102 protein-coding genes, 1 tRNA gene and 1 pseudogene (1 of these 104 running past the window's edge) are annotated in these 115,343 nt (G+C 58.2%); 76 read left to right on the top strand and 28 right to left on the bottom strand.

Annotated features, from left to right (window positions below; all coding sequences use genetic code 11):
• On the top strand, positions 1 to 989 hold a 989-nt coding region (locus tag KHQ23_RS22265; protein WP_211776930.1), incomplete at its 5' end, for a hypothetical protein.
• A gap of 87 nt (positions 990 to 1,076) precedes the next feature.
• Positions 1,077 to 1,256 (top strand): annotated as a pseudogene (locus KHQ23_RS26420) (hypothetical protein); the annotation flags it as partial.
• A 174-nt stretch (positions 1,257 to 1,430) separates the two neighbouring features.
• On the opposite strand, the gene KHQ23_RS22270 reads toward KHQ23_RS26420, so the two are convergent.
• The 3 genes from KHQ23_RS22270 to KHQ23_RS22280 all read right to left on the bottom strand — a co-directional run bounded on the left by KHQ23_RS22270 (position 1,431) and on the right by KHQ23_RS22280 (position 3,846).
• Complete coding sequence (locus tag KHQ23_RS22270; protein ID WP_047693700.1) at positions 1,431 to 2,591, bottom strand: tyrosine-type recombinase/integrase; 1,161 nt, start codon at positions 2,589 to 2,591, stop codon at positions 1,431 to 1,433.
• 164 nt (positions 2,592 to 2,755) lie between these two features.
• Positions 2,756 to 2,827 (bottom strand) — tRNA-Arg (locus KHQ23_RS22275).
• Between the two features lie 89 nt (positions 2,828 to 2,916).
• Positions 2,917 to 3,846: a formate/nitrite transporter family protein gene (locus tag KHQ23_RS22280; RefSeq protein ID WP_004899603.1), complete on the bottom strand. Its 930-nt coding sequence runs from the start codon at positions 3,844 to 3,846 to the stop codon at positions 2,917 to 2,919.
• Positions 3,847 to 4,135: 289 nt separating this feature from the next.
• Between KHQ23_RS22280 and mlaA the strand changes: the two genes are divergently transcribed.
• Positions 4,136 to 4,897, top strand: coding sequence for a phospholipid-binding lipoprotein MlaA (gene mlaA / locus KHQ23_RS22285; RefSeq protein ID WP_002913362.1), 762 nt, complete (start codon positions 4,136 to 4,138; stop codon positions 4,895 to 4,897).
• A 61-nt stretch (positions 4,898 to 4,958) separates the two neighbouring features.
• On the opposite strand, the gene fadL is transcribed toward mlaA, so the two are convergent.
• Positions 4,959 to 6,281 carry a long-chain fatty acid transporter FadL gene (gene fadL, locus KHQ23_RS22290; protein ID WP_002913360.1) on the bottom strand — a complete coding sequence of 441 codons (1,323 nt, stop codon included), beginning with the start codon at positions 6,279 to 6,281 and terminating at the stop codon, positions 4,959 to 4,961.
• A 373-nt stretch (positions 6,282 to 6,654) separates the two neighbouring features.
• Between fadL and KHQ23_RS22295 the strand changes: the two genes are divergently transcribed.
• The 4 genes from KHQ23_RS22295 (at position 6,655) to sixA (ending at position 11,248) form a co-directional block, all read left to right on the top strand.
• Positions 6,655 to 6,939 carry a YfcZ/YiiS family protein gene (locus tag KHQ23_RS22295; RefSeq protein ID WP_002913359.1) on the top strand — a complete coding sequence of 95 codons (285 nt, stop codon included), beginning with the start codon at positions 6,655 to 6,657 and terminating at the stop codon, positions 6,937 to 6,939.
• Positions 6,940 to 7,098: 159 nt separating this feature from the next.
• Complete coding sequence (gene fadI, locus KHQ23_RS22300; RefSeq protein WP_032421606.1) at positions 7,099 to 8,409, top strand: acetyl-CoA C-acyltransferase FadI; 1,311 nt, start codon at positions 7,099 to 7,101, stop codon at positions 8,407 to 8,409.
• Positions 8,409 to 10,553: a fatty acid oxidation complex subunit alpha FadJ gene (gene fadJ, locus KHQ23_RS22305; protein ID WP_023282886.1), complete on the top strand. Its 2,145-nt coding sequence runs from the start codon at positions 8,409 to 8,411 to the stop codon at positions 10,551 to 10,553. The genes fadI and fadJ overlap by 1 nt, the downstream gene beginning before the upstream one ends.
• A 209-nt stretch (positions 10,554 to 10,762) precedes the next feature.
• Positions 10,763 to 11,248 carry a phosphohistidine phosphatase SixA gene (gene sixA / locus KHQ23_RS22310; RefSeq protein WP_002913355.1) on the top strand — a complete coding sequence of 162 codons (486 nt, stop codon included), beginning with the start codon at positions 10,763 to 10,765 and terminating at the stop codon, positions 11,246 to 11,248.
• Positions 11,249 to 11,268: 20 nt separating this feature from the next.
• Here the strand turns inward: sixA and smrB are convergent, their stop codons facing one another.
• A complete protein-coding gene (gene smrB, locus KHQ23_RS22315; protein WP_002913348.1) occupies positions 11,269 to 11,820 on the bottom strand; it encodes an endonuclease SmrB in 552 nt (183 codons plus the stop codon).
• Positions 11,821 to 11,987: 167 nt separating this feature from the next.
• Here smrB and prmB point away from each other — a divergent pair, with 167 nt between their 5' ends.
• The 6 genes from prmB to KHQ23_RS22345 are packed head-to-tail and all read left to right on the top strand — an operon-like array spanning position 11,988 to position 16,544.
• Complete coding sequence (gene prmB / locus KHQ23_RS22320) at positions 11,988 to 12,920, top strand: 50S ribosomal protein L3 N(5)-glutamine methyltransferase (RefSeq protein ID WP_002913346.1); 933 nt, start codon at positions 11,988 to 11,990, stop codon at positions 12,918 to 12,920.
• Between the two features lie 41 nt (positions 12,921 to 12,961).
• Positions 12,962 to 14,047 (top strand): chorismate synthase, encoded by a 1,086-nt coding sequence (aroC, locus tag KHQ23_RS22325; protein ID WP_002913342.1) that lies wholly within the window; start codon positions 12,962 to 12,964, stop codon positions 14,045 to 14,047.
• 2 nt (positions 14,048 to 14,049) lie between these two features.
• Positions 14,050 to 14,874, top strand: a complete 825-nt coding sequence (gene mepA / locus KHQ23_RS22330; protein WP_004174960.1) for a penicillin-insensitive murein endopeptidase — start codon at positions 14,050 to 14,052, stop codon at positions 14,872 to 14,874.
• Positions 14,874 to 15,683, top strand: a complete 810-nt coding sequence (locus tag KHQ23_RS22335) for a sulfite exporter TauE/SafE family protein (RefSeq protein ID WP_002913340.1) — start codon at positions 14,874 to 14,876, stop codon at positions 15,681 to 15,683. The genes mepA and KHQ23_RS22335 overlap by 1 nt, the downstream gene beginning before the upstream one ends.
• Positions 15,683 to 16,231 (top strand): elongation factor P hydroxylase, encoded by a 549-nt coding sequence (locus tag KHQ23_RS22340; protein ID WP_002913339.1) that lies wholly within the window; start codon positions 15,683 to 15,685, stop codon positions 16,229 to 16,231. The genes KHQ23_RS22335 and KHQ23_RS22340 overlap by 1 nt, the downstream gene beginning before the upstream one ends.
• A gap of 31 nt (positions 16,232 to 16,262) precedes the next feature.
• Positions 16,263 to 16,544: a YfcL family protein gene (locus tag KHQ23_RS22345; protein ID WP_002913338.1), complete on the top strand. Its 282-nt coding sequence runs from the start codon at positions 16,263 to 16,265 to the stop codon at positions 16,542 to 16,544.
• Positions 16,545 to 16,605: 61 nt separating this feature from the next.
• On the opposite strand, the gene mnmC is transcribed toward KHQ23_RS22345, so the two are convergent.
• Positions 16,606 to 18,594 (bottom strand): bifunctional tRNA (5-methylaminomethyl-2-thiouridine)(34)-methyltransferase MnmD/FAD-dependent 5-carboxymethylaminomethyl-2-thiouridine(34) oxidoreductase MnmC, encoded by a 1,989-nt coding sequence (gene mnmC / locus KHQ23_RS22350; RefSeq protein WP_032421699.1) that lies wholly within the window; start codon positions 18,592 to 18,594, stop codon positions 16,606 to 16,608.
• Between the two features lie 158 nt (positions 18,595 to 18,752).
• Here mnmC and fabB point away from each other — a divergent pair, with 158 nt between their 5' ends.
• Positions 18,753 to 19,973 carry a beta-ketoacyl-ACP synthase I gene (fabB, locus tag KHQ23_RS22355; RefSeq protein WP_002913291.1) on the top strand — a complete coding sequence of 407 codons (1,221 nt, stop codon included), beginning with the start codon at positions 18,753 to 18,755 and terminating at the stop codon, positions 19,971 to 19,973.
• Positions 19,974 to 20,182: 209 nt separating this feature from the next.
• Positions 20,183 to 21,358 carry an MFS transporter gene (locus KHQ23_RS22360; protein ID WP_004149211.1) on the top strand — a complete coding sequence of 392 codons (1,176 nt, stop codon included), beginning with the start codon at positions 20,183 to 20,185 and terminating at the stop codon, positions 21,356 to 21,358.
• A gap of 86 nt (positions 21,359 to 21,444) precedes the next feature.
• Here the strand turns inward: KHQ23_RS22360 and flk are convergent, their stop codons facing one another.
• The gene (gene flk, locus KHQ23_RS22365; RefSeq protein WP_004899591.1) at positions 21,445 to 22,422 is read right to left on the bottom strand and encodes a flagella biosynthesis regulator Flk; all 978 of its coding nucleotides are present in this window, start codon (positions 22,420 to 22,422) and stop codon (positions 21,445 to 21,447) included.
• Positions 22,423 to 22,532: 110 nt separating this feature from the next.
• On the opposite strand from flk, the gene pdxB reads away from it, so the two are divergent.
• The 10 genes from pdxB (at position 22,533) to KHQ23_RS22415 (ending at position 32,334) form a co-directional block, all read left to right on the top strand.
• Positions 22,533 to 23,669: a 4-phosphoerythronate dehydrogenase PdxB gene (gene pdxB, locus KHQ23_RS22370; RefSeq protein ID WP_211776931.1), complete on the top strand. Its 1,137-nt coding sequence runs from the start codon at positions 22,533 to 22,535 to the stop codon at positions 23,667 to 23,669.
• Between the two features lie 63 nt (positions 23,670 to 23,732).
• Entirely contained in the window at positions 23,733 to 24,746 is a 1,014-nt protein-coding gene (locus tag KHQ23_RS22375) for an aspartate-semialdehyde dehydrogenase (protein ID WP_002913227.1), read from the top strand.
• Positions 24,746 to 25,558: a tRNA pseudouridine(38-40) synthase TruA gene (truA, locus tag KHQ23_RS22380; protein ID WP_015958766.1), complete on the top strand. Its 813-nt coding sequence runs from the start codon at positions 24,746 to 24,748 to the stop codon at positions 25,556 to 25,558. The genes KHQ23_RS22375 and truA overlap by 1 nt, the downstream gene beginning before the upstream one ends.
• A 26-nt stretch (positions 25,559 to 25,584) precedes the next feature.
• Complete coding sequence (locus KHQ23_RS22385) at positions 25,585 to 26,244, top strand: DedA family protein (protein ID WP_002913221.1); 660 nt, start codon at positions 25,585 to 25,587, stop codon at positions 26,242 to 26,244.
• A 185-nt stretch (positions 26,245 to 26,429) separates the two neighbouring features.
• Positions 26,430 to 27,350 (top strand): acetyl-CoA carboxylase, carboxyltransferase subunit beta, encoded by a 921-nt coding sequence (gene accD, locus KHQ23_RS22390; RefSeq protein WP_002913220.1) that lies wholly within the window; start codon positions 26,430 to 26,432, stop codon positions 27,348 to 27,350.
• A gap of 75 nt (positions 27,351 to 27,425) precedes the next feature.
• A complete protein-coding gene (gene folC / locus KHQ23_RS22395) occupies positions 27,426 to 28,694 on the top strand; it encodes a bifunctional tetrahydrofolate synthase/dihydrofolate synthase (RefSeq protein ID WP_002913219.1) in 1,269 nt (422 codons plus the stop codon).
• Positions 28,684 to 29,373 carry a cell division protein DedD gene (gene dedD / locus KHQ23_RS22400; RefSeq protein ID WP_004214089.1) on the top strand — a complete coding sequence of 230 codons (690 nt, stop codon included), beginning with the start codon at positions 28,684 to 28,686 and terminating at the stop codon, positions 29,371 to 29,373. The genes folC and dedD overlap by 11 nt, the downstream gene beginning before the upstream one ends.
• A gap of 216 nt (positions 29,374 to 29,589) precedes the next feature.
• Positions 29,590 to 30,078: a colicin V production protein gene (gene cvpA / locus KHQ23_RS22405; protein ID WP_002913214.1), complete on the top strand. Its 489-nt coding sequence runs from the start codon at positions 29,590 to 29,592 to the stop codon at positions 30,076 to 30,078.
• Between the two features lie 33 nt (positions 30,079 to 30,111).
• Entirely contained in the window at positions 30,112 to 31,629 is a 1,518-nt protein-coding gene (purF, locus tag KHQ23_RS22410) for an amidophosphoribosyltransferase (RefSeq protein WP_002913213.1), read from the top strand.
• Between the two features lie 135 nt (positions 31,630 to 31,764).
• Entirely contained in the window at positions 31,765 to 32,334 is a 570-nt protein-coding gene (locus tag KHQ23_RS22415) for a UbiX family flavin prenyltransferase (RefSeq protein WP_002913212.1), read from the top strand.
• Between the two features lie 80 nt (positions 32,335 to 32,414).
• Here the strand turns inward: KHQ23_RS22415 and KHQ23_RS22420 are convergent, their stop codons facing one another.
• The gene (locus tag KHQ23_RS22420; RefSeq protein WP_004140952.1) at positions 32,415 to 32,576 is read right to left on the bottom strand and encodes a hypothetical protein; all 162 of its coding nucleotides are present in this window, start codon (positions 32,574 to 32,576) and stop codon (positions 32,415 to 32,417) included.
• Positions 32,577 to 32,616: 40 nt separating this feature from the next.
• On the opposite strand from KHQ23_RS22420, the gene argT reads away from it, so the two are divergent.
• The 5 genes from argT to hisP all read left to right on the top strand — a co-directional run bounded on the left by argT (position 32,617) and on the right by hisP (position 36,694).
• Positions 32,617 to 33,399 carry a lysine/arginine/ornithine ABC transporter substrate-binding protein ArgT gene (gene argT, locus KHQ23_RS22425; protein ID WP_004140951.1) on the top strand — a complete coding sequence of 261 codons (783 nt, stop codon included), beginning with the start codon at positions 32,617 to 32,619 and terminating at the stop codon, positions 33,397 to 33,399.
• A 267-nt stretch (positions 33,400 to 33,666) separates the two neighbouring features.
• On the top strand, positions 33,667 to 34,449 hold the full coding sequence (gene hisJ / locus KHQ23_RS22430) for a histidine ABC transporter substrate-binding protein HisJ (protein ID WP_002913209.1): 783 nt from the start codon (positions 33,667 to 33,669) through the stop codon (positions 34,447 to 34,449).
• Positions 34,450 to 34,513: 64 nt separating this feature from the next.
• Positions 34,514 to 35,200: a histidine ABC transporter permease HisQ gene (locus KHQ23_RS22435; protein WP_002913208.1), complete on the top strand. Its 687-nt coding sequence runs from the start codon at positions 34,514 to 34,516 to the stop codon at positions 35,198 to 35,200.
• The gene (gene hisM, locus KHQ23_RS22440) at positions 35,197 to 35,913 is read left to right on the top strand and encodes a histidine ABC transporter permease HisM (protein ID WP_002913207.1); all 717 of its coding nucleotides are present in this window, start codon (positions 35,197 to 35,199) and stop codon (positions 35,911 to 35,913) included. The genes KHQ23_RS22435 and hisM overlap by 4 nt, the downstream gene beginning before the upstream one ends.
• 7 nt (positions 35,914 to 35,920) lie before the next feature.
• On the top strand, positions 35,921 to 36,694 hold the full coding sequence (gene hisP / locus KHQ23_RS22445) for a histidine ABC transporter ATP-binding protein HisP (protein ID WP_002913206.1): 774 nt from the start codon (positions 35,921 to 35,923) through the stop codon (positions 36,692 to 36,694).
• 5 nt (positions 36,695 to 36,699) lie between these two features.
• Here the strand turns inward: hisP and KHQ23_RS22450 are convergent, their stop codons facing one another.
• Positions 36,700 to 37,227: a GNAT family N-acetyltransferase gene (locus tag KHQ23_RS22450; RefSeq protein ID WP_032421603.1), complete on the bottom strand. Its 528-nt coding sequence runs from the start codon at positions 37,225 to 37,227 to the stop codon at positions 36,700 to 36,702.
• A gap of 119 nt (positions 37,228 to 37,346) precedes the next feature.
• Between KHQ23_RS22450 and KHQ23_RS22455 the strand changes: the two genes are divergently transcribed.
• The gene (locus KHQ23_RS22455; RefSeq protein WP_032421602.1) at positions 37,347 to 37,463 is read left to right on the top strand and encodes a hypothetical protein; all 117 of its coding nucleotides are present in this window, start codon (positions 37,347 to 37,349) and stop codon (positions 37,461 to 37,463) included.
• On the opposite strand, the gene KHQ23_RS22460 is transcribed toward KHQ23_RS22455, so the two are convergent.
• From KHQ23_RS22460 to yfcG, 3 genes are all read right to left on the bottom strand, one after another.
• A complete protein-coding gene (locus KHQ23_RS22460) occupies positions 37,443 to 38,336 on the bottom strand; it encodes a TIGR01777 family oxidoreductase (RefSeq protein ID WP_002913203.1) in 894 nt (297 codons plus the stop codon). The two genes, KHQ23_RS22455 and KHQ23_RS22460, sit on opposite strands and share 21 nt — an antisense overlap.
• Before the next feature lie 18 nt (positions 38,337 to 38,354).
• Complete coding sequence (gene folX / locus KHQ23_RS22465) at positions 38,355 to 38,717, bottom strand: dihydroneopterin triphosphate 2'-epimerase (RefSeq protein WP_002913200.1); 363 nt, start codon at positions 38,715 to 38,717, stop codon at positions 38,355 to 38,357.
• A gap of 65 nt (positions 38,718 to 38,782) precedes the next feature.
• Positions 38,783 to 39,412 carry a GSH-dependent disulfide bond oxidoreductase gene (gene yfcG, locus KHQ23_RS22470; protein WP_014907156.1) on the bottom strand — a complete coding sequence of 210 codons (630 nt, stop codon included), beginning with the start codon at positions 39,410 to 39,412 and terminating at the stop codon, positions 38,783 to 38,785.
• A 180-nt stretch (positions 39,413 to 39,592) separates the two neighbouring features.
• Between yfcG and yfcF the strand changes: the two genes are divergently transcribed.
• The 3 genes from yfcF to yfcD all read left to right on the top strand — a co-directional run bounded on the left by yfcF (position 39,593) and on the right by yfcD (position 41,454).
• Positions 39,593 to 40,231, top strand: coding sequence for a glutathione transferase (yfcF, locus tag KHQ23_RS22475; protein WP_014907157.1), 639 nt, complete (start codon positions 39,593 to 39,595; stop codon positions 40,229 to 40,231).
• A 62-nt stretch (positions 40,232 to 40,293) separates the two neighbouring features.
• A complete protein-coding gene (gene yfcE, locus KHQ23_RS22480) occupies positions 40,294 to 40,845 on the top strand; it encodes a phosphodiesterase (protein ID WP_004174991.1) in 552 nt (183 codons plus the stop codon).
• Positions 40,846 to 40,902: 57 nt separating this feature from the next.
• Positions 40,903 to 41,454, top strand: coding sequence for an NUDIX hydrolase YfcD (yfcD, locus tag KHQ23_RS22485; RefSeq protein ID WP_002913197.1), 552 nt, complete (start codon positions 40,903 to 40,905; stop codon positions 41,452 to 41,454).
• 92 nt (positions 41,455 to 41,546) lie between these two features.
• Here the strand turns inward: yfcD and pta are convergent, their stop codons facing one another.
• The gene (gene pta / locus KHQ23_RS22490) at positions 41,547 to 43,694 is read right to left on the bottom strand and encodes a phosphate acetyltransferase (protein WP_002913196.1); all 2,148 of its coding nucleotides are present in this window, start codon (positions 43,692 to 43,694) and stop codon (positions 41,547 to 41,549) included.
• Between the two features lie 200 nt (positions 43,695 to 43,894).
• Complete coding sequence (gene ackA, locus KHQ23_RS22495) at positions 43,895 to 45,097, bottom strand: acetate kinase (RefSeq protein WP_002913195.1); 1,203 nt, start codon at positions 45,095 to 45,097, stop codon at positions 43,895 to 43,897.
• A 337-nt stretch (positions 45,098 to 45,434) separates the two neighbouring features.
• Here ackA and yfbV point away from each other — a divergent pair, with 337 nt between their 5' ends.
• From yfbV to KHQ23_RS22515, 4 genes are all read left to right on the top strand, one after another.
• Entirely contained in the window at positions 45,435 to 45,890 is a 456-nt protein-coding gene (gene yfbV, locus KHQ23_RS22500) for a terminus macrodomain insulation protein YfbV (RefSeq protein ID WP_002913194.1), read from the top strand.
• A gap of 87 nt (positions 45,891 to 45,977) precedes the next feature.
• Complete coding sequence (locus tag KHQ23_RS22505) at positions 45,978 to 46,472, top strand: YfbU family protein (RefSeq protein ID WP_002913193.1); 495 nt, start codon at positions 45,978 to 45,980, stop codon at positions 46,470 to 46,472.
• A gap of 11 nt (positions 46,473 to 46,483) precedes the next feature.
• Positions 46,484 to 47,143, top strand: coding sequence for a sugar phosphatase (locus KHQ23_RS22510; protein WP_019705510.1), 660 nt, complete (start codon positions 46,484 to 46,486; stop codon positions 47,141 to 47,143).
• A 76-nt stretch (positions 47,144 to 47,219) separates the two neighbouring features.
• Positions 47,220 to 49,052, top strand: a complete 1,833-nt coding sequence (locus KHQ23_RS22515) for an SLC13 family permease (RefSeq protein WP_009484760.1) — start codon at positions 47,220 to 47,222, stop codon at positions 49,050 to 49,052.
• Between the two features lie 44 nt (positions 49,053 to 49,096).
• On the opposite strand, the gene yfbR is transcribed toward KHQ23_RS22515, so the two are convergent.
• Positions 49,097 to 49,696 carry a 5'-deoxynucleotidase gene (yfbR, locus tag KHQ23_RS22520; RefSeq protein WP_002913188.1) on the bottom strand — a complete coding sequence of 200 codons (600 nt, stop codon included), beginning with the start codon at positions 49,694 to 49,696 and terminating at the stop codon, positions 49,097 to 49,099.
• An 81-nt stretch (positions 49,697 to 49,777) separates the two neighbouring features.
• Positions 49,778 to 50,995, bottom strand: coding sequence for an alanine transaminase AlaA (gene alaA, locus KHQ23_RS22525; protein ID WP_002913185.1), 1,218 nt, complete (start codon positions 50,993 to 50,995; stop codon positions 49,778 to 49,780).
• An 872-nt stretch (positions 50,996 to 51,867) separates the two neighbouring features.
• On the opposite strand from alaA, the gene KHQ23_RS22530 reads away from it, so the two are divergent.
• From KHQ23_RS22530 to nuoN, 14 genes are all read left to right on the top strand, one after another.
• A complete protein-coding gene (locus tag KHQ23_RS22530) occupies positions 51,868 to 52,794 on the top strand; it encodes a LysR family transcriptional regulator (protein ID WP_021440508.1) in 927 nt (308 codons plus the stop codon).
• Positions 52,795 to 53,445: 651 nt separating this feature from the next.
• On the top strand, positions 53,446 to 53,892 hold the full coding sequence (gene nuoA / locus KHQ23_RS22535; RefSeq protein WP_002913181.1) for an NADH-quinone oxidoreductase subunit NuoA: 447 nt from the start codon (positions 53,446 to 53,448) through the stop codon (positions 53,890 to 53,892).
• A gap of 15 nt (positions 53,893 to 53,907) precedes the next feature.
• Positions 53,908 to 54,582 (top strand): NADH-quinone oxidoreductase subunit NuoB, encoded by a 675-nt coding sequence (gene nuoB, locus KHQ23_RS22540; RefSeq protein WP_002913178.1) that lies wholly within the window; start codon positions 53,908 to 53,910, stop codon positions 54,580 to 54,582.
• Between the two features lie 86 nt (positions 54,583 to 54,668).
• Positions 54,669 to 56,477 carry an NADH-quinone oxidoreductase subunit C/D gene (nuoC, locus tag KHQ23_RS22545; protein WP_002913162.1) on the top strand — a complete coding sequence of 603 codons (1,809 nt, stop codon included), beginning with the start codon at positions 54,669 to 54,671 and terminating at the stop codon, positions 56,475 to 56,477.
• Positions 56,478 to 56,479: 2 nt separating this feature from the next.
• Positions 56,480 to 56,980: an NADH-quinone oxidoreductase subunit NuoE gene (gene nuoE, locus KHQ23_RS22550; protein ID WP_002913160.1), complete on the top strand. Its 501-nt coding sequence runs from the start codon at positions 56,480 to 56,482 to the stop codon at positions 56,978 to 56,980.
• A complete protein-coding gene (gene nuoF / locus KHQ23_RS22555) occupies positions 56,977 to 58,314 on the top strand; it encodes an NADH-quinone oxidoreductase subunit NuoF (protein ID WP_002913158.1) in 1,338 nt (445 codons plus the stop codon). The genes nuoE and nuoF overlap by 4 nt, the downstream gene beginning before the upstream one ends.
• Positions 58,315 to 58,346: 32 nt before the next feature.
• Positions 58,347 to 61,073, top strand: coding sequence for an NADH-quinone oxidoreductase subunit NuoG (nuoG, locus tag KHQ23_RS22560; protein ID WP_004149179.1), 2,727 nt, complete (start codon positions 58,347 to 58,349; stop codon positions 61,071 to 61,073).
• On the top strand, positions 61,070 to 62,047 hold the full coding sequence (gene nuoH / locus KHQ23_RS22565; protein WP_002913156.1) for an NADH-quinone oxidoreductase subunit NuoH: 978 nt from the start codon (positions 61,070 to 61,072) through the stop codon (positions 62,045 to 62,047). The genes nuoG and nuoH overlap by 4 nt, the downstream gene beginning before the upstream one ends.
• A gap of 14 nt (positions 62,048 to 62,061) precedes the next feature.
• Positions 62,062 to 62,604, top strand: a complete 543-nt coding sequence (nuoI, locus tag KHQ23_RS22570; protein WP_002913152.1) for an NADH-quinone oxidoreductase subunit NuoI — start codon at positions 62,062 to 62,064, stop codon at positions 62,602 to 62,604.
• Positions 62,605 to 62,615: 11 nt separating this feature from the next.
• Complete coding sequence (gene nuoJ, locus KHQ23_RS22575; protein WP_002913150.1) at positions 62,616 to 63,170, top strand: NADH-quinone oxidoreductase subunit J; 555 nt, start codon at positions 62,616 to 62,618, stop codon at positions 63,168 to 63,170.
• Entirely contained in the window at positions 63,167 to 63,469 is a 303-nt protein-coding gene (gene nuoK / locus KHQ23_RS22580; protein ID WP_002913148.1) for an NADH-quinone oxidoreductase subunit NuoK, read from the top strand. Before nuoJ ends, nuoK begins: the two co-directional genes overlap by 4 nt.
• Positions 63,466 to 65,307: an NADH-quinone oxidoreductase subunit L gene (gene nuoL, locus KHQ23_RS22585; protein ID WP_211776932.1), complete on the top strand. Its 1,842-nt coding sequence runs from the start codon at positions 63,466 to 63,468 to the stop codon at positions 65,305 to 65,307. Before nuoK ends, nuoL begins: the two co-directional genes overlap by 4 nt.
• 169 nt (positions 65,308 to 65,476) lie before the next feature.
• On the top strand, positions 65,477 to 67,006 hold the full coding sequence (nuoM, locus tag KHQ23_RS22590; RefSeq protein ID WP_002913146.1) for an NADH-quinone oxidoreductase subunit M: 1,530 nt from the start codon (positions 65,477 to 65,479) through the stop codon (positions 67,004 to 67,006).
• 6 nt (positions 67,007 to 67,012) lie between these two features.
• Positions 67,013 to 68,470, top strand: coding sequence for an NADH-quinone oxidoreductase subunit NuoN (nuoN, locus tag KHQ23_RS22595; protein ID WP_004151107.1), 1,458 nt, complete (start codon positions 67,013 to 67,015; stop codon positions 68,468 to 68,470).
• A 54-nt stretch (positions 68,471 to 68,524) separates the two neighbouring features.
• Here the strand turns inward: nuoN and rnz are convergent, their stop codons facing one another.
• Positions 68,525 to 69,445: a ribonuclease Z gene (gene rnz / locus KHQ23_RS22600; protein ID WP_004214593.1), complete on the bottom strand. Its 921-nt coding sequence runs from the start codon at positions 69,443 to 69,445 to the stop codon at positions 68,525 to 68,527.
• A 57-nt stretch (positions 69,446 to 69,502) separates the two neighbouring features.
• Between rnz and KHQ23_RS22605 the strand changes: the two genes are divergently transcribed.
• From KHQ23_RS22605 to menE, 7 genes are all read left to right on the top strand, one after another.
• Entirely contained in the window at positions 69,503 to 69,964 is a 462-nt protein-coding gene (locus tag KHQ23_RS22605; protein WP_004184987.1) for a GNAT family N-acetyltransferase, read from the top strand.
• 135 nt (positions 69,965 to 70,099) lie between these two features.
• Entirely contained in the window at positions 70,100 to 71,389 is a 1,290-nt protein-coding gene (menF, locus tag KHQ23_RS22610; protein ID WP_023285392.1) for an isochorismate synthase MenF, read from the top strand.
• 82 nt (positions 71,390 to 71,471) lie between these two features.
• Positions 71,472 to 73,142: a 2-succinyl-5-enolpyruvyl-6-hydroxy-3-cyclohexene-1-carboxylic-acid synthase gene (gene menD / locus KHQ23_RS22615; protein WP_032421598.1), complete on the top strand. Its 1,671-nt coding sequence runs from the start codon at positions 71,472 to 71,474 to the stop codon at positions 73,140 to 73,142.
• Complete coding sequence (gene menH, locus KHQ23_RS22620; RefSeq protein WP_004180725.1) at positions 73,139 to 73,897, top strand: 2-succinyl-6-hydroxy-2,4-cyclohexadiene-1-carboxylate synthase; 759 nt, start codon at positions 73,139 to 73,141, stop codon at positions 73,895 to 73,897. The genes menD and menH overlap by 4 nt, the downstream gene beginning before the upstream one ends.
• A gap of 14 nt (positions 73,898 to 73,911) precedes the next feature.
• Positions 73,912 to 74,769, top strand: coding sequence for a 1,4-dihydroxy-2-naphthoyl-CoA synthase (gene menB, locus KHQ23_RS22625; RefSeq protein WP_002913098.1), 858 nt, complete (start codon positions 73,912 to 73,914; stop codon positions 74,767 to 74,769).
• The gene (menC, locus tag KHQ23_RS22630) at positions 74,769 to 75,734 is read left to right on the top strand and encodes an o-succinylbenzoate synthase (protein WP_004214603.1); all 966 of its coding nucleotides are present in this window, start codon (positions 74,769 to 74,771) and stop codon (positions 75,732 to 75,734) included. The genes menB and menC overlap by 1 nt, the downstream gene beginning before the upstream one ends.
• The gene (gene menE, locus KHQ23_RS22635) at positions 75,731 to 77,107 is read left to right on the top strand and encodes an o-succinylbenzoate--CoA ligase (protein ID WP_029602056.1); all 1,377 of its coding nucleotides are present in this window, start codon (positions 75,731 to 75,733) and stop codon (positions 77,105 to 77,107) included. Before menC ends, menE begins: the two co-directional genes overlap by 4 nt.
• 55 nt (positions 77,108 to 77,162) lie before the next feature.
• Here the strand turns inward: menE and nudI are convergent, their stop codons facing one another.
• Complete coding sequence (nudI, locus tag KHQ23_RS22640; protein WP_004175023.1) at positions 77,163 to 77,588, bottom strand: nucleoside triphosphatase NudI; 426 nt, start codon at positions 77,586 to 77,588, stop codon at positions 77,163 to 77,165.
• A gap of 137 nt (positions 77,589 to 77,725) precedes the next feature.
• Between nudI and KHQ23_RS22645 the strand changes: the two genes are divergently transcribed.
• From KHQ23_RS22645 to yfaU, 7 genes are all read left to right on the top strand, one after another.
• Positions 77,726 to 78,667: an Rpn family recombination-promoting nuclease/putative transposase gene (locus tag KHQ23_RS22645; protein ID WP_004180717.1), complete on the top strand. Its 942-nt coding sequence runs from the start codon at positions 77,726 to 77,728 to the stop codon at positions 78,665 to 78,667.
• Between the two features lie 274 nt (positions 78,668 to 78,941).
• Entirely contained in the window at positions 78,942 to 79,484 is a 543-nt protein-coding gene (locus KHQ23_RS22650; RefSeq protein WP_002913070.1) for a YfaZ family outer membrane protein, read from the top strand.
• A gap of 102 nt (positions 79,485 to 79,586) precedes the next feature.
• On the top strand, positions 79,587 to 80,783 hold the full coding sequence (locus tag KHQ23_RS22655) for a nicotinamide mononucleotide deamidase-related protein YfaY (RefSeq protein ID WP_032417375.1): 1,197 nt from the start codon (positions 79,587 to 79,589) through the stop codon (positions 80,781 to 80,783).
• 204 nt (positions 80,784 to 80,987) lie between these two features.
• A complete protein-coding gene (locus KHQ23_RS22660; protein ID WP_002913046.1) occupies positions 80,988 to 81,773 on the top strand; it encodes an IclR family transcriptional regulator in 786 nt (261 codons plus the stop codon).
• Positions 81,774 to 81,783: 10 nt separating this feature from the next.
• The gene (rhmD, locus tag KHQ23_RS22665) at positions 81,784 to 82,989 is read left to right on the top strand and encodes an L-rhamnonate dehydratase (RefSeq protein ID WP_004175029.1); all 1,206 of its coding nucleotides are present in this window, start codon (positions 81,784 to 81,786) and stop codon (positions 82,987 to 82,989) included.
• A gap of 42 nt (positions 82,990 to 83,031) precedes the next feature.
• On the top strand, positions 83,032 to 84,321 hold the full coding sequence (locus KHQ23_RS22670; protein ID WP_047693693.1) for an MFS transporter: 1,290 nt from the start codon (positions 83,032 to 83,034) through the stop codon (positions 84,319 to 84,321).
• Positions 84,322 to 84,335: 14 nt separating this feature from the next.
• Positions 84,336 to 85,139, top strand: coding sequence for a 2-keto-3-deoxy-L-rhamnonate aldolase (gene yfaU / locus KHQ23_RS22675; RefSeq protein WP_002913043.1), 804 nt, complete (start codon positions 84,336 to 84,338; stop codon positions 85,137 to 85,139).
• A 21-nt stretch (positions 85,140 to 85,160) separates the two neighbouring features.
• Here the strand turns inward: yfaU and glpC are convergent, their stop codons facing one another.
• Genes glpC through glpA form a run of 3 tightly spaced genes read right to left on the bottom strand, consistent with a single transcriptional unit; the run spans position 85,161 to position 89,210 of the window.
• Positions 85,161 to 86,339: an anaerobic glycerol-3-phosphate dehydrogenase subunit GlpC gene (glpC, locus tag KHQ23_RS22680; protein WP_002913041.1), complete on the bottom strand. Its 1,179-nt coding sequence runs from the start codon at positions 86,337 to 86,339 to the stop codon at positions 85,161 to 85,163.
• Complete coding sequence (gene glpB, locus KHQ23_RS22685; RefSeq protein WP_211776933.1) at positions 86,336 to 87,598, bottom strand: glycerol-3-phosphate dehydrogenase subunit GlpB; 1,263 nt, start codon at positions 87,596 to 87,598, stop codon at positions 86,336 to 86,338. The genes glpC and glpB overlap by 4 nt, the downstream gene beginning before the upstream one ends.
• Positions 87,588 to 89,210, bottom strand: a complete 1,623-nt coding sequence (glpA, locus tag KHQ23_RS22690) for an anaerobic glycerol-3-phosphate dehydrogenase subunit A (RefSeq protein WP_002913020.1) — start codon at positions 89,208 to 89,210, stop codon at positions 87,588 to 87,590. The genes glpB and glpA overlap by 11 nt, the downstream gene beginning before the upstream one ends.
• A 271-nt stretch (positions 89,211 to 89,481) precedes the next feature.
• Here glpA and glpT point away from each other — a divergent pair, with 271 nt between their 5' ends.
• Complete coding sequence (gene glpT, locus KHQ23_RS22695) at positions 89,482 to 90,828, top strand: glycerol-3-phosphate transporter (protein ID WP_002913019.1); 1,347 nt, start codon at positions 89,482 to 89,484, stop codon at positions 90,826 to 90,828.
• A 9-nt stretch (positions 90,829 to 90,837) separates the two neighbouring features.
• On the top strand, positions 90,838 to 91,908 hold the full coding sequence (gene glpQ / locus KHQ23_RS22700; protein WP_009484780.1) for a glycerophosphodiester phosphodiesterase: 1,071 nt from the start codon (positions 90,838 to 90,840) through the stop codon (positions 91,906 to 91,908).
• Between the two features lie 463 nt (positions 91,909 to 92,371).
• Here glpQ and yfaE read toward each other — a convergent pair whose 3' ends face one another.
• The 4 genes from yfaE to ubiG form a co-directional block, all read right to left on the bottom strand.
• Positions 92,372 to 92,626, bottom strand: a complete 255-nt coding sequence (yfaE, locus tag KHQ23_RS22705; protein WP_002913017.1) for a class I ribonucleotide reductase maintenance protein YfaE — start codon at positions 92,624 to 92,626, stop codon at positions 92,372 to 92,374.
• The gene (nrdB, locus tag KHQ23_RS22710; protein WP_004140835.1) at positions 92,626 to 93,756 is read right to left on the bottom strand and encodes a class Ia ribonucleoside-diphosphate reductase subunit beta; all 1,131 of its coding nucleotides are present in this window, start codon (positions 93,754 to 93,756) and stop codon (positions 92,626 to 92,628) included. Before nrdB ends, yfaE begins: the two co-directional genes overlap by 1 nt.
• A gap of 101 nt (positions 93,757 to 93,857) precedes the next feature.
• Positions 93,858 to 96,143, bottom strand: a complete 2,286-nt coding sequence (gene nrdA / locus KHQ23_RS22715) for a class 1a ribonucleoside-diphosphate reductase subunit alpha (protein WP_002913016.1) — start codon at positions 96,141 to 96,143, stop codon at positions 93,858 to 93,860.
• A 344-nt stretch (positions 96,144 to 96,487) separates the two neighbouring features.
• Complete coding sequence (gene ubiG / locus KHQ23_RS22720; protein WP_002913014.1) at positions 96,488 to 97,216, bottom strand: bifunctional 2-polyprenyl-6-hydroxyphenol methylase/3-demethylubiquinol 3-O-methyltransferase UbiG; 729 nt, start codon at positions 97,214 to 97,216, stop codon at positions 96,488 to 96,490.
• 146 nt (positions 97,217 to 97,362) lie between these two features.
• On the opposite strand from ubiG, the gene gyrA reads away from it, so the two are divergent.
• Together gyrA and rcsC are read left to right on the top strand one after the other, a co-directional pair.
• Positions 97,363 to 99,996, top strand: a complete 2,634-nt coding sequence (gyrA, locus tag KHQ23_RS22725; protein ID WP_004140833.1) for a DNA topoisomerase (ATP-hydrolyzing) subunit A — start codon at positions 97,363 to 97,365, stop codon at positions 99,994 to 99,996.
• A 131-nt stretch (positions 99,997 to 100,127) separates the two neighbouring features.
• A complete protein-coding gene (gene rcsC / locus KHQ23_RS22730) occupies positions 100,128 to 102,968 on the top strand; it encodes a two-component system sensor histidine kinase RcsC (protein WP_002913009.1) in 2,841 nt (946 codons plus the stop codon).
• A 45-nt stretch (positions 102,969 to 103,013) separates the two neighbouring features.
• Here rcsC and rcsB read toward each other — a convergent pair whose 3' ends face one another.
• Together rcsB and rcsD are read right to left on the bottom strand one after the other, a co-directional pair.
• Positions 103,014 to 103,664, bottom strand: coding sequence for a response regulator transcription factor RcsB (rcsB, locus tag KHQ23_RS22735; protein WP_002913007.1), 651 nt, complete (start codon positions 103,662 to 103,664; stop codon positions 103,014 to 103,016).
• 15 nt (positions 103,665 to 103,679) lie between these two features.
• A complete protein-coding gene (rcsD, locus tag KHQ23_RS22740; RefSeq protein ID WP_211776934.1) occupies positions 103,680 to 106,331 on the bottom strand; it encodes a phosphotransferase RcsD in 2,652 nt (883 codons plus the stop codon).
• A gap of 771 nt (positions 106,332 to 107,102) precedes the next feature.
• On the opposite strand from rcsD, the gene KHQ23_RS22745 reads away from it, so the two are divergent.
• From KHQ23_RS22745 to mgtE, 6 genes are all read left to right on the top strand, one after another.
• A complete protein-coding gene (locus tag KHQ23_RS22745; protein WP_004175037.1) occupies positions 107,103 to 108,215 on the top strand; it encodes a porin OmpC in 1,113 nt (370 codons plus the stop codon).
• A gap of 103 nt (positions 108,216 to 108,318) precedes the next feature.
• A complete protein-coding gene (gene apbE / locus KHQ23_RS22750; protein ID WP_004180700.1) occupies positions 108,319 to 109,371 on the top strand; it encodes an FAD:protein FMN transferase ApbE in 1,053 nt (350 codons plus the stop codon).
• 73 nt (positions 109,372 to 109,444) lie between these two features.
• Positions 109,445 to 110,509, top strand: coding sequence for a bifunctional DNA-binding transcriptional regulator/O6-methylguanine-DNA methyltransferase Ada (gene ada, locus KHQ23_RS22755; RefSeq protein ID WP_002913002.1), 1,065 nt, complete (start codon positions 109,445 to 109,447; stop codon positions 110,507 to 110,509).
• Complete coding sequence (gene alkB / locus KHQ23_RS22760) at positions 110,509 to 111,162, top strand: DNA oxidative demethylase AlkB (RefSeq protein ID WP_004140817.1); 654 nt, start codon at positions 110,509 to 110,511, stop codon at positions 111,160 to 111,162. The genes ada and alkB overlap by 1 nt, the downstream gene beginning before the upstream one ends.
• A gap of 74 nt (positions 111,163 to 111,236) precedes the next feature.
• Complete coding sequence (locus KHQ23_RS22765) at positions 111,237 to 112,880, top strand: multidrug ABC transporter permease/ATP-binding protein (protein WP_073553560.1); 1,644 nt, start codon at positions 111,237 to 111,239, stop codon at positions 112,878 to 112,880.
• A 148-nt stretch (positions 112,881 to 113,028) separates the two neighbouring features.
• Positions 113,029 to 114,465, top strand: coding sequence for a magnesium transporter (gene mgtE / locus KHQ23_RS22770; protein ID WP_002912996.1), 1,437 nt, complete (start codon positions 113,029 to 113,031; stop codon positions 114,463 to 114,465).
• Here mgtE and KHQ23_RS22775 read toward each other — a convergent pair.
• Positions 114,428 to 115,343: the 3' portion of a SulP family inorganic anion transporter gene (locus KHQ23_RS22775; RefSeq protein ID WP_072277563.1), read on the bottom strand. 245 nt of this gene lie beyond the right edge of the window; only the last 916 of its 1,161 coding nucleotides appear in the window; its start codon lies off the right edge, out of view; the stop codon is at positions 114,428 to 114,430. The genes mgtE and KHQ23_RS22775 overlap by 38 nt on opposite strands.

Below are 115,343 nucleotides of genomic sequence, written 5' to 3' on the forward strand. Positions count from 1 at the left end.
GGAACTTGTTCGCACCTTCCTTAGGTTTAGAGAACCTTAGCCCCACGGACTCGGCGTATGGGGCTTACATCTCCTCTCCCGGCTTCTCTGATGCTAACGGCACGATGGACGCCGGGGCGGTTGGAAATCTTCATGTTTCAGGTAGATTAACAAACCCTGGCTCGACCGGGCGGCTTATCGCTCAGTCCGGCAATATTGACAAGATTTTCCTCAGCTCTCTTGATGTCACAAAAGGCGAAAACATTCTGCATCAGGCTACCAATGAGTCTGGTGTTTTAGAGATCACAAAACCCACCGAGGTCTACGCAGAAGGGCTTTCGCTTACCGAGATCACTCGTGCCATCCGTGCACTGGGGCAGGTCGATGTGTTCATGGGGGCCAACAAGCTAAACGTGGCCAGCACCACGCCACCGCTTCTAGCCGATGCCTCTACAGCGGTATTAACGATCAACGGGAATGTGGTAACGAACGCATCTGCAGTCGCGACAAAATCCAGTTCCGCGGCAAAGGTTTACGGGAATAATACGGCACTCAAAGGAGATGTGGTTAACGTCTTCAATGGCAGGGTTGGGGACCTGATTTATAACGTAAACATCGACTATCAGTACGGTACAGGATTAATGCGCTATAACGGAAAGGAATGGGTCAAGTGCTGGGAGGACAGAGAGGTTCAAAGCCCACAGGACACAACAGCAACTGGGTACAAGCCTATCTGGTCATACGGGAGAACGTTCAAAATCCCGTCATTAACACAGAGCGTCACGTTCTATGCAGATTCAAATTCTATCGCCGGCCTTGCGGTTGGTGACAGAGTCGTTTTCTCGATAACCCAGGATGCAACTGGTGGAAGAAATGTTTCATGGGACAGCGCATTCAAATTCCCGGTAGCATGGAGCAATACGGGTAACACTGCCGGGAAAACCACCTCGATTGAGTTCATGTTCGATGGCACGTATTTCTGGGCGACTATGGCAAATGCGTGGGTGTAATTGATTTGAATATACATTATCTTGATGTGGGGAGGGTGTGAGACTAAAAAACTCACTTTGATAGGATAATCAATTAAAAATCACAATAAAGGTAGTCAGGTTCTTATCCAGCACGGCGGCGGGACGGAGCTTGCCACGTTGAGAGGGAGGGCGCTGATTACTGAAGACGGCGAAGCGATTGAAGGCGAGGCTCTGGATGATGTCACTGTCGCCGGCGTCGTGACGCATATCATTTGTGATGTGCGAAGCGATAGCCTGGCGATTTAAACATGAAAGAGTGGTGCGCACCGTAACTACAACAAGTATGTCCGCAGTTATGGTGCGATACATTGCGGATTGAGTAAACGGCCAGTGTTCATTTCTGGATAGCTGCTCGCAGATTTTGGCATCTCAGGAGATGGCGCAGATGGAACCTGACCCTGGAAGAGTTCGCGTAATGGCTTACTCGCCTTCGCGTCCATCGATGTAATCAGCCCACCACTGCATCATCTCCCTGCGTTTATCCAGATACTGAGCATGGTTGTAAATTCCACGGATTGACCCGCTGGCGGTGTGCGCGAGTTGTTTTTCAATCGCGTCCGCTGGCCAGCCATGCTCATTCATTATTGTGCTGAACTGATGGCGGAATCCGTGCCCGCTCGCCAGCCCCTCATAGCCAATCTGCCTGATAACTAATAATACGGCATTCTCGCTGATGGGCTTTTTCTTATCATTCCGCCCGGCGAACACAAAAGAGGAAACGGGGCTTGTGATCGGTTTGAGAGTATTCAGGAGATTTATTACCTGATCTGACATCGGAACCACATGGACACGGCGCCCCTTCATTACTTCTTCGTCGATGGTTATCATCCTGTTTTCAAAGTCGACGTTTTCCCATTGCATAGAACGGAGTTCTTTTGTACGCAGCGCAGTATATTGCAAAATCTGTGTGGCAATTTTCGAAATAATACTTCCGGAAAAGCCAGATAGTGCATTATTGAATGCTGGTATCTGATCGGCAGGAAGGAAAGGGTAGTTTTTCTTTCTGTATCCCTTCATGGCATCAGCAAGGTCAGGAGCCGGATTATATTTGGCCCTGCCTGTAACAATCGCATACCTGAATACCTCACCACATCTTCTTCTGGCTTTATTTGCCCTCTCCATTGCCCCGCGCTCTTCAAACCTCCGGATCACCTCCAGTATCTGCATCGGCTCAATATCCTGTATTTCCAGATACCCGATCATTGGCAGAATATCGTCACGGAACATGCGAGAAAGTTCATCCGCATATCCTTCTGACCAAACCTGCCGCTTGTGGTCGTACCATTCATGATAAATAGCTGAAAATGAATTGTCCTTCACAGACAACTTTTTGGCCTTAACCGGATCGACCCCGACAGAAACATCCTTCCTTGCAGTCCACGCTTTATCCCTGGCTTCCTGCAATGACATGAGAGGGTATTTTCCCACAGTCAGCACCTTCTCTTTGCCGTCGAGCTTATAGCGCAACTGCCACACCTTTTTGCCAGACACCGGAACGTACAGGTACAGGCCATTGCTGTCGAGCATTCGGTAGGGTTTGTCTTTAGGCTTGGCGGCCTCTATCTGCTTAACAGTGAGCATGGGTAAAATTCCGGTGGGTAAAGTTGTTTTACTCGTTTTTTACCCGCCAAAAGGCGCGGTTGTCAACGGTCTGAGGCGAACTACCGCGAACAGAGATTTTATGAGAGGCTTGATACTGGCGGGATTCGGCGGACTATGACGGATTGCGGCGAACTCGAAACAAGTGCCCCCTGCAGGAATCGAACCTGCAACTAGCCCTTAGGAGGGGCTCGTTATATCCATTTAACTAAGGGGACAAGGCGGCACGAGTATAGCGTTTTTTGCCCGCCTGAGTAAGAGCCATACCGTCTGACTGCTTAAACCCTCGCCACTCAGGGCGCTTTTTTTATGTCCGGTCGGCCTTTTTCCCTTTCTCCGCCGCCTGGGCGCGGGCTTCCGCTTTTCGCTTGCTGCTCATATCGTTACGGATCTGCGCATGGCTCAGCAGCGCGAAGATGAAGGTCCCGCCACAGATATTTCCCGCCAGGGTCGGCAGGGCGAACGGCCAGATAAAGTCGCTCCAGGGCAGATTTCCATTAAACACCAGATAAAGGATCTCGACCGAGCCCACTACTATATGGGTGGTATCCGCCAGGGCGATAAGCCAGGTCATGAGAATAATCACCACGATTTTGGCGGCGCCGGCGACAGGAAACATCCAGACCATGGTGGCGACCAGCCAGCCGGAAATAATCGCATTGGCGAACATCTCTGTCGGACTGTTTTTCATTACGTCTTCGGCGATGCTGACAAAGGCCTGACGGGTTGGCTCATCAAAAATAGGCATATAATTGAAGGCCCATGCGGCCACCGCGGTACCGATGAGATTGCCCGCCAGCACCACCGACCATAGCCGCATCAGCAAACCGACGTTACCGAGGGTGGGATTATGCATCACCGGCAGAACGGCGGTGACCGTATTTTCAGTGAACAGCTGCTGGCGGGCCATAATTACGATAATAAAGCCGAAGGTGTAGCCGAGGTTTTCCAGCAAAAAACCGCCCGGGATCCCCTCCAGTTTGACGTGAAAAATTCCCTTCGCCAGCAGGGAGGCCCCCATCGACAGGCCGGCCGCAATCGCTGACCATAGCAGGGCCAGCGCATCGCGCTCCATCTCTTTTTCCCCTTCCTGGCGAATATGTTCATGGATCGCCATCGCCCGCGAGGGAAGGCGATCTTCATTTACTTCGATCTCTTCACCACGCTGATTTTCCTCACTTTCCACTTCTCTTTCGTCATCCTCTGCCTTTAATTTGTTATTGTCTAGTTCATCCATTTCGTGGCCCTCGCTATCAATCTGTATAGTTATAGCGTAGCGGCTTTCCCTGCCGTCTGGCTGGGCATACTCTGAAATCGCAAAAATGGTAACGTCAGATTTTTGTTGCTCCGGTAGAATAGGAGCCCCGCGATTTCGTTATTCCCAGGCTAAGATCAAATCAACAACTTGGGTGATATAGACATCGTTCAACGTGCTGTTACAATCGCTCACATCTTTACGGGCGGAAGCGTTGTCTTTCCGTCATGGATGGCAACTCGCGATAGCCATAAAAACCAGGGAGACATCTATGAATTATCGCCTGTCGGCGCTTGCGCTTGGCGCCACATTGCTGGTGGGATGTGCCAGTTCCAGCTCTGGCGATCGGCCGCAGGGGCGCTCAGACCCGTTAGAAGGGTTTAACCGCACGATGTTTAACTTCAACTTTAACGTGGTTGATCCTTACGTGCTTCGCCCCGTCGCGGTGGCATGGCGCGACTACGTCCCACAGCCGGCGCGCAACGGGTTAAGCAATTTTACCAGTAACCTGGAAGAGCCGGCCGTGATGGTGAACTACTTCCTGCAGGGCGACCCCTATAAAGGTATGGTGCATTTTACCCGCTTCTTCCTGAACACCATTCTCGGTATGGGTGGGCTTATCGATGTGGCCGGGATGGCGAATCCGCAGCTACAGCGGGTTGAGCCACATCGTTTCGGCAGTACGCTTGGGCATTATGGCGTTGGCTATGGCCCGTATGTTCAGTTGCCGTTCTATGGAAGCTTTACCCTGCGCGACGAAGGCGGCGATATGGCCGATGGCTTGTATCCGGTGCTCTCCTGGCTGACCTGGCCGATGTCGATCGGTAAATGGGCGGTGGAAGGGATTGAGACACGTGCTCAGCTGCTGGATTCCGACGGCCTGCTGCGCCAGTCTTCCGACCCTTACATTCTGATGCGTGAAGCCTACTTCCAGCGTCATGACTTTATCGCCAACGGCGGTAAGCTGACCCCGGCGGACAACCCGAATGCTCAGGCTATTCAGGATGAGCTGAAGGATATCGATTCACAGTGATCGGCGAATGATAAAAAAAGGGTGAACATAATGTTCACCCTTTTTTGTGGCGCGCTGCTTATCAGAAGCGGTAGTTGAAGTTAGCGCCGTACAGCCAGGCGGTTCCTTCGGAACGGAAGGTATACGGGCCTTCCTTAATTTCAACATGCTGCCCGTGCATGTATGAAACGCCGACGTCAACCGAGGCATCTTTATTGAACGCGTAGGTGGTACCCGCGCTCAGCCACAGGCGATCCTGGTCCGGAATAGAGATAGAGCGGTTATTAGCCGGCACCGGGCTGTCATCGAAGGCGATACCGGTACGGAAGGTCCAGTTATCGTCATAATAATAGGTGGTCCCCAGCGCAAGACGATAGGCGTCCTTGAAGCCTTCCTCTTTATAGAACAGCGTCTGGCCGTTGCTGCCGGTGGCTTTCAGCTCCTGGAACTGACTCCAGCTGGTGTAGGTCAGGCTATAGTGGACCGCCCACTGCGGCGCCACGCGGTTATAGCCGGACAGCTCCCACATTTCCGGCAGGTTAAGGGTTAGCGAACCATTTGTCGTCTGGCCGCTGGTGCCCGCCGGCAGGCCGAAGTTGCCGAGGATCTGGTTATAGGCCGCCGGCAGGCTGCTGCGGTAGTTACCGTCGAAGTCGATCTTGACCTCAGAACGGTAGGTTAAACCGTAGCGGTTATTCTTATCCAGCTCATAGAGGATCCCGGCGTTCCAGCCGAAGCCCCACGCGTTGCCATTAAGATGGGCGATCTGCGTGTCGGCCGGGATCTTCGCTACCTGGCCCGCCAGCGCCGGCGGCAGCGCGCCAGAGCCTGCGACAATCTGCCCCAGATCGCCTGCATAGCGCTCGATCTTCGCCTTGGCGTAGACCGCGTCAAAGCCTAAGCCGAAGCTCCAGTTGCTGTCGAGGCGGTAGGCGCCGCTCAGGTTGAAGTTCGCGGTGGTCAGGTCGGTTTTACCGCCCATGCTGCCGGCCGCATAATCATCGTTATACTCTGTTGCCAGACCATAGTTAGAGGTGATAGACGCCCCCCAACCAAATTGGTCGTTAATCGGCGCGACAAAGTGGAAGTTGGGCACCCACGCCGTCGGGGCGATATTGTCTGCTTTCAGGCTCTTGCCGGTGGGAGAGGTGCCCGAAACATTAACGCCCGGGTCGACAAACACGGCGCCCGCCGACATGGTCGGGCGGTCAAACATCATAATTAATGCCGGGTTACGACTGGCATTACCAGCATCGTCAGCGATCGCCCCTTCACCGGAATAGGCACGACCCAGCCCCGATGCAGAGAATTCGTTGAGCTGGAAGCCTGCTGACCAGGCCTGGGTGGAAACAAGTGCGACAGCCACTGCAAGGGCAGATTGGGTAAAGCGGGTTTTCTGGCTCATGCCCATAACCTCATTGAGTTATTTTTTTTTAAACTATGTTACATGCCGTAACAGAAGCGCGGGAGTGTAGGGTCTGCGGTACAACCAAGAAATCAGACCAGTGCGCTGAGTATAGGTCTGACCAGATGATTTGTTGCAAGTATGTTTATGAAGTTTTTCAATTGTGATAACAGAAACGCGATCCAGCTGGCAAAAATCTCGGAGAGAGCAAGGGGGACAGAAGGGGATTTTTGTTTTAGATCATTTTTAAGTGTGATTTCTGTCACTTAACGCCGGCAGAGCGATTCTCGGCTGGAGGCTCACCGGGGACAGGGCGTAAAATAGGCACATCATTTTTCTGGCACCGAAGGTGCATCTCCAGAGGAAATCTACGATGAGTAAATGTAGCGCTGATGAAACCCCGGTTTGCTGCTGTATGGATGTTGGCACGATTGTTGACAACACCGACTGCACCGCCTCCTACAGCCGCGTATTCGCCAACCGCGCTGAAGCCGAGCAAACGCTCGCCGCGTTAAGCGAAAAAGCCCGCAATGTCGAATCTGAGCCGTGCCAAATTAACCCAACCTTCACTGACGTTGACGGCGGTGTGCAGCTGGATATCGATTTTGTTTTCAGCTGCGAAGCAGAATCCCTGATCTTCCAGCTGGGCTTACGTTAATCCTTCCCCCTCGACGCCCCTGATTAGGGGCGTTTCCTTTTCTTTTCACTGTGTTTTGGCTCGCAATTTTGCGCTTCTCCGATTGGCTTAATGTAAAAAATTAGTTAAGAATGTTATCAGGTCAGACCACTTGGTTGTCTTGGTTAACAGGGGAGTGTTATGAGTCAGGCATTACCGCTTATCACCCGTCAGGGCGATCGCATTGCCATTGTCACGGGGCTACGCACGCCATTTTCTCGTCAGGCTACGGCTTTTCATGGCGTTCCGGCCATTGATTTAGGAAAAATGGTGGTTGGCGAGATGCTGGCGCGCAGCGACATTCCTGCCGAAGTCATCGAGCAACTGGTCTTTGGCCAGGTGGTGCAGATGCCGGAAGCGCCGAACATCGCCCGGGAAATTGTGCTGGGTACCGGCATGAGCGTACATACCGACGCCTATAGCGTCAGCCGCGCCTGCGCCACCAGTTTCCAGGCCGTGGCGAACGTCGCTGAAAGCCTGATGGCCGGCACCATCCGCGCCGGTATTGCCGGCGGCGCCGACTCCTCCTCTGTCCTGCCCATTGGGGTCAGTAAAACGCTGGCCCGCACGCTAGTGGATGCCAATAAGGCACGCACGCTGAGCCAAAAGCTGAAGCTGTTTTCCCGTCTGCGGCCACGCGACCTGCTGCCGGTCCCCCCGGCGGTGGCTGAATATTCAACCGGATTGCGGATGGGCGATACCGCCGAGCAGATGGCGAAAAGCTGGGGGATCTCCCGCGAGCAACAGGATGCCCTGGCGCATCGTTCGCACCAGCTGGCAGCGAAAGCCTGGGAAGAGGGTAAACTGTCCGCAGAGGTGATGACCGCCTATGCTCCCCCTTTCCGCGAACCGCTCGAGCAGGACAACAATATTCGTAAAAATTCAACGCTCGCAGATTATCAGAAGTTACGCCCGGCCTTTGACCGCAAACATGGCACCGTCACCGCTGCCAACAGTACGCCGCTGACGGACGGCGCGGCAGCGGTGATCCTGATGACCGAGTCGCGGGCTAAAGAGCTGGGGCTGAGGCCGCTGGGCTATCTGCGCAGCTACGCCTTTACCGCCATCGACGTCTGGCAGGATATGCTGCTGGGGCCCGCGTGGTCCACGCCGCTGGCGCTGGAGCGCGCTGGCCTGACGCTGGCGGATCTCACGCTTATCGATATGCACGAAGCTTTCGCCGCGCAGACGCTGGCCAATCTCCAGTGTCTGGCAAGCGACCGCTTTGCCCGCGAGGTGCTGGGCCGCTCGCAGGCCACCGGTGAGGTAGATGAAAGCAAGTTTAACGTCCTCGGCGGCTCTATCGCCTACGGTCACCCCTTCGCCGCCACCGGCGCGCGGATGATCACCCAGACGCTGCATGAGCTGCGGCGACGGGGCGGGGGATTTGGTTTGGTGACGGCCTGCGCGGCAGGCGGTCTGGGTGCGGCGATGATCGTGGAGGCTGAATAATGGATACTGTTTCCGCTTTTAAGCTTGAGGTCCGTGCGGACAAAATCGCGGTGATCACCATTGATGCCCCGGGTGAAAAAATGAATACCCTGAAAGCCGAATTTGGCAGTCAGGTACGGGGATTGATACGCCAGTTACGTGACGATAAGTCAGTGCGCGGCGTAGTATTTATCTCCGCCAAAGCGGATAACTTTATCGCCGGCGCTGATATCAACATGATTGCCCGCTGCCGCAGCGCGCAGGAGGCGGAAGCGCTGGCGCGCCAGGGACAGCAGATTATGGCTGAGATCCATGGCCTGTCGATCCCGGTGATTGCCGCTATCCACGGCGCCTGCCTTGGCGGCGGTCTGGAGCTGGCGCTGGCCTGTCATGGCCGTATCTGTAGCGATGACGAAAAAACCCGACTCGGCTTGCCGGAGGTACAGCTTGGCCTGCTGCCGGGGTCCGGCGGGACGCAGCGTTTACCGCGGCTGATCGGGGTCAGCACCGCGCTGGATATGATGCTCACCGGCAAGCAGCTGCGGCCGCGGCAGGCGCTGAAGGCCGGTCTGGTGGACGAGGTGGTGCCGCAGGCGATTTTACTGCAGGCGGCGGTGGAGTTGGCGCTGAAGGGACGACCGACCAGCCGGGAGGTGCCTGTTCGTGAACGCGTACTGGCAGGGCCCCTGGGGCGCCATCTGTTATTCCAGTTTGTCGGTAAACAAACGCAGCGCAAAACGCAGGGAAATTACCCGGCGGTGAAGCGAATCTTGCAGGTCGTCGAGAATGGTCTGGCCCATGGCTGCAGCAGCGGATACGCTGAAGAGGCGCGCGCATTTGGCGAACTGGCGATGAGCCCGCAGTCGCAGGCGCTGCGATCGATCTTCTTTGCCAGTACCGATCTGAAAAAAGACCCTGGCGCCGAGGCGGGCCCCGGTTCGCTGAGAAGCGTTGCAGTACTGGGCGGTGGCTTGATGGGCGGGGGGATCGCCTATGTGACCGCCTGTAAGGGTGGGCTGCCGGTGCGGATTAAAGATATCCAGCCGCGTGGCATCAACCACGCCTTAAAGTACAGCTGGGATCTGCTGAATAAACAGGTTCGTCAGCGTCGACTGCGCCCAGTGGAGCGCGATCGTCAGATGGCGCTGATCTCCGGCACTACCGACTATCAGGGCTTTGCTCATCGCGATGTGGTGATCGAGGCGGTATTTGAAGACCTGGCTCTCAAACAGCGGATGGTCAGCGAAGTGGAACAATACGGCGGGCCGCAGACCATCTTTGCGTCGAATACCTCATCGTTGCCAATCGGCGATATTGCCGCTCACGCCAGCCGCCCGGGGCAGGTAATCGGCCTGCATTTTTTCAGTCCGGTGGAAAAAATGCCGCTGGTTGAGGTGATCCCGCACAAGGGAACCGACCCGCAGACTATCGCCACCGTGGTGCAGCTGGCTAAACGGCAGGGGAAAACGCCGATTGTTGTCGCAGATAAAGCGGGGTTCTATGTGAATCGTATCCTCGCGCCGTATATCAATGAAGCGATGCGCCTGCTGGTGGAAGGCGAACCGATTGAAGTCATTGATAACGCGTTGGTTAAATTCGGTTTCCCGGTGGGGCCGATTCAACTGCTGGATGAGGTGGGTATCGATACCGGCACCAAAATTATCCCTGTGCTGGAGAGCGCGTTTGGAGAACGTTTTAGCCCGCCTGCAAACATCATTGACGCGATTTTGAAGGACGATCGCAAAGGCAGAAAAAATAATCGTGGTTTCTATCTTTATGAGACAAAAGGGCGTAAAAGCAAAAAACGGCCCGACCCGGCAGTCTATCCGCTGCTCGGCATCGGCCGCCCGCAGTCGCGGCTCTCCGCGCAGCAGGTGGCGGAGCGCTGTGTGATGATGATGCTTAACGAAGCGGCGCGCTGCTTTGATGAGCAGATTATCCGGAGCGCGCGCGATGGCGATATCGGCGCCGTCTTTGGTATAGGGTTTCCGCCATTTCTTGGCGGCCCGTTCCGGTATATGGATACTATCGGCGCGGGTGAAGTTGCCGCGATCCTGCAGCGCCTGGCCGCCCAGTTCGGCCCACGTTTTACACCCTGTGACACTTTATTACGCATGGCCGAACAGGGGACCACCTTTTGGCCAGCGGATGAACGGCTGACCTAAGTTGTGGTCAAAGAAGGTAAATCCGGCTGCGGACGACGCTGTTGATTGGCTGTTTTGTAAACAATGATTGACTATACTTACGCCATTGAGGTAAAAAACAGCGTTTCATTCGTGGAATGGATCAGGCACAATGCCCGGCCACCGGGTCACCTGCGTATTGTCTTCGCAGGCCAAACTACGGTGCTTCTGGTTAACAAAAGCGGTGCAATATGCAAGTTTTTATTATGCGTCACGGCGACGCTGCCCTCGATGCAGCCAGTGACTCGGTTCGTCCATTAACCGTATGCGGTTGTGATGAGTCTCGTCAGATGGCAACCTGGCTGAAAGGTCAAAAAGTGGATATTGAGCGCGTTCTTGTCAGTCCCTATCTGCGTGCGGAACAGACGCTGGATATTGTTGGGGAGTGCATGAACCTGCCGAAACATGTCGACGTGATGCCGGAGCTCACGCCGTGCGGTGATGTGGGAATGGTGAGCGCCTATCTGCAGGCGCTGGCGAATGAAGGCGTGGCGACGGCGCTGGTTGTCTCCCACCTGCCGCTGGTGGGGTATCTGGTCTCAGAGCTGTGTCCGGGGGAAACGCCCCCGATGTTCACCACCTCGGCTATCGCCTGCGTGACGCTGGATGCCGACGGCAAAGGTGAGTTCCTCTGGCAGAAAAGCCCCTGCAACCTCAAGATGGCCAACGCCATCTGACGGCCCCCCGGAGCCCGCCGTTACGGCAGCTCCGGCGGTTGCCACTCCTCGACCTCAATCAATATCAGCAGTGCGGCGTCACCGCCGTACTCTTTTGGTGCCTGGTGAAACGCCATAATATGCGGATGTTGCGCCAGCCACAGCGGGGTTTGCTGTTTGAGGATGTGTTTCCCGTGCCCGTGCATCACGCAGGCGCAAAACACATGCTCGCGGCGGCAGGCGGCAATTAGCGCGCCCAGCTCCTGTTTGGCCTGCTGCTGGGTAAGCCCATGCAGATCGAGGAACAGCTCCGGCGAATAATCTCCACGGCGCAGCTTTTTCAGCTCGAAATGGCTGACGTCGGGGCGGACATATTTCGTCGAGCCTTCGGTATTCAGTAGCGGTTGAAACTCATCGGAAAAATAGTGGCTGTTATCGACCTGTTCCTGCAGCAAACGCTTAGGAGCAACCTCGGTAATTTTCTTGCGCTGCGGGCGGTGAACAATAGTGTCCTGTTTGATCTTCCGCGTGCCGGTCATCAGCTGACGGAACAGCGCCTGATCCTCCTCGCTAAGCGATGTCTTCTTTTTCATTGTCCGCTCTCATTCATACTTTGCGCTAGTTTACCCGACTCAATATCCCTTCGGGCAAGGAAAACCTGTTTTTTCCCCCGCCCCTTATCGCAAGAATGCTGATTTATCGCCGTCTTCATGGCACACTAGCCGCCGAATTTATAGCAGAGTGTGCCCTGGAGGATGTCGTGGATAAAATTTTTGTTGATGAGGCAGTCAATGAGCTGCATACCATTCAGGACATGCTGCGCTGGGCGGTAAGCCGTTTCAGCGCTGCTAATATCTGGTACGGTCACGGGACTGATAACCCGTGGGACGAGGCGGTACAGCTGGTGCTGCCTTCACTGTATCTGCCGCTGGATATCCCGGAAGACATGCGCACTGCGCGCCTGACCTCCAGCGAGAAACACCGCATTGTAGAGCGGGTGATTCGCCGCGTGAACGAGCGTATTCCCGTCGCCTATCTGACCAACAAAGCATGGTTCTGCGGGCATGAGTTTTACGTTGATGAGCGGGTGCTGGTGCCGCGCTCCCCGATTGGCGAACTGATCAATAACCAGTTTGCCGGACTGATTAACCATAAGCCGCAGCACATCCTTGATATGTGCACCGGTAGCGGCTGCATTGCCATCGCCTGCGCCTATGCCTTCCCGGAAGCGGAAGTCGATGCGGTAGATATCTCCCCGGACGCGCTGGCCGTCGCCGAGCACAACGTTGAGTCCCACGGCCTGATCCATCACGTTACGCCGATCCGTTCCGATCTGTTCCGCGATCTGCCGAAGCTGCAGTACGATCTGATCGTCACCAATCCGCCGTATGTCGATGAAGAGGACATGGCCGATCTGCCGGAAGAGTATGAGCATGAGCCGGTGCTGGGGCTGGCCTCCGGAAGCGACGGCCTGAAGCTAACGCGCCGTATCCTCGGCAACGCGCCGGATTATCTCAGCGACGACGGGATTCTGATTTGTGAAGTCGGTAACAGCATGGTACATCTGATGGAGCAGTATCCGGATGTGCCGTTTACCTGGCTTGAGTTTGATAACGGCGGCGACGGGGTCTTTATGCTGACCAAACAGCAGCTGATTGACGCCCGTGCGCACTTCGGTATTTATAAAGACTAAAAAAACAACACGCCAACATAACGAAAAAGATTGGAGCCGTGATGGCAGGAAATACAATTGGACAACTCTTTCGCGTCACTACCTTCGGCGAATCGCACGGTCTGGCGCTGGGCTGCATCGTTGACGGCGTGCCGCCGGGCATCCCGCTGACCGAAGCCGACCTGCAGCACGACCTCGATCGTCGTCGCCCGGGTACCTCGCGTTACACCACGCAGCGTCGCGAGCCGGATCAGGTCAAAATCCTCTCCGGCGTCTTCGAAGGCGTTACCACCGGGACCAGTATCGGTCTGCTGATTGAGAACACCGATCAGCGTTCGCAGGATTACGGCGCGATCAAAGATCTGTTCCGTCCGGGCCACGCCGATTACACCTACGAGCAAAAGTATGGTCTGCGCGACTATCGCGGCGGCGGTCGTTCTTCTGCGCGCGAAACCGCGATGCGCGTAGCGGCCGGGGCGATTGCCAAAAAATACCTTGCCGCGAAGTTCGGCATCGTCATTCGCGGCTGCCTGACGCAGATGGGCGATATTCCGCTGGCCATCAAAGATTGGGATCAGGTTGAGCAGAACCCCTTCTTCTGTCCGGACCCGGATAAAATCGACGCCCTGGATGAACTGATGCGCGGCCTGAAAAAAGAGGGCGACTCCATTGGCGCGAAAGTGACGGTAGTGGCTGACGGCGTACCGCCAGGCCTCGGTGAGCCGGTCTTCGACCGCCTGGATGCCGATATCGCCCACGCGCTGATGAGCATCAACGCCGTGAAAGGGGTGGAAATTGGCGACGGCTTCGAGGTGGTGAAGCTGCGCGGCAGCGAAAACCGCGATGAGATCACCAAAGCCGGGTTCCAGAGCAACCACGCCGGCGGCATTCTTGGCGGCATCAGCAGCGGCCAGCAGATCGTTGCCAACATCGCGCTGAAGCCTACCTCCAGTATTACCGTTCCCGGTCATACGATTAACCGCTTTGGCGAAGAAGTGGAGATGATCACCAAAGGGCGTCACGATCCGTGCGTCGGCATCCGCGCCGTACCGATCGCTGAGGCGATGCTGGCGATCGTTCTGATGGATCACTTTATGCGTCAGCGCGCGCAGAATGGCGACGTGACGACGACAATTCCACGCTGGTAACCATGAAAAACACCGTTATCGCACTGCTTGCGCTGTTGGCTAGCGCCGGTAGCCTGGCCGCCACGCCATGGCAGAAAATAACCCAACCGATCGGCGGCAGCGCCCAGTCAATCGGCGCGTTTTCCAATGGCTGTATCGTTGGCGCCGAGGCGCTCCCCCTGAGTGCCCCCGGCTATCAGGTGATGCGTACCGATCAGCGTCGCTACTTCGGTCATCCGGATCTGGTTCAGTTTATTCAGCGCCTGAGTAATCAGGTGCACAATAAAGGAATGGGAACCGTGCTGATTGGCGACATGGGGATGCCGGCGGGCGGGCGCTTTAACGGCGGGCACGCCAGCCACCAGACGGGCCTCGATGTCGATATCTTCCTTCAGCTGCCGCAAACGCGCTGGACATCGTCCCAGCTGTTGAAGCCGCAGGCGCTGGACCTGGTCGCCAGCGATGGCAAGCATGTGGTGCCGTCGCTATGGAGCCCGCAAATCAGCCAGCTTATCAAGCTGGCGGCGGAAGATAGCGAAGTTACCCGCATCTTCGTCAACCCGGCGATTAAACAGCAGCTGTGCCTGGACGCGGGCAGCGACCGCCAGTGGCTGCGTAAAGTCCGTCCCTGGTTCCAGCATCGCGCTCATATGCACGTCCGACTGCGTTGCCCGGCGGGAAGTCTGGAGTGCGAGGATCAGGCGCCGCCGCCGCCCGGCGATGGCTGCGGAGCGGAGCTGCAGAGCTGGTTCGAACCACCTAAACCCGGGTCTACCCCCCCTGTGAAGAAGACGCCGCCGCCGCTGCCGCCTTCCTGCCAGGCGCTACTGGATGAGCATGTGCTGTAATGGATAGTTTTATCGAGTTGTTTGCCGTATCGCCGCTGGTGCTGGTGGTACTCTTCTTTGTCGCCATCCTGGCCGGTTTTATTGACTCACTGGCGGGAGGCGGGGGCTTATTGACTGTCCCTGCGCTGATGGCGGCCGGCATGCCGCCAGCCCAGGCGCTGGCGACCAATAAGCTGCAGGCCTGCGGCGGGTCGCTATCGGCGACCCTCTATTTTGTCCGCCGCAAGGTGGTTAATCTGGCCGATCAGAAGCTGAATATTCTGATGACCTTTATCGGCTCAACCGCCGGAGCGCTGCTGGTGCAGCACGTGCAATCCGATATTCTGAAGCAGATCCTGCCGTTGCTGGTGATTGGCATCGGCCTTTATTTCCTGCTGATGCCGAAACTGGGCGAAGCCGACCGGCAGCGTCGGCTTTACGGTCTGCCGTTTGCGCTGGTCGCCGGCGGTAGCGTAGGGTTTTACGATGGCTTTTTCGGCCCCGGCGCCGGTTCGTTTTACGCCCTGGCTTTTGTCACTCTGGCCGGGTTTAACCTTGCCAAGTCGACGGCCCATGCCAAGCTGCTGAACGCCACCTCAAACGTCGGCGGCCTGCTGCTGTTTATCATCGGTGGAAAGGTTATCTGGGCCACCGGCTTTGTGATGATGGCCGGCCAGTTTATTGGCGCCCGCGCCGGGTCCCGGCTGGTGCTGAGTAAAGGGCAGTCGCTGATCCGGCCGATGATCGTTATCGTCTCGGCGGTGATGAGCGCGAAACTTCTTTATGACAGCCACGGGGCTGAGATTTTGCAGTGGTTGGGAATTCATTAATGCAACAGCAACACCATTATCAGCAGCTGATAGACCTTTTCGACAGCTGCTTTGCCGAAGAATTTAATACCCGCCTGATTAAAGGCGACGATGAGCCGATCTACCTTCCGGCTGACGATGAAACGCCCTATCACCGTATCGTGTTTGCGCACGGATTTTTTGCCAGCGCCCTGCACGAGATCTCTCACTGGTGTGTCGCCGGCAAGGCGCGTCGCGAACAAGTAGATTTTGGCTACTGGTACTGCCCGGACGGCCGCGATGCGATGACCCAAAGCCAGTTTGAGGATGTCGAGGTGAAACCGCAGGCCTTTGAGTGGCTGTTCTGCGTGGCGGCGGGATTTCCGTTTAACGTCAGCTGTGACAATCTGGAAGGGGACGTTGAGCCCGATCGCATCGCCTTCCAGCGCCGGGTGCATGCTCGGGTGATGACTTTACTTGAACAAGGGATCCCCGAACGTCCGGCGCGCTTTATTCGCGCGTTACAACACTATTATCAAACGCCGCCATTGACGGCGAAACACTTTCCGTGGCCGGAAGACCTGCACTAAGGCCGCACATTACATGACAAGAGGTAAGATGATGATCGCGGAGTTTGAATCACGCATTCTGGCGCTGATTGACAACATGGTAGACCACGCCAGTGATGATGAACTGTTTGCCGGCGGTTATCTGCGCGGCCACCTGACGCTGGCGGTGGCTGAGCTGGAAGGTGAGGGCGAGCATTCTGCTGACGCGGTACACAGCAGAGTTAGCCAGAGCCTGGAGAAAGCCATCAGCGCTGGCGAACTGTCGCCGCCGGACCAAATTCTGGTGCAGGGGATGTGGCATAACCTGTATCAACAGGCGAAAAATCAGGCCTGAGCCATGTTGTAGCCCGGGTCAGGCGTCAGCCGTACCCGGGAAATTGCCTGCCCTCATGGTTTTATTTCACCGCTTTTCCCTTCAGCAGTTTTCTCACCCACAGCCGATTCGGATTCAGCGCCGCCAGGGTGTCGCTATCCAGCGGCAGCGGTTCCGCGCTCATTTGCGCCGCCAGCAGCTCAGCGCTTAACGGCGCGGTGCAAAGTCCGCGCGACCCGAGCGCGCCAAGCATAAACAGGTTACGACAGACCGGCGCGCTATCGGCGATATCCGGTTGTTCGTGGAGGCTGGCGTATTGCGTCAATGTTGCCGCGTAGTCCGGCACGTTGCCGACCATCGGTAGATGATCGCGGGTGGCGCAGCGCACGCCGCAGCGAGCGTCGTTGGCGCTGATATCCACGTCCTGTGGCCACTCCGCGCCCGGGAAGCAGTCGATCAGCCGTTGCCGGTTGTGCTGCTGATCTTCTTCGCTGAAGGTGGTGTCGGTTTTCCCGCGGTGGTAGCTGGCGCCAATGCAGTGCTGCTGATTTTGCGGATTCTGTGGCGTCAGGTAGCCGTCGTAGCACAGCACCTGGCGCAGGGCGGCAAGCCGCGGGGTGGTGGGAATATGGCTGACCTGGCCGCCAACCGGGTAGACCGGCAGTTGGGCTGTTTGCGCAAAACCAGTGATGCGGTGGCCGTTCGCCAGAACCACCGCCTGATGATAGCGCTGCTGATTGAGCAGCCAGCCATCGCCCTCCGCGCTGAGCGTTTCGACGGGATAACCATAGTGCACGTGCAGTCCGCGCGTGGCCGCCAGCGCCAGCAGCTCGGCGGTGAGCTGCTGCGGGCACAGCCAGCCGCCGGCCGGATAGGTGATGCCGCCGCAGCCGGTATCGACGCCGGTCAGCCCGGCAACCTGTTCCGCCGTCACCGCGCAGGTGATGTCCGGGGGTAAATTCAGCGCCAGCATCTGGGCGATTTTATGCGCGCTTTTCTCATCCCAGCCGAGCTGGGTAACACCGCACCATTGGTGATCGAACATCACCGGCAGCGCGTCATACATTCGGCGGGCGAAGGTAAACGCGGCCGGAAAAAAGCGCGCCAGCGCCGGATCGTGCTGACTTAACAGCGGATACAGCGCGCCCTGGCGATTGCCGGAGGCGCCCTGCGCTGGAGCCTCATCGGCGCAGTAAAGGGTCACCTGCCAGCCGCGGCGCAGCAGCGCCAGGGAGAGCAGGGCGCTGGCGATCCCGCCGCCGATGATGGCCGCCTCGCGGGCATCGCTGCTACTGCGAGCGAACCAGGGGGCGCGCGCAGGAAAGCTCAGCGTTTGCGCCATCTCGCCGGTCAGCATCTCCCGCTTGCGGCCGAAGCCTTTGCTTTTACGCATGGTAAAGCCGGCCTCCTGCAGGCCACGGCGGACAAAACCGGCGGAGGTAAAGGTGGCCAGCGTCCCGCCGGGTCGCGCCAGGCGCGCCATGGCGCTGAACAGATCCTGAGTCCACATGTCGGGATTTTTCGCCGGGGCAAAGCCGTCAAGAAACCAGGCGTCCACTTGCTGGTTCAGCGAATCATCCAGCTCCCTGGTCAGCTCATTGATATCGCCAAACCACAGATCGAGCGTCACCCGCCCGCCGTCGAGCAGCAGACGATGGCACCCGCCGAAGGCCGACGGCCATTGCGCCTGCAGCTGCTGCGCCCACGGAGCCAGCTCTGGCCAGCGCTGGTGCGCCAGGCGGAGATCCTCAGCCTTCAGCGGATATTTTTCAAAACTGATGAAATGTAACCTTTGCAAGGTAACGTCCGGGTTATCACGAACAAAAACGTCAAACGCCTGCCAGAGGGTGAGGAAATTGAGCCCGGTGCCGAAGCCGCTCTCCGCGACGATCATCAGCGGGCGAGGGTGGCTAGGGAAGCGCTCCGGCAGGCGATTTCCGCCGAGAAAAACGTAGCGAGTCTCTTCCAGACCGTTGTCATTGGAAAAGTAAACATCGTCGAAATCTCGGGAAACAGGTGTACCCTCAGCGTTGAATTCCAGGTTGGCGGGTTGTATGGCGTTTTGTTTCACGTAAGTTACTCGAATCACAAGGCGTAGCACGATCTTAACGATGTGTGCCTGAGGGCGCAAATTTATACACAAAATGTCTGATCGGACTTGTTCGGCGTACAAGTGTACGCTATTGTGCGACACGAAACTTAAAATAGTGCGACTTACAGAGGTATTTAATGAAACGTGCAGTGATTACTGGCTTGGGCATCGTTTCCAGCATCGGTAATAACCAGCAGGAAGTCCTGGCATCTCTGCGTGAAGGACGTTCAGGGATCACTTTCTCTCAGGAGCTTAAAGATTCAGGGATGCGCAGCCACGTATGGGGCAACGTCAAACTGGATACCACTGGCCTCATTGACCGCAAAGTAGTGCGCTTTATGAGCGACGCCTCCATCTATGCTTACCTGTCCATGGAACAGGCTGTTGCCGACGCAGGTCTGGCGCCTGAAGCATATCAGAATAACCCGCGTGTCGGCCTGATCGCAGGCTCCGGCGGCGGTTCCCCGAAATTCCAGGTCTTCGGCGCCGATGCCATGCGTAGCCCGCGTGGTCTGAAAGCCGTGGGCCCGTATGTGGTCACCAAAGCGATGGCTTCCGGCGTTTCCGCCTGCCTCGCTACGCCGTTCAAAATTCACGGCGTTAACTACTCCATCAGCTCGGCCTGCGCCACTTCCGCCCACTGTATTGGTAACGCGGTAGAGCAGATCCAGCTGGGCAAACAGGACATCGTCTTTGCCGGCGGCGGCGAAGAGCTGTGCTGGGAAATGGCCTGCGAATTCGACGCCATGGGCGCGCTGTCCACTAAATACAACGACACCCCGGAAAAAGCGTCCCGTACCTATGATGCTAACCGTGACGGCTTCGTTATCGCCGGCGGCGGCGGTATGGTCGTGGTGGAAGAGCTGGAACACGCCCTGGCGCGTGGCGCGCACATCTACGCCGAAATCGTCGGCTATGGCGCGACCTCCGATGGCGCGGACATGGTCGCCCCGTCTGGTGAAGGCGCAGTGCGCTGCATGCAGATGGCGATGCATGGCGTTGATACGCCGATCGACTATCTGAACTCCCACGGTACCTCCACTCCGGTCGGCGACGTGAAAGAGCTGGGCGCCATCCGCGAAGTATTCGGCGACAACAGCCCGGCTATTTCGGCAACTAAAGCGATGACCGGCCACTCGCTGGGCGCGGCGGGCGTACAGGAAGCCATTTACTCCCTGCTGATGCTGGAGCACGGCTTTATCGCGCCGAGCATCAACGTTGAAGAGCTCGACGAGCAGGCTGCCGGCCTGAACATCGTCACCAAACCGACGGACGCTAAGCTGACCACCGTAATGTCCAACAGCTTCGGCTTCGGCGGCACCAACGCCACGCTGGTGATGCGTAAATACAACGCCTAATCAGCATGTGATGCGCAAAGGGGAGCCACCGGCTCCCCTTTTTTGTCATCTTGACAGGGTAAGAGCCCGCAGGCACACTGCTCGCGGATCCATTAGTCTCTCCACTAATGCGTAAGCGTTTAACGTCAACCAACGCGCCTTAACCCTGATAATCAGGTGGAGGGGGCGTGTCGCTTTGCTCGCCTTACTCTGCGAATCTGGAGTAATGCATGTCCGCAGTTACTGAAACAACATCCAATTCTTCGGCGAATTTTTCGCTTTTCCGTATTACGTTTGCCGTCTTTTTGACCTATATGACCGTTGGGTTGCCGCTGCCGGTGATCCCACTCTTTGTCCATCAGGAGCTGGGATTTGGCAACACCGTGGTTGGCGTGGCGGTAGGGATCCAGTTCCTCGCCACCGTTCTGACCCGGGGGTACGCCGGACGTCTGGCAGACCAGTACGGCGCTAAACGTTCCGTCCTGCAGGGGATGCTGGCCTGCGCCCTGGCGGGCGCGGCATGGCTGGCCGCTGCGCTGCTGCCGCTGCCGGTGCTCGCCAGGCTCGGCCTGCTGCTGCTGGGCCGCTTGATCCTCGGGTTTGGCGAAAGCCAGCTGCTGACCGGAAACCTGAGCTGGGGGATGGGCCTGGTGGGACCGGCCCGTTCCGGCAAAGTGATGTCATGGAACGGCATGGCGATGTACGGCTCGCTGGCGGTGGGCGCCCCGCTGGGATTATTGATCTATAGCCATTTTGGCGTGGCGGTGCTGGCCTGTGTCACCATGGGACTACCGCTCGTCGCCTGGCTTATTAACGGTACCGTGCGCAAAGTGGCGGCCCACGGAGGCGAGCGGCCTTCACTCTGGAGCGTCATCGGCATGATCTGGCGCCCGGGCATTGGCCTGGGCCTGCAGGGTGTCGGCTTTGCGGTGATCGGCACCTTCGTCTCCCTCTATTTCGCCAGCCATAGCTGGCCAATGGCCGGCTTTACCCTGACGGCGTTTGGTGGCGCCTTTGTGCTGATGCGAGTGCTGTTCGGCTGGATGCCGGATCGGTTTGGCGGCGTTAAGGTGGCGATGGTCTCGCTGCTGATAGAGGCGGTTGGTCTGACGCTGCTGGGACTGGCGCCGAATGCCTGGCTGGCGCTGGCCGGTGCGGCGCTGACCGGGTGCGGCTGTTCGCTTATTTTCCCCTCACTTGGCGTGGAAGTAGTGAAGCGCGTCCCGGCGCAGGTGCGCGGCACCGCGCTCGGCGGCTATGCGGCCTTTCAGGACATCTCCTATGGCCTGACCGGGCCGCTGACCGGCCTGCTGGCGACCTCGCTGGGCTACTCGTCGGTGTTCCTTGCCGGCGCCCTCTGCGCGGCGCTGGGGATCCTCGTCACCCTTATCTCATTTCGCCGCTAGGTTATTGTCCGGTCTGAAATCGCTGTAGGAAACACCGCGGCGTTTGGCATGAAAGGGAGCCGCAAACGCCGCCGGTGGCTGCTGGGCTACAGCAGGAACCACAGCACAAGGAGCAGGACAACCGCGCCCAGCGCCAGCTGCCACGGCTTAGCGCTCCACGTCCGCCTGGCGACAGGCTCCTCTTGCGGGATGGCCAGCGTCTCCTGGGCGCGGGCCACCCGCAGCACAAACACCTTGTTCAGCAGCGCCAGGATCTGCGCCGGGCTCAGCGTGGTCCGCGGCGTGACCTGCCAGCTGCGACGGGCAAAGTCGACAATTGTCTGCCACTCCGCGGCCTCCAGCGGCTGCTTGAGCGCTCCCTGCAGCGAGGTGAGCGTCGGCGCGCTTTGCGCACTCAGCGTTTGCCGCGCCTGCAGCCAGTACGAAAGCGGCAGGAAGTGCGTCGCCGGGATCAGCTCCCCGGACTTGACGCCGCAAAGCTCCAGCATGGATTGCCAAATCAGCTTGCTTGGTTCGCCGGTGGCGGCCGCCAGCTTAGTCACCAGCTGATTGAGCGTATTATGCTCGGCTGGCAACAGCGGGCGCAGGGTCGGCGGGCGCTGCTGCGGCTGCGGGATCGACAGCTGGCCATGCTGCAGCAGATGCAGAATGGTCTCCAGCTGCGTCTGGCTAAGGGCATGCAGCGCCGTTTGCCCATAATGCTGACGAATATAATCGCTCACCGCCTGGCGGTTATTGCCCTGACCGAGCAGATCGCTGAGCTGCGCTAAGGTCTGGCGATGATGATGATTATCCTGAGCGGCGGCTAAGCGCTGGTTGAGACTGGCCTCCGCGGCGCTGAAATGGCAGGCCAGCAGGGGCGAGTCGCCTTTCAGTCCGAGGTCATGTTTGACGCAGGCCCACACTTCCGCGTTCTGCTGCGAGGTCAGCGCCACCAGGCGCGTGATCAGTCGCTCCAGAACGGTGCGTTGCTGCATGGAAAGCGAAGGTTCGCCGGTGGCGGCAGTGCCTGATGGGCCTCGCCCTGGAGGACGGTCTGGCATATCAGCAAGGGGGTGCGTCATGATTCATCCTTTCGATATCGCGGTGCTGGAACCAGGTGATGAGTATGCCTGGCGGCCAGATTATGGCACACTTCCCCAGTTAACTCTCGTTCTCAGACAGGTACTGAACTGTGAAAATCCTCGTTGATGAAAATATGCCCTATGCCCGTGAGCTTTTTAGCCGTTTAGGCGACGTGCAGGCGATCCCAGGCCGTCCGGTCCAGGCCGATGCCCTGACCGATGCGGATGCCCTAATGGTGCGCTCGGTCACCCGGGTCAATGAAGCATTGCTCGCCGGCAAGGCCATTAAGTTCGTCGGTACCGCTACCGCCGGCACCGATCACGTCGATCAGGCGTGGCTGCAGCAGGCGGGGATTGGTTTCTCTGCGGCGCCCGGCTGTAACGCCATTGCGGTGGTAGAGTACGTCTTTTCATCGCTGCTGATGCTGGCTGAACGCGACGGCTTTGCACTGCGCGATCGCACCGTCGGGATCGTCGGCGTCGGTAACGTTGGCGGGCGACTGCAAAAGCGCCTGGAAGCGTTGGGGATCAAAACTCTGCTCTGCGACCCACCGCGCGCCGATCGCGGCGACGAAGGTGACTTCCGCTCCCTCGAGGCGCTGGTCCAGGAAGCCGATGTCATCACCTTCCATACGCCGCTGTATAAAGAAGGGCAATATAAAACCCTGCATCTGGCGGATGAGGCGCTGATAAGCCGCCTGAAGCCTGGAACGATTTTGATCAACGCCTGCCGCGGGCCGGTGGTCGATAACGCCGCACTGCTAAAGCGGCTGGAAGCTGGTCAGCCGCTGAGTGTGGTATTGGACGTCTGGGAGCCGGAGCCGGATCTAAACGTTGAGCTTCTCAAGCGAGTGGATATCGGTACCGCGCATATCGCCGGCTACACCCTCGAAGGGAAAGCGCGCGGGACGACGCAGGTTTTTGAAGCCTACAGCGCCTTTATCGGCCATCCGCAGCAGGTAGCGCTGGACACTCTGCTGCCGGCGCCGGAATTTGGCCGCATTACCCTGCATGGACCGCTCGATCAGCCGACGCTGAAAAGACTGGTCCACTTGGTGTATGATGTGCGCCGCGATGATGCGCCGCTGCGGAAGGTGGCCGGCGTCGCCGGTGAATTCGACAAGCTGCGTAAAAATTATCAGGAACGTCGCGAATGGTCTTCGCTGTATGTGCAGTGCAGCGATGAGCAGGCGGCGACGCTGTTGCGCCAGCTCGGTTTTAACGCCGTGCATCATCCTGTTCGTTAATGTCTTCTTAATGCCCCTGCCGGATACTCCGGCGGGGCCGCTTTATTTCTGGAGTTAACCACCATGTCTGAAGGCTGGAATATTGCCGTACTGGGCGCAACGGGCGCCGTAGGCGAAGCCCTGCTCGAAACTCTTGCTGAACGCCAGTTCCCGGTAGGAGAGATTTTTGCTCTGGCGCGCAACGACAGCGCGGGCGAACATCTGCGTTTTGGTGGCAAGTCGGTGATCGTCAAAGACGCCGCCGAATTTGACTGGACCCAGGCCCAGCTGGCTTTCTTCGCCGCCGGCGTCGAAGCCAGTGCAGCGTATGTCGAAGAAGCGACCAACGCCGGGTGTCTGGTTATCGATCTCAGCGGCCTGTTTGCGCTGGAGCCGGACGTACCGCTGGTGGTGCCGGACGTGAACCCGTTCGTATTAGGCGATTACCGCAACCGCAACCTGATTGCGGTGCCTAATAGCCTGACCAGTCAGCTGTTGACGGCGCTCAAACCGCTGATCGATCAGGGCGGGTTGTCGCGTATTAGCGTCACTAACCTGCTCTCCGCCTCGGGGCAGGGGAAAAAAGCGGTGGATGCGCTGGCGGGTCAGAGCGCTAAGCTGCTGAACGGCATCCCTATCGATGAAGACGATTTCTTTGGTCGCCAGCTGGCGTTCAACATGCTGCCGCTGCTGCCGGATCGTGAAGGTAGCGTGCGCGAAGAGCGCCGGATCGTCGATGAAGCGCGCAAAATTCTTCAGGATGACGGGCTGATGATCTCCGCCAGCGTCGTTCAGTCGCCGGTCTTCTACGGCCATGCGCAGATGGTGAGCTTCGAAGCGATGCGCCCGCTGGCGGCGGAGGAGGCGCGCGACGCTTTTACCCGCGGCGAGGATATCGAACTTTCTGAAGAGGGCGAATTCCCGACCCAGGTTGGCGATGCCTCCGGCAATGCCCGCCTCTCCATCGGCTGCGTGCATAACGATTACGGTATGCCGGAGCAGATCCAGTTCTGGTCGGTAGCGGATAACGTGCGCTTCGGCGGCGCGCTGATGGCGGTGAAGATCGCCGAGAAGCTGATTGAGGAGTACCTGTACTGATGTCTGAGATGGAGCAACAGCCGATCTGTAAAATCGCGCTGGGCATCGAGTACGACGGCAGCAAATATTACGGCTGGCAGCGGCAAAACGAAGTGCGCAGCGTGCAGGAGAAGCTGGAAAAGGCGCTCTCGCAGGTGGCGAACGAACCGATTACCGTCTTTTGCGCCGGCCGCACCGACGCCGGCGTCCATGGCACCGGCCAGGTGGTGCATTTCGAAACCCGGGCGCAGCGGAAAGATGCCGCCTGGACGCTGGGGGTAAATGCGAATTTACCTGGTGACATCGCGGTGCGTTGGGTCAAACATGTACCGGCGGATTTTCACGCCCGGTTCAGCGCCACGGCGCGCCGCTATCGCTACGTCATCTATAATCATCGCCTGCGTCCGGCGGTGTTAAGTCAGGGAGTGACGCATTTTCACCAGCCGCTCGACGCCGAGCGTATGCAGCGCGCCGCGCAGTGTCTGCTGGGAGAGAATGACTTTACCTCGTTTCGCGCGGTACAGTGCCAGTCGCGTACCCCGTGGCGCAACGTGATGCATATTAACGTTACCCGCTACGGCGCGTATGTGGTGGTGGATATCAAAGCGAATGCCTTTGTACATCATATGGTCAGGAATATTGTAGGCAGCCTGATGGAGGTCGGGGCCGGAAACCAGCCGGAGAGCTGGATGGCAGAACTGCTGGCAGCAAAAGACAGGACGCTCGCTGCGGCAACGGCAAAAGCGGAAGGGTTGTATCTGGTGTCGGTGGATTACCCGGCCCACTATGATTTACCGGTGCTGCCAATGGGCCCGCTGTTTCTGGCGGACTAATAGGGTCATTAAGGGTAAAGACAAACATGGACTTGATTCACTTTTTAATTGATTTCATCCTGCATATTGATGTGCACCTTGCCGAACTGGTTGCCCAGTATGGCGTCTGGGTTTATGCCATTCTGTTTTTGATTCTGTTCTGCGAAACCGGGCTGGTGGTGACGCCATTCCTGCCGGGCGATTCCCTGCTGTTCGTCGCGGGCGCGCTCTCGGCCTTGCCAACCAACGATCTCAATGTCCACCTGATGGTACTGCTGATGGTCATCGCGGCCATCGTCGGCGATGCGGTCAACTACACCATTGGCCGGCTGTTCGGCGAAAAGCTGTTCAGCAATCCGAACTCAAAGATATTCCGTCGCAGCTATCTGGATAAAACCCACAGCTTTTACGAACGTCACGGCGGGAAAACCATTATCCTGGCGCGCTTTGTGCCGATAGTCCGAACCTTCGCGCCGTTTGTGGCGGGAATGGGGCATATGTCCTATCGTCATTTTGCAGCCTATAACGTGGTTGGGGCGCTGCTGTGGGTGCTGCTGTTCACCTATGCCGGCTATCTGTTTGGCGATTTGCCGGTGGTGCAGGAGAACCTGAAGCTGCTGATCGTGGCGATCATCGTCCTCTCCGTCCTGCCGGGCGTGATTGAGATTATTCGCCACAAGCGGGCGGCGGCGAAGCAGGCGAAGTAGTTTAGCCTGTGTTGCGCGTGGCGGTGCAGAGCGTCACGCGCAGCGGTTTGACCACTTTTTTATCCCATGTTCCGGGATGATATGATTTAATGTGCAACATTCATGGTCTGTAAGAGGCAAAAATGGCATTATGCGCCCCTTACGACAAAACTGGCATCGACCAGGTTCAGGCAGAAAGGTTATCAATGAGCTGGATTGAACGAATTAAAAGCAACATCACTCCCACCCGCAAGGCGAGCATTCCTGAGGGTGTATGGACCAAGTGCGACAGCTGCGGTCAGGTACTCTACCGCGCCGAGCTGGAGCGCAACCTGGAGGTTTGTCCTAAGTGCGATCACCATATGCGCATGTCGGCGCGTAATCGCCTGCATAGCCTGTTGGATGAAGGTTCTCTGGTAGAACTGGGTAGCGAACTTGAGCCAAAAGATGTGCTGAAGTTCCGCGATTCAAAAAAATACAAAGACCGCCTGGCGTCCGCTCAGAAAGAGACGGGCGAGAAAGACGCGCTGGTGGTAATGAAAGGTACGCTCTACGCGATGCCGGTGGTTGCCGCCGCCTTTGAGTTCTCCTTTATGGGGGGCTCGATGGGTTCCGTCGTCGGCGCACGCTTTGTGCGCGCGGTGGAGCAGGCGCTGGAAGATAACTGCCCGCTGATCTGCTTCTCCGCCTCCGGTGGCGCCCGTATGCAGGAAGCGCTGATGTCGCTGATGCAGATGGCGAAAACCTCCGCGGCGCTGGCGAAAATGCAGGAGCGCGGACTGCCGTACATCTCCGTGCTGACCGACCCGACCATGGGCGGCGTATCGGCGAGCTTTGCGATGCTGGGCGATCTGAACATTGCCGAGCCGAAAGCGCTGATCGGCTTTGCCGGTCCTCGCGTTATCGAGCAGACCGTACGCGAGAAGCTGCCGCCGGGATTCCAGCGCAGTGAGTTCCTGATTGAAAAAGGGGCGATCGATATGATCGTTCGCCGTCCGGAAATGCGTCTCAAGCTGGCCAGCATTCTGGCGAAGCTGATGAACCTGCCGGCGCCGGTTGCCGTTTCGGAAGCGCCTCATGAAGGCGTGGTGGTGCCGCCGGCACCGGATCAGGAACCTGAGGCCTGATAAAGCAGAGGGCAGGGCCTGGCGGCGCTGCCCTTTTTTATTCATACGCGTTAACCGTCAATTCTTACGGGCATCATGGAAAAAGATCCTATTCCTCAGGCCACGTCGCCCCTGGCTACGTGGCTTTCTTATCTGGAACATCTGCACAGTAAAACCATCGACCTTGGGCTGGCGCGCGTCAGCGAGGTCGCCGGGCAGATGGATATCGTTAAACCGGCGCCGTTCGTTTTTACCGTCGCGGGCACCAATGGCAAAGGCACCACCTGCCGCACGCTGGAAACCATCCTGATGGCGGCTGGTTATAAAGTGGGGGTCTACAGCTCTCCGCATCTGGTGCGCTACACCGAACGCGTGCGCATTCAGGGGGCTGAACTGCCGGAGGCGGCGCATACGGCTTCGTTTGCTGAAATCGAAGCGGCGCGGGGTGACATCTCGCTGACCTATTTTGAATACGGCACGCTCTCGGCGCTGTGGCTGTTTAAGCAGGCGCAGCTGGATGTGGTGATCCTTGAGGTCGGGCTCGGCGGGCGTCTCGACGCCACCAACATCGTTGATGCCGACGTCGCGGTGGTCACCAGCATCGCCCTCGATCATACCGACTGGCTGGGGCCGGATCGCGAAAGTATCGGCCGGGAAAAAGCGGGCATCTTTCGCGCCGGTAAACCGGCGGTGGTGGGGGAGCCGGATATGCCGCTCACCATCGCGGAAGTGGCTAGCGAGAAGGGCGCGCTGCTCCAGCGCCGCGGCGTCGACTGGCGCTATGAGGTGGAGGGCGAAACGTGGTCCTTCCGCGATACGGCAGGGGCGTTAAGCCACCTGCCTCTGCCTCAGGTGCCGTTGCCGAATGCGGCGACGGCCGTGGCGGCGCTGCGCGCCAGCGGACTTGCCGTGGATGACGCTATCCTGCGCGCAGGGATCCGCGATGCGATGCTCCCGGGACGCTTTCAGATAATTAGCGACGCCCCGCGAGTGATCCTCGATGTGGCGCACAACCCGCACGCGGCGGCCTATCTCGCCGGGCGTCTCAAAACGTTAGCGAAAACGGGACGCGTGCTGGCGGTTATTGGTATGCTGCATGATAAGGATATCGCCGGCACGTTGGCCAATCTGGCCCCGGAAGTCGATGCCTGGTACTGCGCGCCGCTGGAAGGCCCGCGCGGCGCGACGGCAGAGCAGCTGGTGGAACATTTGCGCTGCGGTACAGTCTATAGCAGCGTGGCGCAGGCGTGGCGTGCGGCCATGGCTGACGCTAAAGTGGAAGATACCGTGCTGGTGTGTGGTTCGTTTCACACCGTAGCACAGGTTATGGAAGAGATAGACGCGGGGAGAATCGGTGGCGAGTAAGTTTCAGAACCGTTTAGTCGGGACAATCGTGCTGGTGGCGCTGGGGGTGATTATCCTGCCAGGGCTGCTGGACGGGCAGAAAAAGCATTACCAGGATGAGTTTGCCGCGATCCCGCTGGTACCGAAACCGGGCGATCGCGATGAACCGGATATGTTGCCGGCGGCAACCCAGGCGTTGCCTTCGCAACCGCCGGAAGGGGCGGCGGAAGAGGTGCGGGCGGGCGATGCCGCCGCGCCATCGTTAGATCCATCGCGTATTCCGGTGAACAGCAACAGCTTCGATGACGTTCAGGAGCCGGTGGTGGCCGCGAAACCGCAGCCCAAGCCGCAGCCGAAACCGCAGCCGCAACAGCAGGCCGCGACGCCAACGCCGCCGCCGGCTAAGCCACAGCAGCAACAGCCACCGCAGCAGCAGGCGGCCCTGCCGGCGCCGACCGGCAAAGCCTATGTGGTTCAGCTGGGCGCGTTAAAGAACGCCGATAAGGTGAATGAGATTGTCGGTAAACTGCGGGCCTCAGGTTTCAAAGTCTATACGTCGCCTTCGACGCCGGTACAGGGTAAAATTACCCGCATCCTCGTCGGCCCGGATGCGTCAAAAGACAAGCTGAAAGGCCAGCTGGGCGATCTGCAGCAGATCTCCGGGCTTAGCGGGGTGGTGATGGGCTTCACCCCGAACTGATTGTTTTTTCCGCCATGCGGAGAGAACGTGGCGGGGAGAAACGCCCCGCAAACCCTGTCTCAGCCGCCCTGAAGAGGCGAAAGGCAGTCTGGCGTTGAATGTTTTTTCAGCGCCATTTTTATTTCTGTAGGGCATGGAAATCCCTACGCAAACGTTTTCTTTTTCTGTTAGAATGCGCCCCGAACTGGACGACAGGGCGTAAATCGTGGGACGTATATGGTCTGGATTGATTACGCCATTATGGCGGTGCTGGGTCTTTCTTGCCTGGTCAGCCTGATCCGCGGCTTTGTTCGCGAAGCTTTATCGTTAGTCACGTGGGGTTGCGCGTTTTATGTCGCCAGCCATTACTACGCTGACCTGTCTGTCTGGTTTACGGGCTTTGAGGATGAACGGGTTCGAAATGGGATTGCTATTGCGGCGCTGTTTATCGTGACGCTCATCGTTGGCGCTATCGTGAACTATGTGATAGGCCAGCTGGTGGAGAAGACCGGTTTGTCAGGAACCGACAGGGTATTGGGGATCTGCTTCGGCGCGCTACGTGGGGTGCTGATCATCGCCGCTATCCTGTTCTTCCTGGACACCTTTACCGGGATGGCGAAGAGCGATGACTGGCATCAGTCGCAGTTTATTCCCTATTTTACCCCCGTCATCAGATGGTTTTTTGAATACCTGCAAAGCTCGTCAAGTTTCTTGCCTAAAGTATAGACTTTGGGTCGTTGCTGAACGAGGAAAAGACGTATGTGCGGTATTGTCGGTATCGCCGGTGTTATGCCGGTTAACCAGTCGATTTATGATGCGCTAACGGTGCTCCAGCACCGTGGACAGGATGCCGCTGGCATCATCACCATTGATGCCAACAACTGCTTCCGGTTGCGTAAGGCTAACGGGCTGGTAAGCGACGTATTCGAGGCCCGCCACATGCAGCGTATGCAGGGCAATATGGGTATTGGCCACGTGCGTTATCCTACGGCGGGCAGCTCCAGCGCCTCCGAGGCGCAGCCGTTTTACGTTAACTCGCCGTATGGCATCACATTGGCGCATAACGGCAACCTGACCAATGCGCACGAGCTGCGTAAAAAGCTGTTTGAAGAAAAACGCCGCCATATCAATACCACCTCTGATTCCGAAATCCTCCTCAATATTTTCGCCAGTGAGCTGGATAACTTCCGTCACTACCCGCTGGAAGCGGACAACATCTTCGCGGCGATTGCGGCGACCAACCGCCTGATCCGCGGCGCGTACGCGTGCGTGGCGATGATCATCGGGCATGGCATGGTGGCCTTCCGCGACCCTAACGGCATTCGTCCGCTGGTGCTGGGTAAACGTGACGTTGGCGACGGTCGCACCGAGTATATGGTGGCCTCGGAGAGCGTGGCCCTTGATACGCTTGGTTTTGAATTCCTGCGCGATGTGGCGCCGGGCGAAGCGGTCTATATTACCGAGAAGGGCCAGCTCTATACCCGTCAGTGTGCCGATAATCCGGTCAGCAACCCGTGCCTGTTCGAGTACGTCTATTTTGCCCGTCCGGACTCGTTTATTGACAAAATTTCCGTCTACAGCGCCCGCGTCAACATGGGGACTAAGCTGGGCGAAAAGATTGCCCGCGAGTGGGAAGATCTGGATATTGACGTTGTTATTCCGATCCCGGAGACCTCCTGCGACATCGCGCTGGAAATCGCCCGCATTCTCGACAAACCTTATCGTCAGGGCTTCGTGAAGAACCGCTACGTCGGCCGGACGTTTATCATGCCCGGTCAGCAGCTGCGTCGTAAATCTGTTCGCCGTAAGCTTAACGCCAACCGTGCGGAATTCCGCGATAAGAACGTGCTGCTGGTCGATGATTCCATTGTACGCGGCACCACCTCGGAGCAGATCATTGAGATGGCGCGTGAAGCAGGGGCGAAAAAAGTGTATCTCGCCTCCGCTGCGCCGGAAATTCGTTTCCCGAACGTGTACGGTATCGATATGCCGACCGCCAACGAACTGATCGCCCATGGCCGCGAAGTGGATGAGATCCGCCAGATCATTGGCGCCGACGGCCTGATTTTCCAGGATCTCAACGATCTGATCGACGCGGTGCGCGCGGAGAACCCGGATATTCAGCAGTTTGAATGCTCGGTGTTCAACGGCGTATATGTGACCCGGGATGTCGACCAGCAGTACCTCGACTATCTTGACTCCCTGCGTAACGATGATGCCAAAGCGGTCCAGCTGCAGAACGAAGTCGAAAACCTCGAGATGCACAACGAGGGTTAAGCCGTTCACGCGTCGCGGGCCTGCCGTACCGAAAGGACGGCGGGCTTTTTTTCGCCCCTCAACTGTGCGTCAATAGTTGCGCCAGAGGCTATAATCCGGCAAAGTCTGCGGCACACGCGCAAGGGGTAACAGAACGTGAAACGACTTATTATTGGCATTTCCGGCGCCAGCGGCGCCATTTACGGCGTGCGGATGCTGCAGGTGCTAAGAGATGTGCCGGATATTGAAACTCATCTCATCCTCAGCCAGGCGGCGCGCCAGACGTTGGCCATGGAGACCGACTACTCCGTACGGGAGGTGCAGGCGCTAGCCGATGTGGTGCATGACGCCCGCGATATCGCCGCCAGTATCTCTTCCGGTTCGTTTAAAACCGCCGGGATGGTGATTTTACCCTGCTCAATGAAGACGCTCTCGGGCATTGTCCATAGCTATACGGATGGCCTGCTGACCCGGGCGGCGGATGTCGTGCTGAAAGAGCGTCGTCCGCTGGTGCTCTGCGTGCGGGAAACGCCGTTCCATTTGGGCCATCTGCGTCTGCTGGTTCAGGCTGCAGAGCTGGGGGCGGTGATAATGCCGCCGGTACCGGCTTTTTACCACCGGCCACAAAGCCTGGACGATGTTATCAACCAGACCGTCAATCGGGTACTCGATCAATTTGATATTAGTCTGGAGCACGACTTGTTTACCCGCTGGCAGGGGGCCTAGTGTCGCACTATAGTGGTGCATGAAATGTACGCTTGCGCTCCGGTGGTGCAAATTTGTTGCCGCGATCAAATCCTCGACATTTATTTCGTCTTTTTGCGCTCAGGCGCTGCGGTTTCGCCAGTAATGCTGGTATCTTCCCTTTTAAGACAATCCTGCAACTTTATTTTAACAAATTTAACCCTGTTCCCGGCACGCACCGGGAAGATGGCACAAAAACTGCAGGATTGATCGGCAATCACCATAACAAGCAACGCACCACATCACGACACTTAAGGGTACTGTATGAAGAAGACGATTCTGGCTCTCTCTTTACTCGTGGGAATGAGCAGCACGGCCAGCGTGTTTGCTGCTCTGCCGCAGAGCATTCGCATTGGCACTGACGCGACCTATGCGCCATTTTCGTCGAAAGACGCGAAAGGGGACTTTGTTGGTTTTGATATCGATTTAGGCAATGAGCTGTGCTCCCGAATTAAGGTGAAATGTACCTGGGTCGGCAGTGATTTTGACTCCCTGATCCCCTCCCTCAAAGCGAAGAAAATCGACGCCATCATCTCTTCCCTCTCTATTACCGAGAAGCGCCAGCAAGAGATCGCCTTCTCTGACAAGCTATATGCCGCTGACTCGCGTCTGATCGCCGCCAAAGGGTCGCCGATCCAGCCGACGCTGGAGGCGCTGAAAGGCAAGCACGTCGGCGTGCTGCAGGGTTCTACTCAGGAAGCCTATGCTAACGACCGCTGGCGCAGCCAGGGCGTTGACGTGGTGGCTTACCAGAACCAGGATCTGATCTATTCAGACCTCGCAGCTGGCCGTCTGGATGCGGCGCTGCAGGATGAAGTCGCCGCCAGCGAAGGCTTCCTGAAACAGCCTGCCGGGAAAGATTTCGCCTTCGCCGGCCCGTCCGTTAAAGACAAAAAGTACTTTGGCGACGGCACCGGTATCGGCCTGCGTAAGGAAGACGCCGAGCTGAAAGCCGCGTTTGATAAAGCGCTGGGCGAAATGCGTAAAGACGGCACCTACGACAAAATGGCGAAGAAATACTTCGATTTTAACGTGTACGGCGACTAAGACTGCTGCAGGCCCGCACAATGGGGTGGGCCTGCCGCCAGGTTCGTATTCATGCCCCAAAAGGGTGCATCTAAACGCGTTGTGGATCATTTCAGTGCAAAAGCAGCCAGTTTTTTGGCTAAAAAATGCATAGTTAAGCGTTTCTGATGCAAAAAATCGGCCTTTCTGGTGCATAAATCTTTGCCCTTAAGGGGCGAATAATGGCACGATAACTGGCGTAAATAGTTCTAATAAACCCGTTAGAATGACAGTCTGTCGAGGATAGTTATGAAAAAACTGGCGTTGTCTCTCTCTTTAGCGCTGGCCCTTTCCAGCGTTTCCACGGTCTTTGCCGCCATCCCGCAAAAAATTCGTATCGGTACCGATCCGACTTATGCTCCCTTCGAATCGAAGAATGCGCAGGGAGAATTGGTCGGTTTTGATATCGATCTGGCAAAAGAGCTGTGTAAGCGTATTAATACGCAATGTACCTTTGTTGAAAACCCGCTGGATGCGCTGATCCCCTCCTTAAAAGCGAAGAAAATCGACGCGATTATGTCTTCGCTGTCGATTACTGAAAAGCGCCAGCAGGAAATTGCCTTCACTGACAAGCTGTATGCGGCAGATTCGCGTCTGGTGGTGAAAAAGGGCAGCCCGGTAACGCCGGATCTCGCCACCCTCAAGGGTAAGCGCGTGGGCGTGCTGCAGGGGACGACTCAGGAAACCTATGGCAATGAGCACTGGGCGCCGAAAGGTATCGAAATTGTCTCCTATCAGGGGCAGGACAATATCTATTCCGACCTGACCGCCGGCCGGATCGACGCCGCGTTCCAGGATGAGGTCGCGGCCAGCGAAGGGTTCCTGAAACAGCCTATTGGTAAAGATTACCAGTTTGGTGGCCCGTCAATCAAAGACGAGAAACTGTTTGGTGTTGGCACCGGTATGGGGCTGCGTAAGGAAGACAACGAACTGCGTGAAGCGCTGAATAAGGCGTTTGCAGAGATGCGTAAGGACGGCACCTACGACAAGCTGGCGAAAAAATATTTCGATTTTAACGTATACGGCGAATAATTCTCACGCCTCGCCATTGCGTGCGTTTCGCGCGCAATGGTGAATGACAGACAGGGTAGGCAGCATGCTGTATGGGTTTTCACAGGTTATTTTGCAGGGTGCGCTCGTCACCCTGGAGCTTGCGCTCAGCTCGGTCGTTCTCGCCGTCCTGATAGGGCTGGCGGGCGCTGGCGCAAAGTTATCGAGCAACCGTCCACTGGCGCTGGTGTTTGAAGGCTATACCACTCTGATCCGCGGCGTGCCCGATCTGGTGCTGATGCTGCTGATTTTCTACGGCCTGCAGATTGCGCTAAACAGCGTTACCGACGCGCTGGGCATGGCCCAGTTTGATATCGATCCGATGATCGCCGGGATTATTACCCTCGGCTTTATCTATGGCGCCTATTTTACGGAAACCTTCCGCGGCGCCTACCTGGCGGTGCCGAAGGGGCATATCGAAGCGGCTACCGCCTTTGGCTTTAGCGGCGGGCAGACGTTCCGGCGTATTCTCTTCCCGGCGATGATGCGCTACGCGCTGCCGGGGATAGGCAACAACTGGCAGGTTATCCTCAAGGCGACGGCGCTGGTCTCGTTGCTGGGGCTGGAGGATGTGGTCAAAGCCACGCAGCTGGCCGGGAAAAGCACCTGGCAGCCGTTCTACTTCGCCATCGTCTGCGGCCTGATTTATCTGGTGTTTACCACCGTTTCTAATGGCGTACTGCTGCTGCTCGAACGCCGCTATACCGTTGGCGTGAAGAGGGCTGACCTGTGATTGAAATTATTCAGGAGTACTGGAAATCACTGCTGTGGACCGACGGCTATCGCTTTACCGGTGTGGCGATTACCTTATGGTTGCTGATCTCTTCAGTGGTAATGGGGGGCATCCTGGCGGTGTTTCTGGCCATCGGCCGCGTCTCGAGCAATAAGTTTATCCAGTTCCCCATCTGGCTGTTCACTTACATATTTCGCGGCACGCCGCTGTATGTGCAACTGCTGGTTTTTTACTCCGGCATGTATACCCTGGAAATCGTCAAAGGCACGGAGCTGTTGAACGCTTTTTTCCGCAGCGGGCTAAACTGCACGGTTCTGGCGTTAACCCTGAATACTTGCGCCTATACCACTGAAATTTTCGCCGGCGCGATCCGCTCAGTACCCGCCGGAGAAATTGAAGCAGCGCGGGCCTACGGCTTCTCTTCGGTCAAACTGTATCGCTGCATTATTCTGCCTTCCGCGCTGCGGATTGCACTGCCGGCCTACAGTAACGAAGTGATCCTCATGCTGCACTCCACCGCGCTGGCGTTTACCGCTACGGTGCCGGATCTGCTGAAAATCGCCCGCGATATCAACTCGGCCACCTATCAGCCGTTCACCGCGTTTGGCATCGCCGCGGTGCTCTATTTAATTATCTCGTATGTGCTGATTAGCTTGTTCCGTAAAGCGGAAAAGCGCTGGTTGCAGCATATCAAACCTTCTTCGACGCATTGAGAACGCCATGTCCGACAATAAATTAAACGTTATCGATCTGCATAAACGCTATGGGGAACACGAGGTGCTGAAGGGCGTCTCGCTGCAGGCGAAAGCCGGGGACGTTATCAGCATCATCGGTTCATCGGGTTCCGGAAAAAGTACCTTTTTGCGCTGTATTAACTTCCTTGAAAAACCGAGCGAAGGCACGATCGTCGTCAGCGGCCAAAATATTGGCCTGGTACGGGATAAAGACGGCCAGCTGAAGGTGGCCGACAAGAACCAGTTGCGCCTGCTGCGCACCCGGTTGACCATGGTGTTTCAGCATTTCAATCTGTGGAGCCATATGACGGTGCTGGAGAACGTCATGGAAGCACCGATTCAGGTGCTGGGCTTAAGCAAACAGGAAGCGCGCGAACGGGCGGTAAAATATCTGGCCAAGGTCGGGATAGACGAACGTCAGCAGGCGAAGTATCCGGTGCATCTTTCCGGTGGCCAGCAGCAGCGTGTCTCTATTGCCCGCGCGCTGGCGATGGAACCGGAAGTGCTGCTGTTTGATGAGCCGACCTCCGCGCTGGATCCGGAACTGGTGGGCGAAGTGTTACGCATTATGCAGCAGCTGGCGGAAGAGGGAAAAACCATGGTGGTGGTGACCCATGAAATGGGCTTTGCCCGCCACGTCTCTTCACATGTCATTTTTCTGCATCAGGGTAAAATTGAAGAAGAAGGGCATCCGGATGCGCTGTTTGGCGCGCCGAAAAGCCCGCGCCTGCAGCAGTTTCTGAAAGGTTCGCTGAAATAATCGGCTCATCCGGCGTCTGTGGACGCCGGATGAGCTTCCCGCTCCAGCCGATAGATCCAGTCATCGTAATCGACGCCGTTCAGATGATAGGCTTTCTCCAGCACCTGGGTGCGCACAAAGCCTTGCTTCTCCAGCAGGCGCGATGAGCCACGGTTTTCACCCAGCACCCAGGCATTGATGGCCTGCACCCCCAGGGTGGTGAAACCATACTCGCAGACCGCCCGCAGCGCTTCGCTGGCATAGCCTTTTCCCTGAGCCTGAGGCAGCAGCGCGTAGCCGACGTCAGCTTCGTGCGGATTTTTCGGACTGATGCGGAGCCCAATATCGCCCAGCGCCTCGCCGAATTTATCGCGCAATACAAACACCCCGGGATCGGCACAGCGACTGACGAAGACGCTGCGCAGCGCCTCCTCGCTTAACACCTCCCCCATAAAACGCATCACCTGCGGATCCTGGCGCAGGCGCAGAAAAAAGGGCCAGTCATCGGTAACAAAGCGGGTAAGCGAAAGGCGTGGTGTGGTGATGGTCGTCATAAAGCAGTCAATACGCAGAAAGAAAAGCCTACCTTAGCACTTTGCTTTGCCAGGTAACACCGGCGAACCGGCCGGCTGGCGGTGAATTCAGGCGATTAAGGGCGCTGGTTGTCCTGAATATGGCGATGCTGCAGCGCCAGGGTGAGGTCATCAAGGCGTGGAGCATGAGCCAGCAGAATGGAATCAGGGGAGCCAATGCTCCCCTGTGTCAGCCATTAACTCAGCACATCCTTTAGCGCTTCGTCCAGATCGTACCAGCGGAAGGCGAAGCCGGCGGCCTCCAGACGCTTTGGCAGCGCGCGCTGGCCGCCGAGCACCAGGACGGCGGATTCCCCCATCAACAGGCGGATAGCGGCTGCGGGAACGCGGAAAATCGCCGGTCGATGGAGCGCATGACCCAGCGCATGGGCGAACTGCTCGTTATGCACCGGGTAGGGAGAAACCATATTGAACGGACCGCGCAGATCGTTATCCAGCAGCCACAGAATGCCGTTAACCATATCGTCGATATGGATCCAGGCCAGGTACTGTCTGCCATTGCCGATAGGCCCGCCGAGGCCGAGCTTAAAGGCGGGTGTCATTTTGCCGAGAATACCGCCCCGCGGAGCCAGTACCACGCCGGTGCGCAGCAGGCAGACGCGGGTGCGCTCGCTTTGCGCTTCGCAGGCAATTTGCTCCCAGCGGGCGCACAGCTTATGGGTAAACTCATTGTGCGGTGGCTCTTCTTCGGTCACCACCACCTCGCCGAGGTCGCCATAGTAGCCGATGGCAGACCCGCTGATCAGCACGGAGGGAGGGGTGTCGCTGGCGTGGATCAGGCCCACCAGCCGCTGCGTGAGATCCCAGCGGCTATGGCACAAGCGTTGTTTTTGCTCGGCCGTCCAGCGTTTATCAGCGATGGGTTCACCCGCCAGATTGATGACGGCATCAATGTCATTGAGGTGGTGATGGCCCTCGAAATCGCGCCACAGGGTGACGCGCGGATCGAGACGGGCGCGGGCGGTATCCGGATGTCGCGTGGAGACCGTGACGCTATGCCCGAGCTCCAGCAATCTGGGTATCAGATGTCGGCCAATCAGGCCGGTACCACCAGTAAGCAGGATCTTCATACCACCTCCCTGACATGGTTAGCGACGCCAGCTCATGGTCATGGACACCGAGTCGGCATAGCGCAGCGCATGAAGTTTATCAATCTCCACTTCAGCATATGTGACCCAGTGATGTTCGCATGCGATATTCAGCACATCCTGAGTTAATTTTTCCAGCAGCGAAAAACGGCCATTCTCAAGATGGCTGATTATACGCTTGGTAATGGTGCGGTAGTTCAGCGCATCATTGATGTCCTCGCTGTCGCGCGCTTTATCGGCAGGGTAGTGAATAGCTACATTCACTACCACGTCCTGGCGGTTGGCGATCTCTTCCTCTTTAATACCAATAAAAGTCCGCAGGCGCAGGTTCTTAATACGAATAATGGCGTCTGGTTGAGACATTGCAGGCTTCCTCCGTGGTGTAAGTCCTGCAATCATACAACAAAGCGCGACGGGCGAGCAGGGGGTTAATAAAGCTGAATTTTTAACATCGCTTCCGCCGTTGCCGGCCGCTGCTTAATGCGCTCATACCAGTTGTGCACCGCCGGATAGTTCGCCAGATCGATACGCTGTCGGACATGGCAGTTCACCCAGGGCCAGGCGGCGATGTCGGCGATACTGTAGTGGTCGCCGCCAAGCCACGGGCTGCATCCCAGGCGCTGATTTAGCACCCCATACAGTCGTTGGGTTTCCACCTGAAAACGTTCAATAGCGTAGGGCACGGTTTGCGGCGCGGTGTGGGAAAAATGTTGATTTTGCCCCAGCATCGGCCCCAGCCCGCCGACCTGCCAGAACAGCCACTGCAGCGTGACGTAGCGTTCCCGCAGCTCGCCGCTCAGCAGCTTACCGCTTTTTTCCGCCAGATAGAGCAGGATGGCGCCGGACTCGAAAACGCTCAACGGCGCCCCGCCGTCAGCAGGCATGTGGTCGACGATAGCCGGAACTTTATTATTCGGCGAAATCGCCAGAAACTGCGGATGAAATTGTTCCCCTTTGCCGATATCGACCCGAATTAGCCGATAGGCTAGCTCCGCCTCTTCGAGGAACAGGGTGATTTTGTGGCCGTTTGGGGTGGGTGCATAGTAAAGATCGATCATAATATTTCCCGCCGTCGTGGGTCGCAAACTGTTCGAGTATAGGTGAAGCTGCGCCACCCGGGAGAAATTCCGCAAGCGACCCGGCAGCCAGGCGACGTGTCGTCCGCGCTCGAGCAGTGACATCGCCTGTAAGACAGGCTATGTTGGCTTATTGTCCTGTCTACCACCCTTGAGGAAGCTATGAGCCAGCCTGTCATTACCCTGTGGTCCGATGCCGATTTTTTCTCACCGTACGTGATGTCTGTCTATGTCGCTCTGCAGGAAAAAAGCCTGCCTTTTACCCTTAAAACCGTCGACCTGAACCGCGGCGAACATCTGCAGGCGGGCTGGACAGGCTATGCCGCCACCCGTCGCGTACCGCTGCTGGAGGTTGATGATTTCGCGCTAAGTGAGTCTTCGGCGATTACCGAGTATCTGGATGAGCGTTTCGCGCCGCCGGAGTGGGAGCGCATCTACCCGCATGATCTGCAAAAACGAGCCCGCGCCCGGCAGATCCAGGCCTGGCTGCGCAGCGATCTGATGCCAATTCGTGAAGAGCGATCCACCGCCGTGGTGTTTGGCGGGGCGAAAATGCCGGACCTCAGCGAGGCCGGCAGGCAATCTGCGGAAAAGCTGTTTGCCACCGCCACCACGCTACTGGCCCACGGCGGGCAAAATTTATTTGGCGAATGGTCTATTGCCGACGCAGACCTGGCGCTGATGCTCAATCGCCTGGTTCTCAATGGCGATAAGGTACCGGAGGCGCTGGCTGATTATGCGTCTTTCCAGTGGCAGCGGGCCTCAATCCAGCGTTACGTGGCGCTTTCCGCCAAACGCTGAGGCTGATAACCCGCCGCGCTTCCGCTATCATAGAGGCATCGTAACCAGTGGAGATGGAACCTATGAAGCTGATGTTTGCCTCCGATATTCATGGTTCGCTGCCCGCCACGGAACGCGTGCTTGAACGGTTCGCGCAAAGCGGCGCCAGGTGGCTGATCATACTCGGCGATGTGCTCAATCACGGTCCGCGCAACGCGCTGCCTGAGGGGTATGCGCCGGGTGAGGTGGCGGAGCGGTTGAACAGCGTGGCGGAACGCATTGTTGCCGTTCGCGGCAACTGCGACAGCGAAGTGGATCAGATGCTGCTTCGTTTTCCAATGACCGCGCCCTGGCAGCAGGTGCTTAGCGAACGCTATCGCCTGTTTCTGACCCACGGGCATCTCTATAGTCCGGATAATCTGCCGCCGCTGGCCGCTGGCGATGTCCTGGCATATGGCCATACTCATATACCGGTCGCGGAAAAACGCGGCGCAATTTACCTCTTTAATCCCGGCTCAGTGAGTATCCCGAAAGGGGGATATTCCGCCAGCTATGGGCTGCTGGATCAGGGGCGGCTGCAGGTTTTAGCACTCAATGATAATCAGGTTATTGCAGAGGTTGCAATTTACCCGTAATTTAGCCCTCAATCATAAAGACGCGCCGCGAGAGCGCATTTAAAGTAAGGTTTCCTGATGGCGGAACAGAATCATTTGGCAAGCACAGAATGGGTCGATATTGTTAATGAAAACAATGAGGTGATAGCACAGTCCAGCCGCGAGCAAATGCGCGCGCAGTGCCTGCGCCACCGGGCGACCTATATCGTCGTTCATGACGGAATGGGGAAAATTCTGGTGCAGCGACGCACCGAGACAAAAGACTTTCATCCGGGCATGCTGGATGCCACCGCTGGCGGCGTCGTGCAGGCTGATGAGCAGCTGCTGGAATCGGCCCGTCGCGAGGCGGAAGAGGAGTTAGGCATCGCCGGGGTGCCGTTTGCCGATCACGGCCAGTTTTATTACGAAGACAAATTCTGCCGCGTCTGGGGAAGCCTGTTCAGCTGCGTCTCCCACGGGCCGTTCGCCCTGCAGGAAGAAGAGGTCAGCGAGGTGTGCTGGTTAACGCCGGAAGAGATCACCGCCCGCTGCGATGAGTTCACGCCGGACTCCCTGAAAGCGCTGGCGCTGTGGATGACCCGCAACGCCGGTAATGAGTATGATGATGCGGAAGAGAGCGAGCGCGAATAAAGATCGCAAACGCGCGGCAGCAATCGTCGCTCGCCTCCTGACGACAAAAAGGCAGCCATTCGGCTGCCTTTTGCTTTGACCACAGCGGCAGATTACTTCTGCTGCTGAGCCGATTGGATCGCGGTCAGTGCGATGGTATAGACGATATCGTCTACCAGCGCGCCACGGGACAGGTCGTTGACCGGCTTGCGCATACCCTGCAGCATCGGCCCGATGGAGATCAGGTCGGCAGAGCGCTGTACCGCTTTGTACGTGGTGTTACCGGTGTTCAGATCCGGGAAGATGAACACGGTCGCGCGGCCAGCTACCGGTGAGTTCGGCGCTTTGGACTTCGCTACGTCAGCCATCACCGCGGCGTCATACTGCAGCGGGCCGTCGATCATCAGGTCAGGACGTTTTTCCTGCGCCAGACGGGTCGCTTCGCGGACTTTCTCGACATCGCTACCCGCGCCGGAGGTACCGGTGGAGTAGGAGAGCATCGCTACGCGCGGTTCGATGCCGAAGGCAATCGCGGATTCAGCGGACTGAATAGCGATTTCCGCCAGCTGCTCGGCTGTCGGGTCCGGGTTGATCGCGCAGTCGCCGTAAACGTAAACCTGTTCCGGCAGCAGCATGAAGAACACGGAGGAGACCAGCGAGCTGCCCGGCGCGGTTTTGATCAGCTGCAGCGGCGGACGAATGGTGTTGGCAGTGGTGTGAACCGCGCCGGATACCAGACCGTCGACTTCGTCCTGTTCCAGCATCAGGGTGCCGAGAACCACGTTGTCTTCCAGCTGCTCACGCGCGACCGCTTCGGTCATGCCTTTGTTCTTACGCAGTTCGACCAGGCGACCCACATAGCTTTCGCGAACCACTTCCGGATCGACGATTTCAATGCCGGCGCCAAGCTCCACGCCCTGGGCCGCGGCTACGCGGTTGATCTCATCCGGGTTACCCAGCAGGACACAGGTGGCGATCCCGCGTTCGGCGCAAATCGCCGCCGCTTTCACGGTACGCGGTTCGTCGCCTTCCGGCAGAACGACACGTTTGCCGGCTTTGCGCGCCAGCTCGGTCAGCTGGTAGCGGAAGGCTGGCGGAGAGAGACGGCGGCTGCGCTCGGAGGTCGCGGTCAGCGATTCGATCCAGTCGGCGTTGATGTAGTTGGCCACGTATTCCTGAACTTTCTCGATACGCTCGTGATCGTCAACCGGTACTTCGAGGTTAAAGCTCTGCAGGCTCAGGGAGGTCTGCCAGGTGTTGGTGTTGACCATAAATACCGGCAGGCCGGTCGCGAAAGCGCGTTCACACAGCTTGCTGATGCGCGCGTCCATTTCATAGCCGCCGGTCAGCAGAATGGCGCCGATTTCCACGCCGTTCATTGCCGCCAGGCAGGCCGCAACCAGCACGTCAGGACGGTCTGCGGAGGTAACCAGCAGAGAACCAGGGCGGAAGTGTTCCAGCATGTGCGGGATGCTGCGCGCGCAGAAAGTCACGGATTTCACGCGGCGGGTATTGATATCGCCTTCGTTGATGATGGTCGCATTCAGATGGTGCGCCATGTCGATCGCGCGGGTCGCGATCAGATCGAAGCTCCATGGCACTGCGCCCAGCACCGGCAGCGTGCTGCCTTTCTGCAGCTGAGCCGGGTCAATCTTCACGATTTTTGCTTTCGACGAGTCGTCGAAAATTTCCGACAGGTCAGGACGGGTACGGCCCTGATCGTCGACAGGGGCATTCAGTTTGTTGACGATAACGCCGGTGATGCTGGTATTTTTGGCGCCGCCAAAGCTGTTACGGGTCAGTTCGATACGCTCGTTCAGCTGTTCTGGCGTGTCGGTGCCCTGAGACATCACGAAGACGATTTCAGCGTTCAGCGTTTTGGCGATTTCAAAGTTCAGCGCCTGGGCGAACTGATGCTTACGGGTCGGTACCAGGCCTTCCACCAGCACCACTTCCGCGTCCTGAGTATTCGCGTGGTAGTTGGCAATGATCTCTTCCATCAGCACATCTTTCTGATTGCTGGAGAGCAGAGACTCAACATGGCTCATCTTCAGCGGTTCAGCGGCGGTGGTGGTGGAGGAGCTGGCGCGAACGATGGTGGTGGTCTGGTCTGGGGCATCGCCACCGGAACGCGGCTGGGCGATGGGTTTAAAGACGCTCAGACGAACGCCTTTGCGTTCCATAGCGCGGATCACACCGAGGCTGACGCTGGTCAGACCTACGCTGGTACCGGTAGGAATTAACATGATAGTACGGGACACGGTATATCCTCTTTCGTTACCGCCAGTATCAGGCGGGATACAAAACAGCACCGCCAGCTATCCGTCATCTTTCAAGTTGCACGTGCGTTGGCTCTACTTGCTCACCCCGGTGGCGTACGCGCTGTACGCGGCCGGGGTTTTGCTGTGTCGCCGCCTTCCTGCAGCTCGAATTATTGCGGGTCAGGGCTGGCGATGTGGAATTATGCGGTCAGACGGCTGGCGTCTTGCGCGATGACCAGCTCTTCGTTGGTCGGGATAACCACGGCAGGACGTGTGCCTTCTTTGTTGATGAAGCCAGACTTGCCGAAGCGGGCAGCAAGGTTACGCTCATGGTCAACTTCAAAGCCCAGTACGCCCAGTTTGCCCAGCGACAGCTCACGCACCATCGCGGCGTTTTCACCGATACCACCGGTGAAAATAACGGCGTCAAGACGGCCGTCCATCAGCGCGGTGTAGGAACCGATGTATTTCGCCAGGCGGTGGCAGTAAACGTCCATCGCGCGTTTAGCGTCGGCTTTTTCCTGATAGTTGTCTTCCACGTAGCGGCAGTCGCTGGTGACTTCGGTCAGACCCAGCAGGCCGGACTCTTTGGTCAGCATTTTGTTGATCGCGTCAACGCTCATGCCCAGGGTGTCGTGCAGATGGAAGATGATGGCCGGATCGATGTCACCGGAGCGGGTACCCATCACCAGGCCTTCCAGCGGGGTCAGACCCATGGAGGTGTCAACGCATTTACCGTTACGGATAGCGGAAACAGAACCACCGTTGCCGAGGTGGCAGGTGATGATGTTCAGCTCTTCCACCGGCTTGTTCAGGATCTTAGCGGCTTCCTGAGTCACGTAGAAGTGGCTGGTGCCGTGCGCGCCGTAACGACGAACGCCGTGCTCTTTGTACAGGCTGTACGGCAGGGCGTAGAGATAGGATTCTTCCGGCATGGTCTGATGGAACGCCGTATCGAATACAGCCACGTTTTTGTCTTTCAGGTGCGGGAAGGATTTTAGCGCTTCAGCGATGCCGATCAGGTGTGCCGGGTTGTGCAGCGGTGCGAAAGACGCGGCGTCTTTAATACCCTGAATTACGGACTCGTCGATCACCACGGAGCTGGTGTATTTTTCACCGCCGTGTACGATACGGTGGCCGATTGCGGTCAGCTGAGCAGACAGTTCTGGTTTTTGTGCCAGAATAGTGTTAACGATAAAGTTCAGCGCTTCACTGTGCGCGGCGCCCGCGCCTAACTCGGCTTCTTGTTTGCTGCCGTCCATTTTCCATTTGATACGGGCTTCCGGCAGGTGGAAGCATTCCGCTAAACCGGACAGATATTCGTCGCCGTTCACGGCGTCAAGGATAGCAAATTTCAGAGAGGAGCTACCGCAGTTCAGAACCAGTACTAACTTACTCGACATGGAAGTACCTTTTTATGATACGTGGCTAAAAAAACGTCAGTGTGTCATTAGCGTAGCGCAGGATGACCTCGACATTTATGATTAACATCATGCCTTGTTCTGTTTTCGGGCACGATGAGAGAAGTACATTTGATTTTATGCCATTTTGCATAATTTTCAGCCAATGGCAGAATATGCGATAATTTGACTAGCCTGGCAAAGAGTCTAACCGCCCTTTCAGGCGGGCACAGGATACCTGATTGCGGCATCCTTTGCCAAAATCTTTTGAACGATGTCATGCATAGTTGGTGTTTTGCACGAATTTTTTAAGTTTTATATGTAAAGTTGAGGTAAAGCCATGTCGACCCCTGAGAAACGCCCCGTTAGCTTCTTTAGCTTGTTCAACCGCGGGCAGCATTACGCAAAGACCTGGCCTCTCGACAAGCGCCTCGCGCCGGTGTTTATTGAAAACCGCATTATTCGTGCCACCCGCTATGCCATCCGCATCATGCCGCCAATCGCCATTTTTACCCTCTGCTGGCAGATAGCTCTTGGCGGCCAGCTGGGCCCCGCCGTCGCTACCGCGCTGTTTGCGCTGAGCCTGCCGATGCAGGGACTCTGGTGGTTGGGTAAGCGTTCGGTGACGCCGCTGCCGCCCTCCATTCTTAACTGGTTCTATGAAGTGCGCGGCAAACTGCAGGAGGCGGGGCAGGCGCTGGCACCGGTCGAAGGCAAGCCCGATTATCAGGCGCTGGCTGACACGCTTAAGCGCGCCTTCAAACAACTGGATAAAACTTTCCTTGATGATTTGTAATTCACTACGGAAAACGCATATAAAAGAAGGCGCATGATTTATGCGCCTTCTTTATTTCACGCCCTACCGTGCTACAGGAGTCACAACATGGAAATGACCAATGCGCAGCGTCTGATTTTATCCAATCAGTACAAAATGATGACGATGCTCGACCCGGATAATGCGGAACGCTACCGTCGTCTGCAAACCATCATAGAGCGTGGGTATGGGCTACAGATGCGTGAACTGGACCGCGAGTTCGGCCAGCTGACGGAAGAAACCTGCCGTACCGTTATTGATATCATGGAGATGTACCACGCGCTGCACGTCTCCTGGACCAACCTGAAAGACGCGGCGGGTATCGATGAACGCCGGGTCACCTTCCTCGGATTTGATGCCGCCACCGAAGCGCGTTATCTCGGCTATGTGCGTTTTATGGTCAACGTTGAAGGCCGCTACAGCCATTTTGACGCCGGTACCCATGGCTTTAACTCGCAGACCCCGATGTGGGAGAAATATCAGCGGATGCTGAGCGTCTGGCACGCTTGCCCGCGCCAGTATCATCTGAGCAGTAATGAAATTAATCAAATTATCAACGCCTGAGGGAGGTGCCCGTGCAGTGTAAAGGTTTCCTGTTCGATTTAGACGGGACGCTGGTGGATTCCTTGCCGGTGGTGGAGCGTTCATGGTGCAAGTGGGGGGATCGTTTCGCCATTGACCATGATGAAATTCTCAGTTTTATTCACGGCAAGCAGGCCATTACCTCCATTCGCCATTTTATGCCGGGGCGCAGCGAGGAGGATATCCAGGCCGAATTTCGCTACCTCGAGCAGATAGAAGCCACTGATATTGAGGGTATCGTCGCGCTGCCGGGGGCATTAGCCCTGCTGAATACGCTCAATGAGGCCGGGATCCCGTGGGCGATTGTCACCTCCGGTTCGATTCCGGTTGCCCACGCGCGTCACCGCGCGGCGGGCCTGCCGATGCCTGAGGTGTTCGTCACCGCCGAGCAGGTGAAACACGGTAAACCGGCGCCGGACGCCTATCTGCTGGGCGCCGAGCGGCTGGGTCTGCCTGCCGGGGAGTGCGCGGTGGTGGAAGATGCGCCGGCGGGGCTCCTCTCCGGACTGGCGGCCGGCTGTCGCACTATCGCGGTCAACGTGCCCGCCGATGCCCCTCGCCTGGGTGAAGCCGACCTCGTGCTGAGCAGCCTGGAAGATCTGGTGGTTGAACGCCAGACTGACGGCGTGGTAAATGTGCGTCTTAAAGCGTAAACCCATGATTTCGCCCCGCGTCGTCGGGGCTTTTTTATGCCACTATGTCGACTCCCACTTGTGACAAGGAAACGTTGTGAACGGTGAATTGATTTGGGTTTTATCCCTCCTGGCCATCGCGGTTGTGCTGTTTGCTACCGGCAAGGTGCGCATGGATGCTATCGCCCTGATGGTCATTGTCGCCTTTGTCCTCAGCGGAACGCTGACGTTAAATGAAGCTTTTTCCGGATTCAGCGATCCTAACGTGATCCTGATTGCCGCCCTGTTTATTATCGGCGATGGCCTGGTGCGCACCGGAGTCGCCACCAAAATGGGGGCATGGCTGGTGAGCGTGGCGGGGAACAGCGAAACCAAAATGCTGATCTACCTGATGCTCACCGTCGCCGGTCTGGGCGCGTTTATGAGCTCCACCGGGGTGGTCGCCATTTTCATCCCGGTGGTACTTAGCGTCTCGGCGCGGATGAATACCTCGCCATCGCGGCTGATGATGCCGCTGAGCTTCGCCGGGCTTATCAGCGGGATGATGACCCTGGTGGCGACGCCGCCCAACCTGGTGGTCAACAGTGAATTGCTGCGCGAGGGACTGCACGGCTTCAGCTTTTTCAGCGTCACGCCGATTGGCCTGGTGGTGCTGATCCTGGGCATCGTCTATATGCTGGCGGTGCGCTTTATGCTGAAGACGGATAATGGCGACTCCGCACGCGATGGGCGAAAAAGAAGCACCTTCCGCGATTTGATCCGCGAATATCACCTCACCGGCCGCGCTCGCCGGCTGGCCATCCGCCCGGGTTCGCCGATGATCGGTCAGCGGCTGGATGATTTAAAGCTGCGTGAGCGCTACTGCGCCAACGTGATCGGCGTTGAACGCTGGCGGCGGTTCCGCCGGGTAATTGTCAACGTCAACGGGGTATCGGAATTTCGCGCCCGCGACGTCCTGCTGATCGATATGTCCGCCTCCGATGTCGATTTACGCCAGTTCTGCGGCGAGCAAATGCTTGAGCCGATGGTATTGCGCGGCGAGTATTTTGCCGATCAGGCGCTGGATGTGGGGATGGCGGAGGTGGCGCTGATCCCGGATTCAGAGATGATGGGCAAAACGGTGCGTGAGATAGCCTTCCGCACCCGGTTTGGTCTCAATATCGTCGGCATGAAGCGCGATGGCAAAGCGATGGATGGTTCGGTGGTCGACGAGCCGCTGCAGCTCGGCGATATCCTGCTGGTGGTCGGCAACTGGCGGCAAATTGCCCTGCTGGCGAAGCGCGGCCGGGATTTCGTGGTGCTCAATATGCCGGTTGAGGTCGATGACGCTTCGCCGGCCCACAGCCAGGCTCCGCATGCGATTTTCTGCCTGGTGCTGATGGTAGCCCTGATGCTCACCGATGAAATTCCCAACCCAATTGCCGCGATTATCGCCTGTCTGCTGATGGGCAAATTCCGCTGCATCAATGCCGAGAGCGCCTACAAGGCGATCCACTGGCCGAGCATTATTTTGATTGTTGGGATGATGCCGTTTGCCCTGGCGCTGCAAAAAACCGGCGGGGTGGATCTGGTGGTGAAGGGACTGATGGATGTCGCCGGAGGCGAGGGGCCTTATCTGATGCTCGGCTGCCTGTTCGTGATGTGCGCGGCGATTGGGCTGTTTATCTCAAACACCGCCACGGCGGTGCTGATGGCGCCTATTGCCTTAGCGGCGGCGAAGTCAATGGGCGTCTCACCCTATCCTTTTGCCATGGTGGTGGCGATGGCGGCTTCGGCGGCGTTTATGACCCCGGTCTCCTCGCCGGTTAACACCCTGGTGCTTGGCCCGGGCAAGTACTCATTTAGCGATTTTGTCAAAATAGGCGTGCCCTTTACCATACTGGTGATGGTGGTCTGCGTCCTGCTAATCCCGGTACTGTTTCCGTTTTAAGATATTCTGGCCGGGTAGAGCACAACCGCCGCCCGGCCAGAACCTTACAGCGGCGAATCCTGGCTAATTTCGTCCAGCGACAGCTGGAAGCTTGGGACGAACACTTGCATAAAGTAATCCATCTCCGCGCTGCGCCGCGATGCCAGGGTCTTTTCCAGCCGACCTTTGGCCAGCAGAAATTCGTTATTGCCTGCAGACAGCTCTTCGAGGCACTTCAGGTAAGCGCAGAGGGCGTCAGCCTGTTTAACGATCGACTGCTCTTCCTCACTGTAGTGATGCTCATCAATCAGCGGCTCGAAAATATCGCGCAGCTCGTCAGGGACCATATCCACCAGCTTTTGCTGAGCAATTTTCTCAATCGCCTTATATTCCTGGGCAATCTGCGAATTGAAATATTTCACCGGAGTAGGGAGGTCGCCAGTTAGTACTTCCGAGGCGTCATGGTACATCGCCAGCAGGGCGATACGCTCGGCGTTGACCTGGCCGCCAAATTTGCGGTTTTTAATCGCCGCCAGCGCGTGGGCGACCATCGCCACCTGCAGGCTGTGTTCGGAGACATTTTCGGTGCGCACGTTGCGCATCAGCGGCCAGCGGTTAATCAGTTTCAGGCGGGAGAGGTGGGCAAAGAAATGACTCTGACTCATAGGGACCCTTAATCAGTGACAACATCGGGTTCCATTGTGCGCAGGGATCGCCGCCGGATGCAAATGCCGGCGGCGGCGCGATTAAAGCTGATGGTAGCCGGAGAGGAAGCGGCCAAAGCGGGAGATAGCCATCTCCAGGTCGTCTTCGCGCGGCAGGGTCACGATGCGTACGTGATCCGGCCACGGCCAGTTAAAGGCGGTGCCTTGCACCAGCAGGACTTTCTCCTGCAGCAGGAAGTCGAGCACCATTTTCTGGTCGTCATGAATATTGAAGCGTTTGGCGTCGATTTTCGGGAACATATACAGCGCGCCTTTTGGCTTCACGCAGGAGACGCCCGGAATATCGTTGATAAGCTCCCAGGCGCGGTTGCGTTGTTCATACAGGCGTCCGCCGGGGATGATGAATTCGCTGATGCTCTGATAGCCGCCCAGCGCCGTCTGGATAGCATGCTGGGCCGGCACGTTGGCGCACAGACGCATTGAAGCCAGCATCTCCAGCCCTTCGATATAGCCCTTCGCGTGTTTTTTCGGGCCATTCAGCACCATCCAGCCCTGACGGAAGCCAGCAACGCGATAGGTTTTCGACAATCCGTTAAAGGTCACCGTCAGCAGGTCCGGCGCCAGGGCGGCAATAGAGTGATGCTGGGCTTCGTCGTAGAGGATCTTGTCGTAAATTTCATCGGCGAAAATGATCAGATTATGCTGACGAGCGATCTCCACGATCTCCTGCAGCAATTCTTTGGAATAGACCGCGCCGGTGGGGTTGTTAGGGTTAATGATCACGATCCCGCGGGTGCGCGGTGTGATTTTTGCGCGGATGTCGTCCAGATCCGGGAACCAGTCAGAGGATTCGTCACACAGATAGTGCACCGCTTTGCCGCTGGAAAGCGACACCGCCGCCGTCCACAGCGGGTAGTCCGGGGCGGGAACCAGCATCTCATCGCCGCTGTTTAACAGCGCCTGCATCGCCTGCACAATCAGCTCGGACACGCCGTTGCCGATATAGATGTCTTCCACCGTGACATCGCGCATACCCCGGGCCTGGTAATGCTGCATGATAGCTTTACGCGCCGAGTACAATCCTTTCGAATCGCAGTAACCCTGGGCGGTAGGCAAATTGCGGATGACGTCGACGAGGATCTCGTCAGGGGCCTCGAAGCCGAATGGCGCCGGGTTGCCGATGTTCAGTTTCAGAACCTTATTGCCTTCTTCTTCAAGACGTTTGGCTTCTTTCAGAACCGGGCCGCGGATGTCATAACAGACGTTCTCTAACTTGCTGGATTTTTCGATGGGGGACATGAATCTTGACCTTTTAGCTGTTATCGCCACTCCCTGCCGTGGAAGTCAGCACGGAACAATGTACTCCCCCTCCCCGCTGTTTTGAAGGCTTTGCAGGAGAAGATTTTGCTAACGCCGGATTTTAAGTGCAATTGATTTATCTACCGATTGCGGATTTGGTCTGTGGCTTATGCCTTTTTATGTCGATTTTTTGGTCGTAAATATAGATTAAGTAGCGATTTTGCCATCATTTATCTCGTTTGTTTGCCCGGTAATATGGGGAGGGAGAAGGGGGAGTCGCTAAAAAACGCTATCCTGCATACAAGCGCGATTGGCTTGTAATTTTGATGTTAAATAATTTTAATAAAAAACAGCGTGCGACCACATTATTATTATTTTTAGCGGGTAATAATCTGAGGTTTGTTAATTAATATAAAATGTTGAAAAAAATTTAAAATTGTCTCAGTTAATCCTTATTAAGGCTTATAAAAAGGAGGGGGATAGGTTAGAATATCACCGTTAATATCCGTGTTAACCGCCAAGAACTGCGGTTGCATTGAGATTTAATATATTGTTATTACAGGATTTTATTGTTCCTTTTCTGCCGGAAAGTTACGCCAGAAGAGCGATTTTCTCAGCATCACTGACCGGGTTCCCGCGGCGACGTATGGCGCCTGGCTGGTCGTGGTAATAAATAATAATGAGAAATACGAACAATATATTACTCCGCAGTTCTGCGCATTTGCCCAGACGAGTACTTTGGCATGTAATAACGTTCGTCCAGTTGTTTATCCGCCGTTAGACGGTGAGCACGAGGCTCAGGGAATAGCCGGAAACCTGGCGTAAAGCATCAACAAGGCAGGTCAGCGTTAGCCACCTGTAAGTGAAGAAAGATGATTAATACAACTCGTCCCATACTCAACCTCGATCTCGATCTGCTGCGTACCTTTGTCGCGGTCGCTGATTTGAACACTTTTGCCGCCGCCGCCTCCGCAGTGTGTCGTACTCAGTCCGCGGTCAGTCAGCAAATGCAACGCCTGGAACAGCTGGTGGGCAAAGAGCTTTTCGCCCGCCACGGCCGCAATAAGCTGCTGACCGAGCAGGGGATCCAGCTGCTGGGCTATGCCCGCAAAATTCTCCGTTTTAACGATGAAGCCTGTATGTCGCTGATGTATGGCAGCCTGCAGGGGGCTCTGAGCATCGGTGCGTCAGAAGAAACGGCTGACACCATCCTGCCGTTTTTGTTAAACCGCATTGGCTGTTTCTATCCCAGAATGACGTTGGAGATCAAAGTTCACCCCCATGCCGCCATCATGGAGATGCTGGCCGAGGGGCTGGTCGATCTGGCGTTGACCACCCATCAGCCTCCCGGCTTTACCTCTTTCACCCTGAGAACATCACCTACTCTCTGGTATTGTGCAGCGGAATATGTGCTGGCGAAGGGGGAATCTATCCCCCTGATCCTGCTCGAAGAGCCAAGTCCATTCCGCCAGGATATTATCGCCGCGCTGGAAACTGCTCGCGTCAGTTGGCATCTGGCCCACGGAGCTTCCTCGCTATCGGGCGTGAAAGCGGCGGTGAAGGCCGGGCTGGGCGTGACGGCGCGCCCGGTCGAAATGATGAGCCCGGATCTACGCGTGGCTGGCATCAGTGAGGGGTTACCGGCGTTGCCGGACACCCGGTACGTCGTCAGCTGCAATCCACGGACGGTGAGCGAACTGCCGCAGGCGATTTTTCAGTCTCTGAGCCAGGAGATCCATCCCTGGGAAACGGGCACAGCACTTACTCCGGAAGAGGGAGGGAATACTTTGGTTTTGTAAGGGTATTCTTGCTAACAAAGATCACAAAAACTGGTAACAGAATGTAAGTGCCCAAAAAGAGCCTCAGGAGTTGGTTTCCCCCCTGGCGGCTCTTTTTTTTGCACTCTTATTGATGTTTTGAATCTGTTTTGTATTTCTTTGCAGAAAAATCAGCGTATTGGCGTGACAAGGCGCTCAGCTTGTCGACTTTTCCCTGCACTTTCAACACTTCCTGCTAATGTTAAAAAACCGGATGGATTGTTGCCGATTTCCTGGGGTAATTAACAAAACCGTGTCGCAGATCAAGAAAATACCCCTCTTTGGGGGGAGGAATCGAGGCTAAATCCTGTCAAAATAGAAGGGATTTTTGATTTACGACGGAAACGGACACGATTCAACAACACTAAAACCGAACAGTATGCAAGGTTATTTCGCAGAAAAGGGCATTTAATGTTAATGAAAAGATTCCAATGTAAATTAATGTTATGAAAACTTTTGTTAAAGTTGACAAAAGGTTAAAGAAAGGGGTAAAAAGCCACGGCATCTGGGCTTCTCACATCGACCAGGGACGCTTTTTTGCACGGTTATTTTTTATTCCTCCCGTGAAACGCTGTGGCGTTCATCTGCCAGTAAGAGCAGAGGGTTTTGGCGCTACACTTTTTTGGTTAAGCAATGCGTATGTCAACATCCACTGAAGTCATCGCTCATCATTGGGCATTCGCTATATTTCTCATCATCGCTATCGGCCTGTGCTGCCTCATGCTCGTCGGCGGTTGGTACCTTGGCGGTCGCGCGCGCGCGCGTAGTAAAAACACGCCGTTTGAATCGGGGATCGACTCCGTCGGTTCGGCCCGCTTACGTCTTTCTGCGAAGTTTTATCTGGTTGCCATGTTCTTCGTTATCTTCGACGTGGAAGCCCTGTATCTCTACGCATGGTCGACCTCTATCCGCGAGAGCGGCTGGGTCGGCTTTGTGGAAGCCGCAATTTTCATTTTAGTGCTACTGGCTGGTCTGGTTTATCTCGTTCGCATCGGCGCACTGGACTGGACGCCTGCGCGTTCCCGTCGCACGCTGGTTAACCCGGAAACAGACAGTCCCACTAACCGTCATATGCAGTAAAAGCGAGGCAATAAGATGGATTATACGCTCACCCGCATAGATCCTAACGGTGAGAACGACCGTTACCCCCTGCAGAAACAGGAGATCGTTACCGATCCTCTGGAGCAGGAAGTCAATAAAAGCGTGTATATGGGGAAACTCGAACACGCGCTGCATGACATGGTGAACTGGGGCCGTAAGAACTCAATTTGGCCGTACAACTTCGGCCTTTCTTGCTGTTATGTGGAAATGGTGACGTCATTCACTGCGGTGCATGACGTTGCGCGTTTTGGGGCAGAAGTTCTGCGCGCCTCTCCGCGTCAGGCGGACCTGATGGTGGTCGCGGGAACCTGCTTTACCAAAATGGCGCCGGTTATTCAGCGTCTCTACGATCAGATGCTGGAGCCGAAGTGGGTGATCTCCATGGGCGCCTGCGCCAACTCAGGCGGGATGTACGACATCTATTCCGTCGTCCAGGGCGTGGATAAATTCATTCCGGTCGATGTGTACATCCCGGGCTGCCCGCCGCGTCCGGAGGCCTATATGCAGGCGCTGATGCTGCTGCAGGAGTCCATTGGTAAAGAACGTCGTCCGCTCTCATGGGTGGTTGGCGATCAGGGCGTTTATCGCGCCAATATGCAGTCGGAACGCGAGCGTAAACGCGGCGAACGTATTGCAGTGACCAATCTGCGGACGCCGGACGAGATTTAATTTGCGCCTGCGGGCGGGAGAACCACTTCGCAAATCAATCTACAACAGCGCGAAGTCTCGCCGGCAGTCACCACGGACCTTTTGCAATGGTGAACAATATGACCGATTTAACCGCGCATGACGCCGCACCAGCCTGGCAAACCCGCGATCACCTTGATGACCCGGTGATTGGCGAACTGCGCAACCGCTTTGGGCCGGATGCCTTTACCGTTCAGCCAACCCGTACCGGCGTACCGGTGGTATGGGTGAAGCGTGAACAGCTGCTGGAGGTGGGTGATTTCCTGAAGAAATTGCCGAAGCCTTACGTGATGCTGTTTGACCTGCACGGCATGGACGAACGTCTGCGCACGCACCGCGATGGCCTGCCCGCCGCGGATTTTTCCGTTTTCTATCACCTGATCTCCATCGATCGCAACCGCGACATCATGCTCAAGGTGGCGCTGTCGGAAAACGATCTGCATCTGCCGACCTTCACCAAACTGTTCCCCAACGCCAACTGGTATGAGCGTGAAACCTGGGAAATGTTTGGCATTACCTTCGATGGTCACCCGAACCTGCGTCGCATCATGATGCCGCCGACCTGGGAAGGTCACCCGCTGCGTAAAGATTATCCGGCGCGTGCCACCGAGTTCGACCCGTTTGAGCTGACCAAAGCCAAACAGGATCTGGAGATGGAGGCGCTGACCTTTAAACCGGAAGAGTGGGGCATGAAGCGCGGCACCGACAACGAGGACTTCATGTTCCTCAACCTCGGTCCGAACCACCCATCGGCGCATGGTGCGTTCCGCATTATTCTGCAACTGGACGGCGAAGAGATCGTCGACTGCGTACCGGATATCGGTTATCACCACCGCGGCGCCGAGAAGATGGGCGAGCGTCAGTCCTGGCACAGCTACATCCCGTATACCGACCGTATTGAATATCTCGGCGGCTGCGTCAACGAGATGCCGTACGTGCTGGCGGTGGAAAAACTGGCTGGGATCACCGTACCGGATCGCGTGAACGTGATCCGCGTGATGCTCTCCGAGCTGTTCCGCATCAACAGCCACCTGCTGTATATCTCGACCTTTATTCAGGACGTCGGCGCGATGACGCCGGTCTTCTTCGCCTTTACCGATCGGCAGAAAATTTACGATCTGGTGGAAGCGATTACCGGGTTCCGTATGCACCCGGCGTGGTTCCGCATCGGCGGCGTCGCGCACGATCTGCCGCGTGGCTGGGATCGCCTGCTGCGTGAGTTCCTCGAGTGGATGCCGAAGCGTCTGGACTCCTATGAGAAGGCCGCCCTGCGCAACACCATTCTGAAAGGCCGTTCCGTCGGCGTGGCAGCCTATACCGCCAAAGAGGCGCTGGAGTGGGGCACCACCGGCGCAGGCCTGCGCGCCACCGGTATCGACTTCGACGTGCGTAAATGGCGTCCTTACTCTGGCTATGAAAACTTCGACTTCGAAGTCCCGACCGGGGGGGGCGTCTCAGACTGCTACACCCGCGTGATGCTGAAAGTAGAAGAGCTGCGCCAGAGTCTGCGCATTCTTCAGCAGTGCCTCGATAACATGCCGGAAGGCCCGTTCAAAGCGGATCACCCGCTGACCACGCCGCCGCCGAAAGAGCGCACGCTGCAGCATATCGAAACCCTGATCACCCACTTCCTGCAGGTATCGTGGGGCCCGGTGATGCCGGCCAACGAATCTTTCCAGATGATTGAGGCGACCAAAGGGATCAACAGTTACTACCTGACCAGCGACGGCAGCACCATGAGCTACCGTACCCGCGTGCGTACGCCGAGCTTTGCGCACCTGCAGCAGATCCCGTCGGCGATCCGCGGCAGCCTGGTATCCGACCTGATCGTCTATCTGGGTAGTATCGATTTTGTTATGTCAGACGTGGACCGCTAATTATGCACGAGAATCAACAACCACAAACCGAGGCTTTTGAGCTGAGTGCGGCAGAGCGTGAGGCTATTGAGCACGAGAAGCACCACTACGAAGACCCGCGTGCGGCGTCCATCGAAGCGCTGAAAATCGTTCAGAAACAGCGCGGCTGGGTGCCGGATGGCGCGATCTACGCCATCGCCGATGTGCTGGGGATCCCGGCCAGCGACGTGGAAGGCGTGGCGACGTTCTACAGCCAGATTTTCCGCCAGCCGGTTGGCCGTCACGTGATCCGCTACTGCGACAGCGTGGTATGCCACATCACCGGCTATCAGGGTATTCAGGCCGCCATTGAGAAGAAACTGAATATCAAGCCGGGGCAGACCACCTTTGATGGCCGCTTTACCCTGCTGCCGACCTGCTGCCTGGGTAACTGCGACAAGGGACCGACCATGATGATTGATGAGGATACTCACAGCCATCTGACGCCGGAGGCAATTCCTGACCTGCTGGAGCAGTACAAATGAAAACCGTAATTCGTACTGCGGAAACGCATCCGCTCACCTGGCGCCTGCGCGACGACAAGCAGCCGGTGTGGCTGGACGAGTATCGCAGTAAAAATGGCTATGAAGGGGCGCGTAAAGCCCTGACCGGGATGGCCCCGGATGAGATTGTCACGGCGGTAAAAGACGCTGGCCTGAAAGGGCGCGGCGGCGCGGGCTTCTCCACTGGTCTGAAGTGGAGCCTGATGCCGAAAGACGAATCCATGAACATCCGTTACCTGCTGTGTAACGCCGATGAAATGGAGCCGGGCACCTATAAAGACCGCCTGCTGATGGAGCAGCTGCCGCACCTGCTGGTGGAAGGCATGCTGATCTCCGCGTTTGCACTGAAAGCGTACCGCGGCTACATCTTCCTGCGCGGAGAATATATTGAAGCGGCCCAGCATCTGCGTCGCGCGATTGCCGAAGCCACCGAAGCGGGTCTGTTGGGGAAAAACATCCTCGGCACCGGGTTTGACTTCGAGCTGTTCGTGCACACCGGGGCAGGGCGCTATATCTGCGGCGAAGAGACGGCGCTGATCAACTCTCTGGAAGGCCGCCGCGCCAACCCGCGATCCAAGCCGCCGTTCCCGGCGAGCTCCGGCGTCTGGGGCAAGCCGACCTGCGTCAACAACGTAGAAACCCTGTGCAACGTGCCAGCGATCCTCGCCAACGGCGTCGAGTGGTACCAGAACATTTCCACCAGCAAAGATGCTGGCACCAAGCTGATGGGCTTCTCCGGCCGGGTGAAGAATCCGGGCGTCTGGGAGCTGCCGTTCGGCACCACTGCCCGCGAGATCCTCGAAGATTACGCCGGCGGTATGCGCGATGGCCTGAAGTTTAAAGCCTGGCAACCGGGCGGAGCAGGGACCGACTTCCTCACCGAAGCGCACCTCGATCTGCCGATGGAATTCGAAAGCATTGGTAAAGCGGGCAGCCGTCTGGGCACCTCGCTGGCGATGGCCGTTGACCACGAGATCAACATGGTCTCGCTGGTGCGCAACCTTGAAGAGTTCTTTGCCCGCGAGTCCTGCGGCTGGTGTACGCCGTGCCGCGATGGTCTGCCGTGGAGCGTGAAGATCCTGCGCGCCCTGGAGCGCGGCGAAGGCCAGCCTGGCGATATCGAAACCCTTGAGCAACTGTGTCGATTCCTGGGCCCGGGTAAAACCTTCTGCGCGCACGCGCCGGGCGCGGTCGAGCCGCTACAGAGCGCGATTAAATATTTCCGCGAAGAATTCGAGGCTGGCATTAAGCAGCAGTTCAGCAATACCCATGCAATCAACGGGATTCAGCCGAACCTGCTTAAGACGCGCTGGTAATCTAAAGGTTTTTTATTTTTGGAAGCACGCAAATGGCTACGATTCATGTAGACGGCAAAGAATACGAGGTCAACGGGGCGGACAACCTGCTAGAGGCTTGTCTCTCTCTTGGTCTTGATATTCCCTACTTTTGCTGGCACCCGGCGCTAGGGAGCGTCGGTGCTTGCCGCCAGTGTGCGGTGAAGCAATATCAGAACGCGGAAGACACGCGTGGTCGCCTGGTGATGTCCTGTATGACTCCGGCATCCGACGGCACCTTTATTTCTATCGACGACAGCGAAGCGAAGCAGTTCCGCGAAAGCGTGGTGGAGTGGTTGATGACTAACCACCCGCACGACTGCCCGGTCTGCGAAGAGGGCGGCAACTGCCACCTGCAGGATATGACGGTGATGACCGGTCATAGCTTCCGCCGCTATCGTTTCACCAAGCGTACCCACCGCAATCAGGATCTGGGGCCGTTTATTTCGCACGAAATGAACCGCTGCATCGCCTGCTACCGCTGCGTGCGCTACTACAAAGATTATGCCGACGGCACCGATCTGGGCGTCTATGGCGCGCACGACAACGTCTACTTCGGCCGCCCGGAAGATGGCACCCTGGAGAGCGAGTTCTCCGGCAACCTGGTGGAAGTCTGCCCGACCGGCGTCTTCACCGACAAAACCCACTCTGAGCGCTATAACCGTAAGTGGGACATGCAGTTTGCGCCGAGCATCTGCCAGCAGTGTTCCATCGGCTGTAACATCAGCCCGGGCGAACGCTATGGCGAGTTGCGTCGTATCGAAAACCGCTATAACGGTACCGTGAACCGCTACTTCCTCTGCGACCGCGGTCGTTTCGGCTATGGCTACGTGAACCTGAAAGACCGTCCGCGTCAGCCGGTACAGCGCCGCGGCGACGATCTGATCACCCTTAACGCCGAGCAGGCGATGCAGGGGGCGGCGGATATCCTGCGCCAGTCGAAGAAAGTGATCGGCATCGGCTCCCCGCGCGCCAGCATTGAAAGCAACTTCGCGCTGCGCGAGCTGGTGGGCGCCGACAACTTCTATACCGGCATCGCCAAAGGCGAACAAGCGCGCCTGCAGATGATGCTGAAAGTGCTGCGCGAGGGCGGGATCCACACGCCAAGCCTGCGCGATATCGAATCCTACGATGCGGTACTGGTGCTGGGCGAAGACATTACCCAGACCGGCGCGCGCGTGGCCCTGGCGGTACGCCAGGCAGTGAAAGGGAAAGCACGCGAAATGGCGGCGGCGCAGAAAGTGGCCGACTGGCAGATCGCCGCGATCCTCAACATCGGCCAGCGCGCCAAGCACCCGCTATTCGTCACCAACGTCGATGACACCCGCCTGGATGACATCGCGGCGTGGACCTACCGCGCGCCGGTAGAAGATCAGGCGCGTCTCGGCTTTGCTATTGCCCATGCGCTGGACGACAGCGCGCCGGCGGTTGACGGCCTGAGCCAGGACCTGCAGGGTAAAGTCGACGTTATCGTTCAGGCGCTGGCCGGGGCGAAAAAACCGCTGATCATCTCCGGGACCAACGCCGGCAGCATGGAGATCATCCAGGCCGCCGCTAACGTGGCGAAAGCTCTGAAAGGCCGCGGCGCCGATGTCGGGGTGACCATGGTCGCCCGGGCGGTTAACAGCGTCGGACTGGGCATGATCGGCGGCGGCTCGCTTGAAGAGGCGCTGGACGAACTGGAAAGCGGCGCCGCAGACGCGGTTATCGTGCTGGAAAACGACCTTCACCGTCATGCTTCCGCCGCGCGCGTTGACGCTGCGCTGGCGAAAGCGCCGCTGGTGATGGTGGTGGATCATCAGCGCACCGCGATTATGGACAAAGCGCACCTGGTGCTCTCCGCGGCAAGCTTTGCGGAAAGCGACGGTACCGTGGTGAACAACGAAGGTCGCGCCCAGCGTTTCTTCCAGGTTTACGATCCGGCTTACTACGACGCGAAAACCGTAATGCTGGAAAGCTGGCGCTGGCTGCATTCGCTGCACAGCACCGTCAACAACCGTCAGGTTGACTGGACTCAGCTGGACCACGTCATTGATGCGGCGATTGCCGCGCTGCCGCAGCTGGCGGGCATTAAAGACGCCGCGCCGGATGCGACCTTCCGCATTCGCGGCCAGAAGCTGGCGCGTGAACCGCACCGCTACAGCGGCCGCACGGCGATGCGCGCTAACATCAGCGTGCACGAGCCGCGTCAGCCGCAGGATAAAGACACGATGTTCGCCTTCTCCATGGAAGGGAACAACCAGCCGTCCGCCCCGCGTTCGCAGATCCCGTTCGCCTGGGCGCCGGGCTGGAACTCCCCGCAGGCATGGAACAAGTTCCAGGATGAAGTGGGCGGGAAACTGCGCCACGGCGATCCGGGCGTTCGTCTGTTTGAAGCGTCCGCCAGCGGACTGGAGTACTTCACGGCGGTGCCGGCCAGCTTCCAGGCGGAAGAGGGCAAATGGCGAATTGCGCCGTACTACCATCTGTTCGGCAGCGATGAGCTGTCTCAGCGCGCGCCGGTGTTCCAGAGCCGGATGCCTGAGCCGTACATCAAGCTGAACCCGGCGGATGCCGCGAAGCTTGGCGTCAACCCAGGCGCAATGCTCTCCTTTAGCGTGGAAGGCCAGACCCTGCGTCTGCCGCTGGTTATCTCTGAAGGCCTGACCGCGGGACAGGTTGGCTTACCGATGGGCATGCCGGGCATTGCGCCGGTGCTGACCGGATCGCGTATTGATTCACTGCAGGAGGCGAAAGCATGAGCTGGTTAACGCCGGATCTTATCGACATTCTGTTAAGCATCCTGAAGGCCGTGGTCATTCTGCTGGTGGTTGTCACCTGCGGCGCGTTCATGAGCTTCGGCGAGCGTCGTCTGCTCGGCTTGTTCCAGAACCGCTACGGACCTAACCGCGTCGGCTGGGGCGGTTCGCTGCAGCTGGTCGCCGACATGATCAAGATGTTCTTTAAAGAGGACTGGATCCCGCGCTTCTCCGATCGCGTGATCTTTACTCTGGCGCCGGTTATCGCCTTTACCTCGCTGCTGCTGGCCTTCGCTATCGTGCCGGTTAGCCCGACGTGGGTGGTGGCCGACCTGAACATCGGCATCCTCTTCTTCCTGATGATGGCAGGCCTGGCGGTCTACGCGGTGCTATTCGCCGGTTGGTCGAGCAATAACAAATACTCGCTGCTGGGGGCGATGCGTGCTTCCGCGCAGACCCTGAGCTACGAAGTGTTTCTCGGTCTCTCCCTGATGGGCGTGGTGGCGCAGGCGGGGTCATTCAATATGACCGATATCGTTAACAACCAGGCGCATCTGTGGAACGTTATCCCGCAGTTCTTCGGCTTCGTGACTTTCGCCATCGCCGGCGTGGCGGTGTGTCACCGTCACCCGTTCGACCAGCCGGAAGCGGAGCAGGAACTGGCCGATGGTTACCACATTGAATATTCCGGCATGAAATTCGGTCTGTTCTTCGTCGGGGAATACATCGGTATCGTCACCGTTTCAGCGCTGATCGTCACGCTGTTCTTCGGCGGCTGGAATGGCCCGTGGTTACCTCCTTTCATCTGGTTCGCGCTGAAAACCGCGTTCTTCATGATGATGTTCATTTTGATCCGCGCATCATTACCGCGTCCGCGCTATGACCAGGTAATGTCCTTTGGCTGGAAGGTATGCCTGCCGTTAACGCTGGTCAACTTGTTGGTAACGGCGGCTGTCATTCTCTGGCAGGCGCAATAAGGGGTGAATTGAACATGACCTTAAAAGAATTATTGGTGGGGTTCGGCACCCAGGTCCGTAGTATCTGGATGATTGGCCTGCATGCCTTCGCCAAACGTGAAACCCGGATGTATCCGGAAGAGCCGGTCTACCTGCCGCCGCGCTATCGCGGCCGCATCGTGCTGACCCGCGATCCGGACGGTGCAGAGCGCTGCGTCGCCTGTAACCTGTGTGCGGTAGCCTGCCCGGTGGGCTGTATCTCGCTGCAGAAAGCAGAGACGGTAGACGGCCGCTGGTATCCGGAGTTCTTCCGCATCAACTTCTCACGCTGCATCTTCTGCGGCCTGTGCGAAGAAGCGTGCCCGACCACGGCGATCCAGTTGACCCCGGACTTCGAGCTGGGTGAATACAAGCGTCAGGATCTGGTGTACGAAAAAGAGGATCTGCTGATTTCCGGTCCGGGCAAATACCCGGAATATAACTTCTACCGGATGGCGGGTATGGCAATCGACGGCAAAGATAAGGGCGAAGCGGAAAATGAAGCTAAGCCAATCGACGTCAAGAGCCTGTTACCGTAAGGAGAGGGGCAATGGAATTCGCTTTTTATATCTGTGGCCTGATAGCCATCCTCGCAACCTTGCGGGTCGTCACCCACACCAATCCGGTGCATGCGCTGCTGTACCTGATTATTTCGCTGCTGGCGATTGCCGGGGTGTTCTTCTCGCTGGGCGCGTACTTCGCCGGAGCGCTGGAAATCATCGTCTACGCCGGGGCCATTATGGTGCTGTTCGTCTTCGTGGTGATGATGCTCAACCTGGGCGGCACCGAGATCGAACAGGAGCGCAAGTGGCTGCAGCCGGGGATCTGGATTGGCCCGGCCATCCTCTCCGCGGTGCTGCTGGTGGTTATCGTTTACGCCATCCTGGGCATTAACGACCAGGGTATCGACGGTGCGGCGATTAACGCCAAAGAAGTGGGCATTGCGCTGTTTGGGCCGTACGTCCTGGCGGTGGAGCTGGCCTCCATGCTGCTGCTGGCGGGCCTGGTGGTTGCCTTCCACATTGGCCGCGAAGAGCGCGCCGGCGAGGTGCTGAGCAACCGTCTGAACGACAGCGACAAACGAAAAACGGAGGAACACGCATGATCCCCTTAACACATGGACTGATCCTCGCGGCCATCCTGTTTGTGCTTGGTCTGACGGGGCTGGTGATCCGCCGCAATCTGCTGTTTATGTTGATTAGCCTGGAAATCATGATTAACGCCGCCGCGCTGGCCTTTGTGGTGGCGGGTAGCTACTGGGGTCAGGCAGATGGTCAGATAATGTATATCCTCGCCATCAGCCTCGCGGCTGCGGAAGCGAGTATCGGCCTGGCGCTGCTGCTGCAGCTCCATCGTCGCCGCCAGAACCTGAACATCGATTCAGTAAGTGAGTTGCGTGGATGAACATGCTTGCCTTAACCATTCTTTTGCCATTGATTGGCTTTGTGCTGCTGGCCTTCTCCCGCGGGCGCTGGTCGGAAAATCTTTCCGCCGCCGTTGGCATGGGCTCGGTAGGCCTGGCGGCGCTGGTCACCGCGTACGTTGGCGTCGACTTTTTCGCTAACGGCAAACAGGCGGTCAGCGTGCCGCTGTGGACCTGGATGTCGGTCGGTGATTTCAACATCGGCTTCAACCTGGTGTTGGACGGCCTGTCGCTGACCATGCTCTCCGTAGTTACCGGCGTCGGCTTCCTGATCCACATGTTCGCCTCCTGGTACATGCGCGGTGAAGAGGGATATTCCCGCTTTTTCGCCTATACCAACCTGTTTATCGCCAGCATGGTGGTTCTGGTACTGGCCGATAACCTGCTGCTGATGTACCTCGGTTGGGAAGGCGTGGGCCTCTGTTCTTACCTGCTGATCGGTTTCTACTACACCGATCCGAAGAACGGCGCCGCAGCGATGAAAGCGTTTGTGGTGACCCGCGTCGGCGACGTGTTCCTCGCCTTCGCGCTGTTCATTCTTTATAACGAACTGGGCACCCTGAACTTCCGCGAAATGGTGGAGCTGGCGCCGCAGCACTTCGCTAACGGCAGCACCACGCTGCAGTGGGCGACGCTGATGCTGCTTGGCGGCGCGGTCGGTAAATCCGCCCAGCTGCCGCTGCAAACGTGGCTTGCCGATGCGATGGCGGGTCCGACGCCGGTCTCTGCGCTGATCCACGCCGCGACCATGGTCACCGCGGGCGTCTATCTGATCGCCCGTACCCACGGCCTGTTCCTGATGACGCCGGAAGTGCTGCATCTGGTCGGTATCGTCGGGGTGGTCACCCTGGTGTTGGCGGGCTTCGCCGCGCTGGTGCAGACCGATATCAAACGCGTTCTCGCCTACTCTACCATGAGCCAGATTGGCTACATGTTCCTCGCGCTGGGCGTGCAGGCATGGGACGCGGCGATTTTCCACCTGATGACTCACGCGTTCTTTAAAGCGCTGCTGTTCCTGTCGTCTGGTTCGGTCATTCTGGCCTGCCATCACGAACAGAACATCTTCAAGATGGGCGGCCTGCGCAAATCGATTCCGCTGGTATACGTCTGCTTCCTGGTGGGGGGCGCGGCGCTGTCCGCACTGCCGCTTATCACCGCAGGCTTCTTCAGTAAGGATGAGATTCTGGCAGGCGCGATGGCCAATGGCCATATCAATCTGATGGTGGCAGGCCTGGTCGGCGCCTTTATGACCTCGCTGTACACCTTCCGGATGATTTTCATCGTATTCCACGGTAAAGAGCAAATTCACGCGCACGCAGGGAAGGGGATTACCCATCATCTGCCGCTGATTGTGCTGCTGGTACTATCCACCTTCGTTGGCGCGCTGATTGTGCCGCCGCTGGAAGGCGTACTGCCGCAGACCACTGAGCTCGCCCACGGTAGCGTGATGACGCTGGAGATTGCCTCCGGGATCATCGCCATTGCCGGGATTCTGATCGCCGCATGGCTGTGGCTGGGCAAACGCACGCTGGTGACCTCCATCGCCAACAGTGCGCCTGGCCGCTTCTTCGGTACCTGGTGGTTCCATGCCTGGGGCTTCGACTGGTTATACGACAAGGTGTTCGTAAAACCATTCCTCGGTATTGCCTGGCTGCTGAAACGCGATCCGCTGAACTCGTTGATGAATATCCCGGCGATCCTTTCCCGCTTCGCAGGCAAAGGCCTGCTGGTGAGCGAGAACGGTTATCTGCGCTGGTATGTGGCTTCAATGAGCATCGGCGCGGTGGTGGTGCTGGCGCTGCTGATGGTATTGCGTTGATTTGATCGCGCGGTTTTGCCCGGTGGCGCTTCGCTTACCGGGCCTACGAGACCGTAGGTCGGGTAAGCGAAGCGCCACCCGACACAACAAACCGCACTCAAACGTGAATGTAGTCGAATTCGTTGAAAATCGGTCCTGAACGGGACTTTAACAAGGAATAAAAATCGCCATGTTACTACCCTGGCTAATATTAATTCCCTTTATCGGCGGCTTCCTGTGCTGGCAGACCGAACGCTTTGGCGTGAAAGTGCCGCGCTGGATCGCGCTGATTACCATGGGACTGACGCTGGTGCTTGGCCTGCAGCTGTGGATGCAGGGCGGCTATTCTCTGACGCAATCCGCGGGTATTCCGCAATGGCAGTCGGAATTCGTGCTGCCGTGGATCCCACGCTTCGGCATTAGCATCCATCTGGCGATCGACGGCCTGTCGCTGCTGATGGTGGTGCTGACCGGTCTCCTCGGCGTGCTGGCGGTGCTCTGTTCGTGGCGTGAAATCGAAAAATACCAGGGCTTCTTCCACCTCAACCTGATGTGGATCCTGGGCGGCGTTATCGGCGTGTTCCTCGCCATCGACATGTTCCTGTTCTTCTTCTTCTGGGAAATGATGTTGGTGCCGATGTACTTCCTGATCGCGCTGTGGGGCCACAAAGCCTCGGACGGTAAAACGCGTATCACAGCGGCGACCAAGTTCTTCATCTATACCCAGGCGAGCGGTCTGGTGATGCTGATTGCCATTCTGGCGCTGGCCTTCGTCCACTTCAACGCCACCGGCGTGTGGACCTTCAACTATGAAGATCTGCTGAAAACCCCAATGTCTCACGGCGTGGAATACCTGCTGATGCTCGGCTTCTTCATCGCCTTCGCGGTGAAAATGCCGGTGGTGCCGCTGCACGGCTGGCTGCCGGACGCTCACTCCCAGGCGCCGACCGCCGGCTCTGTCGACCTCGCGGGGATCCTGCTGAAAACCGCCGCCTACGGTCTGCTGCGCTTTGCGCTGCCGCTGTTCCCGAATGCCTCCGCCGAGTTTGCACCCATCGCCATGTGGCTGGGCGTGATTGGTATCTTCTACGGCGCATGGATGGCCTTCGCCCAGACCGATATTAAACGCCTGATCGCCTACACTTCCGTGTCCCACATGGGCTTCGTGCTGATTGCTATCTACACCGGCAGCCAGCTGGCCTATCAGGGAGCGGTGATCCAGATGATTGCTCACGGTCTGTCCGCGGCGGGTCTGTTCATTCTGTGCGGCCAGCTGTACGAACGTCTGCACACCCGCGATATGCGCCAGATGGGCGGCTTGTGGAGCAAAATTAAATGGCTGCCGGCGATGTCGATGTTCTTCGCTGTCGCCACCCTGGGGATGCCGGGCACCGGTAACTTCGTCGGCGAATTTATGATCCTGTTCGGCAGCTATAAAGTGGTGCCGACGATCACCGTCATCTCCACCTTTGGTCTGGTATTCGCGTCCGTTTACTCGCTGTCGATGTTACATCGCGCTTACTTCGGTAAAGCGAAGAGCGAAGTGGCGGCGAAAGAGTTGCCGGGGATGTCCCTGCGTGAACTGTCTATCATCCTGCTGCTGGTGGTGCTGCTGGTGCTGTTGGGCTTCTTCCCGCAGCCGATCCTCGACACCTCGCATGCTGCGATGAGCAACATTCAGCAGTGGTTTGTTAATTCTGTTTCTACTACAAGGCCGTAATTCGCCATGACAATAACTCCACAACAACTGATCGCACTGCTACCGCTGCTGATCGTCGGCTTGACGGTGGTGGTTGTGATGCTCTCCATTGCGTGGCGACGCAATCATTTTCTCAATGCCACGCTGTCGGTTCTTGGACTTAACGCCGCGCTGGTCTCGCTCTGGTTCGTCGGCCAGAACGGGGCGATGGACGTCACGCCGCTGATCCGCGTTGACGGCTACGCCATGCTTTACACCGGTCTGGTGCTGCTGGCGAGCCTCGCGACCTGTACTTTCGCCTACCCGTGGCTTGAGGGTTACAAGGACAACAAAGAAGAGTTCTACCTGCTGGTGCTGATCGCCGCCCTGGGCGGCATTCTGCTGGCCGGTGCGAATCATCTGGCGGCGCTGTTCCTCGGTATTGAGCTGATTTCGCTGCCGCTGTTCGGCCTGGTTGGTTACGCCTTCCGCCAGAAGCGTTCGCTGGAAGCGAGCATCAAATACACCATCCTCTCCGCGGCAGCTTCGTCCTTCCTGCTGTTCGGTATGGCGCTGGTGTATGCGAACTCCGGCAACCTGTCCTTCCTCGCGCTGGGCAAAAGCCTGGCGGACAACATGCTGCACGAGCCGCTGCTGCTGGCGGGTCTTGGTCTGATGATCGTCGGTCTTGGCTTTAAACTGTCGCTGGTGCCGTTCCACCTGTGGACGCCGGACGTTTACCAGGGGGCGCCTGCGCCGGTCTCCACCTTCCTGGCGACCGCCAGCAAGATCGCTATCTTCGGCGTAGTGATGCGTCTGTTCCTGTACATGCCGGTGGGCAACAGCGAAGCGGTACGTGTGGTGCTGGGCCTGATCGCCTTCGCCTCTATCATCTTCGGTAACCTGATGGCGCTGAGCCAGACCAACATTAAGCGCCTGCTCGGTTACTCTTCCATCTCCCATCTCGGCTATCTGCTGGTGGCGCTGATTGCCCTGCAGAGCGGTGAAATGTCGATGGAAGCCGTGGGCGTTTACCTGGCCGGTTACCTGTTCAGCAGCCTCGGCGCGTTCGGCGTGGTCAGCCTGATGTCCAGCCCGTACCGCGGCCCGGATGCTGACTCGCTGTTCTCCTACCGCGGCCTGTTCTGGCACCGTCCGATCCTGTCGGCTGTGATGACGGTGATGATGCTCTCCCTGGCCGGCATCCCGATGACCCTCGGCTTTATCGGTAAGTTCTACGTGCTGGCCGTCGGTGTGCATGCGCATCTGTGGTGGCTGGTTGCCGCGGTGGTTGTCGGCTCGGCGATCGGTCTCTACTACTACCTGCGCGTGGCAGTGAGCCTGTACCTGAGCGCGCCGGAGCAACTGAATCGCGATGCGCCGTCAAACTGGCAGTACAGCGCCGGCGGTATCGTGGTGCTGATCTCCGCGCTGCTGGTGCTGGTGCTCGGTATCTGGCCGCAGCCGCTGATTAGCATCGTGCAGCTGGCGACGCCGCTGATGTAAGTTGATTGACTCAATAAAAAACCGCCGGGATGGCGGTTTTTTTATGCCCGGATTTTACGCCATCTTGTAGACCATAAAGTCTTCCGCCAGCAGCGTGTTAGGGAAAATCTCCCGGCATTCCGCCAGCATACGCAGACAGCCTTCGGCATCGTAGCGCGAGCTAAAGTGGGTGGCGATCAGCGTACCGACCCCCGCTTCTTTGGCAAGCGCCGCGGTCTGCTGACTGGAAGAGTGGCCGCGGCTATTGGCTTTCTCCGCCATCGCCTGCTCAAGGGTGGTTTCGTGGACCATCACATCCGCCCCGCGAGCCATCTCCAGCGCCTGCGGGCAGGGGGCGGTATCGCCGAAGATGGCCAGCGTTTTACCCGGGGTCGCTGGCCCCAGATAGCGGCTGCCGTCGATGACCCGGCCATCTGCCAGCTCGACGCGCTGTCCGCGCTTGAGTTGATGGAACAGCGGCCCGGGAGGTACGCCATCGGCAATCAGCTGGGCGGCGTCGAGGGTGCCGGGCTTGTCATGCTGCGCAATGCGATACCCATAGCACTCCACCGGATGGCTGAGCGGATACGCGGTGACCCGATAGCCCTCTTCGTCGAACACCAGACCAGGGCCGACTTCGATGATGGTGAGCGGATAGTCGGTCCACGAACCGCTCAGGCGCAGCGCGGTCTCAACAAACTCTTTGAGTCCTTTTGGCCCGTAGAGGGTGAGGGGCAGGGAGTTTCCCTGCATCGAGCGGCTGCACAGCAGGCCGGGCAGGCCGAACAGGTGGTCGCCGTGCAGATGGGTAATAAAAATCTTATTCAGTTTGCCGGGATGGTAGGGCGTGTGAAGAAACTGATGCTGGGTCCCTTCGCCGCAGTCAAACAACCACATTTCGGCGCGGGTCGGCTGTTGCAAATTCAGTATTATCGACGTCATATTACGCGTGCGGGTCGGCACCCCGGCGGATGTCCCCAAAAAAGTTAATTCCATCGTCCAGTGTCCTCAGGGCGAGTCGCAAAGTATCAGTATATCAATAAGGAGCAGCAGATGATGACCTGGCAGGATCTCCACCATAGTGAACTCACCGTTCCCCAGCTGTATGCGCTGCTGAAATTGCGCAGTGAAGTCTTTGTCGTAGAGCAGCAGTGCGTCTATCAGGATGTCGACGGCGATGATTTGGTTGGTGAAAATCGCCATCTGCTCGGCTGGCGCGATGGCGAACTGGTGGCCTACGCGCGGATCCTCAAAAGCGAAGAGGAGTTTGCGCCGGTGGTGATTGGCCGGGTCATCGTCAGCCCCGCCGCCCGCGGTGCGAAGCTCGGCTATCAGTTGATGGAGCAGGCGCTGGCCAGCTGTCAGCAGCACTGGCCGCAAAAGGCGATTTACCTCGGGGCGCAGGCGCACCTGCAATCCTTTTACGCCCACTTCGGTTTTACGCCGGTGACCGAGGTCTATGATGAGGATGGCATCCCCCACATTGGCATGGCGCGAGAAAAGCGCGCTGTCTGACTCCTCTGCACCCTCGTCCACACGCTGCTCTGGCCCGGCGAGCGGGTAAGATAAAACCCGCTCCCTCATCATGGGTACTGCTATTCCGCCGTCGAACCCCTTATAATGTGGGGTTTTACAACCGTGGAGGTTTGCGTGCTGTCTGTTTCCACTGCGCTGGCCCGTTTGCAAGACGGCCTGGGCGAGTCTTTTCCAGACTCGCCCGGCACGCGAATTATCGATGTTGCCTTTCCGCTGAATGATGCCTTCGATCCGCTACTATGGTGCGGCCAGCAGGCGCAATGGCCGCAGTTTTACTGGCAGCAGCGCAATGGCGATGAGGAACTGGCGACGCTGGGGGCGGTAAAAACCTTTACCTCGCTCGACGCGGCGAACCGCTTTTTACGCCAGGCCGGCCGGCAGGATCTGCGTATCTGCGGCCTGAATGCGTTTGAACCGCAGCAGGGCAGCCTGGCGCTGCCGCGTCTGGAGTGGCGCCGGTGCGGCGGCAGGGCCGTGCTGCGGCTGGTGCTGCATAGTGATATCTCCCTGCGTGAGGATGCCGCGACGGCCCGCGCGTTTCTCGCCAGCCTGACAACCACTCAGGCGACTCCCGGCGCCATACCGCCGTTGCTGAGCGAGCGCCACTCATCCGACTATCCTCAATGGCAGGCAATGATTGCGCGGGCGGCTAAGGCGATCAGCGCCGGTGAAATGGATAAAGTAGTGCTGGCGCGGGCAACCGACCTGCAGTTTGCCGCCCCGCTGGACGCCGTGAGCATCATGGCGGCTAGCCGGCGCAGCAATCTTAACTGTTTTCATTTCCTGATGGCGTTCAATGCCCGGCAGGCATTTTTCGGCTCCACGCCGGAACGGCTGTGGCGCCGGCGCGGCGCGCTGCTGCGCACCGAAGCGCTGGCGGGGACCGTCGCGAACCATCAGGAAGACGCGAAGGCGCAGCAACTGGCCGACTGGTTGATGAAAGACGACAAAAACCAGCGGGAAAACATGCTGGTGGTAGAGGATATCTGCCAGCGCCTGCAGAGTGAGGCCTCGACGCTGGACGTCCTGCCGCCGCAGGTGGTGAGGCTGCGTAAGGTGCAGCATCTCCGACGCTGCATCTGGACCGAGCTGGCGGCGCCTGACGACAGCCGCTGTCTGCTGCAGCTGCAGCCCACCGCCGCGGTGGCCGGCCTGCCGCGCCGGGCGGCGCTGGCGTTCATTCAGCGTCATGAACCGTTTTCCCGCGAATGGTACGCCGGGTCCGCCGGGTATCTGTCACTGGCGCAAAGCGAGTTTTGCGTGGCGCTGCGTTCGGCGAAAGTGAACCACGACACCCTGCGGCTGTATGCCGGGGCGGGGATCGTCAGCGGCTCTGATGCACAGCAGGAGTGGCAGGAGATTGACAACAAAGCGGCCGGGCTGCGCTCGCTGCTGTGTCCATAAAGCTTGAATGACGATGCATATCAAAACGACGTCACTTTGCCTTATCTATACTTAGCATCAATATTTGATACCGGACAATTTCATGTCAGTAAGCGCATTTAACCGACGCTGGGCGGCGGTGATCCTGGAAGCTTTAACGCGCCATGGCGTGCAGCATATCTGCATCGCGCCGGGCTCGCGCTCGACACCCTTAACCCTGGCGGCGGCGGAAAACCGCGCCTTTATCCATCATACCCATTTCGACGAACGCGGCCTCGGCCACCTGGCGCTCGGACTGGCGAAGGCCAGCCGGCAGCCGGTGGCGGTGATAGTCACCTCCGGGACCGCCACCGCGAACCTCTATCCGGCGCTGATTGAGGCAGGGCTCACCGGTGAAAAGCTGATCCTGTTGACCGCCGACCGTCCGCCGGAGCTGATCGACTGCGGCGCGAACCAGGCTATCCGCCAGCCGGGGATGTTTGCCTCCCATCCTGCGCAGACGATTTCTTTGCCGCGTCCCTCGCAGGATATTCCTGCCCGCTGGCTGGTCTCAACCATCGACCAGGCGCTGGGGGCGCTGCAAGCCGGCGGGGTGCATATTAACTGTCCGTTCGCTGAACCGCTGTATGGTGATATGGATGAGACCGGCGTGGAGTGGCAGCAGCAGCTCGGCAACTGGTGGCAGAGCGACAAACCCTGGCTGCGCCAGGCGCTGCAGTTAGAGAGCGAGAAGCAGCGCGACTGGTTCTTCTGGCGACAAAAACGCGGCGTCGTCGTGGCGGGCAGAATGAGCGCCGCGGAAGGGAAAAAGGTCGCTGAGTGGGCGCAGACCCTCGGCTGGCCGCTGATCGGCGATGTCCTGTCGCAGACCGGGCAGCCGCTGCCGTGCGCCGACCTGTGGCTGGGCAACGGCAAAGCGGTCAGCGAGCTGGCGCAGGCGCAGATCGTCGTGCAACTCGGCAGCAGCCTGACCGGCAAACGCGTGCTCCAGTGGCAGGCGACCTGCGAGCCGGATGAATACTGGCTGGTGGATAATCTGCCCGGTCGCCTCGACCCGGCGCAGCACCGCGGTCGCCGTCTGCTCTCAAGCGTTGAGCGCTGGCTCGAATTACATCCGGCGGAGAAACGGCAGCCGTGGGCGACGGTGATCCCACAGCTTGCCGGGCAGGCGTGGCAGGCTGCGGTCGCCAGCAACGAGCCTTTTGGCGAAGCGCAGCTGGCGCAGCGTATTCGGCGCTATCTGCCGGAGCAGGGGCAACTGTTTGTTGGCAACAGCCTGGTGGTGCGCCTGATCGACGCCCTGGCGCAGCTACCGGCCGGGTATCCGGTCTACAGCAACCGCGGCGCCAGCGGTATCGATGGCCTGATCGCCACTGCGGCCGGCGTGCAGCGCGCCAGCGCCCGACCGACGCTGGCCATCGTTGGCGATCTCTCCGCGCTCTACGATCTCAACTCGCTGGCCCTGCTGCGCCAGGCGTCGGCGCCGCTGGTGCTGATCGTGGTGAATAACAACGGCGGGCAGATTTTTTCTATGCTGCCGACGCCGCAGGACGAACGCCGTCAGTTCTATTTAATGCCGCAGGACGTGGATTTCAGCCACGCGGCGGCGATGTTCGGCCTGGCCTATCATTGCCCTGATGACTGGCCGTCGCTGGATGAGGCGCTGGCCGGCGCCTGGCGCAGGGCGGGGGCGACGGTGATTGAGCTGGCGGTCAATGAGACCGACGGCGCGCAGACCCTCCAGCAGCTGCTGGCGCAGGTAAGTCGCCTGTGATCCTCAGCGCTGCTGTCGACAACGGCCAGCCGGGCTATCCCTGGCTGGTGTTTCTGCACGGTTTTTCCGGCGACCGCAACGAGTGGCGGAAAGTGGGCGACGCCTTTCCCGCCTGGCCGCGGCTGTACCTCGATCTGCCGGGGCACGGCGGCTCCGCGGATATCGCGGTGCAGGACTTTGCCGGGGTCAATACTCTGCTGCAGTCTACGCTTAATAGTTACAACATACATAAGTATTGGCTGATCGGCTACTCGCTGGGCGGCCGGGTGGCAATGAACTTCGCCAGCCAGCCGCGCGCAGGCATGCGCGGGCTGATCGTTGAAGGCGGCCATCCGGGCCTGCAGGATGTAGAGGCGCGGCAGGCGCGGCGCAGCAATGACAGCGCCTGGGCGGAACGTTTTCGCCGCGAGCCGCTTGAGCAGGTCTTTGCCGACTGGTATCAGCAGCCGGTCTTCGCTTCGCTGAATGCCGCGCAGCGTGAGTCATTGGTCGCCTTACGCAGCCGGAACAACGGCGCGACGCTGGCGGCGATGCTGCAGGCAACCTCCCTTGCCGCGCAGGCCGATCTGCGCGCGTCTCTGCAGGCGCGCGATTTTCCTTTTCACTACCTGTGCGGCGAGCGCGACGCGAAGTTTCGCGCCATCGCGCAGACGCTCGCGGCGGATCTCCATCTTATTCACCATGCCGGACACAACGCGCACCGGGACAACCCGGCGGCGGTGATTGCCTGTCTGGCGCAGATTCTGGCAAGTTAACTGAAGGACATTCTATGATCTCTCTTGATGAAGCAATGCTCTACGCCCCCGTTGAATGGCACGATTGCTCCGAAGGCTATACCGATATTCGCTATCACAAATCGACTGACGGGATTGCCAAAATCACCATTAATCGTCCGCAGGTGCGCAACGCCTTCCGCCCGCTGACCGTCAAAGAGATGATCCAGGCGCTGGCGGATGCCCGGTATGACGACAATATCGGCGTCATCGTGCTGACTGGTGAAGGTGAGAAAGCCTTCTGCGCCGGCGGCGACCAGAAAGTCCGCGGCGACTACGGCGGCTATCAGGACGACTCCGGCGTTCATCATCTTAACGTGCTCGACTTCCAGCGTCAGATCCGCACCTGCCCGAAACCGGTGGTCGCGATGGTGGCCGGCTACTCTATCGGCGGCGGTCACGTGCTGCATATGATGTGCGATCTGACTATCGCGGCGGAAAACGCCATCTTCGGCCAGACCGGGCCAAAAGTCGGCTCTTTCGACGGCGGCTGGGGCGCCTCCTATATGGCGCGGATCGTCGGGCAGAAAAAAGCGCGCGAAATCTGGTTCCTGTGCCGCCAGTATGACGCTCAGCAGGCGCTGGACATGGGGCTGGTGAATACCGTGGTACCGCTGGCGGATCTGGAAAAAGAGACCGTGCGCTGGTGTCGTGAAATGCTGCAGAACAGCCCGATGGCCTTGCGCTGCCTGAAAGCGGCGCTGAACGCCGACTGCGACGGCCAGGCTGGTCTGCAGGAGCTGGCGGGCAACGCCACCATGCTGTTCTATATGACGGAAGAGGGGCAGGAAGGACGCAACGCCTTCAACCAGAAACGTCAGCCGGACTTCAGCAAATTTAAACGGAATCCATAATGCGCGTTTCGCAGGTTTACCGCTGGCAGATACCGATGGACGCGGGCGTGGTGCTGCGCGAGCGGCGGTTAAAAACCCGCGACGGGCTGTTCATCCGCCTGCAGGAGGGTGAACGCGAAGGCTGGGGCGAAATTTCTCCCCTGCCGGGATTCAGTGTCGAGACGCTGGAAGAGGCGCAAATGGCGCTGTTAGCGTGGGCACAGGCCTGGCGCGACGGCGCCGAGCCGCCGCTTCCCACGCAGCCCTCCGTCGCGTTTGGCATCAGCTGCGCGCAGGCGGAGCTTGGCGGCGAACTACCGCAGGCCGCGGATTATCGCGCGGCGCCGCTCTGCTCCGGCGATCCGGATGAGCTATTCGCCAGACTGGCGGCGATGCCCGGCGAGAAGGTCGCTAAGGTCAAAGTTGGCCTCTGGGAGGCGGTCCGCGACGGTATGGTGGTCAATCTGCTGCTGGAGGCGATCCCCGATCTGCAGCTGCGGCTCGATGCCAACCGCGCCTGGACGCCGCTCAAAGCGCAACAGTTCGCCAAATACGTTAATCCGGCGTACCGCCAGCGCATTGCTTTTCTTGAAGAACCTTGCAAAACGCGGGAGGATTCTCGGGCCTTTAGCCGCGAGACAGGGATCGCTATCGCCTGGGATGAAAGCTTGCGCGAGGCGGATTTCCGCTTTGTCGCCGAGCCGGGGGTGCGTGCGGTGGTGATCAAACCGACGCTAACCGGCAGTTTGCAGAAGGTGCAGCAACAGGTCGCCGCGGCGCATGCGCTGGGGTTGAGCGTAGTGATCAGCTCGTCGATCGAGTCCAGCCTTGGGTTAACCCAGCTGGCGCGGGTTGCCGCCTGGCTGACGCCGCAGACCATCCCCGGACTCGATACGCTGGCGCTGATGGGCGCCCAGCTGGTACGGCCGTGGCCCGAAAGTGCGCTGCCGGTGCTCAACATTGATGCGCTGGAGCCGCTGCTGTGACCTTTAACGACTGGCCCTGGCGGCATTGGCGTCAGCGGCGCGGAGAGGCCCTCGCCTTACGTCTGAATAACCAGCCGCTGACCTGGCGGGAGCTATGCGCGCGGGTTGACGCGCTGGCGTCTGGTTTTGCCGCGCAGGGCGTAATGGAAGGGCAGGGCGTGGCGCTCCGGGCCTATAACCAGCCGGAAACTCTGCTGGCATGGCTGGCGCTGCTACAGTGCGGGGCGCGGGTGCTGCCGCTGAATCCGCAGCTGCCAGCGGTGTTGCTGCAGGCGTTGTTACCCGCGTTAACCATGCAGCATCAGCTGGTGCTGAATGGCGATGTGTTGCCGGGGAATTTACCGATGTTAACCCTGCAGTTGGTCGAGGGCGAGCATGCTGCTTGCTGGCATGGCGATCGGTTGGTGTCGATGACGTTGACCTCCGGTTCAACCGGCCTGCCGAAAGCGGCGGTACATAGCGCCAACGCCCATCTGGCCAGCGCGGCTGGCGTGCTGGCGCTGATGCCGTTTGCCGCAGGAGATGACTGGCTGCTGTCGCTGCCGTTGTTCCATGTCTCCGGTCAGGGGATCGTCTGGCGCTGGCTGCTGGCCGGCGCGCGACTCACGGTACGTGACAAACAGCCGCTGGCGCAGATGCTGCACGGCTGTACCCATGCTTCGCTGGTGCCGACTCAGCTATGGCGCCTGCTGAATGATGATGCTGCGGTTTCCCTCAAGGCGGTGCTGCTCGGCGGCGCGTCGATCCCGGTCGAATTGACTGAACGGGCGCGAAAGCAGGGCATACGCAGCTTCTGCGGCTATGGCCTCACCGAATTCGCCTCCACCGTGTGTGCCAAAGAGGCCGACGGCGCTGCGGATGTTGGCGAAGCGCTGCCGGGGCGAGAGGTGAAAATTGTCGCCGGCGAGATCTGGCTGCGGGCGTCGAGTATGGCCGCAGGCTACTGGCGGGATGGTCAATTGTTGTCATTAACCAACAATGAAGGCTGGTTTGCGACGCGCGATCGCGGAGCATTGCATAACGGTCGGCTGACGGTTGTTGGGCGACTGGATAACCTCTTTTTTAGCGGTGGAGAAGGTATTCAACCGGAAGAGGTCGAGCGTGTGATACTCGCCCATCCACAGGTACAGCAGGTGTTTATCGTGCCGCTGGATGATGCGGAATACGGCCAGCGCCCGGTAGCGGTGGTGGAATGCGATGACGGCTGCGAGTTGAGCGCGCTGGCGGCATGGAGCGCTGAGCGGTTAGCGCGTTTTCAGCAGCCGGTGCGTTGGCTGCGGTTGCCGGAAACGTTAAAAAACGGCGGGATTAAGATTTCGCGCCGGGCGCTGTGCGAGTGGGTCAGGCAGCAGACGCATGCGACCGTATCGTAGCCACCCGCATTATCCCGCGGCATAACGCCGGGTGGGTTGAACGCGGTATGCTGGACTAAAGTAGCCCTTTCAGGCTGAGAGTAACGCGGGTGGCGGCATTAAGATCGTAGTTTTTGAGATCTTCGGCTTTGACCCAGGCGTAATCGTCAAACTCCTCGTTGATCGTCACATCGCGATTGGCGCTCACGCAGTTGAAGATGAGATAGATCATGTAGATCGTTTCCTGATGCCCGTCGGGGTAGGTTTTGACGCGGGTATCGTCGCGAAAGCACCATGGCGCGATATGGGTAAGGATGAGTTTTTCGCCGAGCTCTTCGCGTATTTCCCGCCGCAGCGCCTCTTCAATACGTTCCCCTGGCTCCACGCCGCCGCCGGATAAGGCCCATTGCCCCGGAAAAACCCCGCGGTCGGCGGCCATTTTGCAAAGCAGATAATGGCCTTCATTCTCGATCAGCGGGCAAACAATCGTCCTGTGGCGCATGGGTTTTCTCCTGCAGAGGGATGGGGCGGTATGCTGGTGAAATAGTTTGCGAGCCGCCTCGGTAAACTGCAAGCGAAATACAGTTCAGGTCTTGTTGAGTGCTACGTTAAGCGAAAATGATTGTATGGAGCACCGCCATGGAACGGGCGACGAATTCCCCCCACGATGCTGTATTTAAACACCTGCTGTCGCATCGGGCGACGGCCAGGGATTTTCTGGACATTCACCTTCCCGCACCGCTGCGCGCGTTATGTAACCTGAACACGCTGCGGCTGGAGTCCGGGAGCTTTATCGACGACGAACTGCGGGCGAGTCATTCCGATATCCTTTACTCGCTGCAAACGCAGGCGGGGGAGGGCTATATCTATCTGTTGATAGAGCACCAAAGCTCGGCGGACCGCCATATGGCATTTCGCCTGATGCGCTATGCGATAGCCGCGATGCAGCGTCATCTGGATAAAGGGCATACGCAGCTGCCGCTGGTTATCCCGCTGCTGTTTTATCATGGTCGCGTTTCTCCCTGGCCTTACCCGATGTGCTGGCTGGCAGGCTTTGCCGATCCGGACATCGCGCGGCGGATCTATGGTGAAGATTTTCCCTTAATTGATATCACTAGCACCCCGGACGATGAAATCATGCGCCACCGGCGCGTGGCGATGCTGGAGCTGCTGCAGAAGCATATTCGCCAGCGGGATTTGATGGACCTGCATGAGCAGCTGGTCAGGCTCCTGGCGCTGGGATACACTAGCCGCAGGCAGCTTAAGACGCTGTTGCACTATTTATTACAGGCAGGAAACGCCGCCGATCCGGTTGCTTTTTTGCGCCATCTTGCGCAAAACGTCCCCCGGCGGCCGCATAAGGAGACGCTAATGAATATTGCCCAGTTTCTGGAACAACGCGGCCATCAGCAAGGATTAAAGCAAGGTCTTGAACAAGGTCTACAGCAAGGTATCGAGCAAGGTGAGCAGCAGACCGCGGAGCGTATCGCCCGGGCGATGCTTGCTAACGGACTCGACCTGTCGCTGGTGGCGAAACTGACCGGCCTCGCCCCGGAATGTCTGGCCCGGCTGCAGCATTAATTATTCCCTTATCCACCCGCGCCGCGCCGATCGTGCGGCGCCAGCTCTCTGTTTTCGTCAATGTGTCAGCGTTAATCATAATAAACATGAATATTACTGGCGTTGAATAGGCTGTTCGTGGTTCTGGCAACGCTCGATGCCGTAAAAATACGCAACTGGTTACACTCTTGTGAAAATTCATTTCGCCAGGTCATTGATTCCTGATGGGTGCGCAGTAGAATTTTCAGGTTTTTTCGGGACTTCTTTGATTTTAATTTTCTGGATAGAGTAAATAATGAAAAAAAGCATTTTTATGGCGCTGGCGGGCGTGATGATGGTTTCTTCGGCGGCCCATGCGATTAGCGTTACCGGTGAAGCCGGCGAGCATTACACCAACCTTGGCGTCGGCTTCGGCACCGAGTCCACCGGCCTGGCCGTTTCGGGTAACTGGCTGCACAGCGATAACGACGGCGACGCCGCGGGTTTAGGCCTGGGACTCAATATTCCGCTGGGGCCGTTCCTCGCGACCGTGGGTGGTAAAGGTATTTACACCAATCCGAAACAGGGCGATGAAGGTTATGCGGCCGCGGTCGGCGGCGGCCTGCAGTGGAAAATCGGCGACAGCTTCCGCCTGTACGGCGATTATTACTACTCTCCGGATTCGCTCTCCAGCGGCATTGATAGCTACCAGGAAGCCAACGTCGGCGCCAGCTGGACCATTATGCGTCCGCTTAGCATCCAGGCCGGCTACCGTTACCTGAACCTGGCGGGCAAAGATGGCAACCGCGATAACACCATCGCCGACGGCCCATACATCGGTGCCAGCGCCAGCTTCTAATCTCTTCCGGCGCGGCATCTTCTTGCTGCGCCAGATTTTCCTCCTCGTCAGCATCCCGCTTTGCGTTATAGTATTTCTCACCTGGCAGGCAAGGAGTGAGCAATGTTGAATGTGGAAATGCTGTCCACCGGCGATGAAGTGTTGCATGGTCAAATCGTTGATACCAATGCGGCATGGCTGGCGGATTTCTTTTTTAATCAGGGTTTACCGTTAACGCGCCGCAATACCGTTGGCGACGATCTCGATGCGCTGGTGGCGATTCTGCGCGAACGCAGCGAACAGGCGGATGTGCTGATCGTCAACGGCGGCCTCGGCCCAACCAGCGACGACCTGAGCGCGCTGGCCGCCGCCACTGCGAAAGGCGAAGGGCTTATTTTGCATCCGGAGTGGCTGGAAACCATGACCCGCTTTTTTGCCGAGCGCGGCAGGCCGATGGCGGAAAGCAACCGTAAGCAGGCGGAAATCCCGGCCAGCGCTGAGATGATCAACAACCCGGTCGGTACGGCCTGTGGCTTTGCCATCCAGCTCAACCGCTGCCTGATGTTTTTCACTCCCGGGGTCCCCTCTGAATTTAAGGTGATGGTCGAGCAGGAAATTTTACCGCGCCTGCGCCAGCGCTTTACGCTGCCGGACCCGCCGGTATGCCTGCGTATGACCACCTTTGGCCGCTCGGAGAGCGAGCTGGCGCAAAGTCTTAATCCGCTGACGCTGCCTCCGGGCGTGGTGATGGGTTACCGCTCGTCGATGCCGATCATTGAACTCAAGCTAACCGGACCGGCCAACCAGCGCGATGCCATGCTGGCCCTGTGGCCGGAGGTGCGTAAGGTGGCTGGCGACAGCCTGATTTTCGAAGGCACGGAAGGGTTACCGGCGCAGATCGCCCGCTGTCTGCAGGAGCGGCAGCTGAGCCTGACGCTCAGCGAGCAGTTTACCGGCGGCCTGCTGGCGCTCCAGCTGTCCCGCGCCGGCGCGCCGCTGCTGGCCAGCGAAGTCGTTCCGGCGCAGGAGGAGACGCTGGCGCAGGCGGCCCGCTGGGCGGCCGAGCGGCGCATAAACCATTTTGCCGGCCTGGCTCTGGCGGTGAGCGGTCAGGAAAACGATCATCTTAACGTGGCCCTGGCCACCCCGGACGGCACCTTCGCACTGCGGGTGAAGTTTAGCGCCACCCGCCACAGCCTGGCGGTACGCCAGGAAGTCTGCGCTATGATGGCGTTAAACATGCTGCGTCGCTGGCTGAATGGCCAACCGCTGGCCAGCGAACATGGCTGGATTAACGTGGTGGATTCCCTCTCGCTGTAAGTCATTCCCCCCGGCGCACCGTATCCTCGGGGCGCCGGTCGTCCAACCTGTTGTACTCTTCTGAAAAAATTCTGTGCGTTAAGTCGCAATTTTCTGCTGCGAACGGTCCAGTATACGGGAAAACGATTGCCCCGCGATGTCGCTCACACTTTACCGCCCGGACAATCGCAACACTGATTCCAGTATTCAGGATTGGAGTCCAGTATGTTGGAATCAACGAAAGTCCCGGCGCTGACCCGCGCGATTGAGATCCTCAATTTAATTGGCCGCATCGGCCCCTGCAGCGCGGCGACGATAATAGCGGAGCTGGGGATCCCGAAAAGCACGGTGTATCTGCTGCTGGGCGAGCTGAAAAAGCAGCGCTTCATCAGTATGGATAATCAGGATAACTACTGCCTGTGGACCAAGCTGGTGGAGCTGGCCGGGCAGGCGCTGAGCAAAATGGACCTGCGCGAGCTGGCGCGGCCGCGCCTCACCCGGCTGATGGATGAGTGCGGCCTGCTTTGTCACTTGGGCATTATCGATCAGGGTAACGCCTACTACATTCTGAAAATTGAGTCTCCCGCCACCATCAGCGTGCGCTCGCATGAGGGTAAGAGCCTGTCTCTTTACCGCTCCGGGATCGGCAAATGTTTGCTGGCCTGGCAGCCCGCCAGCGTTCAGGCGTCGATTATCGAAGACCTACAGTGGGAGCGGGCCACGCCAACGACCATCACCGATGCTCAACAGCTGCGGGAAGAGCTGGGGCGGATCCGCGCCCGGGGCTGGAGCTTTGATAATGGCGAGGACTATCCGGATGTGCGCTGCGTGGCTGCCCCGGTATTTAACGCCAATAACGACCTGACCGCCGCCATCTCGGTGGTGGGTACCCGTCTGCAAATCAATGAAGACAATCGCGATTACCTGGCTGGTAAGGCGATTGCCTGCGCGAAAGATATTTCACGTCTGCTGGGGTGGAAAAGCCCCTTCGAACAACTCGCCTCATCATAAGGAGAACATCATGACCCTACCGAAAATTAAACACGTCCGCGCCTGGTTCATCGGCGGCGCCACAGCAGAGCAGGGCGCCGGCGGCGGCGATTACCATGACCAGGGGGCTAACCACTGGATTGACGATCATATCGCCACCCCGATGAGCAAATATAAACAGTATGAGCAGTCCCGGCAGTCGTTTGGCATCAACGTGCTGGGCACGCTGATTGTGGAAGTGGAAGCCGACAACGGACAGACCGGCTTTGCGGTGTCGACGGCCGGGGAGATGGGCTGCTTTATCGTCGAAAAACATCTCAACCGCTTTATCGAAGGCAAATGCGTCAGCGATATCAAACTGATCCATGACCAGATGCTTAACGCCACCCTTTACTACGCGGGATCCGGCGGCCTGGTGATGAATACCATCTCCTGTGTCGACCTGGCGCTGTGGGACCTGTTCGGGAAAGTGGTTGGCCTGCCGGTCTACAAACTGTTGGGTGGGGCGGTGCGCGACGAAATCCAGTTCTATGCCACCGGCGCACGTCCGGACCTGGCGCAGGAGATGGGCTTTATCGGCGGCAAAATGCCTACCCACTGGGGGCCGCACGATGGCGACGCCGGGATCCGCAAAGACGTCGCCATGGTGGCGGATATGCGCGAAAAATGCGGCCCGGATTTCTGGTTAATGCTGGACTGCTGGATGAGCCAGGACGTTAACTATGCCACCAAACTTGCCCATGCCTGCGCCCCTTATAACCTCAAGTGGATCGAAGAGTGCCTGCCGCCGCAGCAGTATGAAGGCTATCGCGAGCTGAAGCGCCAGGCGCCTGCCGGGATGATGGTGACCAGCGGCGAGCACCACGGCACGCTGCAGTCCTTCCGCACCCTGTCGGAAACCGGCATCGATATTATGCAGCCCGACGTCGGCTGGTGCGGCGGCTTAACCACCCTGGTGGAGATCGCGGCCATCGCCAAAGCGCGCGGGCAGCTGGTAGTGCCCCACGGCTCGTCGGTTTACTCACATCATGCGGTGATCACCTTCACCAACACGCCGTTCAGTGAGTTTCTGATGACCAGTCCGGACTGCGCCACGCTGCGCCCGCAGTTCGACCCGATCCTGCTCGGCGAGCCGGTGCCGGAGAGAGGGCGCATTCATAAATCGGTCCTGGATAAACCCGGCTTTGGCGTCGAGCTCAATCGCGACTGCAACCTGAAGCGTCCTTATCAACACTGATTGCGTCGGGCCGCCCGGCGGCACGCGCCTGAGGATATTATGATGAGCAACACTCTGCTGGAGAGCGTGGTGAAGAAAAACCGCGCCCGCTTAATCTCCTTTATGCTGGCGCTGTACGTGCTGGCGTTTCTTGACCGTTCTAATATCGGTTTCGCCAAAGAGACCTACCAGCTGGATACCGGACTCAGCAATGAGGCCTACGCGCTGGGGGCCGGTATCTTCTTTGTGGTCTATGCCTTCCTCGGGGTGCCGGCCAATCTGCTGATGCGCACATTTGGCGCCAGGCGATGGATCGGCTGCACCACGCTGCTGTGGGGCGTGCTGTCGGCGGCGATGGCGTGGGCGGATACGGAAGCGAAATTCCTGCTGGTACGTACCCTGCTGGGCGCGGCGGAGGCGGGCTTCTTTCCCGGAATGATCTACCTCACTTCACAGTGGTTTCCCCAGCAAAACCGCGCCAGCATTATGGGGCTGTTTTATATGGGCGCGCCGCTGGCCCTGACGCTGGGATCGCCTTTATCCGGTGCGCTGCTGGAGATGCATGGATTTATGGGCCATCCCGGCTGGTTCTGGATGTTTGTCATTGAAGGCCTGCTCGCCGTCGCCGCGGGAGCGTTCACCTTCTTCTGGCTGGACGATTCGCCGCAGCATGCCCGCTTCCTGAGCGCAGCGGAGAAACAGGCGCTGATAAGCGAGCTGGCGCGCGAGGAGGAGAAAAAGATTGCCTCGCGCCTGTCCGATGCGCTGCGTAACGGGCGGGTCTGGCAGCTGGCGCTGATTTATCTGACCATTCAGGTGGCGGTCTATGGTCTGATTTTCTTCCTGCCCACCCAGGTTGCTGCGCTGCTGGGCACCAAAGTCGGCTTCGTTGCCTCGGTGGTGACGGCCATCCCGTGGGTGGCGGCGCTGTTTGGCACCTGGCTTATCCCTCGCTACTCCGATCGCACCGGCGAGCGACGCAATATTGCCGCCCTGACGCTGCTGGCGGCGGCGGTCGGGATTGCAGTGTCCGGACTGGTGGCGCCGGTGCTGGCTATCATCGCGCTGTGCGTGGCGGCGGTCGGGGTGATCGCCGTGCAGCCGGTCTTCTGGACGATGCCGACGCAGCTGCTGTCCGGCACGGCGCTGGCCGCAGGGATTGGCTTTGTTAACCTGTTTGGCGCCATCGGTGGTTTTCTGGCGCCGATCGTGCGCGTGCAGGCCGAAACGTTGTTCGCCAGCAGCGCCGCCGGACTGTTAACCCTGGCCGGCGTCGCCATTGTCGGGGTGGTCATTATCTTTTCATTGAGCCTTACCCGCGCGGTACCCCAGCGCGGCAGCGTACAGCATTGAATAAAGGAATCGCTATGAACGCACTGTTATCTAACCCCTTCAAACGGGGATTATTACGCGGTGAGACGCAAATCGGCCTGTGGCTGAGCTCCACCTCATCCTACATGGCGGAGATCGCTGCGACGTCGGGATACGACTGGCTGCTGATCGACGGCGAGCATGCCCCGAACACTATTCAGGACCTTTATCATCAGCTGCAGGCGATTGCCCCCTATGCCAGCCAGCCGGTCATTCGCCCGGTCGAGGGCAACCGCAGCCTGATAAAACAGGTGCTGGATATTGGCGCCCGAACCTTGCTGGTGCCGATGGTCGATACCGCCGAGCAGGCTCGGGAGGTGGTCTCAGCGACCCGTTATCCCCCCATCGGGAGCCGCGGCGTTGGCGCCGGCGTGGCGAGAGCGGCGCGCTGGGGAAGGGTGGAGAATTATATGGCGGAGGCAAATGACGAACTTTGTCTGCTGATTCAGGTCGAGAGCCGAACCGCGCTGGAGAACCTGGACGCTATTCTCGAGGTGGACGGCATTGACGGGGTGTTCATCGGTCCGGCGGATCTCTCCGCCTCGCTGGGCTACCCGGACGATGCCGGTCACCCTGACGTGCAGCGGGTGATCGAGCAGAGCATCCGGCGCATTCGCGCGGCGGGGAAAGCGGCCGGATTTCTGGCGGTCGACCCGGCGATGGCGGAAAAATGTCTTGCCTGGGGGGCCAACTTTGTCGCCGTCGGGGTGGATACCATGCTGTATACCCAGGCGCTGGACCGCCGGCTGGCGATGTTTAAATCTGCCAGCGCCCAGCCGCAAGAGAAAACGAGCTATTGACGGCACAGGCTGGCGCTGGGCTCAGACGAGCGCCTGCGCCAGCACCGTCAGCGGATGCTCGCAGCGTTTGCTGGTGGACATCTCAATCTGCCATTTGCAGGTCTCGCAGTCGGTGACGACGAGGTCGGCCCCGCTCTCCTCAATCTGACGGAACAGCGGGGCGCCGATAGCCTGGGATACCGCGTAATTCTCAGTTTTAAACCCGTAGGTGCCTGCGATGCCGCAGCACTGTGAATCCAGCACCTCCAGCTGCAGGCCGGGGATCAGCCGCAGCAGCTCGAGGGTATACAGCGACCAGCCCATCTTTTCCATATGACACGGGGTGTGATAGACCACCTTCAGCGGCAGCGGGCGCAGCGGTAGCGTCCTGCCGGCAGCCAGCTGTTTCCAGATCCAGCGGGTGGCAAGCTCGACGCGATCGCGAAGATCGCTGTTATCGACATCGAGGAGATGGGGGTATTCATCACGTAGCGTAAAGGCGCAGGTCGAGGAGGTGGCAATGATCGGTAGCGTGTTTTCCCGCATCGCGGCGACGTTGCTCTGCGCCTGCTTACGCGCCTTGTCGAAAAAACCGTTGGCGATCAGCGGTACGCCGCAGCATTTTTCTTTTGATAACAACTGCACCCCGGTACCCAGCGCGTTGACGACGCGAATCAGATCTTTACCCAACTGTGGATGGTTATAGTTGACGTAGCAGCCATGAAAGAAAGCCACCTGTTCGCTGTACTGCTTCTGACGGGCGGCGAGCTGGCGGTAAGCGCGGCGGAAGGTGCCGAAACCATATTTCGGCAGCGTACGCCGGTGATCGATGTTGAGCGTCGCGTCGAGCAGACGGCGCACCGGTTTTAAGCCGGTGGCGGCGTTGACCAGGGGGGCAAAGGGGGTGGAAAGGGTACCCATCAGGTCGGTATGGCTGAGGATGGCGTCGCGCAGGGTCGGCTTTTGCTGGCCGTACTGTGCCCGGGCGCGTTGAATGATATCGCCAATTTTCACATCCGACGGGCAGGCGACCTCGCAGCGCTTGCAGTTAATGCAGTACTTCAGCGCCTCGTCGTACAGCGCGCCATCCTTCAGACGCAGGCGTTCGCCGTCCGGCCCCGCTTGTTTCGGGCCGGGATAGCGCGGATTGACCCGACTTACCGGGCAGGTGGTGGTACAGACCGTGCACTTAATGCAGCTTTCAAAACGGGTATCGTTCATGGCCGGCCTCCGGCAAGGGCGTGGATCTGTCTGGCGGCGTGCAGCGCGGTAACGGCGCAGACGCCGCCGCCACAGCCGAGCTGAATGGCATCGAACCCGCCGAGCAATGAGCCGATGGCGAACAGATTATGGAACGGCTGCCCGCCCAGCAGGGGGCGCAGCAGCAGGGCATCGGTTTTCACGCCGAAGCGCTGCCACGGTTGTGAGGCGAAGAAATCGCGCTGGTACCAGCTTTCCCGTGGCAGAGTCTGGTGAAGGTCGAGGCCGAGGATCGGCTCGCGCACGCTATCGCGAGTGGCGACAAGACCGTTGCTGAAAAAGCTGCCGCTGGCCAGCACGGTAAAGCGCGGACGCAGCGCAATATCGCCGTGATTTCGCGTCCAGACCGCCTCGACGGCGTTCTGTCGATGGCTGATTTTCACCACCTCATCGCCTGCGAGCCAGGCGCCGCCCTCGCGAATGAACTGGCGTTGCAGCTGAGAATGCAAACGCATCCCGGGAACCGAGGGCGGCAGCGTCGGCAGCAGACGCAGCGGGCAGGGTAGACGCGCCTGCAGCCAGTGGTACAGGCGATCGTCGGCGAGGCCAAAACAGGCGGGCATGATCAGCAGGTCATACTGCTGCGCCAGCGGTAGCAGCGCTGCATGCAGGGCCGGCCACATATTCTCATCATCCAGGACGCGGGCGATATTGGCGGCGCGAAACTCGGTCGGGTTATCACGCAGCACATCCAGCAGCGGTAACTCGATTTCCACCGCCGCGGCGGTAACTCCGTGTTGACCGAGCGCGGCGGCGGCGAGATGCGGCTGAAAATCAGCAAAGCCGCTGATCCCCACCAGACAGGCGCCCTGCGACGGCAGGGGCTCGACAGGCACCTCAAGGGGCGACAGCCATGCCGGGCGCAACGTCCCCAGCGGCGTTACCCGCCGGTGCGGCCGGCGCGCATCGCCCTGCATCACCGCGCCGCAGGCGGCCAGCAGGGCTTCGGTCTGCGTAGCGTATTCGAGTACCGCCTCGGCGCCGAGCCGGGAATAAGGGTGTTCAGGAAGCTGTTCAGCGAGTTGCTGCAGACCTTGTGCGACGTCAGTGACGTGATCGCCGTTGGGCAGCGCCGAGAGCAGGTCTAACGACGCGGAGGAAAAATGCAGCGCGCTCTGCCCGCGGCTGATGATGACGCTGCGCAGGCCGTGCTGATTCAGGGCCAGCCCGCACAGCAGGCCGGCGAGCCCGCCGCCAATAATCGCGCAATCAAACTTCATCCCGGTGCTCCTGTGGCAATCCGCACAGGCCGAGGTAGACCCAGCGGGTGAATTCGCTTTCGCGCAGCGCATCGCCCCAGGCGATGGGCTGCACGCCCTTCCAGCGTTCATTGAGAAATTCCGAGAGCTGGGTTAACGACTGCGCGGGCGTGGTGACGTTAAAGCGCTGCAGCAGGCCGGCAGCGCGGCAGGCGCAGAGTTCCCCCTGACAGGTCCCCATGCCAATCCGGGTGCGGCGGCGCAGGTCGAGCAGGGTGTTGACCGCCAGGTTTTCCACCGCGTATTTCACTTCACCGGCAGTGACGGCTTCACATTCGCAGACCAGGCTACGGTGCTGGCGGCTGTCGCCAAGCCAGGACGGGGTGCGATCGCCGTGACGGTAGACGGCCGAGCCGCGCAGCGGGGTGGGGAGGGAGATAATCTTTTGCAGGGTACTTTCCGTTGGCTCCTGTGAACCGGGCAGCGGGGCTTCGGCCGTGGTACAGGGGGTGGTGTTTCCCAGCTTACGACAGACGGCGTCGGTGGCCCACTCGGCCATCAGGCGATAGGTCATCAGCTTGCCGCCGGTGATGGTAATGAAGCCTTCCATACCGTCACGCTGGGCATGGTCGAGCAGGACGATGCCGCGGCTGACGCTGCGCCCGCTGGGATCGTTATCGCTGGCCACCAGCGGGCGGACGCCGGAGTAGGCGCGGAGGATCCGGGTGCGGCCCATGACCGGCGCCAGCTTTTCCCCTTCGCGCAGCAGGGTATCGACCTCCGCCGCTGTTACCCGGTTGTCGTCAATTTCGTCATAAGGAATATGCATTGAGGTAGTGCCGATCAGCGAGATGGTATCGCCGGGCACCAGAATATCGGCGTCGGCCGGCTTACGGCAGCGGTTGATCACCAGGTTGTTAATCCGATGATCGAGGATCAGCAGCGATCCCTTCGCCGGGAACATGGTGATGCGCAGGTCGGCATATTCCGCAATACGCTGCCCCCAGATCCCGGCGGCGTTAACCACCATCCCGGCGTACAGAGTGCGGGCCTGGTGAAGTTGGCGGTCGTATACCTGGACGCCGCAGACGCGATCGCCCCGGCGCAGCAGGCCTGTTACTTCGCAGCCGGTAAGGATCTGCGCGCCGTGTTCGCGGGCGTCGAGCATATTGGCCGCGGTGAGGCGAAACGGGTCGATGGTACCGTCCGGGACCTGCACCGCGCCCAGCAGCGTCGGGTTGACGGCGGGCTCCCGGCGCAGCGCTTCCTGCGGCGAGAGCGGCGTGGCCTCTATGCCTGCCTGCTGACAGGCGTCGATAAAGGTTTGCTGCCATGCCAGGTCATCTTCAGGCAGGGTGATAAACAGCCCATTGGTCGGTTCAATACAGTGGCGGGCGATGCGGCGCAGGATGCGGTTCTCACTGATGCATTCGCGGGCGGATTCGTTGTCGGTCACCGCGTAGCGGGCGCCGCTGTGCAGCAGTCCATGATTCCGGCCGGTCGCCCCGGTGGCGATATCATGGCGCTCAATGAGCAGCGTTCGTAATCCGCGCCGGGCGCAGTCGCGGGCGATACCGGCGCCGGTTGCTCCGCCGCCGATGATAATGACCTCGCTATCAAGACGTCCCGTCATCTTCAGCTCCTCTGCTTTCGTTTAACGCCATTTAGCCACAATTAGTAAGGTTATTGTTTGATTTCGAGCATATTCGCGCGTTATTTGAGCGTGTTATGTGATTTCGTGCTCACATTGGAACGTTTTGTCATATTTCTGTAACAAATTGTGCGATGTTTCACAGTATCAACTCTACGTATTGCCTACCATCGCGACCATATTTGAAGTTGGTGATTAATCTGGGATTTTGTCGTGACGTCAGTAGAAAACAGCAAGGGCCACGGAGGCTGATATGTTAAGTATTTTTAAACCCGCCGCGCATAAAGCGCGTTTGCCAGCAGCGGAGATTGACCCGCTATATCGCCGATTACGCTGGCAGATTTTTATTGGCATCTTTTTTGGTTATGCCGCCTACTATTTGGTTCGTAAGAACTTTGCCCTGGCGATGCCTTATCTTATCGAGCAGGGGTTCTCTCGTGGCGACCTCGGCTTCGCCCTTTCCGGTATCTCCATCGCCTATGGATTTTCGAAATTCATCATGGGATCGGTCTCTGACCGCTCGAATCCGCGCATTTTCCTGCCGGCTGGCTTGATCCTCGCCGCGCTGGTGATGCTGGTGATGGGCTTCGTGCCGTGGGCGACGTCCAGCATCATGATAATGTTCGTGCTGCTGTTCCTCTGCGGCTGGTTCCAGGGGATGGGCTGGCCGCCGTGTGGTCGTACCATGGTGCACTGGTGGTCGCAGAAAGAGCGCGGCGGGATTGTCTCGGTGTGGAACTGCGCGCATAACGTCGGCGGCGGCATTCCGCCGCTGCTGTTCCTGTTAGGGATGGCGTGGTTTAACGACTGGCACGCGGCGCTGTATATGCCGGCATTCGGCGCCATTCTGCTGGCGATTTTCGCCTTCGCAATGATGCGCGACACCCCGCAGTCCTGCGGTCTGCCGCCGATTGAAGAATATAAAAACGACTACCCGGACGATTACAGCGAAAAGCACGAAGAAGAGCTGACGGCGAAGCAGATCTTTATGCAGTACATTCTGCCGAACAAGCTGCTGTGGTACATCGCTATCGCTAACGTCTTCGTTTATCTGCTGCGCTACGGCATTCTCGACTGGTCGCCGACCTACCTGAAAGAAGTTAAACACTTCGCGCTGGATAAATCCTCCTGGGCCTATTTCCTGTACGAGTACGCGGGGATCCCGGGCACGCTGCTGTGCGGTTGGATGTCGGACAAAGTGTTTAAAGGCAACCGCGGCGCCACCGGCGTGTTCTTTATGACCCTGGTGACCATCGCCACTGTCGTTTACTGGCTGAACCCGCCGGGTAATCCGGGCGTCGATATGGCCTGTATGATCATCATTGGCTTCCTGATCTACGGCCCGGTGATGCTGATTGGTCTGCATGCCCTCGAGCTGGCGCCGAAAAAAGCCGCCGGGACCGCCGCGGGCTTCACCGGCCTGTTCGGCTATCTTGGCGGTTCCGTGGCCGCGAGCGCTATCGTCGGCTACACCGTCGATTTCTTCGGCTGGGACGGCGGCTTTATGGTGATGATCGGCGGCAGCGTGCTGGCGGTTATCCTGCTGGTTATCGTGATGCTCGGTGAACGTCGCCATCACCAACAGCTGAAACAAGCCTAAGGAGCGGCGATGAAAATGAAACTTACCGCGCTGATGAGCGGAATGATTCTGTCCAGTTCGGCGCTGTGCTTCAGCGCGACAGCGGCTGATAAAATGGTCATCGCCCACCGTGGCGCCAGCGGGTATCTGCCGGAACATACCCTGCCGGCGAAAGCGATGGCTTACGCTCAGGGGGCGGATTACCTTGAGCAAGACCTGGTGATGACCAAAGACGACCGGCTGGTGGTGTTACACGACCACTATCTCGATCGGGTGACTGACGTTGCGCAGCGTTTCCCGCAGCGGGCGCGTAAAGATGGCCGTTTCTACGCCATCGACTTTACCCTGGACGAGATTAAGTCGCTGAAGTTCACCGAAGGTTTTGAGCCGAAAAATGGTAAGAACGTGCAAACCTATCCCGGGCGATTCCCGATGGGCAAATCCGATTTCCGTATTCATACCTTTGAAGAGGAGATTGAGTTTGTCCAGGGGCTGAACCATTCAACCGGCAAAAACATCGGTATCTACCCGGAAATCAAAGCACCGTGGTTCCACCACCAGGAAGGCAAAGATATTGCCGCCAGCACATTGAAGGTGCTGAAGGAATATGGCTATACCAGCAAGCAGGATAAGGTTTATCTGCAGTGCTTTGACGCCAACGAGCTCAAACGCATTAAAAATGAGCTGGAGCCGAAGATGGGGATGGATCTCAATCTGGTGCAGCTCATCGCCTATACCGACTGGAATGAAACCCAGCAGAAACAGGCCGATGGTAAGTGGGTGAACTACAGCTATGACTGGATGTTCAAGCCAGGGGCGATGGCGCAGATTGCGCAGTACGCGGACGGCATCGGCCCGGATTACCATATGCTGGTAGCGGAAGGCTCGAAGCCGGGGGCGGTGAAGCTGACGGCGATGGTGAAAGAGGCGCATGCCAGCCATCTGCAGGTGCATCCGTACACCGTGCGCGCGGATCAGTTGCCGGAGTACGCGACTAACGTTAATCAGCTCTATGACGTGCTGTATAACCAGGCGGGCGTCGACGGCTTATTTACCGATTTCCCGGATAAAGCGGTGCAGTTCCTGGACGCGAAACAGTAAAAAGCCGGATGGCGGCTACGCCTTACCCGGCGTACGAACTGCGGTTTTGTTGACACTGTTCTCGGCGTGCAACGATTTCGACCCGGGAATAACGTTTGTTCTATGTTATTTCCTGGAAGATTGCGCTCCCGATATTTCTTCTGCGTTATGCCTTTCATAGCGCAGGGAGCGCACAGGGGGAGGCCAGTCGCCGCCTCCCCCTGTACCCCCGGGCTCCGGCCAGCAAAATCGCCGCTGCGCGGTCCCTTCGACTTATCCCTGCAGGCTTCGGGTCGGGCCGAGGTAGCGTCCATGCAAAACACGGCCCTCAGCCCGCATCCATGCGGGCTGCCCCGGCCTTCCGGGAACGTCTCAGCGATTTTGAGGCCGTCAACACCGGCAGTTTCAGCAGCCCAGGGCGGCAGTGCGTAAACGGCCGGTCCTGGAACAGTAGGTCGGGTAAGCGTAGCGCCACCTGACAAGACTACATCTCGATCTCAATATCGCCTTTCGCCCGGCAGCAGCAGGGCAAAATTTCTCCCGGCTGGATAAAGGCCAGCGGCTCGGTCAGCCAGTCAACCTGGCCGGAGACCAGGCGAGTGCGGCAGGAGCCGCAGTAGCCTTCGCGGCACTGATATTCGACGTCGATATTATGCGACTCCAGCGCCGCCAGCAGGGAAGGGTGTTCATCCTGACACTCAAGGCGAGTGTCAGAGATTTTCAGGAAGATCCGCTTCATTACAGCTGGAAGTTACTCAGATCGTCGGCATCGACTTCAGAATCGATCTGGCCGACGAGATAAGAACTGACTTCCACTTCCTGCGGCGCCACCTGAACGTTGTCGGAGACCAGCCAGGTGTTGATCCATGGGATCGGGTTGGAGCGGGTCTGGAACGGCAGATCGAGGCCCACCGCCTGCATGCGGATATTGGTGATGTACTCGACGTACTGGCAGAGAATATCTTTATTCAGGCCGATCATCGAGCCGTCGCGGAACAGGTAGTCCGCCCACTCTTTCTCCTGCTGCGCCGCCAGCACGAACAGGTCATAGCACTCCTGCTTGCACTCTTCGGCGATTTCCGCCATTTCCGGATCGTCGCTGCCGGAGCGCAGCAGGTTCAGCATATGCTGGGTGCCGGTCAGGTGCAGCGCTTCATCGCGGGCGATCAGGCGGATAATTTTGGCGTTGCCTTCCATCAGTTTGCGTTCGGCAAAGGCGAAGGAGCAGGCGAAGCTGACGTAGAAGCGGATCGCTTCCAGGGCATTAACGCTCATCAGGCACAGATAGAGTTTCTTTTTCAGCTCGCGCAGATTCACGGTCACGGTTTTGCCGTTGACGGTGTGGGTGCCTTCGCCCAGCAGATGCCAGTAGCTGGTCATTTCGATCAGCGAATCGTAATAGTGAGAGATGCCTTCCGCACGTTTCTGGATCTGCTCGTTGGTGACGATGTCGTCGAACACGGTCGCCGGGTCGTTGACGATGTTGCGGATGATGTGAGTGTACGAACGCGAGTGAATGGTCTCGGAGAAGGCCCAGGTTTCTACCCAGGTCTCCAGCTCCGGGATGGAGATCAGCGGCAGCAACGCCACATTCGGGCTACGGCCCTGGATGGAGTCGAGCAGCGTCTGGTACTTCAGGTTGCTGATGAAAATATGTTTTTCATGTTCCGGCAGCGCCTGGTAGTCGATGCGATCGCGGGAAACGTCAACCTCTTCCGGGCGCCAGAAGAAGGAGAGCTGCTTTTCAATCAGCTTTTCAAAGATGTCGTATTTTTGCTGATCGTAGCGGGCCACGTTAACCGGCTGGCCAAAAAACATAGGTTCCAGCAGCTGATCGTTTTTCGTCTGTGAAAAAGTGGTGTATGCCATTGAAGTGAGTCCTGTTGAACTGTATTGCCCGGCAGGAATGGGTTGGCCGGGCCTACACAAACGTAGGCCGGGTAAGCGTAGCGTTACCCGGCAAAAATACCTTAGATCTTACAAGCGCCGCTTTCGCAGCCGTCGTCCTGGATGGACGGGGCCAGGTCATCCTGGGCGTCTTCAGCGCCATCACGGGTGTTGTGATAGTACAGCGTTTTGACGCCGAATTTATAGGCGTTGAGCAGGTCTTTGAGCAACTGCTGCATCGGCACTTTTCCGGACGGGAAGCGCGTCGGATCGTAGTTAGTGTTGGCAGAGATCGACTGGTCGATAAACTTCTGCATGATACCCACCAGCTGCAGATAACCGTCGTTGTTCGGCATCTCCCACAGCAGCTCGTAGGCGTTCTGCAGGTTTTCGTAATCCGGCACCACCTGGCGCAGGATACCGTCCTTGGACGCTTTGATACTCACGTGGCCGCGCGGCGGCTCAATGCCGTTGGTGGCGTTGGAGATCTGCGACGAGGTCTCGGACGGCATCAGCGCGGAGAGAGTGGAGTTGCGCAGGCCGTGGGTTTTAATGGATTCGCGCAATGCTTCCCAGTCGTAGTGCAGGGGTTCGCTGACGATGCCGTCCAGATCTTTCTTATAGGTATCGATCGGCAGGATGCCCTGCGCATAGGTGGTTTCGTTGAACCACGGGCAGGCGCCTTGCTCGATAGCCAGCTCGTTAGAGGCCTTCAGCAGATAGTACTGAATCGCTTCGAACGTTTTGTGCGTCAGGTTGTTGGCGCTGCCGTCGGAGTAGCGTTTGCCATGCTTCGCCAGATAGTAAGCGAAGTTGATCACGCCGATACCCAGCGTACGACGCCCCATCGCACCGCGTTTAGCCGCCGGGATGGGGTAATCCTGATAGTCGAGCAGCGCATCCAGAGCACGCACCGCCAGCACCGCCAGCTCTTCCAGCTCGTCGAGGCTGTCGATAGCCCCGAGGTTGAAGGCCGACAGGGTGCACAGCGCGATTTCGCCGTTTTCGTCGTTGACATCTTCCAGCGGTTTGGTCGGCAGGGCGATCTCCAGGCACAGGTTAGACTGACGTACCGGGGCGACTACCGGATCGAACGGGCTGTGGGTGTTACAGTGGTCGACGTTCTGGATATAGATGCGGCCGGTAGAGGCGCGCTCCTGCATCATCAGCGAGAACAGCTCAACGGCTTTAATACGCTGCTTACGAATGCTGTCGTCCTGCTCGTACTGGGTGTACAGGCGCTCAAACTCGTCCTGATCGGCGAAGAAGGCGTCATACAGGCCCGGGACGTCGGAAGGGCTGAACAGGGTAATATCGCCGCCCTTCAGCAGACGGGTGTACATCAGCTTGTTGATCTGTACCCCGTAGTCCATGTGACGAACGCGGTTGGCGTCGGTACCACGGTTGTTTTTCAGCACCAGCAGGCTTTCCACTTCCAGATGCCACATTGGGTAGAAGAGGGTTGCCGCGCCGCCGCGCACGCCGCCCTGCGAGCAGGATTTCACCGCGGTCTGGAAATGCTTGTAGAACGGAATGCAGCCGGTGTGGAAGGCTTCGCCGCCGCGGATCGGGCTGCCCAGCGCGCGAATGCGCCCGGCGTTGATGCCGATGCCGGCGCGCTGGGAAACGTATTTCACAATCGCGCTGGAGGTGGCGTTGATGGAATCCAGGCTGTCGCCGCACTCGATCAGCACGCAGGAGCTGAACTGACGGGTTGGGGTACGCACGCCGGACATGATCGGCGTCGGCAGCGAGATTTTAAAGGTGGACACCGCGTCGTAGAAACGCTTGATATAGTCCAGACGCGTTTCGCGCGGATAGTTCGAGAACAGGCAAGCGGCGACCAGAATATAGAGGAACTGCGCGCTCTCATAAATTTCGCCGGTGACGCGGTTTTGTACCAGATACTTGCCTTCCAGCTGCTTAACGGCTGCGTAGGAGAAGTTCATGTCGCGCCAGTGGTCGAGGAAACCGTCCATCTGCTGGAACTCTTCTTCCGTGTAGTCTTCCAGCAGATGATGATCGTATTTACCTTTCTCGACCATCTTCACCACGTGATCGTAGAGCGCCGGCGGCTCAAACTGACCGAAGGCTTTTTTACGCAAATGGAAAATCGCCAGACGCGCGGCGAGGTACTGGTAATCCGGTGCGTCGCGGGAGATCAGATCCGCAGCGGCTTTAATAATGGTTTCGTGGATGTCCGCGGTTTTGATGCCGTCATAGAACTGGATATGGGAGCGCAGCTCTACCTGGGAAATCGAAACGTTATTCAGTCCTTCTGCCGCCCAATCCAGTACGCGATGGATTTTGTCGAGATTGATGCGCTCGGTGGTCCCGTCGCGCTTTGTCACCAGCAGACTCTGATTCATGTGGATTTTACCTGTCCGTGAAAGAAAATATCCCCCGTTTATCCACAGAAGGCCGTTGTGACTAACTCTGTGGATAAATACTATATGTAGGGGGTTGTCGATAAAAGAAACGCTATATGGTGAGTATTTTAGTAAGGAATCTTTTGAGTACAAGGGTTGATTTTGACGTTAAATTGAGGTTGCGGAAGGGTAATAATCCGCAAGTCCACGTCGCATAAGGCCTGGAGAAGAAGTCAATAAAACAGAAAAAAAAATGAAAATTTGATCGAGTGCTGATTTCTTCATCGGAAGAAATAATCACGCGGCTTGATGCCGCGCAATCATCATAAGCGGAGGTGCTGACCTCAGTCCTGTTTGGCGGTGGTATGCAACATATAGTTAACATCAACCCCCGGCGCTAACTTGAAGGTATTGGTCAGCGGATTGTAATGCAGACCGATGATATGCTGCTCTTTCAGAGTAGTCTGATCTACCCAGCCCAGCAGCTCGGCCGGCTTGATAAACTTCTTCACATCATGAGTGCCTTTGGGCACCATCTTCATGACATATTCCGCCCCGACTACCGCCATCAGCCAGGCCTTGCCGTTGCGGTTGATGGTGGAGAAGAAGACCTGGCCGCCGGGCTTCACTAACCGCGCGCAGGCGTGCACCACCGACTGCGGGTCGGGGACGTGCTCCAGCATCTCCATGCAGGTCACGACGTCATACTGCTGGGGATGCTTCGCGGCATGTTCCTCAACTGTTTCCTGAACATAGTCTACCTGAATACCGCTCTCCAGGGCGTGCAGCCTGGCGACCTGCAGCGGTTCGGCCCCCATGTCCAGCCCGGTGACCGTCGCGCCTTCGCGCGCCATGCTCTCGGCGAGGATGCCGCCGCCGCAGCCGACATCGAGGACTTTTTTACCGAACAGGCCGCCGGAGCGTTCGGCAATATAGCCCAGCCGCAGCGGGTTGATGCGGTGGAGCGGTTTGAACTCGCCCTCCAGATCCCACCAGCGCGAGGCGACGGCTTCGAATTTGGCGATTTCAGCATGATCGACGTTAGGGGCTACCGACGTTTTTTCGGCATTCATGGGCGCTTTTACTCCTTTTCTGTTCAGACCTGCGAGTATATCAGCAGCGCGCCATGAATAAACCGTATTGCTTTACCTCTATTAGCGCGGCTGTGTTATAATTTGCGACCTTTGAATCCGGGATACAGTAGAGGGATAGCGGTTAGATGAGCGACCTTGCGAGAGAAATTACACCGGTCAACATTGAGGAAGAGCTTAAGAACTCTTATCTGGATTATGCGATGTCGGTCATTGTTGGCCGTGCGCTGCCGGATGTCCGAGATGGCCTGAAGCCGGTACACCGTCGCGTACTTTACGCCATGAACGTATTGGGCAATGACTGGAACAAAGCCTATAAAAAATCAGCCCGTGTCGTTGGTGACGTAATCGGTAAATACCACCCGCACGGCGACTCCGCGGTATACGACACCATCGTGCGTATGGCGCAGCCGTTCTCGCTGCGTTACATGCTGGTGGACGGCCAGGGTAACTTTGGTTCCATCGACGGCGACTCCGCCGCGGCGATGCGTTATACCGAAATTCGTCTGGCGAAAATCGCTCATGAGCTGATGGCCGATCTTGAAAAAGAGACGGTCGATTTCGTCGACAACTATGACGGTACGGAGCGTATTCCGGACGTCATGCCGACCAAAATTCCTAACCTGCTGGTGAACGGCGCCTCCGGGATCGCCGTAGGGATGGCCACCAACATACCGCCGCATAACCTGACGGAAGTGATTAACGGCTGTCTGGCGTATGTTGACGATGAAGACATCAGCATTGAAGGGCTGATGGCGCATATTCCTGGCCCTGATTTCCCGACCGCCGCCATTATCAATGGCCGTCGCGGCATCGAAGAGGCCTATCGCACCGGTCGCGGTAAAGTGTACATCCGCGCGCGCGCGGAAGTGGAAGTGGACGCGAAATCCGGCCGCGAAACCATCATCGTGCACGAAATTCCGTATCAGGTGAACAAAGCGCGCCTGATCGAGAAAATCGCCGAGCTGGTCAAAGAAAAACGCGTGGAAGGCATCAGCGCGCTGCGTGACGAGTCTGATAAAGACGGGATGCGCATCGTGATTGAAGTGAAGCGCGATGCGGTAGGGGAAGTGGTGCTTAACAACCTCTATTCCCAGACCCAGCTGCAGGTCTCCTTCGGCATCAACATGGTAGCTCTGCACCATGGTCAGCCGAAGATCATGAACCTGAAGGACATCATCGCCGCGTTTGTACGCCACCGCCGTGAAGTGGTGACCCGTCGTACGATTTTCGAACTGCGCAAAGCGCGCGACCGGGCGCATATCCTCGAAGCGCTGGCCGTTGCGCTGGCCAACATCGACCCGATTATCGAACTGATCCGTCGCGCGCCGACCCCGGCAGAAGCGAAAACGGCGCTGGTTGCCCAGGCGTGGGATCTCGGTAACGTCGCGGCGATGCTGGAGCGCGCCGGGGATGACGCCGCGCGTCCGGAATGGCTGGAGCCAGAGTTCGGCGTGCGCGACGGTAAATACTACCTGACCGAGCAGCAGGCTCAGGCGATTCTGGATCTGCGTCTGCAGAAACTGACCGGCCTTGAGCATGAAAAACTGCTCGACGAATATAAAGAGCTGCTGGAGCAAATCGCAGAGCTGCTGCACATTCTCGGCAGCGCCGACCGTCTGATGGAAGTGATTCGCGAAGAGCTGGAGCTGATCCGCGACCAGTTCGGCGACGAACGTCGTACCGAAATCACCGCCAACAGCGCTGATATTAACATCGAAGATCTGATCAACCAGGAAGATGTGGTGGTCACCCTGTCGCATCAGGGGTATGTGAAGTATCAGCCGCTGACCGACTACGAAGCACAGCGTCGTGGCGGTAAAGGCAAATCAGCAGCGCGCATTAAAGAAGAAGACTTTATCGACCGCCTGCTGGTGGCTAACACCCATGACACCATCCTCTGCTTCTCAAGCCGCGGCCGTCTGTACTGGATGAAGGTCTATCAGCTGCCGGAAGCCAGCCGCGGCGCGCGCGGTCGGCCGATCGTCAACCTGCTGCCGCTGGAAGCCGATGAGCGCATCACCGCCATCCTGCCGGTCCGCGAGTACGAAGAGGGCGTCAACGTCTTTATGGCGACCGCCAGCGGTACCGTGAAGAAAACCGCGCTGACCGAGTTCAGCCGTCCGCGTTCCGCCGGTATCATCGCGGTCAACCTGAACGAAGGCGATGAGCTGATCGGCGTCGATCTGACCTCTGGTCAGGATGAAGTGATGCTGTTCTCCGCGGCCGGTAAGGTTGTACGCTTCAAGGAAGACGCCGTTCGCGCCATGGGCCGTACCGCCACCGGCGTACGCGGTATTAAGCTTGCGGAAAACGACAGCGTCGTCTCGCTGATTATTCCACGCGGCGAAGGCGCGATCCTGACGGTGACGCAAAACGGTTACGGTAAACGTACCGCGGCGGCGGAGTATCCGACCAAGTCGCGTGCCACCCAGGGCGTTATTTCGATCAAAGTCACCGAGCGTAACGGTTCCGTGGTCGGCGCCGTGCAGGTGGATGACTGCGATCAGATCATGATGATCACCGACGCCGGGACGCTGGTGCGTACCCGCGTTTCCGAAGTGAGCATCGTGGGCCGTAACACCCAGGGCGTGATCCTCATCCGCACCGCGGAAGATGAAAACGTGGTGGGTCTGCAGCGCGTGGCTGAGCCGGTGGATGATGAAGAGCTGGATGCCATCGACGGTAGCGCGGCGGAAGGCGATGACGATATCGCCCCGGAAGCGGATACCGATGACGACATCGCCGAAGACGAAGAATAATCGTCCGAGGTAAATGTTCTGGAAGGGCCGGGTATTTTCCCGGCCCTTTTTGCATTAACATTGCGGCAAAGCCGGTTTACCGCTACCTTAACCGCATTCTGTTGAGTCCCTGACGGCCGAGCATCGCCACATTGAAATATCTTGCCTCTTTTCATACAACCCTGAAGGTTTCACGTTATCTGTTCAGAGCGCTGGCGGTATTGCTGTGGCTGCTTATTGCGTTTGTCTCTGTGTTTTATATCGTCAACGCGCTGCACGAGCGGGAAGCCGAAATCCATCAGGAGCTTAATCTCAACGCCGATCAGGCCCAGCGCTATATCCAGCGTACCGCGGATGTAATGAAAGAGCTGAAGTATGTCGCCGGTAATCGCTTGTCGGCAGGGGACGCGGTAGCGCAAGGGCAAAACGGCGATATGGCGGTGCCCAACTTTGAACCCCTGTACCCCGATTCCGACTGCAGCGCGATGAGCGCCACCTGGCGTAATTCGCTGCAGTCGCTGGCATGGTTTATGCGCTACTGGCGGGATAATTTTACTGCCGCCTACGACCTTAACCGCATCTTTCTCATCGGCAGCGATAACCTCTGCATGGCCAACTTTGGCCTGCGGGACGTGCCGATTGAGCGCGATCAGGCGCTGAAAGTCCTGCATCAGCGCATAGAGCAATATCGCAACGCGCCGCAAAATGAGCGCGGCAACAACCTGTTCTGGATAAGCCAGGGCGTTCGCCCTGGGGTGGGCTATTTTTACGCCCTGACGCCGGTCTATATGGCCAATCGCCTGCAGGCGATGCTGGGCGTGGAGCAGACCATCCGCATGGAAAGCTTCTTTACGCCGGGCAGTTTGCCGATGAGCGTGACGATCTTTGACGATAACGGCCAGCCGCTGATTTCGCTGGCCGGTGCGGAAGGTAAAATCCAGAGCGAAGCGAAGTGGATGCAGGAGCGGATGTGGTTTGGCTACAGTTCGGGTTTCCGCGAGCTGGTGCTGAAAAAAAGCCTCTCGCCGTCCTCCCTGAGCATCGTCTATTCCGTCTCGGTAGATCAGGTGCTGGAGCGGATCCGTATGCTGATCATCAATGCTATCGTTCTTAATATCCTCAGCGGCGCGATGCTGTTCGCGCTGGCGCGGATGTATGAGCGGCGCATTTTTATCCCCGCGGAGAATGACGCCCAGCGCCTGGAAGAGCACGAGCAGTTCAACCGCAAAATTGTGGCTTCTGCCCCGGTAGGGATCTGTATTCTGCGCACTGCCGACGGGACCAATATTCTCAGTAATGAACTGGCGCACAACTACCTGAACATGCTGACCCACGAGGACCGCCAGCGGCTGACGCAGATCATCTGCGGCCAGCAGGTCAATTTTGTCGACGTGCTGACCAGCAACCATACCAACCTGCAGATTAGCTTTGTTCATTCACGCTATCGCAATGAAAACGTCGCCATTTGCGTGCTGGTGGACGTTTCCGCCCGCGTGAAAATGGAGGAGTCGCTGCAGGAGATGGCCCAGGCGGCGGAGCAGGCCAGCCAGTCGAAATCGATGTTCCTGGCGACCGTTAGCCATGAGCTGCGTACCCCGCTGTATGGCATCATCGGTAACCTCGATCTGCTGCAGACCAAAGCGTTGCCGAAAGGCGTCGATCGCCTTGTGACGGCGATGAACAACTCCTCCAGCCTGCTGCTGAAAATTATCAGCGATATTCTTGATTTCTCGAAAATCGAGTCCGAGCAGTTGAAGATCGAGCCGCGGGAGTTCTCTCCGCGCGAAGTCATGAACCATATCTCCGCTAACTATCTGCCGTTGGTGGTGCGCAAGCAGCTGGGCCTGTACTGCTTTATCGAGCCGGACGTTCCGGAACAAATGTCCGGCGACCCGATGCGCCTGCAGCAGGTGATCTCAAATCTGCTCAGCAATGCGATAAAGTTCACCGATACCGGCTGTATTGTCCTGCACGTCCAGTGCGCGGGGGATTATCTGCAGATTAGCGTTCGCGACACCGGAGAAGGGATCCCGGCGAAAGAGGTATTGCGCCTCTTCGATCCTTTCTTTCAGGTGGGGACCGGCGTGCAGCGCAATTTTCAGGGCACCGGCCTTGGCCTGGCGATCTGTGAAAAACTGATCAGCATGATGGATGGCGATATTGCTGTCGAAACCGAGCCGGGGATGGGTAGCCGCTTTACCATCCGTATTCCTCTGTATGGCGTGCAGAATACCTCACCGGTGAGCAGAGACGGTTTCGCTGGCAAGACCTGCTGGCTGGCGATTCATAACACTTCGCTGGCGATGTTCGTCACCTCGCTGCTCAGCTACCACGGCCTGACGGTCCGCCGCCATGCCGGCGAAACGCCGGACGCCGAGGATGTCTTACTCACTGACGATGAGGCGCTGAGCGGATGGCAGGGAAGGGCCATGGTCATCTTCTGTCGCCGTCATATCGGTATTCCGCAGGAGCGGTCCGCCGGCGAATGGCTGCACAGCGTGACGACTCCCCACGAACTGCTGCCGCTGCTGGGGCGTATTTTCCATGTTGCGCTCGCCAGTGCGGAAAATAGCCCGGCGCTGATGGCCCCGGAGGCGCAGGCCGGCAATAACGACGACATGATGATCCTCGTGGTCGACGATCACCCGATCAACCGCCGCCTGCTGGCGGATCAGCTGGGTTCGCTCGGCTACCAGTGCGTGACCGCGAACGACGGGATCGACGCGCTCAACGTCCTCAGCAAGCAGCACATCGATATCGTGCTCAGCGACGTCAACATGCCTAATATGGATGGCTATCGCCTGACGCAGCGCATTCGTCAGCTTGGCCTGACGCTGCCGGTGATTGGCGTAACGGCCAATGCCCTGGCGGAAGAGAAGCAGCGCTGTCTGGAATCGGGGATGGACAGTTGTCTGTCCAAGCCGGTCACCCTCGACGTACTGAAGCAAACGCTGACGGTATATGCGGCGCGGGTGCGTAAAGGGCGGGAATAATGGGGGGCTCCGTCTCGCCCCGGCGAGACGGAGAGGGCGAAGAGATTACTCTTTGTCCGTCGCGCTCAGCGAGACGGAAGAGAGGTAGTTCAGCAAGGCGATGTCGTTTTCGACGCCCAGCTTCATCATCGCCGATTTCTTCTGGCTGCTGATGGTTTTAATGCTGCGATTAAGCTTTTTGGCGATCTCGGTTACCAGGAAACCTTCGGCGAACAGGCGCAGCACTTCGCTCTCTTTCGGCGACAGGCGTTTATCGCCATAGCCGCTGGCGCTGATTTTTTCCAGCAGGCGAGAGACGCTTTCCGGGGTGAATTTCTTCCCTTTCTGCAGCGCGGCCAGCGCTTTTGGCAGGTCGGTCGGCGCCCCCTGCTTGAGGACGATCCCTTCGATATCCAGATCCAGCACCGCGCTGAGGATCGCCGGATTGTTGTTCATGGTCAGAACAATGATCGACAGATCCGGGAAGTGGCGCTTGATGTATTTAATCAGCGTGATCCCGTCGCCGTATTTGTCACCGGGCATGGACAGATCGGTGATCAGCACATGGGCGTCCAGCTTCGGAAGATTGTTGATAAGGGCCGTGGAGTCTTCAAACTCGCCAACGACGTTCACCCACTCAATTTGCTCAAGTGACTTACGAATACCGAACAGTACGATCGGATGGTCATCGGCAATAATTACGTTCATAGTGTTCATGTATAAGGCTACCTTCTACAGCAAGCTCTTGACGTAAGCGTCAATGTCGCTGATATATTTTTCTATGCCTTGCGCATCCTTTTCGCGAATCAGATGCTCAAGCGTTTCACATAACTGCTTGCCGGGTATCAGATTAAGCATAGCAAATGCCCCTTTGAGGCGGTGGGCGGTTTGCGCCAGAGCAGCAAAATCGCCCGCTTCGATTTCAGTATACAATCTCTGAACATCATCCGGTACCGTATCGGCAAACAGTGCGTAATAGCCGCTGGCATGGAGTTCGGCGTTACTCTCGTTTCCTGAGGTGACGGGCTGAACCGCCTCCTCCGCCAGCTGCTGCTCAATAAGCTGCAGGATAGCCTCCTGCATCGCCGTGCTAATATTAAAGTTGACCCGCAGTTGGCCCGGGCCGATCTTGCGTATCCCGACCTCATCATCGCTTAAAAGCAAGCCTGAAGCAGTAAGATTAGACGGATTATCCGTTAAATAAAGATCAAAGGCTTGACTGGTCGCCCGATCGTCCGGTGTGATGCAGGACGCTCCCCAGCTCTCCAGCTGGCGAGTGACAATCCGCCGCACTTCGCTGGAAGTCACATCCAGCAGGACGATAACGTCATCCAGCAAATGCTCTCCCGCCTCTGGCGCCTCTTCGCTAGCCGGCATTTTCAGATGCAGGGTATAGCGCGTCCCCAGCGACTCCCGGGCTTTAATGGTCAATTGCCCGCCCAGCTTGCGCGTCATGCGGTCGCATAGCCAGAAGGTAAGGGCGTTTGCTTTGCCGTACAGGTCGCTCTGGGTCTCGTTGAGATACGGGAAGTGCATATTGTCGATCTCGTTTGCCGAGACGCCGTTGCCGGTATCCAGAATGCGGAAGGTCAGGCGATCGCTGGCCGACTCATCCTGACAGACGTCGAGGGTGATCTTGCCGATAGGCGTGGTGGTCACTGAATACTGGATTAACAGCACCAGCGTGCGCCGCAGAGCTTCACGGTCGCCATAGCGCTGCTCGCCGGCCGGGAGCGCATTGTTGATGAGCAGCTGCAGACCCTTGCGTTTCATCGCCGGCAGCACTTCCGGCACGACGTCGTCAATAAGCTCCTGCACCGAGAACAACGTCTGGTTGGTTTTCCAGGCATCGCTTTCCAGCAGATTGGCGAGCTGAATGTCATCGATGAGTTTGACCAGCTCATCGGCATGCTGGGCCAGCGTCCGATTCTCTGTACTACTGAGCGCCGCCGCCTCTGCCGCCAGCGTCAGCGCGGGCTGTTTCAGGGCGCTGCCGATGTGCTGCATAAAGGCGGCCCGTCCCTGCTGGTTTTTCTCATACAAGCGCTGGGCCTGCTTGAGCTTTTTATTAACCAGCACTTCGCGGTCCTGATCACGGATGATCAGGATCTGGGTGCGCGGCGCTACCTGGCTGCGATACTGGCGGATTTCATACTGCTCATTGTTGACGGTGGCCTGGATCACTCCCTGATGCTGGTCCGCCATATTGGTGATGTTCTGCAGATTCAGGTGCGGAAGCAGATGGTCGGCAATTGGATTGCTGATAACCGTTCGGTTGGCTTCCTGATCGTGAACGAGCAGCCCCAGCGGCAGCAGAGAAACAATCTCTTCGTTAATGGCGCGCAGCAGACGCAGTTCGCTGTTGGCGGCGGAGGGGAGCCCGGCGCCAGACGAATGGCTGCGTCCTTTATAGTGGCGAAAGGTGGTAAAACCAAACAGCGCCAGCAGACCAATGTTGAGCAGCAGCGGCAGAAGAATGTTCTGCATGGACTCCAGCAGCATGGTGCTCATTGGTACCGTCCACAGCAACTGCATACCGGTGGTGCTGATGTCGGTGGCGATGTCAATCTGCATGCCGTTAAAGGTGATCCCGATATGATCGGCGCTCTCTTTATCCGGCGTGGTGGCGAGATTTTGCGACGGGTCAGGCTCGATACGGAAGCTGTCGATGGTCATGCCGGGCGGGATCAGATCGTTAATCGGCAGATCGAAGGCGACCACCGTGGCAAGGTGTCCGGGCTGGTTGAAGGTGGTGCGTAACGTAAAATAGTGCGCGTTCTGCCAGGCGAGATGGCGCAGTGGCGAGAACGTCTCGCGCTCATCAAGGGTATTAGCCTGCAGCAGCATTTCCGCGCGCCGTGACTCCACGACGCTGCTGATCGTTGACTCTTTGAAGCTCGAAGAGAGGTCCTTCAACGGCAGGGTGGAGACCAGGATCAGACTATTGTCCAGGCCGTTGAGATAGTACATCGACCACGGAATGGTCTCCGCGCCCCACAAAATATCGAGATAATCGGACATTTTCTGCGTCATTTCGAGGGTGGAGCTGTCATGGGAGCCAAAGATCAGGGCTTCGGTTTTACGCCGGGGTTTCTCCAGGTAGTAAACGTCCTGTTTTAAACGCGTCTCCTGCAGACCGCCGCTTGCGGTGTTGACTGAGGTGGCGGCGATATTGTCGTAGATCTGCCAGGTGGCATAGCGCCAGGCGTCAATGCGCTGGTGCAGAGCGTGGGAGATATCAACCACCTGATAGCTTTTCTCCTTCAGCCAGGCATTGACGGCGCTTTGGATCATCACCCCCATTGTCGCCAGCAGGACAATAACCATCAAAATGAAGAAGCGGCTGATGTTGCCGGGGATCAGGGAGAATTTTTTCGGGGTCATCTTGTGGCTGAACGACTCATCATTGTTTGTAAACAGGATGTAGCGCCAGAGTAACTGGCAACAAAGCAGATGCTGCTGGCAGTATAAAGGCTAATGGCGTAAATCCATACTACAGATTGGCGCCAGCGGTGCGATGCCGCCCAGGAATTATCTTAGAAACGAAGCGTAAATGAAACCGCGCCGGGAAGGTTAACCGGCGACGATATTGACGGAAACAAAAGGGAAGAATCGCACGAAATAACAAGACATTGGCAGAATATGCCCCACTGATGGCCTAATTGATTGATTAATAGTCGTTAGGGAATCATTAGCCGTAGCACAGATAAATTAAAGTTGTGTAAAGAAGGGTAAAAAAAACCGGATGCGAGGCATCCGGTTGAAATAGGGGTAAACAGACATTCAGAACTGAATGACGGTAATAAATAAAGTTAATGATGATAGCGACTCTTATTTTAGCCACCAATGATCATTTTGTTTTACCATTCAGTGCTATAGATATGCTGTCGTCTATCACTTTGATTATAAAAGGTTAAATATTTTTTTTGATGATTAGTGCGTATTTCCCTGACCATTTTGCGGTGAAAAAAGTTCCGCTGAATTTACAAATTGAAACATCTTGTGGGAACTTTGAAACATCTTAGAAGTTTTAGTATCATATTCTTGTTGGATTATTCTGCATTTTGCAGCACAATGAAATAGCCGACTGATTAGAAGGGTAATCAGTAAGCAGTGGCATAATAAAAGGCATATAACAAACAGAGGGTTAATAACATGAAAGTTAAAGTACTGTCCCTCCTGGTACCGGCTCTGCTGGTAGCAGGCGCAGCAAATGCGGCTGAAATTTATAACAAAGACGGCAACAAATTAGACCTGTACGGTAAAATTGACGGTCTGCACTACTTCTCTGACGACAAGAGCGTCGACGGCGACCAGACCTACATGCGTGTAGGCGTGAAAGGCGAAACCCAGATCAACGACCAGCTGACCGGTTACGGCCAGTGGGAATACAACGTTCAGGCGAACAACACTGAAAGCTCCAGCGATCAGGCATGGACTCGTCTGGCATTCGCAGGCCTGAAATTTGGCGACGCGGGCTCTTTCGACTACGGTCGTAACTACGGCGTAGTATACGACGTAACGTCCTGGACCGACGTTCTGCCGGAATTCGGCGGCGACACCTACGGTTCTGACAACTTCCTGCAGTCCCGTGCTAACGGCGTTGCAACCTACCGTAACTCTGATTTCTTCGGTCTGGTTGACGGCCTGAACTTTGCTCTGCAGTATCAGGGTAAAAACGGCAGCGTCAGCGGCGAAGGCGCGACCAACAACGGTCGTGGTTGGAGCAAACAGAACGGCGACGGCTTCGGCACCTCTCTGACCTACGATATTTGGGATGGCATCAGCGCTGGTTTCGCGTACTCTCACTCCAAACGTACCGACGAGCAGAATAGTGTTCCGGCACTGGGTCGTGGTGACAACGCTGAAACCTACACCGGCGGTCTGAAATACGACGCCAACAACATCTACCTGGCCACTCAGTACACCCAGACCTACAACGCAACTCGCGCCGGTTCCCTGGGCTTTGCTGACAAAGCGCAGAACTTCGAAGTGGTTGCTCAGTACCAGTTCGACTTCGGTCTGCGTCCGTCCGTGGCTTACCTGCAGTCTAAAGGTAAAAACCTGCAGAATAACTTCACAGGTGTAAACTACGGCGACCAGGACATCCTGAAGTATGTTGACGTTGGCGCGACCTACTACTTCAACAAAAACATGTCCACCTATGTTGACTACAAAATCAACCTGCTGGATGAAAACGACTTCACTCGTAAAGCCGGTATCTCTACCGACGACGTGGTTGCACTGGGCCTGGTTTACCAGTTCTAAGTTGCAAGCTGCATAACAAAAAGGCGCCTCTGGCGCCTTTTTTTATGTCCGGTTTAACCTCGCTGGTATACTCTTGTCGCCCTGGTAAGAGGAGCCTCGATTAATGGATATGACTTTCTTTCGCGCCGCGCTGCTGGGCGCCTGCGTTCTGCTCTCTGGCTGCGATTCAGCTACCACTCCTGCGACCCCCACCGCGACGGCCACCGTGCTGGATGGCAAAACGATGGGCACCTTCTGGCGGGTCAGCGTCATTGGCGTGGATGAGGCAAAGGCCCAGGCGTTGCGCGCCAAGGTTCAGGCCCAGCTGGACGCCGACGATCGCCTGCTGTCGACCTGGAAAAACGACTCCGCGCTGATGCGCTTCAATCATGCCGCCACTACCGAACCATGGCCGGTGAGCGAAGCGATGGCGGATATCGTCACCCTGTCGCTGCGGATTGGCGCCAAAACGCACGGCGCGATGGATATTACCGTGGGGCCGCTGGTCAACCTGTGGGGCTTTGGCCCGGATAAACAGCCGGTCACCACCCCGGATGCCGAGGCGATAGCCGCGGCGAAGGCGCGCACCGGCCTGCAGCATCTGCAGGTTATTAATCAGAGCGGCAGGCAGTTCCTGCAAAAAGATATTCCCGATCTGTTTGTCGACCTCTCCACCGTGGGGGAAGGCTATGCCGCCGACCACCTCGCGCGGTTGATGGAGCAGGAGGGGATCTCCCGCTATCTGGTGTCGGTGGGCGGAGCGCTGGTCAGCCGCGGGATGAACGGCGAAGGCAAGCCCTGGCGGGTAGCGATCCAGAAACCGACCGACCGCGAAAACGCCGTTCAGGCGATTGTCGACATCAATGGTCACGGCATCAGCACCTCCGGCAGCTATCGCAACTACTATGAACTCGATGGCAAACGCATCTCGCACGTTATCGATCCGCAGACCGGGCAGCCGATAACCCATAAGCTGGTCTCCGTGACCGTCATTGCGCCAACGGCGCTGGAGGCGGACGGCTGGGATACCGGACTGATGGTGCTGGGGCCGGAAAAAGCGCAGCAGGTGGTGCGCGAGGAGGGGCTGGCGGTCTACATGATCGTTAAAGAAGGAGAGGGTTTTAAAACCTGGATGTCGCCGCAGTTCCGCACTTTCCTTGTCGGCGAGAAAAATTAAAAAGCAAGATTGCGGGTTTTTTACTGCGGGCTTTACCACAGACTGAGGGTACACTTACAGCTGGAGACCCGTCATGAAACCGATAGTTGCCGATACCGATGATCGCCGCTGGCAGGCGGTCTGCGAACGTGATACCCGGGCCGATGGTCAGTTCGTCTTTGCGGTACTGACCACCGGCATCTGCTGTCGTCCCTCCTGCCGCTCGCGGCGCGCGCGGCGGGAAAACGTACGCTTTTTTGCCGACGTCGCCGCCGCCGTGGCGGCGGGATTCCGCCCCTGCAAACGCTGCCAACCGGATAAAGACTACCCGCAGCAGCAAAGGGTCGACAAAGTGGCGCAGGCCTGTCGGCTGCTGGAGCAGGACGCGCCCCTGACCCTCGAGGCGCTGGCAGGCCAGCTGGCGATGAGCCCGTTTCATTTCCACCGTTTATTTAAATCCGTCACCGGCATGACCCCTAAAGCCTGGCAACAAGCGTGGCGGGCGCAGCGCCTGCGGGAAGCGCTGGAGCAGGGGATACCGGTGACCCGCGCCGCGCTGGCGGCTGGTTTTCCCGACAGCAGCAGCTATTATCGCCAGGCCGACGCAGCGTTAGGGATGACCGCCAGTCAGTTTCGCCGCGGCGGCGCCGCCACCGTGGTAACCTGGACCACGGGCGACTGTGCGCTGGGTCGTTGCCTGGTGGCGCAGAGCGAGCGCGGCGTCTGCGCGGTGCTGCCGGGTGATAACGATGCGGCATTGCTCGACGACCTGCGCCGGCGCTTTCCCAATGCCGAGCTGCGTGAAGGCGACCCTGATTTTTGTCAGCAGATGGCCGAGATTTTCGCCCACCTCGACGACAGCCGGCGGCCGGTATCGCTGCCGCTGGATCTGCAGGGCACTGCGTTTCAGCTGCAGGTCTGGCAGGCGCTGCGGCAGATCCCGGTGGGCGAGACCCGCAGCTACCGCCAGGTGGCAGAGCATATTGGCCAGCCGCGGGCGGTAAGAGCCGTGGCCGGCGCCTGCGCGGCGAATTCGCTGGCGGTGATTGTTCCCTGCCACCGGGTGGTGCGTGAAGATGGCGCCCTGTCCGGTTATCGCTGGGGAACGGCGCGAAAAGCGCAGCTGCTGGCGCGCGAGGCCCAACATGAGGAGGAGTAATGCTCGATCTGTTTAGCGATACCCCACCGTGGCAGGAGCCGCTGGCCCCCGGCGCGGTGGTGCTGCGGCGATTTGCCCGCGAACGCGCCCCGGCGCTGCTGCAGGCGATAGCCGACGTCGCCAGTCAGTCGCCGTTTCGCCAGATGGTCACGCCGGGCGGGTACACCATGTCGGTCGCCATGACCAACTGCGGCGCGCTGGGCTGGACTACCGATCGCCACGGCTATTTGTACGCCCCGGTCGACCCGGTAACCGATCAAACCTGGCCGCCGATGCCTGCCGTATTTCATGAACTGGCGCTGGCGGCGGCCGCCGCCGGCGGCTATCCGGAGTTTTCCCCCGACGCCTGTTTGATTAACCGCTATTGTCCTGGCGCAAAACTGTCGTTGCATCAGGATAAAGATGAACAGGATCTGCGGGCGCCGATTGTCTCGGTCTCGCTGGGCTTGCCGGCTATCTTTCAGTTTGGCGGCTTGCAACGCAGCGACCCGCTGCAGCGGCTGCTGCTGGAGCATGGCGATGTGGTGGTCTGGGGCGGCGAGTCGCGCCTGTTTTATCATGGCATTCAGCCGCTGAAAGCGGGGCATCATCCGGAAACGGGCGACTGTCGTTACAATCTCACCTTCCGACAGGCGGGCGGTCGCCAGTATTAAAATAAGAATTATTCTTGATGTCATCGGCGAGCCGTTTAAACTGCTGGCTGTTTTGCTTTTGCGGATAGCCTGTTATGGAACTTCTCTCTCTCGTCTGGCGCCAGTACCGCTGGCCGTTTCTGGGCGTTATTGCTCTCAGCCTGCTCAGCGCCGCGCTGGGTATCGGCTTAATCGCTTTCATTAACCTGCGTCTGATTACCGCTGTCGATACCTCGCTGCGGGTCCTGCCGGAGTTTCTTGGTCTGCTGGGGCTGCTGATGGCGGTGACCCTGGGTTCGCAGCTGGCGCTAACCACCCTCGGCCACCATTTTGTCTATCGTCTGCGCGGTGAGTTTGTTAAACGCATTCTCGATACCCAGATTGAACAAGTAGAGAAGATCGGCAGCGCGTCGCTGCTTGCCGGGCTGACCAGCGATATCCGCAATATCACCATCGCCTTTGTGCGCCTGCCGGAGCTGGTGCAGGGGATCATTCTCACCTTCGGCTCCGCGGCCTACCTCGCCTGGCTGTCAGGAAAAATGATGCTGGTGACGGCGCTGTGGATGGCGCTCACCATCTGGGGCGGCTTTGTGCTGGTCTCGCGGGTGTACAAACATATGGCCAGCCTGCGCGAAACGGAAGATAAACTGTATCACGACTATCAGACGGTGCTGGAGGGGCGTAAAGAGCTGACCCTCAACCGCGAGCGCGCGGAGTATGTGTTTAACCAGCTCTACCTCCCGGACGCCCGGGAGTACCGGCACCATATCGTTCGCGCCGATACCTTCCACCTCAGCGCGGTCAACTGGTCGAATATTATGATGCTTGGCGCCATCGGGCTGGTGTTCTGGATGGCCAACAGCCTCGGCTGGGCCGATACCGCCGTGGCGGCGACCTATTCCCTGACGCTGCTGTTTCTGCGCACGCCGCTGCTCTCCGCCGTCGGCGCGCTGCCCACGCTGCTCAGCGCCCAGGTGGCGTTTAACAAGCTGCGTCAGTTCTCCCTCGCCCCGTACCGGGCCGACTTTCCCCGGCCGCAGGCGCATCCTGACTGGCAGACGCTGGAGCTGCGCGATGTCACCTTCCATTATCCGGACCAGCGCTTTGCGGTAGAGCCGCTTAATCTGACGCTGAAGCGCGGCGAGCTGGTGTTTTTGATAGGCGGCAACGGCAGCGGCAAGTCAACGCTGGCGATGCTCCTGACCGGCCTGTACCAGCCAATATCCGGTCAGATCCTCGTCGACGGCCAGCCGCTGGCGGCGGAGAGGCCAGAGGAGTACCGCAAACTGTTTTCCGCAGTGTTTACCGACGTCTGGCTGTTTGACCGCCTGCTCGGGCCGCAGGGCGAGGAGGCCGATCCGGCGCTGGTGGCGACATGGCTGGAGCGTCTGCAAATGGCTCACAAGCTGCAGCTGGAGAACGGAAAAATCGCCGACCTGCGGCTGTCGAAAGGGCAGAAGAAGCGCGTGGCGCTCCTGCTGGCGCTGGCCGAGTCCCGGGACATCATTCTGCTGGATGAATGGGCGGCGGATCAGGATCCGCATTTCCGCCGCGAGTTCTACCAGGTCCTGCTGCCGCTGATGCAGCAGATGGGCAAAACCGTGTTCGCCATCAGCCATGACGATCACTACTTCCAGCACGCCGATCGTCTGCTGGAGATGCGCGCTGGCCAGCTCGCCGAACTTACCGGCGAAGAGCGGGAACAGGCTTCCCGCGATGCGGTGGCCCGTACGGCCTGATTCACAACGCGCGCCCGGAAAAGCCCGGGCGCCGCTGAAATTTTCAGCGTCTACATCGCTGACGGTTATTATTTCCCCCTCCTCGCGCTATGCTTAAGGCTTCCGGCCCGCAGGCCGGCTCACCATTCTCAAAAGGATTGCCCGATCGATGTCCGTTTTGCATAAAAAAAGCGCCCGCTTGCGTGACGAAGAGCGCGCCCGTCTGATTTGGCTCTTGAGCACCGATAAAGCGGTGACTTCCGCGCTGCTGGGCAAACTGACGCTGGCTGAGCGCTATGATGAAGGGACGCTGGCCGATGACCTGGCCGAAGTGGAAATGCTGGTCTCGCATCTGCCGCCGCCGGATCTCGCCGATGCGCTGGAAGCGCTTCCCTATGACGCCCGCACCGCGCTATGGTGCCTGGTGCCCGACGATAAACGCGGCGAAGTGCTGCTGGAGGCCTCAGAGAACGTCTGGGGCGACCTGATCGACAAGATGAGCGATCCCGAGCTGCTGCAGGCCATGCAGCCGCTGGATATCGATGAACAGGTTTACCTGCTGCAGCATCTGCCGCGCAACCTGACCGGACGGCTGCTGGCGACCCTGCCGGCCGAGAAGCGCGCCCGTATTCGCCAGATTATGCGCTACGCCGACAACAGCGTCGGGTCGATCATGGAGTTTGAGGTCATTACGGTGCGACCGGAGGCCACCCTGGCGGCGGTGCAGCGCTATCTGCGGCGTCTCGGTAAAATGCCGGAAAACACCGATAAGCTGTTCGTTACCACCCGTAACAAGCTGCTGCTCGGCGAGCTGGAGCTGCAGACCATTCTGCTCAATGATGCGCAGAAGCGGGTGGGGGAGGTGATGGAGGGCGACCCGGTCACCTTTCAGCCGCACGAAGAGGCGGAGAAGGTGGCGCGCACCTTCGAACGTGATGACTTGCTCAGCGCCGCCGTCATTGATGCCGACGGCAAGCTGATCGGGCGCCTGACCATCGATGAGATCGTCGATGTGGTTTATGAAGAAACCGATAACGATCTGCGGCGGATGGGCGGCCTGAGCGATGAAGAGGATGTCTTCGCCCCGGTCAGCAAAGCGGTGAAAACCCGCTGGGCGTGGCTGGCGGTCAATCTGTGTACGGCGTTTATTGCTTCCCGGGTCATCGACGGCTTCGAACACACCATTTCACAGCTGGTGGCGCTGGCCTCGCTGATGCCGATCGTCGCCGGGATTGGCGGCAACACCGGCAACCAGACGATCACCATGATCGTCCGGGCGATGGCGCTGCAGCAGATCCAGCCCGGCAGCTTTACCTTCCTGATCCTGCGTGAAATGGGGGTCGCCCTGATTAACGGTCTGGTGTGGGGCGGGATTATGGGAGCCATCACCTGGTGGCTGTATGACGATCCGCAGCTCGGCGGGGTGATGACGCTGGCCATGATGCTCAACCTGCTGATGGCGGCGATGATGGGCGTGATAATCCCGATGGTCATGGTGAAGCTGGGGCGCGACCCGGCGGTCGGCTCCAGCGTGATGATCACCGCCATCACCGACACCGGCGGCTTCTTTATTTTTCTGGGTCTGGCGACGCTGTTTCTAATGTAGCCTGCGCTTTTGCCCGCAGGCGGCGGGGGATGATCGCCATCGCGACAATCCCCGCCAGCACACCGATCGCCAGATTGCTGGTTCCCACCGTCGCGGCGACGGTCACCAGCATCACCAGCGTTTCCGGCCACGGATTACGCGCCAGCTCGCCCGGGCGAATGCTGTGCCAGCTAAAGGTTTTCACCGCCACGATCACCATCACCCCGGCCAGAACCGCCATCGGGATCTTCGCCATCACCTGGCTGAGCGCTGTCACCAGCAGGAGCAGCACCAGGCCGGCGATTACCGTTGAGAGGCGGCTGCGGGCCCGGCCCATTTCCACGTTCACGATAGTCTGGCCGATCATCGCGCAGCCGGCGATGCCGCCATAGCAGCCGGCAAGGATATTGGCGATACCCAGCCCGGCGCTTTCCCGCGATTTGTTCGACGGGGTATGAGTGAGATCATCCACCAGCTTAGCCGTCAGCAAGGACTCCATCAGGCCGACAAAGGCGATGCTGAGGGCGCACGGCCAGATTATCTGCAGGGTGGTCAGGTTCAGGGGAACGGTCAGGGCGGTGAACCCCGGCAGGCCGCCGCTCATCGAGCCTTCATCGCCGACGGTCGGCAACTGCTGGCCAGTGGTGACAGTATAGAGAGTGAGCGCGACGATGGCGATCAGCGGCGCCGGGATAGCCTTAATAACGCGCGGCGCCCACAGGACGATAAGCAGCGTCAGGACGAACAGGCCAACGATTAGCGGTTGTCGACTCCAGAAATGCGGCACCTGAGCAAAGAAAATCAGGATCCCAAGGGCGTTGACGAACCCGGTCATCACCGCCGGGGGAATAAAGCGCATCAGGCGCGCCATGCCGCACAGACCAAACAAAATTTGAATA

Source organism: Klebsiella sp. 64, assembly GCF_018223915.1.
Classification (GTDB): domain Bacteria; phylum Pseudomonadota; class Gammaproteobacteria; order Enterobacterales; family Enterobacteriaceae; genus Klebsiella; species Klebsiella pneumoniae.

Coding starts and splice junctions, on each gene's coding strand:
- yfcE (WP_004174991.1), top strand. CDS start 40,294: ATGAAGCTGATGTTTGCCTCCGATATTCATGGTTCGCTGCCCGCCACG.
- KHQ23_RS22450 (WP_032421603.1), bottom strand. CDS start 37,227: ATGACGACCATCACCACACCACGCCTTTCGCTTACCCGCTTTGTTACC.
- cvpA (WP_002913214.1), top strand. CDS start 29,590: ATGGTCTGGATTGATTACGCCATTATGGCGGTGCTGGGTCTTTCTTGC.
- rnz (WP_004214593.1), bottom strand. CDS start 69,445: ATGGAATTAACTTTTTTGGGGACATCCGCCGGGGTGCCGACCCGCACG.
- nrdA (WP_002913016.1), bottom strand. CDS start 96,143: ATGAATCAGAGTCTGCTGGTGACAAAGCGCGACGGGACCACCGAGCGC.
- KHQ23_RS22435 (WP_002913208.1), top strand. CDS start 34,514: ATGCTGTATGGGTTTTCACAGGTTATTTTGCAGGGTGCGCTCGTCACC.
- KHQ23_RS22340 (WP_002913339.1), top strand. CDS start 15,683: ATGCAACAGCAACACCATTATCAGCAGCTGATAGACCTTTTCGACAGC.
- menD (WP_032421598.1), top strand. CDS start 71,472: ATGTCAGTAAGCGCATTTAACCGACGCTGGGCGGCGGTGATCCTGGAA.
- KHQ23_RS22645 (WP_004180717.1), top strand. CDS start 77,726: ATGGAACGGGCGACGAATTCCCCCCACGATGCTGTATTTAAACACCTG.
- ubiG (WP_002913014.1), bottom strand. CDS start 97,216: ATGAATGCCGAAAAAACGTCGGTAGCCCCTAACGTCGATCATGCTGAA.
- KHQ23_RS22335 (WP_002913340.1), top strand. CDS start 14,874: ATGGATAGTTTTATCGAGTTGTTTGCCGTATCGCCGCTGGTGCTGGTG.
- nuoH (WP_002913156.1), top strand. CDS start 61,070: ATGAGCTGGTTAACGCCGGATCTTATCGACATTCTGTTAAGCATCCTG.
- mgtE (WP_002912996.1), top strand. CDS start 113,029: ATGTCCGTTTTGCATAAAAAAAGCGCCCGCTTGCGTGACGAAGAGCGC.
- aroC (WP_002913342.1), top strand. CDS start 12,962: ATGGCAGGAAATACAATTGGACAACTCTTTCGCGTCACTACCTTCGGC.
- nuoG (WP_004149179.1), top strand. CDS start 58,347: ATGGCTACGATTCATGTAGACGGCAAAGAATACGAGGTCAACGGGGCG.
- nuoF (WP_002913158.1), top strand. CDS start 56,977: ATGAAAACCGTAATTCGTACTGCGGAAACGCATCCGCTCACCTGGCGC.
- KHQ23_RS22605 (WP_004184987.1), top strand. CDS start 69,503: ATGATGACCTGGCAGGATCTCCACCATAGTGAACTCACCGTTCCCCAG.
- folX (WP_002913200.1), bottom strand. CDS start 38,717: ATGTCTCAACCAGACGCCATTATTCGTATTAAGAACCTGCGCCTGCGG.
- rcsD (WP_211776934.1), bottom strand. CDS start 106,331: ATGACCCCGAAAAAATTCTCCCTGATCCCCGGCAACATCAGCCGCTTC.
- KHQ23_RS22360 (WP_004149211.1), top strand. CDS start 20,183: ATGTCCGCAGTTACTGAAACAACATCCAATTCTTCGGCGAATTTTTCG.
- yfbR (WP_002913188.1), bottom strand. CDS start 49,696: ATGAGTCAGAGTCATTTCTTTGCCCACCTCTCCCGCCTGAAACTGATT.
- folC (WP_002913219.1), top strand. CDS start 27,426: ATGGAAAAAGATCCTATTCCTCAGGCCACGTCGCCCCTGGCTACGTGG.
- yfcG (WP_014907156.1), bottom strand. CDS start 39,412: ATGATCGATCTTTACTATGCACCCACCCCAAACGGCCACAAAATCACC.
- nuoB (WP_002913178.1), top strand. CDS start 53,908: ATGGATTATACGCTCACCCGCATAGATCCTAACGGTGAGAACGACCGT.
- glpT (WP_002913019.1), top strand. CDS start 89,482: ATGTTAAGTATTTTTAAACCCGCCGCGCATAAAGCGCGTTTGCCAGCA.
- nuoA (WP_002913181.1), top strand. CDS start 53,446: ATGCGTATGTCAACATCCACTGAAGTCATCGCTCATCATTGGGCATTC.
- mlaA (WP_002913362.1), top strand. CDS start 4,136: ATGAATTATCGCCTGTCGGCGCTTGCGCTTGGCGCCACATTGCTGGTG.
- nuoL (WP_211776932.1), top strand. CDS start 63,466: ATGAACATGCTTGCCTTAACCATTCTTTTGCCATTGATTGGCTTTGTG.
- mepA (WP_004174960.1), top strand. CDS start 14,050: ATGAAAAACACCGTTATCGCACTGCTTGCGCTGTTGGCTAGCGCCGGT.
- yfbV (WP_002913194.1), top strand. CDS start 45,435: ATGTCGACCCCTGAGAAACGCCCCGTTAGCTTCTTTAGCTTGTTCAAC.
- KHQ23_RS22455 (WP_032421602.1), top strand. CDS start 37,347: ATGGCGATGCTGCAGCGCCAGGGTGAGGTCATCAAGGCGTGGAGCATG.
- menB (WP_002913098.1), top strand. CDS start 73,912: ATGATCTCTCTTGATGAAGCAATGCTCTACGCCCCCGTTGAATGGCAC.
- nuoN (WP_004151107.1), top strand. CDS start 67,013: ATGACAATAACTCCACAACAACTGATCGCACTGCTACCGCTGCTGATC.
- gyrA (WP_004140833.1), top strand. CDS start 97,363: ATGAGCGACCTTGCGAGAGAAATTACACCGGTCAACATTGAGGAAGAG.
- sixA (WP_002913355.1), top strand. CDS start 10,763: ATGCAAGTTTTTATTATGCGTCACGGCGACGCTGCCCTCGATGCAGCC.
- fadI (WP_032421606.1), top strand. CDS start 7,099: ATGAGTCAGGCATTACCGCTTATCACCCGTCAGGGCGATCGCATTGCC.
- KHQ23_RS22385 (WP_002913221.1), top strand. CDS start 25,585: ATGGACTTGATTCACTTTTTAATTGATTTCATCCTGCATATTGATGTG.
- rcsB (WP_002913007.1), bottom strand. CDS start 103,664: ATGAACACTATGAACGTAATTATTGCCGATGACCATCCGATCGTACTG.
- KHQ23_RS22270 (WP_047693700.1), bottom strand. CDS start 2,591: ATGCTCACTGTTAAGCAGATAGAGGCCGCCAAGCCTAAAGACAAACCC.
- purF (WP_002913213.1), top strand. CDS start 30,112: ATGTGCGGTATTGTCGGTATCGCCGGTGTTATGCCGGTTAACCAGTCG.
- yfaU (WP_002913043.1), top strand. CDS start 84,336: ATGAACGCACTGTTATCTAACCCCTTCAAACGGGGATTATTACGCGGT.
- KHQ23_RS22345 (WP_002913338.1), top strand. CDS start 16,263: ATGATCGCGGAGTTTGAATCACGCATTCTGGCGCTGATTGACAACATG.
- KHQ23_RS22670 (WP_047693693.1), top strand. CDS start 83,032: ATGAGCAACACTCTGCTGGAGAGCGTGGTGAAGAAAAACCGCGCCCGC.
- fabB (WP_002913291.1), top strand. CDS start 18,753: ATGAAACGTGCAGTGATTACTGGCTTGGGCATCGTTTCCAGCATCGGT.
- rhmD (WP_004175029.1), top strand. CDS start 81,784: ATGACCCTACCGAAAATTAAACACGTCCGCGCCTGGTTCATCGGCGGC.
- glpC (WP_002913041.1), bottom strand. CDS start 86,339: ATGAACGATACCCGTTTTGAAAGCTGCATTAAGTGCACGGTCTGTACC.
- KHQ23_RS22280 (WP_004899603.1), bottom strand. CDS start 3,846: ATGGATGAACTAGACAATAACAAATTAAAGGCAGAGGATGACGAAAGA.
- yfcF (WP_014907157.1), top strand. CDS start 39,593: ATGAGCCAGCCTGTCATTACCCTGTGGTCCGATGCCGATTTTTTCTCA.
- nuoK (WP_002913148.1), top strand. CDS start 63,167: ATGATCCCCTTAACACATGGACTGATCCTCGCGGCCATCCTGTTTGTG.
- KHQ23_RS22655 (WP_032417375.1), top strand. CDS start 79,587: ATGTTGAATGTGGAAATGCTGTCCACCGGCGATGAAGTGTTGCATGGT.
- ackA (WP_002913195.1), bottom strand. CDS start 45,097: ATGTCGAGTAAGTTAGTACTGGTTCTGAACTGCGGTAGCTCCTCTCTG.
- KHQ23_RS22460 (WP_002913203.1), bottom strand. CDS start 38,336: ATGAAGATCCTGCTTACTGGTGGTACCGGCCTGATTGGCCGACATCTG.
- KHQ23_RS22295 (WP_002913359.1), top strand. CDS start 6,655: ATGAGTAAATGTAGCGCTGATGAAACCCCGGTTTGCTGCTGTATGGAT.
- KHQ23_RS22660 (WP_002913046.1), top strand. CDS start 80,988: ATGTTGGAATCAACGAAAGTCCCGGCGCTGACCCGCGCGATTGAGATC.
- glpQ (WP_009484780.1), top strand. CDS start 90,838: ATGAAAATGAAACTTACCGCGCTGATGAGCGGAATGATTCTGTCCAGT.
- smrB (WP_002913348.1), bottom strand. CDS start 11,820: ATGAAAAAGAAGACATCGCTTAGCGAGGAGGATCAGGCGCTGTTCCGT.
- hisJ (WP_002913209.1), top strand. CDS start 33,667: ATGAAAAAACTGGCGTTGTCTCTCTCTTTAGCGCTGGCCCTTTCCAGC.
- argT (WP_004140951.1), top strand. CDS start 32,617: ATGAAGAAGACGATTCTGGCTCTCTCTTTACTCGTGGGAATGAGCAGC.
- accD (WP_002913220.1), top strand. CDS start 26,430: ATGAGCTGGATTGAACGAATTAAAAGCAACATCACTCCCACCCGCAAG.
- fadJ (WP_023282886.1), top strand. CDS start 8,409: ATGGATACTGTTTCCGCTTTTAAGCTTGAGGTCCGTGCGGACAAAATC.
- alaA (WP_002913185.1), bottom strand. CDS start 50,995: ATGTCCCCCATCGAAAAATCCAGCAAGTTAGAGAACGTCTGTTATGAC.
- flk (WP_004899591.1), bottom strand. CDS start 22,422: ATGACGCACCCCCTTGCTGATATGCCAGACCGTCCTCCAGGGCGAGGC.
- KHQ23_RS22375 (WP_002913227.1), top strand. CDS start 23,733: ATGTCTGAAGGCTGGAATATTGCCGTACTGGGCGCAACGGGCGCCGTA.
- KHQ23_RS22650 (WP_002913070.1), top strand. CDS start 78,942: ATGAAAAAAAGCATTTTTATGGCGCTGGCGGGCGTGATGATGGTTTCT.
- hisP (WP_002913206.1), top strand. CDS start 35,921: ATGTCCGACAATAAATTAAACGTTATCGATCTGCATAAACGCTATGGG.
- KHQ23_RS22745 (WP_004175037.1), top strand. CDS start 107,103: ATGAAAGTTAAAGTACTGTCCCTCCTGGTACCGGCTCTGCTGGTAGCA.
- apbE (WP_004180700.1), top strand. CDS start 108,319: ATGGATATGACTTTCTTTCGCGCCGCGCTGCTGGGCGCCTGCGTTCTG.
- nuoC (WP_002913162.1), top strand. CDS start 54,669: ATGGTGAACAATATGACCGATTTAACCGCGCATGACGCCGCACCAGCC.
- nuoI (WP_002913152.1), top strand. CDS start 62,062: ATGACCTTAAAAGAATTATTGGTGGGGTTCGGCACCCAGGTCCGTAGT.
- nuoJ (WP_002913150.1), top strand. CDS start 62,616: ATGGAATTCGCTTTTTATATCTGTGGCCTGATAGCCATCCTCGCAACC.
- nudI (WP_004175023.1), bottom strand. CDS start 77,588: ATGCGCCACAGGACGATTGTTTGCCCGCTGATCGAGAATGAAGGCCAT.
- KHQ23_RS22505 (WP_002913193.1), top strand. CDS start 45,978: ATGGAAATGACCAATGCGCAGCGTCTGATTTTATCCAATCAGTACAAA.
- glpA (WP_002913020.1), bottom strand. CDS start 89,210: ATGACGGGACGTCTTGATAGCGAGGTCATTATCATCGGCGGCGGAGCA.
- KHQ23_RS22420 (WP_004140952.1), bottom strand. CDS start 32,576: ATGGTGATTGCCGATCAATCCTGCAGTTTTTGTGCCATCTTCCCGGTG.
- alkB (WP_004140817.1), top strand. CDS start 110,509: ATGCTCGATCTGTTTAGCGATACCCCACCGTGGCAGGAGCCGCTGGCC.
- glpB (WP_211776933.1), bottom strand. CDS start 87,598: ATGAAGTTTGATTGCGCGATTATTGGCGGCGGGCTCGCCGGCCTGCTG.
- ada (WP_002913002.1), top strand. CDS start 109,445: ATGAAACCGATAGTTGCCGATACCGATGATCGCCGCTGGCAGGCGGTC.
- nuoM (WP_002913146.1), top strand. CDS start 65,477: ATGTTACTACCCTGGCTAATATTAATTCCCTTTATCGGCGGCTTCCTG.
- yfaE (WP_002913017.1), bottom strand. CDS start 92,626: ATGAAGCGGATCTTCCTGAAAATCTCTGACACTCGCCTTGAGTGTCAG.
- truA (WP_015958766.1), top strand. CDS start 24,746: ATGTCTGAGATGGAGCAACAGCCGATCTGTAAAATCGCGCTGGGCATC.
- KHQ23_RS22530 (WP_021440508.1), top strand. CDS start 51,868: ATGATTAATACAACTCGTCCCATACTCAACCTCGATCTCGATCTGCTG.
- yfcD (WP_002913197.1), top strand. CDS start 40,903: ATGGCGGAACAGAATCATTTGGCAAGCACAGAATGGGTCGATATTGTT.
- fadL (WP_002913360.1), bottom strand. CDS start 6,281: ATGAGCCAGAAAACCCGCTTTACCCAATCTGCCCTTGCAGTGGCTGTC.
- KHQ23_RS22765 (WP_073553560.1), top strand. CDS start 111,237: ATGGAACTTCTCTCTCTCGTCTGGCGCCAGTACCGCTGGCCGTTTCTG.
- nuoE (WP_002913160.1), top strand. CDS start 56,480: ATGCACGAGAATCAACAACCACAAACCGAGGCTTTTGAGCTGAGTGCG.
- nrdB (WP_004140835.1), bottom strand. CDS start 93,756: ATGGCATACACCACTTTTTCACAGACGAAAAACGATCAGCTGCTGGAA.
- menC (WP_004214603.1), top strand. CDS start 74,769: ATGCGCGTTTCGCAGGTTTACCGCTGGCAGATACCGATGGACGCGGGC.